At 52.3% G+C, this 115,343-nt stretch carries 96 protein-coding genes, 1 tRNA gene, 1 rRNA gene and 1 riboswitch (1 of these 99 running past the window's edge); of the genes, 52 read left to right on the forward strand and 46 right to left on the reverse strand.

Going from position 1 to position 115,343, the window contains the following annotated elements:
- The 4 genes from EHW58_RS08890 to EHW58_RS08905 form a co-directional block, all read right to left on the reverse strand.
- Positions 1–120: ribosomal RNA gene (locus EHW58_RS08890) — 16S ribosomal RNA — on the reverse strand; the annotation flags it as partial.
- Between the two features lie 425 nt (positions 121–545).
- Positions 546–758 carry a hypothetical protein gene (locus EHW58_RS08895; RefSeq protein ID WP_046074225.1) on the reverse strand — a complete coding sequence of 71 codons (213 nt, stop codon included), beginning with the start codon at positions 756–758 and terminating at the stop codon, positions 546–548.
- Positions 759–830: 72 nt separating this feature from the next.
- The gene (locus EHW58_RS08900) at positions 831–2,288 is read right to left on the reverse strand and encodes a PLP-dependent aminotransferase family protein (protein WP_227986299.1); all 1,458 of its coding nucleotides are present in this window, start codon (positions 2,286–2,288) and stop codon (positions 831–833) included.
- Positions 2,289–2,446: 158 nt separating this feature from the next.
- Positions 2,447–2,533 (reverse strand) — tRNA-Leu (locus EHW58_RS08905).
- A gap of 217 nt (positions 2,534–2,750) precedes the next feature.
- Between EHW58_RS08905 and EHW58_RS08910 the strand changes: the two genes are divergently transcribed.
- The 7 genes from EHW58_RS08910 (at position 2,751) to EHW58_RS08940 (ending at position 10,131) form a co-directional block, all read left to right on the forward strand.
- The gene (locus EHW58_RS08910; protein WP_152796001.1) at positions 2,751–3,242 is read left to right on the forward strand and encodes an RDD family protein; all 492 of its coding nucleotides are present in this window, start codon (positions 2,751–2,753) and stop codon (positions 3,240–3,242) included.
- Between the two features lie 510 nt (positions 3,243–3,752).
- Positions 3,753–5,195, forward strand: a complete 1,443-nt coding sequence (locus tag EHW58_RS08915; protein WP_152796004.1) for a YfcC family protein — start codon at positions 3,753–3,755, stop codon at positions 5,193–5,195.
- A 539-nt stretch (positions 5,196–5,734) separates the two neighbouring features.
- Positions 5,735–6,955 (forward strand): arginine deiminase, encoded by a 1,221-nt coding sequence (arcA, locus tag EHW58_RS08920; protein WP_046074228.1) that lies wholly within the window; start codon positions 5,735–5,737, stop codon positions 6,953–6,955.
- A gap of 56 nt (positions 6,956–7,011) precedes the next feature.
- Positions 7,012–7,974: a carbamate kinase gene (arcC, locus tag EHW58_RS08925; protein WP_152796006.1), complete on the forward strand. Its 963-nt coding sequence runs from the start codon at positions 7,012–7,014 to the stop codon at positions 7,972–7,974.
- Positions 7,975–8,001: 27 nt separating this feature from the next.
- Complete coding sequence (gene argF, locus EHW58_RS08930) at positions 8,002–9,006, forward strand: ornithine carbamoyltransferase (RefSeq protein ID WP_046074230.1); 1,005 nt, start codon at positions 8,002–8,004, stop codon at positions 9,004–9,006.
- A 175-nt stretch (positions 9,007–9,181) separates the two neighbouring features.
- Positions 9,182–9,670 carry an arginine repressor gene (locus EHW58_RS08935; protein ID WP_077578772.1) on the forward strand — a complete coding sequence of 163 codons (489 nt, stop codon included), beginning with the start codon at positions 9,182–9,184 and terminating at the stop codon, positions 9,668–9,670.
- Positions 9,671–9,738: 68 nt separating this feature from the next.
- The gene (locus EHW58_RS08940) at positions 9,739–10,131 is read left to right on the forward strand and encodes a RidA family protein (RefSeq protein WP_069361728.1); all 393 of its coding nucleotides are present in this window, start codon (positions 9,739–9,741) and stop codon (positions 10,129–10,131) included.
- 121 nt (positions 10,132–10,252) lie between these two features.
- Here the strand turns inward: EHW58_RS08940 and idi are convergent, their stop codons facing one another.
- The 8 genes from idi to nudF form a co-directional block, all read right to left on the reverse strand.
- Positions 10,253–10,801 carry an isopentenyl-diphosphate Delta-isomerase gene (idi, locus tag EHW58_RS08945; RefSeq protein ID WP_077668518.1) on the reverse strand — a complete coding sequence of 183 codons (549 nt, stop codon included), beginning with the start codon at positions 10,799–10,801 and terminating at the stop codon, positions 10,253–10,255.
- A 14-nt stretch (positions 10,802–10,815) separates the two neighbouring features.
- Positions 10,816–11,550: a 1-acylglycerol-3-phosphate O-acyltransferase gene (locus EHW58_RS08950; RefSeq protein ID WP_046074234.1), complete on the reverse strand. Its 735-nt coding sequence runs from the start codon at positions 11,548–11,550 to the stop codon at positions 10,816–10,818.
- 97 nt (positions 11,551–11,647) lie between these two features.
- Positions 11,648–13,897, reverse strand: coding sequence for a DNA topoisomerase IV subunit A (gene parC, locus EHW58_RS08955; RefSeq protein WP_152796010.1), 2,250 nt, complete (start codon positions 13,895–13,897; stop codon positions 11,648–11,650).
- A 25-nt stretch (positions 13,898–13,922) separates the two neighbouring features.
- Positions 13,923–15,815 carry a DNA topoisomerase IV subunit B gene (gene parE / locus EHW58_RS08960; protein ID WP_077578850.1) on the reverse strand — a complete coding sequence of 631 codons (1,893 nt, stop codon included), beginning with the start codon at positions 15,813–15,815 and terminating at the stop codon, positions 13,923–13,925.
- A gap of 180 nt (positions 15,816–15,995) precedes the next feature.
- Complete coding sequence (gene yqiA, locus EHW58_RS08965; RefSeq protein ID WP_077578775.1) at positions 15,996–16,574, reverse strand: esterase YqiA; 579 nt, start codon at positions 16,572–16,574, stop codon at positions 15,996–15,998.
- Between the two features lie 2 nt (positions 16,575–16,576).
- On the reverse strand, positions 16,577–17,401 hold the full coding sequence (gene cpdA, locus EHW58_RS08970) for a 3',5'-cyclic-AMP phosphodiesterase (protein ID WP_077578776.1): 825 nt from the start codon (positions 17,399–17,401) through the stop codon (positions 16,577–16,579).
- A 22-nt stretch (positions 17,402–17,423) separates the two neighbouring features.
- Positions 17,424–17,870, reverse strand: a complete 447-nt coding sequence (locus EHW58_RS08975) for a DUF1249 family protein (protein WP_077459426.1) — start codon at positions 17,868–17,870, stop codon at positions 17,424–17,426.
- 13 nt (positions 17,871–17,883) lie between these two features.
- A complete protein-coding gene (nudF, locus tag EHW58_RS08980; protein ID WP_046074238.1) occupies positions 17,884–18,522 on the reverse strand; it encodes an ADP-ribose diphosphatase in 639 nt (212 codons plus the stop codon).
- Positions 18,523–18,795: 273 nt separating this feature from the next.
- On the opposite strand from nudF, the gene tolC reads away from it, so the two are divergent.
- Positions 18,796–20,106: an outer membrane channel protein TolC gene (gene tolC / locus EHW58_RS08985; protein WP_152796012.1), complete on the forward strand. Its 1,311-nt coding sequence runs from the start codon at positions 18,796–18,798 to the stop codon at positions 20,104–20,106.
- A 78-nt stretch (positions 20,107–20,184) separates the two neighbouring features.
- Here tolC and hldE read toward each other — a convergent pair whose 3' ends face one another.
- On the reverse strand, positions 20,185–21,612 hold the full coding sequence (gene hldE, locus EHW58_RS08990; protein WP_046074240.1) for a bifunctional D-glycero-beta-D-manno-heptose-7-phosphate kinase/D-glycero-beta-D-manno-heptose 1-phosphate adenylyltransferase HldE: 1,428 nt from the start codon (positions 21,610–21,612) through the stop codon (positions 20,185–20,187).
- Positions 21,613–21,807: 195 nt separating this feature from the next.
- On the opposite strand from hldE, the gene lpxL reads away from it, so the two are divergent.
- Entirely contained in the window at positions 21,808–22,737 is a 930-nt protein-coding gene (gene lpxL, locus EHW58_RS08995) for an LpxL/LpxP family Kdo(2)-lipid IV(A) lauroyl/palmitoleoyl acyltransferase (protein WP_152796014.1), read from the forward strand.
- Positions 22,738–22,784: 47 nt separating this feature from the next.
- On the opposite strand, the gene glnE is transcribed toward lpxL, so the two are convergent.
- From glnE to EHW58_RS09010, 3 genes are all read right to left on the reverse strand, one after another.
- Positions 22,785–25,640 (reverse strand): bifunctional [glutamate--ammonia ligase]-adenylyl-L-tyrosine phosphorylase/[glutamate--ammonia-ligase] adenylyltransferase, encoded by a 2,856-nt coding sequence (glnE, locus tag EHW58_RS09000; protein WP_152796016.1) that lies wholly within the window; start codon positions 25,638–25,640, stop codon positions 22,785–22,787.
- A 97-nt stretch (positions 25,641–25,737) separates the two neighbouring features.
- Complete coding sequence (locus tag EHW58_RS09005) at positions 25,738–27,339, reverse strand: methyl-accepting chemotaxis protein (protein ID WP_152796018.1); 1,602 nt, start codon at positions 27,337–27,339, stop codon at positions 25,738–25,740.
- A 341-nt stretch (positions 27,340–27,680) separates the two neighbouring features.
- Complete coding sequence (locus EHW58_RS09010; protein ID WP_152796020.1) at positions 27,681–29,204, reverse strand: inorganic triphosphatase; 1,524 nt, start codon at positions 29,202–29,204, stop codon at positions 27,681–27,683.
- 223 nt (positions 29,205–29,427) lie between these two features.
- Here EHW58_RS09010 and EHW58_RS09015 point away from each other — a divergent pair, with 223 nt between their 5' ends.
- The 4 genes from EHW58_RS09015 to EHW58_RS09030 all read left to right on the forward strand — a co-directional run bounded on the left by EHW58_RS09015 (position 29,428) and on the right by EHW58_RS09030 (position 33,544).
- Positions 29,428–30,108: a TIGR00153 family protein gene (locus EHW58_RS09015; RefSeq protein WP_046074245.1), complete on the forward strand. Its 681-nt coding sequence runs from the start codon at positions 29,428–29,430 to the stop codon at positions 30,106–30,108.
- 28 nt (positions 30,109–30,136) lie between these two features.
- Positions 30,137–31,393 carry an inorganic phosphate transporter gene (locus tag EHW58_RS09020; protein WP_046074246.1) on the forward strand — a complete coding sequence of 419 codons (1,257 nt, stop codon included), beginning with the start codon at positions 30,137–30,139 and terminating at the stop codon, positions 31,391–31,393.
- A 110-nt stretch (positions 31,394–31,503) separates the two neighbouring features.
- On the forward strand, positions 31,504–32,136 hold the full coding sequence (locus tag EHW58_RS09025; protein ID WP_152796022.1) for a TIGR04211 family SH3 domain-containing protein: 633 nt from the start codon (positions 31,504–31,506) through the stop codon (positions 32,134–32,136).
- A 157-nt stretch (positions 32,137–32,293) separates the two neighbouring features.
- Positions 32,294–33,544, forward strand: a complete 1,251-nt coding sequence (locus EHW58_RS09030) for a multifunctional CCA addition/repair protein (protein ID WP_370517846.1) — start codon at positions 32,294–32,296, stop codon at positions 33,542–33,544.
- Here EHW58_RS09030 and EHW58_RS09035 read toward each other — a convergent pair.
- The 4 genes from EHW58_RS09035 to EHW58_RS09050 all read right to left on the reverse strand — a co-directional run bounded on the left by EHW58_RS09035 (position 33,541) and on the right by EHW58_RS09050 (position 40,335).
- Complete coding sequence (locus EHW58_RS09035; RefSeq protein ID WP_152796026.1) at positions 33,541–36,606, reverse strand: error-prone DNA polymerase; 3,066 nt, start codon at positions 36,604–36,606, stop codon at positions 33,541–33,543. The genes EHW58_RS09030 and EHW58_RS09035 overlap by 4 nt on opposite strands.
- Positions 36,607–36,617: 11 nt before the next feature.
- Positions 36,618–38,021, reverse strand: coding sequence for a DNA polymerase Y family protein (locus tag EHW58_RS09040; protein ID WP_152796028.1), 1,404 nt, complete (start codon positions 38,019–38,021; stop codon positions 36,618–36,620).
- Positions 38,021–38,713, reverse strand: coding sequence for a translesion DNA synthesis-associated protein ImuA (gene imuA, locus EHW58_RS09045; RefSeq protein ID WP_172971701.1), 693 nt, complete (start codon positions 38,711–38,713; stop codon positions 38,021–38,023). Before imuA ends, EHW58_RS09040 begins: the two co-directional genes overlap by 1 nt.
- A gap of 230 nt (positions 38,714–38,943) precedes the next feature.
- Positions 38,944–40,335, reverse strand: coding sequence for a sensor domain-containing diguanylate cyclase (locus EHW58_RS09050; RefSeq protein WP_172971702.1), 1,392 nt, complete (start codon positions 40,333–40,335; stop codon positions 38,944–38,946).
- 632 nt (positions 40,336–40,967) lie between these two features.
- On the opposite strand from EHW58_RS09050, the gene pykF reads away from it, so the two are divergent.
- On the forward strand, positions 40,968–42,380 hold the full coding sequence (gene pykF, locus EHW58_RS09055; protein ID WP_046074251.1) for a pyruvate kinase PykF: 1,413 nt from the start codon (positions 40,968–40,970) through the stop codon (positions 42,378–42,380).
- Between the two features lie 118 nt (positions 42,381–42,498).
- Complete coding sequence (locus tag EHW58_RS09060) at positions 42,499–43,176, forward strand: hypothetical protein (RefSeq protein WP_077638653.1); 678 nt, start codon at positions 42,499–42,501, stop codon at positions 43,174–43,176.
- Here EHW58_RS09060 and EHW58_RS15665 read toward each other — a convergent pair.
- Positions 43,154–43,306, reverse strand: a complete 153-nt coding sequence (locus EHW58_RS15665) for a hypothetical protein (protein ID WP_167369486.1) — start codon at positions 43,304–43,306, stop codon at positions 43,154–43,156. The genes EHW58_RS09060 and EHW58_RS15665 overlap by 23 nt on opposite strands.
- Before the next feature lie 153 nt (positions 43,307–43,459).
- Between EHW58_RS15665 and treR the strand changes: the two genes are divergently transcribed.
- From treR to treC, 3 genes are all read left to right on the forward strand, one after another.
- Positions 43,460–44,416, forward strand: a complete 957-nt coding sequence (treR, locus tag EHW58_RS09065; protein ID WP_152796034.1) for a trehalose operon repressor TreR — start codon at positions 43,460–43,462, stop codon at positions 44,414–44,416.
- A 151-nt stretch (positions 44,417–44,567) separates the two neighbouring features.
- Complete coding sequence (gene treB, locus EHW58_RS09070; RefSeq protein ID WP_046074254.1) at positions 44,568–45,986, forward strand: PTS trehalose transporter subunit IIBC; 1,419 nt, start codon at positions 44,568–44,570, stop codon at positions 45,984–45,986.
- A gap of 58 nt (positions 45,987–46,044) precedes the next feature.
- Entirely contained in the window at positions 46,045–47,709 is a 1,665-nt protein-coding gene (treC, locus tag EHW58_RS09075; RefSeq protein WP_152796036.1) for an alpha,alpha-phosphotrehalase, read from the forward strand.
- Positions 47,710–47,769: 60 nt separating this feature from the next.
- Here treC and ilvN read toward each other — a convergent pair whose 3' ends face one another.
- From ilvN to EHW58_RS09100, 5 genes are all read right to left on the reverse strand, one after another.
- Complete coding sequence (ilvN, locus tag EHW58_RS09080) at positions 47,770–48,267, reverse strand: acetolactate synthase small subunit (RefSeq protein WP_046074256.1); 498 nt, start codon at positions 48,265–48,267, stop codon at positions 47,770–47,772.
- The gene (locus EHW58_RS09085) at positions 48,267–49,985 is read right to left on the reverse strand and encodes an acetolactate synthase 3 large subunit (RefSeq protein WP_077606375.1); all 1,719 of its coding nucleotides are present in this window, start codon (positions 49,983–49,985) and stop codon (positions 48,267–48,269) included. Before EHW58_RS09085 ends, ilvN begins: the two co-directional genes overlap by 1 nt.
- 418 nt (positions 49,986–50,403) lie before the next feature.
- Positions 50,404–52,191, reverse strand: coding sequence for a long-chain fatty acid--CoA ligase (locus EHW58_RS09090; protein WP_370517155.1), 1,788 nt, complete (start codon positions 52,189–52,191; stop codon positions 50,404–50,406).
- A gap of 171 nt (positions 52,192–52,362) precedes the next feature.
- Positions 52,363–53,490 carry an MJ1255/VC2487 family glycosyltransferase gene (locus tag EHW58_RS09095; RefSeq protein WP_152796042.1) on the reverse strand — a complete coding sequence of 376 codons (1,128 nt, stop codon included), beginning with the start codon at positions 53,488–53,490 and terminating at the stop codon, positions 52,363–52,365.
- Positions 53,490–54,026, reverse strand: a complete 537-nt coding sequence (locus EHW58_RS09100; RefSeq protein WP_152796044.1) for a phosphatase PAP2 family protein — start codon at positions 54,024–54,026, stop codon at positions 53,490–53,492. The genes EHW58_RS09095 and EHW58_RS09100 overlap by 1 nt, the downstream gene beginning before the upstream one ends.
- Positions 54,027–54,550: 524 nt before the next feature.
- On the opposite strand from EHW58_RS09100, the gene leuA reads away from it, so the two are divergent.
- From leuA to EHW58_RS09145, 9 genes are all read left to right on the forward strand, one after another.
- Entirely contained in the window at positions 54,551–56,113 is a 1,563-nt protein-coding gene (gene leuA / locus EHW58_RS09105; RefSeq protein ID WP_152796046.1) for a 2-isopropylmalate synthase, read from the forward strand.
- A gap of 2 nt (positions 56,114–56,115) precedes the next feature.
- Positions 56,116–57,210, forward strand: coding sequence for a 3-isopropylmalate dehydrogenase (gene leuB / locus EHW58_RS09110; RefSeq protein ID WP_152796049.1), 1,095 nt, complete (start codon positions 56,116–56,118; stop codon positions 57,208–57,210).
- A gap of 21 nt (positions 57,211–57,231) precedes the next feature.
- Positions 57,232–58,653: a 3-isopropylmalate dehydratase large subunit gene (gene leuC, locus EHW58_RS09115; protein WP_152796051.1), complete on the forward strand. Its 1,422-nt coding sequence runs from the start codon at positions 57,232–57,234 to the stop codon at positions 58,651–58,653.
- A gap of 9 nt (positions 58,654–58,662) precedes the next feature.
- Positions 58,663–59,265: a 3-isopropylmalate dehydratase small subunit gene (leuD, locus tag EHW58_RS09120; protein WP_077606379.1), complete on the forward strand. Its 603-nt coding sequence runs from the start codon at positions 58,663–58,665 to the stop codon at positions 59,263–59,265.
- 142 nt (positions 59,266–59,407) lie between these two features.
- Positions 59,408–60,199, forward strand: a complete 792-nt coding sequence (locus tag EHW58_RS09125) for a DUF547 domain-containing protein (RefSeq protein WP_152796053.1) — start codon at positions 59,408–59,410, stop codon at positions 60,197–60,199.
- 38 nt (positions 60,200–60,237) lie between these two features.
- Positions 60,238–60,339, forward strand: a riboswitch (TPP riboswitch).
- 43 nt (positions 60,340–60,382) lie between these two features.
- Entirely contained in the window at positions 60,383–61,378 is a 996-nt protein-coding gene (gene thiB / locus EHW58_RS09130; RefSeq protein WP_077606381.1) for a thiamine ABC transporter substrate binding subunit, read from the forward strand.
- A gap of 5 nt (positions 61,379–61,383) precedes the next feature.
- Positions 61,384–62,973: a thiamine/thiamine pyrophosphate ABC transporter permease gene (gene thiP / locus EHW58_RS09135; protein WP_152796055.1), complete on the forward strand. Its 1,590-nt coding sequence runs from the start codon at positions 61,384–61,386 to the stop codon at positions 62,971–62,973.
- On the forward strand, positions 62,967–63,671 hold the full coding sequence (gene thiQ, locus EHW58_RS09140; RefSeq protein WP_152796057.1) for a thiamine ABC transporter ATP-binding protein: 705 nt from the start codon (positions 62,967–62,969) through the stop codon (positions 63,669–63,671). The genes thiP and thiQ overlap by 7 nt, the downstream gene beginning before the upstream one ends.
- 66 nt (positions 63,672–63,737) lie before the next feature.
- The gene (locus tag EHW58_RS09145; protein ID WP_077606384.1) at positions 63,738–64,742 is read left to right on the forward strand and encodes a GGDEF domain-containing protein; all 1,005 of its coding nucleotides are present in this window, start codon (positions 63,738–63,740) and stop codon (positions 64,740–64,742) included.
- A 45-nt stretch (positions 64,743–64,787) separates the two neighbouring features.
- Here the strand turns inward: EHW58_RS09145 and EHW58_RS09150 are convergent, their stop codons facing one another.
- Positions 64,788–66,161, reverse strand: coding sequence for a PhoH family protein (locus EHW58_RS09150; RefSeq protein WP_046074270.1), 1,374 nt, complete (start codon positions 66,159–66,161; stop codon positions 64,788–64,790).
- 315 nt (positions 66,162–66,476) lie between these two features.
- Between EHW58_RS09150 and rapA the strand changes: the two genes are divergently transcribed.
- The 3 genes from rapA to EHW58_RS09165 all read left to right on the forward strand — a co-directional run bounded on the left by rapA (position 66,477) and on the right by EHW58_RS09165 (position 71,209).
- Positions 66,477–69,386, forward strand: coding sequence for an RNA polymerase-associated protein RapA (gene rapA, locus EHW58_RS09155; RefSeq protein ID WP_152796059.1), 2,910 nt, complete (start codon positions 66,477–66,479; stop codon positions 69,384–69,386).
- A gap of 39 nt (positions 69,387–69,425) precedes the next feature.
- Positions 69,426–70,169 (forward strand): bifunctional tRNA pseudouridine(32) synthase/23S rRNA pseudouridine(746) synthase RluA, encoded by a 744-nt coding sequence (gene rluA, locus EHW58_RS09160; RefSeq protein WP_152796061.1) that lies wholly within the window; start codon positions 69,426–69,428, stop codon positions 70,167–70,169.
- Positions 70,170–70,237: 68 nt separating this feature from the next.
- A complete protein-coding gene (locus EHW58_RS09165; protein WP_152796063.1) occupies positions 70,238–71,209 on the forward strand; it encodes a D-2-hydroxyacid dehydrogenase in 972 nt (323 codons plus the stop codon).
- Positions 71,210–71,221: 12 nt separating this feature from the next.
- Here EHW58_RS09165 and djlA read toward each other — a convergent pair whose 3' ends face one another.
- A complete protein-coding gene (djlA, locus tag EHW58_RS09170; protein WP_046074274.1) occupies positions 71,222–72,043 on the reverse strand; it encodes a co-chaperone DjlA in 822 nt (273 codons plus the stop codon).
- Between the two features lie 154 nt (positions 72,044–72,197).
- Between djlA and lptD the strand changes: the two genes are divergently transcribed.
- From lptD to apaH, 6 genes are read left to right on the forward strand one after another with little or no spacing between them, the layout of a single operon-like run.
- On the forward strand, positions 72,198–74,522 hold the full coding sequence (gene lptD, locus EHW58_RS09175) for an LPS assembly protein LptD (protein ID WP_152796065.1): 2,325 nt from the start codon (positions 72,198–72,200) through the stop codon (positions 74,520–74,522).
- A gap of 53 nt (positions 74,523–74,575) precedes the next feature.
- Positions 74,576–75,871: a peptidylprolyl isomerase SurA gene (gene surA, locus EHW58_RS09180; RefSeq protein WP_046074276.1), complete on the forward strand. Its 1,296-nt coding sequence runs from the start codon at positions 74,576–74,578 to the stop codon at positions 75,869–75,871.
- Positions 75,861–76,853 (forward strand): 4-hydroxythreonine-4-phosphate dehydrogenase PdxA, encoded by a 993-nt coding sequence (gene pdxA, locus EHW58_RS09185; protein ID WP_152796067.1) that lies wholly within the window; start codon positions 75,861–75,863, stop codon positions 76,851–76,853. Before surA ends, pdxA begins: the two co-directional genes overlap by 11 nt.
- Positions 76,843–77,649: a 16S rRNA (adenine(1518)-N(6)/adenine(1519)-N(6))-dimethyltransferase RsmA gene (rsmA, locus tag EHW58_RS09190; protein ID WP_152796069.1), complete on the forward strand. Its 807-nt coding sequence runs from the start codon at positions 76,843–76,845 to the stop codon at positions 77,647–77,649. The genes pdxA and rsmA overlap by 11 nt, the downstream gene beginning before the upstream one ends.
- A gap of 14 nt (positions 77,650–77,663) precedes the next feature.
- Positions 77,664–78,047: a Co2+/Mg2+ efflux protein ApaG gene (apaG, locus tag EHW58_RS09195; RefSeq protein ID WP_046074279.1), complete on the forward strand. Its 384-nt coding sequence runs from the start codon at positions 77,664–77,666 to the stop codon at positions 78,045–78,047.
- A gap of 17 nt (positions 78,048–78,064) precedes the next feature.
- Positions 78,065–78,892, forward strand: coding sequence for a bis(5'-nucleosyl)-tetraphosphatase (symmetrical) ApaH (gene apaH, locus EHW58_RS09200; RefSeq protein WP_152796071.1), 828 nt, complete (start codon positions 78,065–78,067; stop codon positions 78,890–78,892).
- On the opposite strand, the gene folA is transcribed toward apaH, so the two are convergent.
- The 6 genes from folA to rplU form a co-directional block, all read right to left on the reverse strand.
- Positions 78,889–79,371 carry a type 3 dihydrofolate reductase gene (folA, locus tag EHW58_RS09205; protein ID WP_046074281.1) on the reverse strand — a complete coding sequence of 161 codons (483 nt, stop codon included), beginning with the start codon at positions 79,369–79,371 and terminating at the stop codon, positions 78,889–78,891. The two genes, apaH and folA, sit on opposite strands and share 4 nt — an antisense overlap.
- A 17-nt stretch (positions 79,372–79,388) precedes the next feature.
- Positions 79,389–79,853, reverse strand: a complete 465-nt coding sequence (locus EHW58_RS09210) for a threonine/serine exporter family protein (RefSeq protein ID WP_046074282.1) — start codon at positions 79,851–79,853, stop codon at positions 79,389–79,391.
- Positions 79,850–80,629, reverse strand: a complete 780-nt coding sequence (locus tag EHW58_RS09215) for a threonine/serine exporter ThrE family protein (protein WP_046074283.1) — start codon at positions 80,627–80,629, stop codon at positions 79,850–79,852. Before EHW58_RS09215 ends, EHW58_RS09210 begins: the two co-directional genes overlap by 4 nt.
- Before the next feature lie 145 nt (positions 80,630–80,774).
- Entirely contained in the window at positions 80,775–81,935 is a 1,161-nt protein-coding gene (cgtA, locus tag EHW58_RS09220) for an Obg family GTPase CgtA (RefSeq protein WP_046074284.1), read from the reverse strand.
- Positions 81,936–82,152: 217 nt separating this feature from the next.
- Positions 82,153–82,410 (reverse strand): 50S ribosomal protein L27, encoded by a 258-nt coding sequence (gene rpmA, locus EHW58_RS09225; RefSeq protein WP_046074285.1) that lies wholly within the window; start codon positions 82,408–82,410, stop codon positions 82,153–82,155.
- 18 nt (positions 82,411–82,428) lie between these two features.
- Positions 82,429–82,740: a 50S ribosomal protein L21 gene (rplU, locus tag EHW58_RS09230; protein WP_046074286.1), complete on the reverse strand. Its 312-nt coding sequence runs from the start codon at positions 82,738–82,740 to the stop codon at positions 82,429–82,431.
- A gap of 367 nt (positions 82,741–83,107) precedes the next feature.
- Between rplU and ispB the strand changes: the two genes are divergently transcribed.
- Entirely contained in the window at positions 83,108–84,079 is a 972-nt protein-coding gene (gene ispB / locus EHW58_RS09235; RefSeq protein ID WP_152796073.1) for an octaprenyl diphosphate synthase, read from the forward strand.
- Between the two features lie 74 nt (positions 84,080–84,153).
- On the opposite strand, the gene mdh is transcribed toward ispB, so the two are convergent.
- Entirely contained in the window at positions 84,154–85,092 is a 939-nt protein-coding gene (gene mdh, locus EHW58_RS09240; RefSeq protein WP_046074288.1) for a malate dehydrogenase, read from the reverse strand.
- A 306-nt stretch (positions 85,093–85,398) separates the two neighbouring features.
- On the opposite strand from mdh, the gene argR reads away from it, so the two are divergent.
- From argR to EHW58_RS09255, 3 genes are all read left to right on the forward strand, one after another.
- A complete protein-coding gene (argR, locus tag EHW58_RS09245) occupies positions 85,399–85,869 on the forward strand; it encodes a transcriptional regulator ArgR (RefSeq protein WP_046074289.1) in 471 nt (156 codons plus the stop codon).
- A 292-nt stretch (positions 85,870–86,161) separates the two neighbouring features.
- Entirely contained in the window at positions 86,162–88,732 is a 2,571-nt protein-coding gene (locus tag EHW58_RS09250; RefSeq protein WP_152796075.1) for a TRAP transporter permease, read from the forward strand.
- A gap of 59 nt (positions 88,733–88,791) precedes the next feature.
- Complete coding sequence (locus EHW58_RS09255) at positions 88,792–89,223, forward strand: universal stress protein (RefSeq protein WP_069361671.1); 432 nt, start codon at positions 88,792–88,794, stop codon at positions 89,221–89,223.
- A gap of 40 nt (positions 89,224–89,263) precedes the next feature.
- Here EHW58_RS09255 and EHW58_RS09260 read toward each other — a convergent pair whose 3' ends face one another.
- Both EHW58_RS09260 and mpl read right to left on the reverse strand, forming a co-directional pair.
- Positions 89,264–89,884 carry a flavin prenyltransferase UbiX gene (locus EHW58_RS09260; RefSeq protein WP_046074292.1) on the reverse strand — a complete coding sequence of 207 codons (621 nt, stop codon included), beginning with the start codon at positions 89,882–89,884 and terminating at the stop codon, positions 89,264–89,266.
- On the reverse strand, positions 89,874–91,247 hold the full coding sequence (gene mpl, locus EHW58_RS09265) for a UDP-N-acetylmuramate:L-alanyl-gamma-D-glutamyl-meso-diaminopimelate ligase (RefSeq protein WP_152796077.1): 1,374 nt from the start codon (positions 91,245–91,247) through the stop codon (positions 89,874–89,876). Before mpl ends, EHW58_RS09260 begins: the two co-directional genes overlap by 11 nt.
- Before the next feature lie 256 nt (positions 91,248–91,503).
- Here mpl and fbp point away from each other — a divergent pair, with 256 nt between their 5' ends.
- Both fbp and ppa read left to right on the forward strand, forming a co-directional pair.
- Positions 91,504–92,526 carry a class 1 fructose-bisphosphatase gene (fbp, locus tag EHW58_RS09270; RefSeq protein WP_077638668.1) on the forward strand — a complete coding sequence of 341 codons (1,023 nt, stop codon included), beginning with the start codon at positions 91,504–91,506 and terminating at the stop codon, positions 92,524–92,526.
- 126 nt (positions 92,527–92,652) lie between these two features.
- Complete coding sequence (gene ppa / locus EHW58_RS09275) at positions 92,653–93,180, forward strand: inorganic diphosphatase (RefSeq protein ID WP_046074295.1); 528 nt, start codon at positions 92,653–92,655, stop codon at positions 93,178–93,180.
- Between the two features lie 52 nt (positions 93,181–93,232).
- On the opposite strand, the gene EHW58_RS09280 is transcribed toward ppa, so the two are convergent.
- Positions 93,233–97,003, reverse strand: coding sequence for a translocation/assembly module TamB domain-containing protein (locus EHW58_RS09280; RefSeq protein WP_152796079.1), 3,771 nt, complete (start codon positions 97,001–97,003; stop codon positions 93,233–93,235).
- Complete coding sequence (locus EHW58_RS09285) at positions 97,000–98,703, reverse strand: autotransporter assembly complex family protein (protein ID WP_227986297.1); 1,704 nt, start codon at positions 98,701–98,703, stop codon at positions 97,000–97,002. Before EHW58_RS09285 ends, EHW58_RS09280 begins: the two co-directional genes overlap by 4 nt.
- A 188-nt stretch (positions 98,704–98,891) precedes the next feature.
- Here EHW58_RS09285 and msrA point away from each other — a divergent pair, with 188 nt between their 5' ends.
- Positions 98,892–99,524: a peptide-methionine (S)-S-oxide reductase MsrA gene (gene msrA / locus EHW58_RS09290; protein WP_369795695.1), complete on the forward strand. Its 633-nt coding sequence runs from the start codon at positions 98,892–98,894 to the stop codon at positions 99,522–99,524.
- Positions 99,525–99,620: 96 nt separating this feature from the next.
- On the opposite strand, the gene EHW58_RS09295 is transcribed toward msrA, so the two are convergent.
- The gene (locus EHW58_RS09295; protein WP_025673598.1) at positions 99,621–99,827 is read right to left on the reverse strand and encodes a DUF1107 domain-containing protein; all 207 of its coding nucleotides are present in this window, start codon (positions 99,825–99,827) and stop codon (positions 99,621–99,623) included.
- A 373-nt stretch (positions 99,828–100,200) separates the two neighbouring features.
- On the opposite strand from EHW58_RS09295, the gene EHW58_RS09300 reads away from it, so the two are divergent.
- From EHW58_RS09300 to EHW58_RS09330, 7 genes are all read left to right on the forward strand, one after another.
- Positions 100,201–100,758, forward strand: a complete 558-nt coding sequence (locus EHW58_RS09300) for a YtfJ family protein (protein WP_046074298.1) — start codon at positions 100,201–100,203, stop codon at positions 100,756–100,758.
- Between the two features lie 63 nt (positions 100,759–100,821).
- The gene (locus EHW58_RS09305; protein WP_152796081.1) at positions 100,822–101,145 is read left to right on the forward strand and encodes a hypothetical protein; all 324 of its coding nucleotides are present in this window, start codon (positions 100,822–100,824) and stop codon (positions 101,143–101,145) included.
- A 25-nt stretch (positions 101,146–101,170) separates the two neighbouring features.
- Positions 101,171–101,917, forward strand: a complete 747-nt coding sequence (locus EHW58_RS09310; protein WP_152796083.1) for a DUF2796 domain-containing protein — start codon at positions 101,171–101,173, stop codon at positions 101,915–101,917.
- Between the two features lie 40 nt (positions 101,918–101,957).
- Positions 101,958–102,653, forward strand: coding sequence for an ABC transporter ATP-binding protein (locus tag EHW58_RS09315; RefSeq protein WP_152796084.1), 696 nt, complete (start codon positions 101,958–101,960; stop codon positions 102,651–102,653).
- Positions 102,650–103,909 carry an ABC transporter permease gene (locus EHW58_RS09320; protein WP_077606395.1) on the forward strand — a complete coding sequence of 420 codons (1,260 nt, stop codon included), beginning with the start codon at positions 102,650–102,652 and terminating at the stop codon, positions 103,907–103,909. Before EHW58_RS09315 ends, EHW58_RS09320 begins: the two co-directional genes overlap by 4 nt.
- Before the next feature lie 3 nt (positions 103,910–103,912).
- Positions 103,913–104,410, forward strand: coding sequence for a DUF3299 domain-containing protein (locus tag EHW58_RS09325; protein WP_077606396.1), 498 nt, complete (start codon positions 103,913–103,915; stop codon positions 104,408–104,410).
- A gap of 239 nt (positions 104,411–104,649) precedes the next feature.
- Entirely contained in the window at positions 104,650–105,552 is a 903-nt protein-coding gene (locus EHW58_RS09330) for a TIGR03899 family protein (RefSeq protein ID WP_046074304.1), read from the forward strand.
- Here the strand turns inward: EHW58_RS09330 and cysC are convergent.
- Genes cysC through cysG form a run of 5 tightly spaced genes read right to left on the reverse strand, consistent with a single transcriptional unit; the run spans position 105,549 to position 111,738 of the window.
- Complete coding sequence (cysC, locus tag EHW58_RS09335) at positions 105,549–106,175, reverse strand: adenylyl-sulfate kinase (protein ID WP_152796087.1); 627 nt, start codon at positions 106,173–106,175, stop codon at positions 105,549–105,551. The genes EHW58_RS09330 and cysC overlap by 4 nt on opposite strands.
- A 34-nt stretch (positions 106,176–106,209) precedes the next feature.
- Positions 106,210–107,952: an SLC13 family permease gene (locus EHW58_RS09340; RefSeq protein ID WP_152796089.1), complete on the reverse strand. Its 1,743-nt coding sequence runs from the start codon at positions 107,950–107,952 to the stop codon at positions 106,210–106,212.
- A gap of 3 nt (positions 107,953–107,955) precedes the next feature.
- The gene (gene cysN, locus EHW58_RS09345; protein WP_152796091.1) at positions 107,956–109,380 is read right to left on the reverse strand and encodes a sulfate adenylyltransferase subunit CysN; all 1,425 of its coding nucleotides are present in this window, start codon (positions 109,378–109,380) and stop codon (positions 107,956–107,958) included.
- Positions 109,381–109,389: 9 nt separating this feature from the next.
- The gene (gene cysD, locus EHW58_RS09350; RefSeq protein ID WP_046074308.1) at positions 109,390–110,298 is read right to left on the reverse strand and encodes a sulfate adenylyltransferase subunit CysD; all 909 of its coding nucleotides are present in this window, start codon (positions 110,296–110,298) and stop codon (positions 109,390–109,392) included.
- 12 nt (positions 110,299–110,310) lie between these two features.
- Entirely contained in the window at positions 110,311–111,738 is a 1,428-nt protein-coding gene (gene cysG, locus EHW58_RS09355) for a siroheme synthase CysG (protein ID WP_152796093.1), read from the reverse strand.
- Positions 111,739–112,029: 291 nt separating this feature from the next.
- On the opposite strand from cysG, the gene cpdB reads away from it, so the two are divergent.
- Positions 112,030–113,985 (forward strand): 2',3'-cyclic-nucleotide 2'-phosphodiesterase, encoded by a 1,956-nt coding sequence (cpdB, locus tag EHW58_RS09360; RefSeq protein ID WP_370517847.1) that lies wholly within the window; start codon positions 112,030–112,032, stop codon positions 113,983–113,985.
- A gap of 79 nt (positions 113,986–114,064) precedes the next feature.
- Positions 114,065–114,532, forward strand: a complete 468-nt coding sequence (locus EHW58_RS09365; protein ID WP_046074311.1) for a GNAT family N-acetyltransferase — start codon at positions 114,065–114,067, stop codon at positions 114,530–114,532.
- A gap of 63 nt (positions 114,533–114,595) precedes the next feature.
- Here EHW58_RS09365 and EHW58_RS09370 read toward each other — a convergent pair whose 3' ends face one another.
- Positions 114,596–115,343, reverse strand: the final stretch of a protein-coding gene (locus tag EHW58_RS09370; protein WP_077638675.1) for a methyl-accepting chemotaxis protein. The gene runs 884 nt beyond the window's last position; 748 of the gene's 1,632 nt are visible here — the last part of the coding sequence; its start codon lies beyond the right edge, outside the window; the stop codon is at positions 114,596–114,598.

Raw genomic sequence — 115,343 nt, forward strand, 5'->3', positions numbered from 1 at the left:
GTCCGCCGCTCGACGTCCAGTAAATCCACCGAAGCTTCAATACTGCCGTTTCCGCTCGACTTGCATGTGTTAGGCCTGCCGCCAGCGTTCAATCTGAGCCATGATCAAACTCTTCAATTTAAGTTTTGGTGTTTGCTTTCCCAAAAGGAAAGACAAACGGCTCGATAAATACTGTTTTGTTCGTCTCTTACGAGACAAACGAATTGACTGTGCCGAACAACTATTAAAGTTGTCGTTTGGTCACTCAGTTCATCGAATAAATCTTTTTGTCTATTCTCAACGAGTGCCCACACAGATTGCATAGGTCAAATTGTTAAAGAGCGTGTTGACTGAGTGGTTGGCATTTCGTGACTTGCGTCTCGTTGCCCCGTCAACAGGAAGCGCAGTATAGAGATCTCAGTTTTTCCCGCAACCCCTAAACATAAAAAAAATGCGCCTTGCTACTCGTTTGTTCACAAAACAAACAAAAGTAGACAAAAGGCGCTTTTTTAGTCAGCAAGAACGGAAAGTGGCAGGTCTTCACCCGTTCTTATTTTCAATCACTCTTAGTGCGAATGCTGTTTTTCTTCCGCGCGTTCTTTAGCTCGGCAGTAACGTACAGAGCCCCACGCCATCAGCAGGAGTACAAAAGGTATCGCACCGGCTGTCCATTGTGCCCACGTATAATAGGCAAGTGTCTCTATGATGATGACATGGCCAAGGATCAATAAAGCCGCGCAGATTATCGCGACGACCATCATACTCAATTCTGATTTCATCCTTTTCCCCCTCAATGTTGTGTACGTGTTGAGTTTATCGAGGGAGACGCACGGTAGATTAGTACAGATAGTTCAGTATTCGGCTGTGACAGTTGAGTGCACAGATAAAGCTGAGATCGAGCTCGCAATCTGTGTGAGCCCCTCCAAGCTCTGACTATCATTGACCCCTTCGGCATTTTGCCTTCCCACAATCGAGACGTTCAGTCGAAAGCAGTGATTAAAGCGTCCGTCACTGGCAAATAGTGCACCCGGTGCGATTGTCACGCCATAAGGCCTGAGTGCTTGAAAGAGGTCGCGCGTATCGATGCCCTTATCGAGCATGATCCACAAAAAATAGCCGCCTGTAGGCTGACTCATCACCGTAGAGGGAGGTAAAAGTGCTTTTAGCCTTGTACGTATCATCTCATGGCGGGAAGACAATGTTTCGCGTAATCGCCGTAGGTGCGAGTCATACCCACCTTGCTTTAAATAATCGGCAATCGCCAATTGGTTAGGTGCGCCGACTGCCAAACTCGATACAGACTGGCGCTTCTCTATTTGCATCGCATAACAGCCTGCCGCTATCCAGCCAACCCGAAAACCCGGTGCGAGTTGTTTCGAAAACGAGCCACAGTGCAGCACGCTACCCTGCGTATCGTAGGCTTTAAGCGGCATCGGCCTTGTCTCTGAGAAAAACAGCTCGCCATAGACATCATCCTCTATCAATGGCACTTGATACGCAGCGAGTATGTTGACCACATCTGGCCTGCGATGCGCTGGTATCGACGCGCCCGTGGGATTATGGAAGTTGCTCATCAACCAACACGCACTGATCGAGTGAGACGCTAAGGCATGTTCCAGTGCATGGATATCGACCCCTGTTTCAGGATCAACCGCGACGGGAACGGCTTCAAGCTGTAAACGTTCGAGTGTCTGCAGCACCCCGTAGAACGCGGGGGCTTCAATAATCACCTTATCTCCTGGCTTCGTCACTGCCGCTAGAGACAGACTCAATGCCTCTATTGCCCCATTAGTAATAATGATTTCATCAATACTAACTTTAATTCCTTGGCGGAGATAACGCTGTGCAATCTGTCGACGTAGGCCGATATCGCCCGGCGGTAAAATCGTGAAGTGATCGGGATGAGAGGATTGACGCAGCACTCGCGCCATCGCGCGGCCAAGCGCTTGCATGGGAAATAACTGAGGATCAGGAAAAGCTGAACCAAATGGGTAGTACGCGCCTTTATGGCTAGCACTGATCACATCAAGCACGTCCTGGTGGGTGTCGAGCCACTGAGATTGCGCTTGTGGTCGTGCCAATGCATCCACCGCGAGCTTGTTATAATGAGGCCGCACAAAAAAGCCAGAGCGCGGACGCGCCTCAACCCAACCATCGGCTTCTAATTGCTCATAAGCTCTCATTACCGTCATTGGGCTAACGTGTTGAAGCCGACTCATCTCCCTCACCGAAGGGATCCGATCACCGACTTGCCAAACACGCTGCTGAATTTGTGTTTCGATCCAGCTGGCAATGTCTCGATAACGCATTTGCACACTACTACTCCCTGTTATTGCCCAGACGGCGATCATACCTTGGCAAGTAACAATTGACGGGATGGAATGTAGCGGAGTGTGACCTGATCAGCGCTAATCCTTACCCACAACGAAAAAAGCCCCAGTCTTTTGACTGGGACTTTTTTGGGATTTGGTGCCGAGAGAGGGACTTGAACCCTCACACCCGTTAAGGCGGCGGATTTTGAATCCGCTGCGTCTACCAATTCCGCCATCTCGGCAAGTGGGGGCAATTATACGTACCGACCTTTGGAGTGCAAGTAATAAAAATAAAAATCCGTTCGTTCGCACTATTTTTAACCAATTCAAGCCATTCAGCCACATTGGTGCTGAATTTGTCCCCAAAAGGCATCGCAAAACCGAGGTATAAGCTTACTCACTGTCTGCCGGTCTATGCTAGGCTAGCACCGAATTGAGTACTGGGGTGTGAACAATCAAATGCAAACTTCTTCTATCGCTTGCCCAACCGCAGGCTTTTTCCGGCGTTTAGCCGCTTGGCTTTATGATCTCCTCGTCGTGGCGGCTTTGCTCATGCTCGCCGGAGGGGGAATGATGGCAATACTCGCCCTAGCACAAGTGCTAGGCATGTCGATTGCCCCTTACCAAGACATCAGTGATTTCTTAACCCATCACCCGATAGTCAATCCACTTTATACTGCGTATCTGGCCTGTGTCATCGGTGGTTTTTATAGCTACTTTTGGTGTAAAGCCGGACAAACGCTGGGCATGCGCGCGTGGCGGCTTAGGTTACAAAATACCGATGGCAGCAACATTCGTCCCACTCAAGCCATTATTCGTTTGGCCACTGCCTGCTTTGGCCTCGGGAATCTGGTTGTTCTTTTCGACATTAATAACCGTGCATTTCAAGACCACTTCGCCGAATGCGACATGATTGTGCTTCCCAAGCCCACTAAGAACAAAAAAGACTAATCACCTCTCTCGGCTGGGCACCTGCTGCGTGCCCTCCCCTACCTATCGGCTCACCGTTATAAATTGATATAAGACAATAAATGGGTTGATTTCTACCTATTCATCAATCCGTTATTTTTTAGGTTTTATTCATCACACGTAAAGCGACTGATTGACTAAATAATCAAAGCTCGCACATAAACTCATCATTAACTCAGCTTTCAGCACCGTAGAGGAAGCGAGCCCAACATCATTTAATCAATAAAAAACCAAGCCACACAAAAAGAGGAAATAATAACTACGCATAAATAATAACACCACATTCAGTTTTATGGAGTTCACCTTTTTGGTGATCCATTAACCACCTCTTCTTTTGTGAGATATCACTAAGAAGTGAAAAGGGAACCACTTTTACAATGAATGCAAAGCCATGTACCACGGCATAAAAATAATAAATAACGTGAAATTAACGGAATTACCTCAATACGTGTAGCGCACTATAGATGCTAATAAGAGGTATGAGGAGAAAGTATGAGTACTCACAGTGTTCCCGAAAAAAAAGGCTGGTTATCGAACTTAAAGTTCCCGTCCGCCTATACCATTCTATTCATTCTTATCGCCGTCGTCGCCGCCCTGAGCTGGGTGGTGCCCGCCGGTCAGTATGAACGAGAGTATAATGAAGAGCTCGGTCGAGACGTTCCTATCTCAGGGACTTACGAACAGGTTGACAGTAACCCTCAAGGCATTATCGATGTCCTGCTGGCTCCCATTGACGGTTTTTACAACCACCAAACGGGTGAAGCGGCCGCCATTGATGTCTCGCTGTTCATTCTGATCATTGGTGGCTTTTTAGGGTTGGTCACCAAAACCGGTGCCATTGATGCGGGGATTGAACGCGTCACCAAGCGTCTAGAGGGACGCGAAGAGTGGATGATCCCCATTTTGATGGGCTTATTTGCCGCCGGGGGCACCATTTATGGCATGGCTGAAGAGTCCTTGCCTTTTTATACGCTACTTGTGCCTGTGATGATGGCTGCGCGCTTTGACCCTGTAGTCGCAGCGGCGACGGTACTGCTTGGGGCAGGGATCGGTACGTTAGGCTCAACCATCAACCCGTTCGCGACTGTGATTGCAGCCAATGCCGCAGGGATCCCTTTCACTGATGGTATCCTCCTGCGTCTTGCGATCTTAGTCATTGGCTGGCTTATTTGTGTTGTCTATGTCATGCGCTATGCGCGCAAAGTACAAGCCGATCAGAGCCAATCGATCGTTTATGACCAGTATGAAAGTAATAAAAAACACTTCCTGGGCGAGCACGACGACAACCAAAGCCTTGATTTTACGGCCACACGCAAAGTGATACTGACTATTTTTGCCGGTGCCTTTGCCGTGATGATATATGGTGTTTCATCTCTTGATTGGTGGATGGCAGAGATCTCAGCCGTCTTCCTGGGGGCTGCCATCATCATTGGCCTGATTGCACGCATGAGCGAAGAGGAAATCACCACCAGCTTCATTGATGGGGCGAGAGACCTACTCGGTGTGGCGCTAATCATCGGCATTGCCCGCGGGATCGTGGTGATTATGGATAAAGGCATGATTACCGACACCATCCTTAATAGTGCCGAGAGTTTAGTCAGTGGTTTGTCGTCTTTCGTCTTTATTAACGTGATGTATTGGCTGGAAGTGTTACTGTCATTCTTGGTGCCTTCTTCATCTGGCTTGGCAGTGCTCACCATGCCAATTATGGCGCCATTGGCCGACTTTGCGAACGTTGGGCGAGAATTGGTAGTAACGGCCTATCAATCGGCTTCGGGGCTCGTCAATCTCGTTACACCTACCTCCGGCGTGGTGATGGGTGGCTTGGCCATTGCCCGCGTGCCTTATGCGAAATGGATAAAATGGGTCGCGCCGTTGCTTGGCATTCTTACCATTATGATCATGGCCATGCTTAGCCTTGGTGTCATGTTATAACATCAGGCATCAACTAAGCGTAGAGCGCATTGGCTATCAAGCAGTGCGCTTTTTTATTTCTCTCACGTCCCCTGATATAACTGCACACTTCCCTACCCCGTTCACACCTCTATTACATTATTAACACAAAGCGATTTAATACCGATCGTCATCACAAATAGAAACAAAAATCGCTCTGCATTTGTTAAATATAAATACCACTAAAGATAATCATTCATTTAATGCGCATAAGGTGAAATGAAAATAAAACATAAAAGGCATAAAAAATACAAATACCCCGCTATAAACCTAGCACCATAAAAATAATGTCGTTACACACGCAATAAAAGTGACTAAGTATTAAAAACCATTTTTTAATACTGCCATAAATACCATTAACACAGGGTAAAAACCACGAAACGGAGGCAATGGCTTCAATGTGATCTAACTTCAAGTTCAACCGGCTCACCGCGTTAGAATAAATTTGTACCCAATAAAAACCTGCACTTTTTATTTCCCTTCCGATAAAAAGCCAAGCAGAGATATACGGAGAAAGAAAGATGAACAACTTCTATGTCGGCTCTGAAATTGGTCAATTACGCACCGTGATGTTGCACCGCCCCGAGCGTGCTTTAACCCACCTCACCCCCTCGAACTGTCATGACTTACTTTTCGACGATGTTCTGTCAGTTGAACGTGCGGGTGAAGAGCATGACAAATTCGCTCAAACACTGCGCGATCAGGGCGTTGAGGTGCTATTGCTGCAAAACCTGCTTGCCGAGACGCTGGATGTACCCGAAGCCAAAGCCTGGCTAATGAACCTTAAGATCTCGGACTATACCTTTGGTCCGTCATTTGCGAACGATATTCGCTGCTATCTCAATGATCTCCCTCACCACGAGCTCGCATCAATGTTCTTAGGAGGGCTGGCGTACTCCGAGCTACCGATTACCACGACCTCCATGTTACAAGCGATGCATGCCCCATCGGACTTTATCATTGACCCCCTGCCTAACCACTTATTCACACGTGATACCTCGTGCTGGTTATATGGTGGTGTGTCGATTAACCCCATGGCCAAACCGGCGCGTAAGCGTGAAACAAACCACTTGCGTGCGATCTACAAATGGCATCCTCGCTTTGCGAACGGCGACTTTATTACCTACTTTGGTGCACAAAACATCGACTACGACAATGCCACCATTGAAGGCGGCGATGTCACTGTCCTAGGGAAAGGCGTGGTATTGATTGGCATGTCTGAACGCACCACGCCACAAGGGGTGGAAAACCTCGCGTCCAGCCTGTTCAAACATGGACAAGCCAAGCAAGTAATTGCCATGGAGCTGCCAAAACATCGCTCTTGCATGCACCTAGATACCGTGATGACCCATATGCGTGAAGATACTTTCTCGGTGTACCCCGAAGTGATTCGCAAAGACATCAAATGCTGGAGTCTGACCGGTGACCGTAGCGGCCATCTCAATGTACGCGAAGAAGATTACTTCCTCACCGCCATCGAAAAAGCCCTCGATGTCGGCCCACTGAACCTGATCACTACCGGCGGCGATAGCTTCGAAGCGGAACGTGAACAGTGGAATGACGCCAACAATGTCTTGACCGTGCGCCCAGGTGTCGTCGTCGGCTACGAGCGTAACACTTATACCAATGAGAAATACGACAAAGCTGGGATCACTGTTCTATCCATTCCGGGTGATGAGCTGGGTCGCGGCCGCGGCGGCGCACGCTGCATGAGCTGCCCGATTCATCGTGATGGTATTTAATCCTCGTATGGGCTGAGCGCCTGGCTCAGCCCCCACCGACTGTAGAGAGAAAAACTATGAAAAAACCCACTGTCGTCGTGGCACTCGGAGGCAACGCCCTGCTCCGTCGAGGCGAACCTTTAGAAGCCGACATTCAACGTGCCAATATCGCCAAAGCGGCCAAAACCATTGCCGCTATCGGCGAACAATACAACGTGGTGCTCGTCCACGGTAATGGCCCTCAAGTTGGTTTACTGGCCCTGCAGGGGCTCGAATACAAATCCGTGACACCTTATCCTTTGGACGTGCTAGGTTCAGAAACCCAAGGCATGATTGGCTATATGCTGATGCAAGAGTTGCATAACTTAGCGCCAGACCAACACGTGTCTTGCATGCTGACCCAGATGACGGTCGATCCTAACGATCCTGCGTTTGCGAATCCCACCAAGCCAATAGGCCCGGTATATGACCAACAAGAGGCCGCCCAATTGGCCGAAAAATATAGCTGGGATATTAAACCGGATGGCCAATATTATCGTCGTGTTGTGCCCAGCCCACAACCTACTGGGATTGTCGAAGACGACGCTATCGCGAGCCTCATCGACCAAGGGCACTTAGTGATTTGTACGGGAGGGGGCGGTATCCCTGTGATCCAAGAAGGGACTCAGCTAAAAGGCATCGAGGCAGTCATTGATAAAGACATGTCTGCCGCCTTCCTCGCCCGTCAAATCAATGCCGATGCGCTGCTTATTTTGACCGATGCCGAAGCGGTTTACCTCGATTATGGTGAGCCAAGTCAACGCGCACTTGCCGACACAACGCCCGATGATCTCAGCCAATATCCCTTCGATGCTGGCTCTATGGGGCCAAAAATTGATGCCTCCTGCGAGTTTATTCGCCAAGGCGGCAAGCTAGTAGGTATTGGCGCCCTCGAAGATGGCCTTGCTATCTTGGCAGGCCAAGCTGGCACACGTATTCGTCCACACTCAATCAATAACAACAATATTTCTCACGGCCAGCCTACCCCTGCACAGGCCTGAGACCAATAACAAAGAGGATTGCCCACTATGGCTTTTAATCTACGCAACCGTAACTTCCTAAAATTACTGGACTTCACTCCTCGTGAGATCCAACACTTTATCGATATGGCCATTGAGCTGAAAAAAGCGAAATACAATGGCTACGAAACGCCCCGTCTAAAAGGCAAAAACATCGCCCTTATCTTTGAAAAAGCGTCAACACGCACCCGCTGTGCCTTTGAAACCGCTGTTTTTGATCAAGGCGGCCAAGTGAGCTACATCGGCCCAACGGGGTCACAAATTGGCCATAAGGAGTCGATGAAGGACACCGCACGCGTATTGGGTCGGATGTATGACGGCATTGAATACCGCGGCTTTGGCCAAGACATTGTGGAAGAGCTGGGTGAGTTCGCAGGGGTACCTGTCTGGAATGGATTAACCACAGAGTTCCACCCCACCCAAATTTTAGCTGACTTAATGACCATGCTCGAGCATGGACGCGGCAAGCAACTGCACGAAATGCGCTTTGCTTACTTAGGCGATGCCCGAAACAACATGGGGAACTCTCTGATGGTGGGTGCCGCTAAAATGGGGATGGACATCCGCTTAGTGGCTCCGAAAGCATTCTGGCCAGAAGAAGAGCTAGTCGCACAGTGTCGTGCTATCGCCGAAAAAACCGGCGCACGCATTACGCTGACCGAAGAGGTACAAGAAGGCGTGAAAGATTGTGACTTCTTGTATACCGACGTCTGGGTGTCGATGGGTGAGTCTAAAGAAGCGTGGGATGAACGCGTTGCGCTCATGAAGCCCTATCAAGTCAATATGGATGTCGTGAAAGCCACTGGCAACCCGCACGTGAAATTCATGCACTGTCTTCCTGCCTTCCACAATAACGAAACCACAGTGGGGGCAGAAATCGAAGAAAAGTATGGGTTAAAAGGCCTAGAAGTCACAGAAGATGTGTTTGAGTCAGACTGCTCAATTGTGTTTGATGAAGCAGAAAACCGTCTCCACACCATCAAAGCGGTGATGGTCGCCACCCTTGGCGATTAACGCCACCTGAGCGAGGGCGCCGAGTGGCGCCCTACTTCTCAATATTGACACCACCCAGTGACACCCATCAAAGTTTCATTTAAAAGCAACTGATAGCATATGCGATTGAATCACGCATTATTAGCTTTATGCGCTGATATTGACGTGAAATGCCGTTTATTATAAGGGGTTGCCCGTGGTTAATGATGCAATTCTATCGGTAAAAACGACCACTCCGGAGGACGATATCCTCTCTGCGTGTCGACACCTGCTGCAAACGCAAAGCTTTACCACCCAAGATGCCGTTCGCCAGCAATTGGTTCAACTCGGCTATCTTGATGTCAGCCAGTCGACCGTTTCACGCCTATTATCCAAGCTCGGGGTCGCCAAAGTACCCAATGCGCATGGACAAAAAGTCTACGCACTCAGCGGAGATATGGAGCCTGTCTACGCGGTGTCTTCTGTCGGCTCACAAATCGATGACATCACCTGTAGCCAAGCCATGGTGGTAGTGAAAACCCACCCTGGGGGCGCCCAGTTGATCGCTAGATTACTCGACTTGCACCGACATCCTTTGATCTTAGGAACGGTAGGCGGGAACGATACTGTCCTGGTCGCACCACGCCAGCTCAATGAGCTTGCCGCCTGCGAGCAAGTGGTTCGAGACCGCCTTGCCCCTGAGTAAACGGCTTTACGTGGCAAGCTAACCGTTGCAGACTATAGGTGTCGCTTTTTATAACAAAGGAACAGACAATGACCCAAGTACTGCAAACCGAGCAGGCGCCAGAAGCTATCGGTCCGTATTCGCAAGGCGTTGACCTTGGCAACATGGTGCTGACCTCAGGCCAAATCCCCGTCAACCCAGTGACTGGCCAGATCTCTCCTGAAATCACCGCACAAACACGTCAGTCTCTCGACAACGTCAAAGCGGTGGTAGAAGCTGCTGGGCTTAAAGTGAATGATATTGTTAAGCTCACCGTGTTTGTCAAAAACATGGAAGACTTTGCGGATGTCAACAAAGTGTATGGTGCGTTCTTTGATGAACACGGTGTGGAAAGCTACCCTGCTCGTTCATGCGTTGAGGTCGCACGCCTGCCCAAAGACGTTGATATCGAAATTGAAGCGATTGCGGTGCGCCAAGCCTAATTGGTAAGCGACGGCAACGAAAAGCTATTTCAGCGAAAAGCTACTTCCAGCGAAAAGCTAATGCAAAAGCGGCGCCTCCAGGCGCCGCTTTTTTATGTCGTGATGGCATAGCGCACACTTATCAACAGCGCGCCATCACATCGATACGTGATAAAACGTCAGCAAACCAAGCGGTGAAGCGCTCGGGGGCGTCCACCATCGCCTGCTTGACTTCATCTTCAGACCACCAGCGGCAGTCTGCTACCTCATCTGGGTTAGGGATCATGTCGACATGGTTGACTTCACAGGCGATGACTTGATCTAATTCATGCTCTATCAAGCCGTTATCCAACTCGGCACGGTATTCAAACCAAGGTCCCATGGTAAAATCAAGCGGGCGCGCTATCCCTAACTCTTCATACAGGCGCCGTTTTGCCGCCGCCGCAACCGGCTCATCTTGTTTGGGGTGCGAGCAGCATGTATTGGTCCACAATCCACCACTATGATACTTATCGAACGCGCGACGCTGTAGCAAGTACTCACGCTCACCCTGCTCATTGCAACGAAACAACATCACTGAGAAGGCCATGTGCAGCCATCCTTGCTGATGGGCCTCCAACTTTTCAGCGATCCCTTGAGGTTCACCGCTCGGTGAGACCAAAACCACATGGTGGCGCTGGGTTGAAGTCATAAACCTATCCTCAATTAGCGAACGCCTTGATTGCGCTCCGCCACTTCTGCATCAAGTTGTTCGAGCTTGCTTTTCATCACCTGGTGGCAATGCTTCGCGAGGTCACGGACATTGTCTTTATCGTAGCCTGTTGACGAAATTGGCGCCATCACTTCAACAATCACATGGCCGTTGTTCCAGCGGTTCGCTTTTAGGTGGTGCGTGGAGCTACATACTATGGGAATCAAGGGGACGTTCGCACCGATCGCCGCATGAAATGCGCCGGTTTTAAAGGGCAATAATCCGCGCCCGCGTGAACGTGTTCCTTCGGGAAATAACCATACGCTCAACTGTTTGGCTCGGATTTTCTCTGTGACCTGCGCAATGGTTCCCATGGCTTTACTGCGATTGGCACGATCAATCAATACATTGCCCGTGAGCCAATAGAGCTGACCAAAAATGGGGATCCATAACAGGCTTTTCTTACCCACGGTGACCGCGCCAGGCATCAACGCATTCGATAAGGTTACCATATCCCAATTGCTTTGGTGGTTGGCGATACACACGCTAGCGCCAGGCTCACGAGGTGCCCCTTCTGCGAAGCGCAGTTCAAGGCTAATCCCGAACAAACCAGAGAGGCGTCCAAACCACTTACTGATATGGTAGCAATTACGAGGGTTGCGAGGGCTTAACAAGCAATACAAACCACCAAAAACAAACAGCAAAACAGCGACAATCAATAAAGCCAGCAGTCGCACGACAAAAATCATTTCTCTCTCCAAAGAGCAGGCGTGAAAGGCGAGTCAGTATACCGATTCAGCGCAAAAATGCACCCACACCGCCCCTGGGTTCAGGGGCGGTAGCGACTTAGTGTTCGGGCAGGATTTCGATTTGATCGACGCGCTGGAGACCACGCGGCAGCATACTGCCTCGTCGACCTCGCTCGCCACGATAATGAGTGAGATCATCCGGTTTTAAGGTCAGTTTGCGCTTCCCTGCGTGCAAGGTCACCCCGGCATTGGCCGGCACCACATACAGTTGGCTTAACACCTCTTCACGTGACTTGGCGCGTGCGCCAGGAATATTAATGATCTTATTCCCTTTCCCTTTACTCAGTTGCGGAAGCTCATGGACCGGGAACACCAGCATGCGGCCTTCATTGGAAATCGCGACAATCAAATCGCTTTCCAAATCACCCACCTGGCGCGGAGGCATCACTTCGGCTTGATCTGGAACCGTCAATAAGGCTTTACCGCTGCGGTTTTTGGAGAGCATATCCGCTTGCTTGCACACAAAACCATAACCGGCGTCCGAGGCCACCAAGGTGAGCTGCCCCTCATCCGCCATTAATACATGACGAATAGACGAGCCTGGGGTGATATTAATTCGCCCGGTAATCGGCTCACCTTGGCTGCGCGCGGATGGCAAGGTGTGCGACTCTATGGCATAGCTGCGACCATCAGACCCCAGGAAAACCGCGGGTTGGTTACTTTTACCCGGTGCCGCGTCGAGGAAATTGTCGCCTGCTTTGTAATTAAGGCCAGTGGCATCCACATCATGCCCTTTGGCATGGCGGATCCACCCTTTATCTGAGAGCACCACAGTGATGGGTTCGCTGGGGACTAAGTCACGCTCGGTTAACGCTTTGGCCTCCGCTCGCTCAACCAGCGGTGAACGACGGTCGTCCCCGTATTTTTCCGCATCCGCGAGGATTTCTTTTTTGATTAAGGTATTCAAGCGACGATCTGAGCCGAGCAACTTCTCTAGCTTATCGCGCTCTTGGCTCAATTCATCTTGCTCACCACGGATCTTGATTTCCTCAAGCTTGGCTAACTGGCGTAATTTGATCTCAAGGATCGCTTCTGCCTGTTTCTCGCTCAAACCAAAACGTGCAATCAGCTCGGCTTTAGGCTCATCCTCACTGCGGATGATTTCAATTACCTCGTCAATGTTTAGGTAAGCGGCCAGTAAGCCTTCTAGAATATGCAGGCGGGCGAGGACTTTTTCTAACCGGTGCTCGAGGCGGCGTCTCACCGTCTGGCGACGGAACGTTAACCACTCAGATAAAATGCCATGTAACCCCTTAACTTGTGGGCGTCCATCAAGGCCAATCATATTAAGGTTAACGCGGTAGTTCTTCTCTAGATCGGTCGAGGCGAACAAGTGATCCATCAGTTGATCACAATCGACACGGTTAGAGCGCGGCACAATCACAATCCGGGTGGGGTTTTCATGATCCGACTCATCACGGAGATCGTCTACCATCGGCAGCTTTTTCGCCCGCATTTGATTGGCGATTTGCTCTAGCAGCTTAGCGCCCGATACTTGATGAGGCAGCGCAGTAATCACAATTTCATTGCTTTCTTTATGCCAAAGCGCGCGCATTTTGATAGAGCCCCGTCCGCTAGCATAGAGCTTTTTCAAATCTGACTTCGGCGTGATCACTTCCGCTTCGGTAGGGTAGTCAGGCCCCTGTACATGCTCCAGTACACCGTCTAAGTCCAAGCTCGGCTTATCGATCATTGCGGCCAAGGCGTTGGCAAGCTCACGCGCATTGTGTGGCGGGATATCCGTTGCCATCCCTACCGCAATCCCGGTGATCCCATTGAGGAGAATATGCGGTAAGCGTGCCGGCAAGGTTTTAGGCTCTTTCATGGTGCCATCAAAATTAGGCCCCCATTCAACCGTCCCTTGCCCGAGTTCTTGCAGCAACACTTCTGAGAAGCGTGATAAGCGTGATTCCGTGTAACGCATCGCCGCAAACGATTTAGGATCGTCAGGTGCGCCCCAGTTGCCCTGACCATCCACCAGCGGATAACGATAGGAAAACGGCTGAGCCATCAATACCATGGCCTCGTAACACGCCGAGTCGCCATGAGGATGGTATTTACCCAGTACATCCCCGACAGTACGCGCCGATTTTTTATATTTTGCCGTGGCGGATAGCCCCAGCTCTGACATCGCGTAAATGATCCGGCGCTGCACTGGCTTTAAGCCATCGCCGATAAACGGCAGTGCGCGATCCATGATGACGTACATCGAGTAATTGAGGTATGCGTCCTCAGTGAACTGGCGCAGAGCAAGTTGCTCTACCCCATCATAAGTCACCTCTGTCATGCGAATAAGATCCCGTTATAGTGATTTAGATATCGATAAGCTCGGCCATATCGCCTTTTTGCTGCAGCCAATGGCGGCGATCCTCTGCCCGTTTTTTACCCAGCAGCATATCCATCAGTTGCTGCGTCTGCTCATCATCATCAATAGTGAGCTGAACCAGGCGACGAGTATTGGGATCCATGGTGGTTTCACGCAGCTGTAACGGGTTCATTTCCCCCAAACCTTTAAAGCGTTGCACATTGATTTTGCCGCGTTTATTGCTCAAACGCTCAAGGATCCCTGCTTTTTCATCTTCATCCAAGGCATAAAAGACCTCCTTGCCACAATCAATGCGGTAAAGCGGCGGCATTGCCACATACACATGGCCAGCCTGAACCAAGGCTCTAAAGTGTTGCATAAAAAGTGCACATAGCAAGGTCGCAATATGTAAGCCATCGGAGTCCGCATCGGCGAGGATGCAGATTTTATCGTAACGAAGATTACCCAAGTCCCCAGAATCAGGGTCAATACCCAGCGCCACAGAGATATCATGTACTTCTTGGGAGGCCAAGACTTGGTCTGCGGAGACTTCCCATGTATTGAGGATCTTACCTCGAAGCGGCATCACCGCTTGAAATTCGCGATCCCGAGCCTGCTTAGCTGAGCCACCCGCTGAGTCCCCCTCGACCAAAAATAGCTCGGTACGACTTGAATCTTGCATCGCACAGTCAGTGAGTTTGCCGGGTAGCGCTGGGCCTGATGCCACTTTCTTACGCACCACCTTCTTCGCGGCACGCATGCGGCGATGGGCACTGGCAATACACACTTCCGCCAAACGCTCAGCAAGGTGTGGGCGCTCGTTCAGCCACAGGCTAAAGGCATCTTTGACCACCCCAGACACAAACGCCGCACATTGGCGAGAGGACAAGCGCTCTTTGGTTTGCCCCGCAAACTGTGGGTCTTGAATCTTAACCGACAGCACGTACGCACAGCGCTCCCAAATATCATCGGCGGTCAGCTTTACACCGCGAGGGAGAAGGTTACGGAACTCACAGAATTCACGCATCGCTTCCAGCATCCCTTGGCGCAAGCCATTTACATGCGTGCCACCTTGTGCCGTTGGGATCAGGTTGACATAGCTTTCTGTCGTTAGCTCGCCCCCTTCTGGCAACCAAATAACCGCCCAATCCGCGGCTTCGGTCTGGCCACTGAATTCGCCGATAAAAGGTGTTTCCGGCAGAACTTCATAGCCTTTGACACTGTCAGCGAGGTAGTCTTTCAACCCATCCTGGTAACACCAGGATGTGGTCTCATCGGTGTTTTTATCAGTGAGATTGACCGTCAGTCCCGGGCACAGCACTGCCTTGGCTTTTAAGATGGTTTTAAGACGGGCCAGTGAAAACTTGTCAGAATCAAAAAATTGGCCATCTGGCCAAAAGTGAACGCGCGTGCCACGGTTGCGACGACCACAGGTGCCCGTTACGGTTAAATCTTGTACTTTGTCGCCGTTTTCAAAGGCAATATCATACACTTGACCATCGCGCTTAACGGTAATCTCTACCCGATGAGACAGCGCATTCACTACGGAGATACCCACCCCGTGTAAACCACCGCTAAATTGGTAGCTTTTGTTGGAGAACTTACCGCCCGCATGCAGTTTGCATAAAATCAGCTCAACCCCAGAGACGCCCTCTTCGGGGTGAATATCAACCGGCATACCACGACCATCATCAATCACTTCCAGTGATTGGTCGGCATGGAGAATCACATCAATCTTGCTGGCATGGCCGGCTAACGCTTCATCGACACTGTTATCGATGACTTCCTGCCCAAGATGGTTAGGGCGACTGGTATCTGTGTACATACCGGGGCGTCGGCGCACGGGCTCGAGCCCATTGAGGACTTCTATCGATCCTGCGTTATAGTTTTGTTCTGTCATAATCGATTGGCTTAATAAATGTGATGACATGGTCAGCAAGGGGGATCCGCTTGTCAAGCGCGGCGCCAGATTGCCACAAGTTTCTGTGAGCTGCTATCCGTCTGCTGTGACGTAGCGGCTAAGATAGCACGAGCTTGCGTCTGTGTGCCTCTGTTTCAATGCCTCTAGCCTGATGGCGCGCTAGATACCAAGAAATTGGAGAATATCCCCACAGTAACGTTCAAAGCCGACAAAGCTATGATCGCCTCCCGGCTCAACCGTTTGTTGACTGGCACTGAATTTTGCCACTGCTTGGCGATAGTCCAGCACTTCATCACCTTCCTGTTGCAATAACCAAAATTGCTCAGGATGAGATAAGACCGGCACATCAATCTCACGCAAGGCGTTGATATCGGCAGCCTCGAGGGTGTAGCGTTCTTGGGTGTAAGGATTAACCTGTTCCCCAACATAGTCTTGCAAGAGTTCGTAAGGGCGAACCGCGGGGTTAACCAGTACAGCGGGCAGTTGATAACGCTCACTCAGCCAGGTGGCTAAAAAGCCTCCTAACGAACTTCCCACCAAACCCAACTGATGGGTTTCGCTAAAGCGCGTGATCAGTTCATTCAGTAACTGCACGGTGGGCTCAGGGTGACTGGGCAGTTGTGGCACCAACACCTCAATATCAGGACGATGCTGGGCGCAATAGTCTTGCATCTGTCTCGCCTTTAACGATTGCGGCGAGCTGTTGAAGCCATGAAGATAAAGCAACGCTGATGGCATGATTAATATCCGCTGGAGTCGAAGTCTGGCCGAAAGTGCTGACCGGTTACACGCGCCACTTGCGTTTCTACGCGCCCGTCGGCATACAGCTCAAGCCAGCGCCAACCTGGATTTTGGTTATCGAGCGCAAAGTCGTGTGAGTCTGGCATAAACTGGATACAGGTGGAGGGCGCCGCCATCACACGCGCACCTTGATAACGCACATCCAAGGCCTGATGAATATGCCCACACACCACAATTTTCGCTTGAGGATGACGCGCCATCACTTGCCAGAATGCCTCTCGGTTAGCCAATTTATGCTGATCTAACCAAGTGCTTCCTGCATCCAACGGATGGTGGTGCAGCAACACCAACGCATGGCGCTCAGGATGCGCGCTTAAGTGTGTATCCAAAAGGTTCAGTTGCGCTTGTGATAATTCGCCGTGCGGTACACCAGCCACCTGACTGTCGAGCAGCACCATTTGCCAATGCTCCCCCAACAGAACTTGCGAGCAAGAGCGAAGGGTATTTGACTGTAATACCGCGCTCATTTCTGGCTGATAATCATGATTACCCGGTAGCCAAAAGCAAGGCTGTGACCACCGGGCGATACCGTCGACAAAACGGCGATACGATAAAGCGGAGTGATCTTGAGACAGATCCCCCGTGGCAATAATGGCGTCGAAAGTCGGGTCAGTGGCACTGATGGCATCCAGCACCGCATGGTAGCTGCGAAGCGTATTGATACCCAGCAAGCTACCCTGCTCACTCGCGAACAGGTGTGTGTCGGTGATTTGCAAAAGACGAATACAATCGCCGTCGGCGTTATCTATCTGGCAAGACTGCAACGTTGAAAATACCTTTGCTGGTTTAGTTTAACGATGATTTATACATAGGATCAGACGCCACCACGCCACGGCGTAGGCAGTGGCCAAGCCAATCCGATAAAAATGCATTAACCTGATGTTTTTCGTCGCGCTGATGCATACGCGGATTCGGGTAATCATAACGTGGTTTTAAGCGTGAAATCTGCTGCGTGGTACACACTTCCGCGACCCGTGCATCGTGATACAAGCGCACTGTCAGGTTAGCACGTAAGTAATCGGGTGCGGCGCCTGGGCTCAACTGCGCAATATCCAGTAAGGTGGTATAGCGGGTTGACTCACGCACGACCAAGGCATATTCCTGCCCTTGGATATCGTATCGACACACCTGTCCCACCTCGTCACGCTTGGGCATCAAACGGACAAGTTTGGCGTAGTTGGTTTCATACAAGCGCATCATCGCTGGTAAGTCGACACGATATTCTGTTTTCACACACACCTACTGTCTATTTACTGTTTTGTTCATTATAGCTTTGACGCAAGCGACTGGCATTGAGTTCCAACCATTGCAACGCAATGATTGAGGCGGCGTTTTCAATCTCACCATCAACCACCTTTTGATAGGCGTGTTGGCGAGATAATCGATGCACCAAAATGTCTTCATTTTCACTGTCGAGGCCGTGCACGCCTTCCGCTTCCGAGGCATCAACAATTGCGACAAACACATCCAACTGTTCAGAACAACCACCAGAGCTGGATAAATAACGGGTAACACGCTCCATTTGATGCAGTAATAGCCCCGCTTCTTCCCGCGCTTCACGGTGGGCAACCTGCTCGGGGGATTGGTCTTTGTCTATCATCCCAGCCACAATTTCGAGCTGCCATGGTGTCGCGCCTGCTGCCATCGCCCCCACGCGGATTTGCTCAAGCATCACCACTTCATCACGGACGGGATCATAGGGCAAAACAGCCACCGCATGGCCACGTTCAAACAACTCCCGCACCACAGAGCCACTCCAGCCGCCTTCAAACAAGCGATGACGAAACTGATAACGCTGAATGGAAAAGAAACCTTGATAAAGCGAAGAAATATCCTCGATCACAATATCGTCGCGATCGAATTGTCCAGGCGGATAGTCTGACATGCGGGCTCCTTATCCTCGATGACACGAGCTGACGAATTGAAATGCTGAGTCACGCCTATACCCACTGGCCTGTGCCGAGCGGCAGCGCGCGTCTTTCTCGCACACCATAAACTTAACTTTTTTGATAAAAGTTACAACTATTTTTCAGTCCCATTTGCAAATTGGATAGTTTACACTCAATGTCCTAACAAATTGTCAGTTTCACGCAAGCATAATTAAGTTAAGCTAGAAGCTGTATGTTTATCGAATAGCACAGATTCAGGGATTCCATCTATGAAAAAATTGCTCCCTTTGGCGTTAAGCTTGGCACTCGGCAGCGTAAGCAGTGCAGCCCTTGCCGATGATCTCGCCCAAATTTATCAACAAGCGAAGCAAAGCGATCCCACTCTTAATCAAGCGGCCGCCGAGCGCGACGCAGCGTTTTCTGCTGTGGATGCCACTCGTGGCACCTTGCTACCGCAAATAGCCTTAAATGCGGGATACGCCATTACCCGTAATGATACCGATGACACACGCGATAACGATGTCACCACTGCCGATATCAGCTTAAGCCAACAGCTGTTCAAACGTGATAGCTGGGTCAACCTGGATATCAGTGAAATGCAGGCGCGCCAGCTAGATGCGACCTATGCCGCCCAACAGCAAGGGTTAATGCTACGTGTGGCACAAGCCTATTTTGACGTCTTGCGCGCCATGGACAAGCTTGAGTTTATTCAGGCAGAAAAAGCGGCGGTGGGCCGTCAGCTTGAGCAAACCAAGCAACGTTTTGAAGTGGGCCTTTCGGCGATTACCGATGTGCATGACGCCCAAGCGCAATACGATGCCGTACTGGCCGATGAAATTTTGGCCGAAAACGCGCTCACCAACAGCTATGAAGGCTTGCGAGAGATCACCGGCCAAGCCCCGAGAGACTTACGCGTACTGGACACTGAGCGCTTTAGTGCCAGTAACCCGCAGCAGCAACCGGCCGCACTGGTCAAAGTCGCCGAAGAGAAAAACCTCGAATTGCTCGCCAACCGCATTGCCCGTGATACCGCCAAAGAGCAGATTAAGCTGGCCAAAACCGGCCACCTGCCCACGCTGACCTTCAGCGCACAATACGGGATGACGGATGTTGATAACCAACACACGCCAGGCTCTATTGATTCCAACGAGGGGAAGGCTGCGCTCGACTTTAGCTTACCGCTCTTCACCGGCGGCAGCACCTCGGCCAATGTGGAAAAGGCGCAGCATGAGTATGTGGCCGCGTCACAAAGCCTGGAAGCCAAATACCGCAGCACGGTAAAAGATGTGCGCGCTTTCTATAACGACATCAATGCCTCAATTGGTGCGCTGCGTGCCTATGAGCAAACCGTGGTCTCTGCACGCTCAGCGCTAGAAGCCACTGAAGCAGGTTTTGAAGTGGGGACTCGTACCATTGTCGATGTGTTGGATGCTACGCGTCGCCTTTACGATGCCAACCGCAACCTCTCCAATGCGCGCTACGACTATATTCTAAGCCGTTTACGTTTACACCAAGCCATGGGCACCTTGTCTGAGCAAGACTTGCTCGATATTAACCAAGGGCTGGTTAAGCAAGAGTGATTCACGCTTGAGGCTTTAGTATGCAAAAAGGTGCCGACGGGCACCTTTTTTATTGTCATGAGTTGAAAGGGCAAGGCGCTATTGACCACGCCGGATCGACTCAATGATTTCTGTGGTAGAGCAGCCATCTTCAAAATTAAGCACTTTGACCTCTCCCCCGTTGGCGAGCACCGCCTCGGCACCAGCAATCTCGTTGACCTGATAATCACCGCCTTTAACGAGCAAATCGGGCAAGACTTCGCCAATCAGGCGCGCAGGCGTTTCTTCTCCAAAAGGAACCACCCAATCGACCGCGCCCAGCCCTGCCAGCACCGCCATCCGTCGATCGGTTGGATTGACCGGACGGCCGGGCCCTTTCAGCGCTTGGACTGATGCATCCGTGTTGACGGCAACAATCAGGCGATCGCCCAGTTTGGCTGCTTCATTGAGGTACGCCACATGGCCTGCGTGCAAAATATCAAAGCAGCCATTGGTCATCACCACTTTCTCACCTCGCCCTTGGGCGACGTGCACCGCATCAATCAGCTGCGCTTCGGTTGTTACGCCAAAGCCAGACTCGTGCGAGCCGTGTACCGCTTCGGTAAGCTCAATAGTAGAGAGGGTTGAGGTACCCAACTTACCCACTACCACGCCGGCCGCAGCGTTAGCCAGCGCACAGGCTTGCTCTATCGGTTTGCCCGCGGCCAATGATGCCGCCAATACCGATATCACGGTATCCCCCGCCCCTGTGACGTCGTACACTTCTTTGGCAAGCGTTGGCAAGTTCAGCGGCGCGGCATCAGGGCGCAGCAATGTCATCCCATGTTCACTGCGGGTGACCAACAAGGCACCAAGCTCGTATTGCTTGATCAACGCCAGGCCTTTTTCTTCCAAGCTTTGATCGTCCGTCACTGTGCCTGCCACCGCTTCAAACTCTGCCATATTTGGCGTCAGTAAGCTCGCCCCTCGATATCGTTCAAAATCCGTGCCTTTAGGGTCAACCAAGGTGGTGACACCCGCTTGTTTGGCGGCCTGGATCAATGTTTGTACCTCGGCTAATGCCCCTTTGGCATAGTCCGATAAGATCATCGCCTGCGCCTTAGGCAGAGCCGCCTCGACTTTAGCCAGCATGGGTGCCACATCCACACCCGCAAAACCCTCTTCAAAATCCAGACGAATCAACTGCTGGTTACGGCTCATTACCCGAAGCTTAGTAATAGTGGGATGCGAGTCTAGCGCCACAAAATCACAGTTAACATTTAACGAGTCGAGGGTTTGTGTGAGCGCATCAGCCTGTTCATCCTTCCCGGTCAGACCAATCAGCTGGGTATGCCCACCTAAGGCTGCGATATTCATCGCCACGTTCGCGGCGCCACCTGGGCGCTCTTCCGTTTGATTGATCTTCACTACAGGCACGGGCGCTTCTGGAGAAATGCGTCCCGTCGGTCCATACCAATAGCGATCGAGCATCACATCGCCGACGACCAGAACATTGGCTTGGCTATAATCAGGAAGGCTGAGTTTCATCTGGATCTCCGAATACTGTCGTTACCGAGCGATAGTAGCATAGCCATAGGCTAAATGGGGCGCTCTCAGGCGTGTGCTGCGCACAATCTCAACACTCACCGCACACACTCGCGCAGGACAGCGCCAAGAATTTACTCTACAATAGCGCGGGCCTCACGGCTCTTTCTGGTTTGGTTTTCATGAGTCATTAACGCTATGAGCGATTTTTCAGCCCCCACTTTTCGCATTGGGTTTCTTCACCCTCGCTATCTTCATACCTGGATCGGCGTCGGGTTAATGTATCTGGCCAGCTGGCTGCCTTATCGCGTCCAATTTTATATGGGCCGCGGCTTGGGTTACTTGATGCATACATTGATGAAACGCCGCGTTAAAATTGCCGACCGTAACCTAGCGCTGTGCTTTCCAGAGATGACGCCCGCTAACCGTGCTGCGATGGTGAAAGAAAATTTTGCCAACGCCGGCCTTGCCTTGTTCGAGACTGGTATGGCGTGGTTTTGGCCCAAATGGCGAATCAACAAGCATGTCACCATTGAAGGATTAGACACCCTGCTTGAGCTTGAACAACAAGGCAAAGGGGTGCTTTTAATTGCCGTGCACTCTCTAAATTTAGAGATTGGCGCGCGCGGCTTAAGCGAACAAACGCCTGGCGTGGGGGTGTATCGCCCCAATACCAACCCTGTGTATGACTGGTTTCAGTTCCGTGGCCGGATGAAGCGCAATATTGGCGTCGATCGCAAAGACGTTAAGTCGATGATCCATTACCTCAAAGAGGGTCATCGCATGTGGTATGCACCCGATCACGATTATGGTCGCCGCCGCTCCACATTCGCACCACTGTTTGCGGTCAAACAAGCTTGTACCACCACAGGCACCAGTTTGCTGACCCATGCCGGCCACGCCACCGTGGTACCATTTTCTGTGGTGAGAGAACGACGGCTTGGCCAATACCGCGTTAAAATCGACCCACCGATAACGGATTTCCCTAAAGAAGCGCATGCCGCAGCGGTGATCACTAACCAAGCGGTTGAACGACTGATCCTACGCGCCCCAGAGCAATATATGTGGTTGCATCGGCGCTTTAAAACCCGCCCAGAGGGTGAGCCTTCCTTATACGAGGGAATCTAGCTCCAAATAGGCCGCCAATCGCGGCCTCATTATTGCGCCTTACGCTGCTAGTCTGCTTGCCCATCAAACCACTGTTGCCAGGCTTGCTGCACGATTTCACGCTCATCGATAAAGGCATCAGCCTCCACCTGCCCACTTTCACCAGCTAGGTGGCTACGGTGGAGCGCATTGCGCATCCGGGTATAGGCCGACTTTAATCCCGCCGCCTGCGTCAGTGGCATCACTCCCAGCTCTCCGGCTTGCTCAAAAATACGCGCGTTATCGCTATATCGGGTAAGCGCCGGTTGACTGGCACTGTTGCCGAGCACTAAATATTGCGCCAAGAACTCGATATCAGTGATCCCACCGGCGTCTTGTTTGATGGAGAAGGTATCTTTTTGTCCTGTCGCTTTATGCTGACGCATTTTTTCACGCATGCCACTGACTTGCTCTCGCAGCGTATCGATGTCTCGTGGCGTGGTGAGAATGCGATGACGGACCTGGGTAAAGCCGGACTCTAGCTTAGGATCACCATATATCATGCGTGCACGCACCAGTGCCTGGTGCTCCCATGTCCACGCTTCTTTTTGTTGGTAATCAGCATAAGCTTCGAGCGTGCTCACCAGCATCCCGGAGGTGCCGGAAGGGCGAAGGCGTGTGTCAATGTCATAGAGCACCCCAGAGGGAGTACGTGTAGAGAAAAGATGAACGATACGCTGAGCAAGACGCAGATAAAACTGCCGACCATCAATCACTTTACGACCGTCAGTCTCAATATCCGCGGGGCAGTCATGGAGAAAAACCACATCGAGGTCAGAATTATAACCCAGCTCCCATCCGCCTAACTTGCCGTAGCCAATCACCGCAAAGCCACGCCCCTCGCGCTCGCCCAAGTGTGTTGGTTGGCCATATTTTTCCACCATTTGGTGCCACGCCTGATTGACCACCGCCTCCACAATCGCTTCGGCCAAGTAAGTCAAGTGATCACTGACGCGCATCACAGGTAGCACACCGGCGATATCCGCCGCGGCAATTTTTAATAACTGAACTTGCTTAAACTGACGCACCGCCTCCATTTGTTGCTCCATATCCTCAACGGGGATACGAGCAAGATAATCGCGTAATTCGCTGCAATAGGCATCCGGCGCCAAGGGTTGGTACAAATGGGTTAAATCGAGCAGCTCATCCAGTAGCAAAGGGTAGCGCGCCAACTTTTCTGCCACCATCGGGCTGGCCGTACAAAGTCGTAACAGCTGATCAATCGCCCCGGGGTGCTCATCCAACAGCTCTAAGTAGGTGGTGCGCGTCGAGATATTGAGTAACAGGTGGGTGATATGTGGCAGCACCTGCTGTGGTTGCGGTAACGTCAGTAGCTTACTTAACATGACGGGCATCAAACGGTTGAGCACCTCACGTCCACGAGGGCCCACAGTGCGCTTAGCCAGCTCTTGTTTAAACGCTAATAACTGCCCAGCAATATTGGTGTCCGGTAAATCTAAGCCTGCTAAGATCAAGTGGGCGTTTTCTACATCGCGCGCCATCGCCCATAGATCGTGATATTCAGTATCGACGTCCGTGTCTGTTTCTTGCTCATCTTCGCCAATCAAGCCGGAAAACACCTGATTAACCGCTTGCATATGCTGGGTGATGTCGGCCTGTAAACGCGTCCAGTCATTGACCCCCATGGCGTGACAAAGCCGCTCACGATCAAGGTCGTTATCGGGCAGGGTCTGCGTTTGGTTGTCATCAATGGCTTGTAGGAGGTTTTCAACGCGACGCAAATAGCAATACGCAGCCTTTAATTGGCTTACCTCAGCGGTAGGCAATAATTCCAGTTCCGCAATCGCATCTAAGGTGTCGAGCAAGCCACGTTGGCGCAAACTGGGCTCTCGGCCGCCACGAATAAGCTGAAACGACTGAGCAATAAATTCAATCTCACGAATCCCCCCCGCACCAAGCTTAATATTATCCGTTAAGCCACGCCGACGTACCTCTCGTTGGATTAACTGTTTCATCCGCCGCAACGCTTGAATGGCACTAAAATCGATGTAACGACGGAAGACAAACGGGCGTAGCATCTGCCGTAACGTTTGATAGCAGTCATACTGCTCTTTCCCCATGACGCGCGCTTTCACCATCGCATAGCGCTCCCAATCACGCCCTTGTTCTTGGTAGTAATCTTCGAGTGCGGAAAAGCTCATCACTAAAGGGCCACTATCCCCAAAGGGACGAAGACGCATATCAACCCGATAACAAAAACCGTCCACCGTGGGTTGATCAAGCGCTTTGATCAAGCGCTGCCCTAGCCGGGTAAAGAACTGGGCATTGGCGATGCTTTTTCTCGCGCCCTGGGTTTCTCCCGCCTCAGGGTAAGTAAAGATCAGGTCGATGTCTGAAGAGAAGTTGAGCTCGCCACCACCAAGTTTGCCCATGCCCAAAATCAGCATCGGCTGCGGCTCCCCCTCGGGGCTCATGGGTGTGCCCCAGTCGTGACAGCCGCGCTGATAGAGCCATTGATAAGCTGATAATATTTGCGCTTCCGCAAGGGCTGATAGATGCTGTAAACCTTGCTCAACCGGCCATTGATTGTGGATTTCCTGCCACGCAATCCATACGAGCTCACGCTGGCGGTGCTGGCGGAGTTGACGGTGAAACTCGCTCTCATCCGTCACCGCTTCCAACGCCTGACTCAACTCAGCTTGGTATGTCTGCTCACGCGAGGCTTGCTGGCGATGCTGATACAGCCAGTCGAGAAGTCCAGAGGTTTGGGTTAATGCCTTGGCGACAAACTCGCTACACGCTAAAGCCTGCTCGAGTTGCTCACGCGCCGTGCCTTGCCACTGCGGCACGGCCTCCGGGGCAAATTCATTTAATCGTATCCAGTGCTGATGCAAGCAAGCGGCAAGAGAGTCAGAGAGTACCATGGGCAGTCCTTTTGCTATCGTCCTGTATCGACACTAACAAAAACGGCTCACCGATGCAGCGAGCCGTTGTTGATTACGGATAAAACCTCAAACGTGGTTAGACTTTAAAGGCCTCAATTTTATCTTTGAGTGATTGTGCACTTTGTTCAACCATCTCTGCCGTTTCATGCAGCTCGCCCGCCACCGTCACCGATGCCTGGACCAAATCTTTGACGTTGGTGAGGTTTTGGTTCATCTCACCGGCCACTGACGCTTGTTGTTCCGCCGATGAGGCGATTTGGAAGTTCATGTCATTAAGCGATTGGATTTGCGTGACGATTTGCTCAAGCTCTCCGCCAGCTTGGCTCACTGACTCGACGCCTGTCTTGGCCTCGGAAACACTGCGATCCATCAAGCCCACCGCTTTTTGCGCACTTTGCTGCAACTGGGTGATCATGTCTTGAATTTCCACCGTGGCTTCTTGGGTGTGTTGCGCCAGCTTGCGTACTTCATCCGCCACCACCGCAAAACCACGCCCCGTATCACCGGCTCGTGCGGCTTCTATCGCGGCATTGAGTGCCAGTAGATTGGTTTGCTCTGAAATTCCTTGAATAGTGACCACGACAGTACCGATTTTCTCCACCTGAGCATCGACTTGCCCCACGACCTGAGATGACTCGCTGATGTCGTTGGACAGCTCATTGATGGTTTGGATGGTACTGCTCACGTGCGCTTGGCCACTGTTAGCCTGTTGGCTAGAGGTTTCGGTCGCTTTAGCCGCCTCTCGCGTGTGCTCAGCGACAGTTTGCACGGTCGCACTCATCTCACTCATCGCCGAGGCAAGCTGATCCATCTCAGAGAATTGCTCTTGCGATGACTCTTTGGTTTCCGACATGCTGATCGTCATAATCTCAGCCAGAGAAGAAAGATCATCCGACGCTTGGCGCTGCGCGTTAATCACATCCACCAATTGCTGACGCGATCTTTCCAGCTCACGCGCTAAATCACCAAACTCGTCCCGGCTATTCATCTCAATCGGTTCACTGAGATCACGGTTGGCGAGCGCCCGAATTCTATCGGTAAGATAATTAATTTGCCGCAGCATAATATTGGAGCCGCCCAGCAAAATAACCATGAAAGAGACAATCATCAGCGCGGTTTGCCACGCGACCTGAATCATATAATCTTGGTAATACGCCTGCGCCTCAGACGTCGGTTGTGATGCCACGAGCCACCAATCACTGCCGCCCACGGGCACGGCATAGCCATGACGACCACCGTCATAAACGGTATAGCTAAACGCGCCTGACTGATTGAGAAACAAGTCAGCGACATCGGTTCCGGTGCTTTCATCCGGCACGCGCAACGCGTCAAACTGGCGCATTGAAGGGTGAGACCAGACCTGGCGAGTGGTGCCATTGACCAAATATAAATACGCCCCTTCGCTGAATTCGGCGTTCATGGTATCCACCGCCTCTCGCATCAAGCGTTCCCCATCAGGCTGATCGATGAGGGCACCTGTCATTGCCGCGCTGGATCGCGCTAATTCTTGGGTCTGATTCAGGGTGAACTCAATCACGGACTGGCGAAACGTGTTCGCATCCCACATCTGCTTACCGACCAGAATAATGGTACTAAAGACCATGAGAATCACGAGTTTTGGGATCAAGCGCAGATTGGTAACGGGTTTTTCCCACGCATAAAAGGTATGTTTAGCCATAATCCTGAAAGCTCCATGTCCGTTATTAAGCCAACTGACTGCCAAACGGGCGATTATTAATACTGAGTGATGTTATATCGGCAAACGTCACCCTCACTGAATCCTTGTTTACCGTATTTGTGAAATTTGCCCATAAACAATGCCCATAATGATAAGTTAATCAAATTATCATCACGCACCTTGCCTGTTTATAACGTAAAAAAGTGCCAAGTATATTGATCCTAGAGGCGGTTTTATCGAATCTCCTCAGACATTGAAACTGGATACTCAAGCAAGGTAACCGCATAAAGGCACACATAAAAAAAGCAACCTCCAGGCTGCTTTTTATCACTCTCGTTCGCTTACTCTTGCCAATAAGGAGTAAGACGCAATCCCGTTTGACGGCTTTGCGTCATCGCATGAAACAGTGACTCTTCTTTACGTGCCAACCACTTCTCTGCTTGTTTTTTATCCTCTTCATCGTCAATCTCGACCACTCGCTCACGCACCGGTTCGAGCAAGCGCAGCTCTTCAATGCCTTGCAACATATCGAGCCAAGGCAAGCGGAAGGCTTTACGCCGACTTTTGTCATACAGAGAGGCCAAGCAAGTGCCTAGCAACAAATTGCGTTGCAAGCGAGGGTATTGGTCAAAGTAGTCGTGCCGCGTCAGTGGTTTAGTTTCGTCAAATGCATCAAGCAACTCGTGCCAAGACTCTGGCAGTGCTTTATCGGCCAAACGTTGAATCGGTTGGGCAAGCTTATCCGCCGCTTTATCATCTAAAAACGGTTGCCAACCTTTCGAGAGGATCCAGCGACTTAAATCGAGCAGTAAATTGCAATACCGCGATGTATGTAGCAGCGCGACAATGTCCTCTCGTTCAGGCAACCTCGCTTGTTCGACCTTCAAGCTTTTCACCAAGGTTTTTCGCGCGTTTAATTTACGCAGATATTGGCCTTTGTCTTCACACAGCCGGGCATTCGTCCGAGCATCATCGAGCCACGCCAGTTCACCCTCAAACCATTGCAGCTCTTGACGGAGTAAACTGCTTGCTCGGCGCGGCACCACACTGCCGAATAAGACAAACGCCTGTCGGATCAACAAGACGGCATAGCGAATTTCTTGTAACGCCTCAAAGGACTCACGCTCAATGTAGATTTGCTCGTGATAATGCCAGTGATTCAACGCATGCTCGAGGATCCGAATCAGGGCTTTTTCTTGGCTATCATCAGCGCCGAGTTTAACGATGGATAAGGCTTTAACCGGATCACCCTGATAGCCGGTTGCCAGGCGGTAGCCACGCGCCGCCTTGCTCAAATTTCCGAGGCGTAGGCCACCTTCATCCGCCAGGCTGCGTGCCAGCGAGAACAAGGCGTCGGTTTGTCCGGAAATCAGCTCCAGCTCCACCTCAGAAATCACATCCTTGTCGCCAGCTTCGGTAGAGACCTCGCCTTGATCGCTCGCCAATTCGATTTGGCTACCGTCATCCGTTGCTAACAGCCATTGCTGACGCACAAAATCGGTGGAAAACAACGGCTGGAGAGCTTGGCTCAGTGCATCAACATCCAGATCATCGGGCCATGCATCGACTGGGATCAAAGAAAGATCAGGTTCAGGTCCGTTAAGCTCGGCGTTGTATTCTGGGCGCTGATGCAGCCCAGCCACGACCCGACCTGCCGTTTTGAGGGTTTGAATGTACACACCATCAAAACGACGTACCCGCAAACCGATATCGTGTTTACGTAGGGTAAAATCTGGCGTATCGAAGTAGATGTTTCCCAGCTCACGCTGGCTTTGCTGTAGCTGTTTTACACTGACAATTTTATCGCGAATGCGATGAGAAAAGTCAGAAGAGACAAAAAATTTGAGCTCTATCTCAGTGTCCATACGGTTACCTATAGCCAATTGCCTGACAAGGATATGAACAATTGATCCTGTCGGCAAGCGCTATCACTACCAGGCTTGATCACGCGCACTGAGGCAGAGATCACAAAAGCTATTTCTTTAGCCTATGTTCTGCGCTACCATCGCCGCTCCGATATACCATCGTTGAACTTTTCGCCTCTCTTTTTTGCCCTCTGGGCTCGAGGCAACCAGGTAGATTACGGCTATGCCAGTCAATACAATTGTTGGGCTATTTGCAAAAAGCCCTATTAAACCACTGCAGCGTCACGTAAATCGTGTAAACGATTGTTGTGAGTTACTGATCCCCTTCTTTCATGCTTGCGAGCAACAAGATTGGGATAAGGCAAATCAACTCCGTCAGCAAATCTCAGATATTGAGAAAGATGCTGATACCCTAAAGCGCAATATCCGGCTTAAGTTACCACGAGGTCTCTTTATGCCCGTCGATCGCACGGACATGCTCGAGCTCCTCACCCAGCAAGACAAGCTGGCAAACTTAGCCAAAGATATTGCCGGCCGCGTGATAGGCCGTCAGCTTCGTATGCCCCCCTCAATGAATGATGCCTTTATCGCCTATGTGCAGCGATGCTTAGATGCTGCCGCGCAAGCACGCCGCGTGATCAACGAGCTTGAAGAGCTACTTGAGACTGGCTTTAAAGGGCGCGAAGTCACCTTAGTCGCCGAAATGATTCATCAGTTGGATGTGATTGAAGACGATACCGATTCTATGCAAATCCAACTTCGCCAAGCATTAATGGCCGTTGAGCAGGAGTACAATCCTGTTGACGTCATGTTCTTGTACAAAATCCTCGAGTGGGTCGGTGAAATTGCTGACCAGGCGCAACGTGTGGGTGCGCGCTTAGAGGTCATGCTTTCCCGTTCCTAACCGAGTGATGTAACAACAAGGTATTACAATGGAAATCCTGATGAATCACGGGACCATACTGATCATGGTCGCCGCGGCTTTTGGTTTTTTAATGGCGATTGGTATTGGAGCCAATGACGTCGCGAACGCGATGGGCACCTCTGTGGGCTCAAAAGCACTCACCGTGAAGCAAGCCATTATTGTGGCGATGATTTTTGAATTCGCCGGCGCGTATTTAGCCGGTGGTGAGGTCACAGACACCATTCGCAAAGGTGTGATTGACACCAGTTTTTATGCTGACCAACCGTTGGAATTAGTCTTTGGCATGATGTCCGCGCTACTGGCGGCTGGCTCTTGGCTATTACTTGCCTCATTCATGGGTTGGCCCGTCTCCACCACCCACTCTATCATTGGTGCGATTATTGGCTTTGCCTGCCTATCGGTTGGCGCAGATGCAGTCGATTGGCATACGGTGCAAGGCATCGTTGGCAGTTGGATTATCACCCCTTTTATCTCTGGCTTGTTCGCTTACTTTATATTCTTAAGTGCACAACGACTGATTTTTGATACCGACCGCCCTGTCCTTAATGCCAAACGTTTCGTGCCGCTTTATATGTTTCTCACCGCGTTTATTATCGCGATGGTCACCATCAAAAAAGGTCTCAAACATGTTGGCCTCCACCTGACAACCCTAGAGTCCGTAAGTGCCTCCATCGTGCTCTCTGCCATGGTGATGTTTTTTGGTGTTTATTACATTTCTAGAAAGTATCGCGGCGATGAAAATCAAGGTTTTCAGGGGGTTGAGCGGATATTTAGCCTATTAATGGTGGTCACCGCCTGTGCGATGGCCTTCGCACACGGCTCAAATGACGTGGCCAATGCCATTGGTCCGCTATCGGCCATCGTGGCCACGGTACAAAACCTCGGTGCTGTAGCGGAAAAAGCACAAATCGCCTGGTGGATTTTACCGATGGGTGGCGCGGGGATTGTACTCGGCCTTGCCACCATGGGACACAGAGTCATGGCGACCGTGGGCTCGGGCATTACTGAGCTTACTCCAAGTCGTGGTTTTGCCGCGCAACTGGCGACCGCAAGTACGGTTGTGCTCGCCTCAGGCACTGGCCTCCCTATTTCAACCACACAAACCTTAGTCGGCGGCGTTTTGGGCGTTGGCTTTGCCCGCGGTATTGCCGCACTCAACTTGGGTGTGGTGCGTAATATTGTTGCCTCATGGCTGATCACCTTACCCGCGGGGGCCTTGTTGGCTGTGATCTTTTACCAAGTGATGACCTCGCTATTTGCGTAACAAGCGCCGGTGATGTCAAATCACAGTCAAAAAAAGGGGGGCATGGCTCCCCTTTCTTTTACGCCTATGGCACTATGCCCAGCAAAGCCGATGTGTCCCACACTGAAATTATGCAAAGGACCCCAGACGTGAAACACCTGTATTCTGCTCTCGTATTGCTGTTCGTTCTCGTTGCCGCGCCTCGAGCGATGGCAGAAAACTATATTTCTGATGATTTGTTCACTTATATGCACTCAGGCCCGGGCACACAATATCGTATTATCGGCAGTGTCGATGCGGGTGATAAAGTCACTGTGCTAAAACGCAATCGCGATGAGGGCTACACCCAAGTAGTTGATAGCCGTGGCCGTAAAGGCTGGGTAAAAAGTGACTACGTGACCACACAACCTGGCTTAAAAGAACGCGTGCCGGCGCTAGAATCAGAGCTGAAAAAGGTAAAGTCCGCGCTGGCCAGTGCAAAAGATGATGCTAAAGCACAACAAAAAGGCTTGGCTGAATCCCTTAAACAGCGCAACGCGCAGATTGAGAAGCTAGAAGCACACAGCAGCGAACTCAATAAAAAACTGATTGATGCGCAAAGCGAAATCCGTGCTTTACGCGCCAAAATAGATACCCAAAAAGATGATCTTCTGATGCGTTGGTTCACCTACGGTGGCATGGTAGCCGGCGGTGGCTTACTGTTTGGCTTGGTGCTGCCACATCTTATCCCACGTAAAAAACGTCGCCGCGACGGCTGGGCATAATCGTGAATGAAAGGCTGCATTGGCAGCCTTTTTTATTGCGATCCTGATAGCGGCCTTTTAAGCACACGGTGGGCGTGCTGCTAGGCTCTATGTATACTTAAACCCATTCGCGACACAAACGTGATTGTGTCTTCTCTTTGTCATTAAGGAGTTTGGTGTGGAACATTATCTTGTCGGCGGTGCTGTACGTGATGCGCTATTAGGCTTGCCGGTCACAGATAAAGACTGGGTAGTGGTCGGTGCCACCGTCAAACAAATGCAAGCAGCCGGCTACCAGCAAGTCGGCCAAGATTTCCCCGTCTTTTTACACCCCACCACACACGAAGAACACGCCCTCGCCCGCACTGAACGAAAATCAGGCCAGGGCTACACCGGGTTTATTTGCGACTTCTCGCCAGATATCTCACTGGAAGCGGACCTTCAGCGCCGCGATCTCACCATCAACGCCATCGCCCAAGATGAAGAGGGCAGCTTGATTGACCCGTATGGCGGTCAGCAAGATTTACACAACCGCATTCTACGCCATGTCTCGCCCGCCTTTAGCGAAGACCCATTACGGGTACTGCGCGTGGCACGGTTTGCCGCCCGTTTTGCGCCACTCGGCTTTACCATTGCCGATGATACCTTAGCGCTGATGAAAACGATGGTCGCCAAGGGCGAGCTCGCCCACCTCACCCCTGAGCGGGTTTGGCGCGAGTGGGAAAAAGCACTCGGCAGTGATTGTCCCGATGTGTTTCTTGCTGTGCTGCGCGATTGTGGTGCCCTTGCCGTGGTGCTCCCTGAAATCGACGCCTTGTACGGCGTGCCGAATCCGGCCAACTGGCACCCTGAAATCGATACCGGCATCCACACGGAAATGGTCAGCCGTTATGCCGCCTCATTGACCGATGACAAAAGCATCCGCTTTGCCGCACAAGTCCATGATCTCGGTAAAGCCCTCACCCCTGTCTCCATCTTGCCCGGCCATCGCGGCCACGGTGATCGCGGACTGCCCGTTATCAAAGAGCTGTGCGAGCGACTACGTATCCCCAACGCCTATCGGGATTTGGCCTTGGTGGTCAGTGCGCACCACTCCAAGATTCATAAGTGCGATCAACTCAGCCCTGAGCATTGGGTTGCACTATTTAACCAAATCGATGCGTGGCGCAAACCCGAGCGGGTCGAGCAATTGGCCTTGGCGTGTTTAGCTGATGTGCGTGGCCGCAAGGGACGTGAAAACTATCACTATCCACAAGCCGATGCCTTACGCGAGCGCTTTGCTTGCGCGCAACAGGTAGAGGTTAAGCCGATTGTCGACGCCGGCTTTAAAGGCGCGGCGATTCGTGATGAGCTGCATCGCCAGCGTATTCAAGCGGTGGCCGCGTGTCCGGCGCCCGCCTGTCCCGACGCGGTTAGCGCATCGCGTTAACGGAATTCTCGCGCGGCCACCGACAAGGTGGTGAGCGTCGGAGTAAGGTCAATCAACTTACCGGCAATCACGTGCACCACCTCGCCTTGCCGCTCGACAATGCCATGCACTTTCAACACCTTGGCTTGCATAAAAGTACGGGATTGCGCCCGTGCCGTCCCCGCCCAAACCACCACATTGATATTGCCCGTATCGTCTTCCAAGGTGACAAAGGTTACGCCACTGGCGGTGCCGGGGGACTGCTTGCCCGTCACCACACCCGCTACCGCCACCCAGCTTTGTGGCGCACACTGTGATAACTCAACACCACGGGTAAAACGCCCCAATGTGCCGGCTTGCGCCATCAAACGAATGGGATGATCAGTGAGCGACAGCCCCATGGCCGCGTAATCTTCAATCACGTTCTGCCATTGGGAAGGCGAGTGAGGCAACGCAACCTCATCGTCACTGGCCGCCAGTAGCGGCAGTTGCCGCTGCTGATCCATCAGTGCCCAGCGCGCCTGATAGCGATTGCCAGCCAGCGTCGCCAATGCACCGCTACTGGCTAGGGCTTGATAGGCATCGCGGTCAAGATGAATCTCTTGCAGTGCCGATAAACACGCAAACCCCGTCTCTGGGCGATGGGCCAGCAATCGGTCTATTGCCGCCGCACTCAACCCTTTGACTAATCGCAATCCTAGCCGCACGCCCCACTGATCGCCGATCTTTTCTAAACAATGATCCGCCCCCGAGTGTTGCACACAAACCGGCCACACAGGCACTTGGTGGCGCGTGGCGTCTTGCATCAATTGTGACGGTGAGTAAAACCCCATCGGCTGGCTATTGAGCAAGCCGGTATAAAACGCGGCGGGATAATAATGCTTTAGCCACGCTGATACATAGGCCAAAACCGCAAACGAAGCCGAGTGGCTCTCAGGAAAGCCATAATCACCAAACCCACAGATTTGCCGGTAAAGCTGCTCGGCAAAGTCGGCGCGATAGCCTCGCGCGGTCATCCCAGCGATCAATTTGTCGCGAAACGGCGCCAGTCCGCCCTTTTTTTTCCAAGCGGCCATCGCGCGACGCAGCTGATCCGCTTCCCCACCGGAAAAGCCGGCCGCCACCATCGCCAGTTTGATCACCTGCTCTTGAAAGATAGGCACCCCAAGCGTGCGCGCCAGCACTTGCTCAACCGCTTTGGACGGGTAACTCACCGCTTCTTCCCCATCACGGCGCTTTAGATACGGATGCACCATGTCACCTTGAATCGGACCGGGGCGGACAATGGCAATTTGGATTACCAAATCATAATAACAAGCCGGTTTGAGCCGCGGCAGCATACTCATTTGTGCTCGCGACTCAATTTGAAACACTCCCACGGTATCGGCGTGCTGAATACGCGCAAACACCGCCGGATCGTCGCCTTGTTGGGTGATCGCCGCCAAACTCAAGCGAGGGCCTCCGGTTTGGGCAATCAAATCAAAGGTACGCCGAATCGCAGTGAGCATGCCCAGCGCCAGTACGTCGACTTTCATCAGATGCAGCGTTTCCAGATCGTCTTTATCCCACTGGATCACCGTCCGCTCTGCCATCGCCGCATTTTCCACCGGCACTAACTCATACAAAGGCCCATCCGCAATCACAAAGCCGCCGACATGCTGAGAAAGGTGGCGCGGAAAACCGATCAACGTCTGGGTAAGCGACAGCCATTGTTGGCTTTTCGCGCTTTTAGGATCGAGGCCCAAGTGCTGAAGTTGCTGCGTCCAAGGCTGGGTTTTATCGCGCCGATTGAGATTTTGAATAAAAAAATCAATCTGGCTAGCGGGAATCGCCAACGCTTTGCCCACATCGCGTAATGCGCTTTTCAGCCGATAACGGATCACGGTTGCCGCCAAGGCGGTCCGCTCACGGCCATATTTTTGGTACAAATACTGAATGACTTCTTCACGGCGCTGGTGCTCAAAGTCGACATCAATATCCGGCGGCTCGTCGCGCTCTTTGCTAATAAAGCGCTCAAACAGCACATCGACTTTGCACGGATCCACCGCGGTGATCCCTAAGCAATAACACACCACCGAGTTCGCCGCCGATCCGCGCCCTTGGTATAAGATCCCACGCGATTGGGCAAAGCGCACCAGATCGTAAATGGTCAAAAAGTAATACGGGTAATCGAGCGTCTCGATAAGCGAGAGCTCTTTTTCAATGATGGCTCCCACGTCACGAGGCACGCCCTTAGGGAAGCGCTGCTGTGCGCCTTGCTTGACCGCCTCACGCAGATAGGCCATCGCAGGCTCGCCAGTCGGCACCACTTCTTTGGGGTAGCTGTATTTGAGGCTCGCCAGGGAAAACTGACACTGAGCGGCAATGTTGGCACTTTCCGCCAGCCACTCAGGGGGGAATAGAGAGCGTAGTTTAGACCGCGGGCGTAAGGCGCGCTCTGCATTGGGTAATAACGCCCTTCCCAATTCAGCGACAGGCTGGCGATGCCGAATCGCCGTTAAGGTATGATGTAACGCTAGTCGCTCAGGGTGATGCATCAACACATCACCACACGCCGTGACACGAAGCCCATACTGGCTTGCCAGCATGCGACAGTGTGCCAGATACGGATGGTCGTTATCCGCTAGATCGCGCCGCACGGCCAGATACAAGCGCTCGGCATGATAACGCAGCAGCCATTTTGCCCAGTGATGATCACTCTCCGCGCCACTGGGTAGCCATAGCACTAAGCCATGACGCACCGACATCAAGTCCCACTCGCTCAGCTGGTAGTCGCCTTTTTGACTGCGCCGCCGCGCATTGGTGATAATCCGACACAGCTCTTGGTAAGCCGCTTGGGTGGGACACAGTAGAACAACATCTAACGCATGCAGGCGAAAGCGACTGCCAATGATCAGCGAAAGCTGCGGATAATCACGCTGGGCTTGATACGCACGCACCACTCCTGCGACCGAGCATTCATCAGTGATCGCAAGCGCTTGATAGCCCAATGCTGCCGCTTGCGCCACCAGCTCTTCCGGGTGTGAGGCTCCCTCAAGAAAGGAGAAATTGCTGCAACATACCAGCTCGGCATACGTACTCATCGCTTCACCGTCTAACTAAACCAGCCGTGTAAAAACCAAGTTTGCTCTGGCGTGCGAAACACCCACAGCCATTGTTGCTGGGCGTTTTGGGCAATAAAGTAATCGCGCTGGATAGGCACGCCTTCCCACCAGCCCGTGACAATCCGCTCCGGCCCTTCACGTAAGGTGACCTTACCAATCAGTGGTGTGGGTTGCGGCAACAATAAACTTGGACGTGGGCGCGTAGGTGCCGAGGCCGTCGGCGTGGCGCTATGATGATGAGGGACATGTTGGCTGGCCGCCTCGGGACGGTGATGATCCACATACGCTAACCGCATGACCGCCTCCTCTCCTAGTCGGGCTGCCAGTGTCGCGACCAACTCATCACGGTTTTGCTCGCCTTGCTGCGCGCTAAAGAGATCGGTTTGTCCAGGCTGGTGACAATCGATTTGCGAAGCCGCCACACTGACCGCAGTCACCGGCTGGCTCACTTGCCATGACGCCAGCCGTAAACGCACCAAAGCCATCCAGCGCTCGGAGTCTTTCTCGCCATGCGCGGCCATCACCGGCAGGGTTTCTTCACATCCATCACGCAAGCTAAAGCCCAACGTCAGCGCAGGCGTGCAGGCACTACGCTGCTCAAGAAAACGGCACAATGCCGAGACGAGATTCTCGATAATAGGCAATAAATGGGCTTGCTCACTAAGTTCAAACAATAAAACCCGTTGCTGAAAAAATTGCAGCGGTGGCTGAAAATAATTCAGCGGCGTCGGCTTATCGCCACGCACTTCGGCAAGATAGTCCACCACCGAGCGGGGAAAACGTCGCGTCAGCGAAGCGGTGGGCAAGGCGATAAGCTCACCTAACTGAGAGAGGCCCAGGCGCGTAAACTGGGTTTTCACCGTCTCCGGTAAAGGGGCTGCGGTCAGCGGCACTTGCTGCAAAGCCGCCTGTAAGTGCTCGGGGTCGATACTAACCTTGCCCGCGTGGCCATACGCCATAAGCTCGGCGGCTCGCGGCGTTTCGCCCACCCCTGCTTGATAACGAATACCACTTTCCACCAGCGTTTGAGTCACCGCCTGCCATAGTGGGGGAAACCCTTGATATAAGGCCAACATCGGTGACACGTGTAGCCATAAACCTTTAGGGGAATTAAGACTGATTTCCGCGACCAGTGGATAAAGCTGTGCGGCAAGCTGCTCAAGCGCGGACTGCTCTTTCACCGCACAATAAGGATACACCGCAAGCTGATGGCAAATAAGCGCCGCCGCCCCTAACCCCATACCGATATTTAGGCCTTGCGCGTTCGCTGCTACAGAGAGCTGCACTAAACGGCCTTCTTGCTCGCTAACCAGCCCCACCGCTTGCACCGATGACGGCGCATAAAGGCTATCTAACAGCAAGCTCGGGCAATGCAGATACAGCCACAATGACATTACGCTTGCTCCCGCTGTTGTCGTGAGGGAAAGGCAAGCAAATTCTCAGCGTTGCTCGGCCAGGTCACCAACGCGGGCCATTGCGTGCGCCAATCAAGAGTAAACGGAGCCGGTGGCCATTGGCCGCGACAATAGCGCACCGTGACCGTTACGCCACATACGGAAGGGGCCAATGCCACGCTTAAATCGACCGGCAAGGTCAATGAGTACGTCTGCTGGCGGCGCAACAGTACCACCGCACATTGGCCATGTTCGGCCGCCAGTTTTAGGCGCTTCACTTGTCCAACCGTGAGCGAAGATGGCCATAACACTACCGCCTGACACGCGCCACTGCGCGCCGCTTGCTCGGCGGCCCACAGCGCATCTTGATCGCTTTTGGGGGACACCAACAAGGTGTTGTCTGTGGAGTAGCCTTGCTGATGTAGCATCGCTGCGTTGAGTCCAACCGGTGGCCGGATCCACACCACCTGCTGGCCGCTCGCGTGATACAACGCTGGTAACACCAGCCGCAACTCACCGACACCATAGTCACTGATGATATCCGTCACACCTGGAGACGGAAGCCCGCCAAGGCGCTGATCAAAGACAGTGTAACCAGTCGCTTTTTTATCGGGTAATTCCGCCATTAACGGGCGCTGACTGGCGCGCCATAGGCCGTGTTGTTGAGCTAATTGGTCGAGTGTTTTCATCATTAAAATACCTGTATATATACACAGTATATTTAATGATAAAAACGCTGCAAGGAAAGAAAACAAAAAAAGCAGAAAAGAGGAGGATGGTGCATCAAAGAGAAAAAGACACGCGTGACACCGCAGCAGCTTCGGGACGGATGAGGTGCAATCATTAGCCATTGCGGCTAGGGAATAAGTAGGCGCTTTCCCCAGCGTAAAGTATTACCCACTTTACCCGACAGTAAACGGTATTATATTTCGACGATGGGGGTATTAACGGATTGCGAAGAAGCGAGCATCACTTGGTTGCGGCCACGGTCTTTCGCGCGATACATGAGAAGATCAGCGGTATGGATCAACGCATCTAGCTCTAGCTGCTTTATCTCCTCCACCACATCACTGGAAACAATGGCACCAATGCTCACAGTGACACGAATATCGGCGCCGCCAAATTCAAACACCGTGTCCGCAATATCGCAGCGAATGTGGTTAGCCATTTCAATTAAGGCATCTAAATCTTGGGTCGGGCATAAGATGCAAAACTCTTCTCCGCCTAAACGCGCAGCGGCCCCTTTTTTAACACATCGCTTTAAATAGCTCGCCAGATGTACCAGCACCTTATCGCCTTGCATATGTCCATAGGTATCATTGACCTGCTTGAAATGGTCAAGGTCAATCAAAATTAATCCTACTTCCTGCTGGCGGCTCAGCTTGGGTTTTAAGCGGGTAAAGTAGGTTTCGAGTCCACGGCGATTTAATAACTGCGTCAAAGGATCGGTATTAGCAAACTCTCGCAAACGTGCATTCGCTCGGCGTAATGCGACCGTGCGTTTATACACCATGCGTTTCAGAATAAAGATATAGGTCACCGCGCCTAACAGCACCGACAACACGATACTGGGAATAAGCCAAGCCGGGTAAGCCTCGACGCGCTCGGTATTGATCCACTTTTGCTTGATGCGTAACAGCTCTTCCGCCGGTATGTTACTCATTCCCTCGCGAACTTGCGCGAGCAAGGCTTGGTTGCCTTTGGGCACCGCCGCATAAATCGGGCGTGTGTAAAGGATTTGCTCTGCGACAAACGTCAATGGCTTATCAAAGGTGAGCATATAAAAATTAGCGACTTGGCTATCCGCCACTAGCGCATCAATCTCACCACTGAAAGCGGCGTCAAATAACCGCTCATTATTGGCGTAAGTCTGTTGTTCAACGTCCGGATAATGCTCGGTGAGATAGCTTGACTCATAACTGCCTGCAACAACACCGACTGCCTTACCGCCGACAAGCGTATCTGTTTTGGTGCCGCGCGCTTCATTGCGGATGTATAACGAACCATCAATATTAAAAATAGGTGCAACAAAATCGAGGTAGTCCTCGCGTTCGGTGGACTTCAATAACCCCGCATGAACACGGTTACCGCCTTCTTTCATATAAGCGAGCGTGTCGGCCCAATCGAGTAACACAAATTGTACGGGCTCATGATTATATTGGCCGTAGGCTTGCCAGAAGTCGACCAACAAGCCTTTTGGTTGGCCATCATCAGACAAGTAGCTGTAAGGCTTCCAGACCGAAGAATGAGTGGCGACTAAAATGTCTTTTTCTTCTGACAGATAGGCGTCGTCAGCCCATGCAAACGTACTCACATACGTGCAGGCCAGGAGCAGCATCCCTGTCAAAAGTCGAAAAGTGCGCGCAAACATTATTAGACAGTCCATTCAAAGAGTCTTGATGGTAGATAAATTCTAAGGGAACGCAAAAGACTTAATAAAAAAGCATGATCCAGTTCAAATTGGAAGCTAGATCACATCAGAAAGCATGCAAATGGCCACTGATGGCCGATAAAAGCAGCAAAAAGGAATACGTCGTATGGTAAAGGTGGAAACATCAACAGAAAGCGTAATCATGATAAAAATATCTTGATTCACCAGTGTGCTGTCATCGGGTTGTAATGATTTAAATCGTCAGCTGTGGTAAATTTACGCGCCCCAAAGGAAGGGAAGACTCATGAGACAGGAGCACTATTGAGTGCTTTATTGTCAATGAAGCCTTTATTGCCCGTGATCAACACAGATCACCGCAGACAATCTATACTCACGATCGATAAACAGTGACGTCACCACAGCAACCCTGGCTGCGGTAACGTCATTGCAAAATGCAAAAAATTCGCTTTCACAGCCACTTAAGTAGTAAAAGTGCGTGGTAAAATTACACTTTTCGGTGTGTTGTGAGAAAGCATCAGGCTTATGTTTCAATTTTTGACCGGAGAAATGTGTCGATGAAAAAGACCAAAATCGTATGTACGATTGGCCCAAAAACCGAATCTGAAGAGATGCTTACTCAGCTTGTTGAAGCTGGCATGAATGTCATGCGCCTTAACTTCTCACACGGTGATTACCAAGAGCATGGTACGCGTATCGCCAACTTGCGTAATGTGATGAAGCAAACCGGCAAACAAGCCGCTATCTTGCTGGATACCAAAGGTCCAGAGATCCGTACGGTAAAACTGGAAGGTGGCGACGATGTGCTACTGGAAGCCGGTCAAACCTTTACATTCACCACAGATACCTCTGTTGTGGGCAATAAAGAACGCGTCGCCGTGACCTACGCTGGTCTGCCGCAAGATTTAAAAGCGGGTGATACAGTACTGGTTGATGATGGTCTACTTGAGATGGAAGTACTAGAAACGACTGAAAAAGAAGTGGTTTGTAAAGTACTCAACAACGGTGAGCTCGGCGAAAACAAAGGCGTTAACCTGCCAGGCGTTTCTGTCAGCTTGCCTGCGCTGGCTGAAAAAGATAAATCGGATCTGAAATTTGGTTGCGAGCAAGGCGTTGATTTTGTTGCTGCCTCATTTATTCGTAAGAAAGAAGACGTAGAAGAAATCCGCGATCTATTGGCGCAAAACGGCGGTAGCGACATCAAGATCATCTCTAAAATTGAGAACCAAGAAGGTGTCGACAACTTTGACGCTATCTTGGAAGCATCTGACGGCATCATGGTTGCTCGTGGTGACCTCGGTGTAGAGATCCCCGTTGAAGAAGTGATCTTCGCGCAGAAGATGATGATCGAAAAATGTAACCGTGCACGCAAGATGGTTATCACGGCGACACAAATGCTCGATTCGATGATCAAAAACCCACGCCCAACCCGCGCAGAAGCAGGTGACGTGGCCAACGCTATCATGGACGGCACCGATGCGGTGATGCTGTCAGGTGAATCAGCGAAAGGGAAGTACCCATTAGAAGCGGTGAGCATTATGGCACAAATCTGTGAGCGCACAGACCGTCAAATGTCTCCAGCTTTAGGCTCTCGCCTTGATAGCGACCGCCTACGTATCACCGAAGCGGTCTGTAAAGGCGCGGTCGATACCTCTCAAAAGCTCAGTGCCCCGTTGATTGTGGTTGCGACTGAAGCAGGTAAGTCAGCGCGCTCAGTGCGTAAGTACTTCCCAACCGCGAACATTGTTGCGGTCACCACTAACCCGAAAACAGCCGCTCACTTGTGTCTGACCAAAGGGGTGACACCTGTGATGATCGAAAGCATCGATAGCACCGATGAGTTCTACCGTCGTGGTAAAACCATCGCGCTAGAGTCAGGCTTAGCGAACAAAGGCGATATCGTGGTCATGGTCTCAGGCGCACTCGTGCCGTCTGGTACCACCAACACCACCTCTGTGCACGTTCTGTAATAAGACGTTTACTGCAGACCTAAGCGGTTTTTACAAACCATCACGCCCCGACTCGTTCGGGGCGTTTTTTTATCACCCGTTCAGTGGCATGATAAAAGAAGGCACAGCAGGAAGCGCAATGAAACCAACCAAAGCACAAGAAGCCATGGCGCATATTTGGGCAGCAGTATTAACCCGCCAGCTCACATTAACACCGAATGCGCACGGCAATTATTCACTCACCGTCGCCACCTTATGCGAACAACTTGGTTTAACCACAGCAACGGCACGTGATGGCTTGCATTTACTCGCCATGGCGGGACGCATCAGCTACCAACCCCAACTCGGATACCAGTTAATGCCCTTAAGTCAGGCAGACTGGCAACCTCTCGCGTCTGGCATACAGGCAATGGTTGGCGCTTTCATGGATAGGCTGCCACCTCGGTTGGATGAGCCGACCTCATTGACCCTACTGGGTTTACTGCACAGCCTACAGAATCTGCCAGCCAAGGATTATCGTGACGTCGCGGCCGTGGCGCACTGGCATCAGCAGCTTCATTACACGCTCTTTGCCGGGATCAACCCGTATCTCGCAGACGCAATACAGCCGCTTGTCGCCCAGCATTTACGCTACCTCACTCATCCTGATATCGGCTTTGAATTTGCAACCAGTTGGCAGCGCTTAATGCCAGTATTGCGCGGGCTTGTCTCTGCGCGACCACAAGCTCACAGCCGCGCTTATCAACACTATTGGCTGGGGCTAAATACTGTGGTCGGAGACAGGATCGGCACCTTTACCAGTGGACAATTTCTTTGAAGTGGGTTTTTATCAATACCGCTAACGGTACCAAATAGATGGCACTAAACTTGACGGCCATCACCGCCAAGGTCAGGGTGGTAACGCGTACTAGGCACTTATTGATTGTTTGTAGTAATGGGTGACTCATCATCATTTCAGTCTAAAGCGGGAAGTCTGTTCAAAAATCAGGCAATAGTTTACAAATTAATCAATAAATCGCAAGCGCCAATCACGCCTGTTATCATCACCCCCCAACAGGCGGCGACTAAGCTGCTGATTTAGTGTGACTGCAGAGAGCAAGATGACAAAAGCATTGACCATTTTGGATATCGCCCGCTTAGCCGGGGTGGGAAAATCAACCGTATCTCGTGTGCTAAACGATGATCCACGGGTCAAAGACAGCACACGCGAGAAAGTACAAGCCGTGATCGATCAGCATGGCTTTATGCCCTCTAAATCCGCACGTGCGATGCGTGCACAACGCAGTGGCGTCGTGGGGGTGATCGTGGCGAAACTCAGCTCCAATTCAGAAAACACTGCACTGACTGGCCTGCTCAATACCTTGTATGCCAAAGGCTATGACGCCGCCATCATGGAAAGCCAATTCTCACAACAAAAAGCACAAGCTCACCTCGATGTGCTGAAACGCCGTAATGTCGACGGTATTATCTTTTTTGGTTTTTCTGGCTGTGATCTCAACGCGCTAGCGCCATTCGCCCCTAACTGTGTTGTGCTAGCCGTCGATAGTGATAAATACGTTAGCGTCAGCTATGACAACCAAGGCGCGGTCGCACAAGTGATGGATCACTTTTATCATCAAGGGTGTCGACATATTGCTTTCTTAGGGATTGATGAGCGAGATGAAACCACAGGTCTCGCCCGCTCTGGTGCCTACCAGCATTTTTGCCAAACCCACCAGATCTCACCACGACTACACCGCTGTGAGATGAGCTTGCATGCCGCCTACAACGCCACAGATAGCCTCATCAATACACAGACCGATGCCATTGTTTGTGCGTCCGATACCCTCGCTCTGGGGGTCGCGAAACGCCTACAAACACTTGGGCGAGAAGACATCGCTATTGGCGGCATTGGCAATCACGACATGCTACGCTTTATGTTTCCACGCGCCGTCAGTGTGGAGCTAGGTTACCACCAAGCAGGGCAACATGCGGCCGACTTGCTACTCAAGCAGCTGGATGACGACGATCCCGTGGTTAGCCACTGGACACAACCTTGCCACCTGGTGACACCCTAACCTTCAACCAACACCAAAAATCAGGCAGTTACAAATTTCTGTGTGATGGTTTTCAAACAATGGGAACGATTCCACTGATAATTGGATTAGTACGATCCATAATCAGTGGGAACGTTACCAATGAATACCCTACAGCAATACAGGATTGCTTATGAGCCAGATAGATAAAAAAGCCATTGACCAATTGGTCACGCATATTGGCGGCAAAGACAACATCGCCACCGTTAGCCACTGCCTAACCCGTTTACGATTCGTGCTAAACGATCCGGAAAAAGCGGACGTGGCTGCGATTGAAGCGCTCCCCATGGTCAAAGGCTGCTTTACCAGCGCCGGTCAATTTCAGGTGGTGATCGGCACCAATGTCGACCAAGTGTACGCCCTACTAGAAGAACAAACCGGGGTGGAAGGCCAGTCAAAAGACGAGGCCAAACAAGCCGCGCGCCAAAATATGAGCCTGACTGAGCGTGCCATCTCACACCTCGCGGAAATTTTTGTTCCCCTTTTACCCGCGATTATCACCGGTGGTCTAATCCTCGGCTTCCGTAATGTGATCGGCGATATCCGCATGTTCGATGGCAAAACCCTGACCGAAATCAGTGAGTTTTGGGCCACCGCTCACGGCTTCTTATGGCTGCTTGGCGAAGCCATCTTCCACTTCCTGCCTGTCGGCGTATGTTGGGCGACGGTGAGGAAAATGGGCGGCACACCCATTTTGGGTATCGTGCTAGGTATTACCCTAGTATCGCCACAGTTGATGAACGCTTACCTTATCGGTAAAGAGATGCCTGAAGTGTGGGACTTTGGCTGGTTCTCAATTGAAAAAGTCGGCTACCAAGCACAGGTGATCCCAGCCATGTTTGCAGGGATGGCTTTGGCATTTATTGAAACCCAGTTAAAACGTATTATTCCAGATTACCTTTATCTTGTGGTGGTGCCGTTTGTCGCGCTGCTCACCTCAGTGGTACTGGCGCACACCCTTATCGGTCCCTTTGGGCGTGAAATCGGCAACGGCGTCGCCTTCTTGGCTCGCACGGCGATGACCGGTGATTTCGCCTTTATCGGTGCAGCGCTATTTGGCTTCCTCTATGCACCTTTGGTGATTACCGGTGTTCACCACACCACCAACGCGGTGGACTTGCAGCTGATGCAGGAAATGGGCGGCACGCCTATTTGGCCGCTGATTGCCCTGTCCAACATTGCACAAGCCTCGGCGGTGGTTGGCATTATTTGGGTCAGCAAGAAAGAAAACGAACGTGAAATCTCTGTGCCCGCGGCGATTTCCGCCTACCTTGGCGTGACAGAGCCGGCCATGTACGGGATTAACCTACGTTACAAATTCCCAATGCTGTGCGCGATGGTTGGCTCAGCGCTGGCCGCCATTGTGTGTGGTCTTTCCGGTGTGATGGCCAACGGTATTGGTGTAGGTGGCCTACCAGGCATCTTATCTATACAGCCACAATTCTGGGGTGTTTACGCAGTCGCGATGTTAATCGCCATCTTGGTGCCAATCGCACTCACCGCCTTTATGTATCGCCGCCAGGCCAGCAAAGGCAAATTGGCGGTCGTCTAATTCCCATTCCGTCCGCGGGGAGTACGCTCCCCGCTTTTTTAGCGTTAAGAGAGACATTATGCACGCACATCCCTGGTGGAAAACGGCCACCATCTATCAGATTTACCCGAAAAGCTTCCGTGATACCACACAAACAGGGACAGGTGATCTGCCGGGCATTATCGAAAAACTGGACTATTTTTCGACCTTGGGCATCGATGCATTATGGCTAACCCCCATTTATGTATCACCACAAGTCGATAACGGCTACGACATTGCCGATTATTACGCGATTGACCCCAGCCTAGGCACCATGGACGACTTCGACACCCTGCTCGCCGAGGCGCATAAGCGCGATATCCGCATCATCATGGATATTGTGATTAACCACACCTCGACCGAGCACCCCTGGTTCCAATCAGCGCTGACTGGTAAAGACAGTCCCTATCGCGATTACTACATCTGGAAAGATCCGGTTAACGGCGGTGTTCCTAACAACTGGCAATCAAAATTTGGTGGTAGCGCGTGGCAATGGCACGAACCCACCGGCCAGTATTACCTCCACCTATTTGCCACCGAACAGGCCGATCTTAACTGGGAAAATCCTGAGGTGCGGGCAGCCGTCAAAGACGTAATGGCCTTTTGGGCCGAGAAAGGCGTGGATGGCTTTCGCCTCGATGTGATCAATTTGATCTCCAAAGATCAGTCATTTCCCAACGATCATCAAGGCGATGGTCGCCGTTTTTATACCGATGGTCCCCGCGTCCACGAGTACTTGCAAGAGATCAGCCGGGATATTTTTCAGCATTACGGCAGCGTCACCGTGGGCGAGATGTCTTCAACCACTCTGGAGCACTGTCAGCAATACTCCGCGCCGGATGGCAAAGAGCTCTCCATGGTGTTTAACTTCCACCACTTAAAAGTCGATTATCCGGGCGGCGAGAAGTGGCGACTGGCGCCGTTTGACTTCTTGGCCCTAAAACAGCTTTTCCGCACTTGGCAACACGGCCTGCATAATCAAGGTTGGGGCGCACTGTTTTGGTGTAACCACGACCAGCCGCGTGTGGTCAGCCGCTTTGGTGATGACCGCCACTATCGGGTCGCGTCCGCTAAAATGCTTGCCACTGCGATTCATATGCAGCAAGGCACGCCTTACGTGTATCAAGGGGAAGAAATTGGCATGACTAACCCTGGCTATCAGCGTATCGATGACTATCAAGACGTTGAGAGTCGCAACATGCACCGTCTGCTGTGCGACCAAGGCATGCCAGAAGGGGAAGTGCTGGCCATTCTGGCGGCACGCTCGCGCGATAATTCACGCACGCCTATGCAGTGGGACAGTTCAGCAAACGCCGGTTTTACCACAGGTACACCGTGGCTAACGCCTGCGCCTAACTATGTTGACGTCAATGTCGACACCGCACTGGCGGATAAAGACTCGGTGTTCTATCACTACAAAAAGCTGATTTCCCTGCGTAAAACCTTACCCGTGATCCGTGAAGGCGATTATCAGGACTTGTTGCCTGACCACCCACAACTGCTCGCCTATCGTCGCGACAATGGCGATAGCCAACTGGTGGTGGTGTGTAATTTTTATGGCGAACGGGTCACGGCAACCTTGCCTCTCGCCCCGACCCCGAACGCAGACTTGGTGAGCCATAATTACCCAGAAGCCAAGCCCTTAATGCCAGAAATGCAACTGGCACCCTATGAAGCCTTGGTGTATTTGATTCATCCCGCTTAACCGACACAAAAATGGCACGCCTTGGCGTGCCATTTTTCTTTCAACGGCCAGTGGCTTTGGTTACTGACGCAACGCTCGCTCGCCGCGTGCGATGCCAACCACACCGCTGCGTGCCACCTCAATGATCTCGGTAATCTCACCGACCGCGCGAATAAAGGCATCTAACTTGTCACTGTCACCCGTCAACTGCACGGTGTAGAGCGAGTGCGTCACATCCACAATCTGACCGCGGAAAATATCGGCGGTGCGTTTTACCTCCGCGCGGGCAAAGCCGCTGGCTTTCACCTTCACCAACGCCAGCTCGCGCTCAATATGATCGCTTTCAGTCACATTGCTTACTTTCAGCACATCAATCAGCTTGTGCAGGTGCTTTTCGATTTGCTCGCGGTCCGCGTCACTCACCACCGAGGTGGTGATATTCAAGCGCGATAAGGTTGCGTCATCCGTCGGTGACACCGTGAGTGATTCAATGTTGTAGCCACGCTGAGAGAATAAGCCCACCACGCGCGACAAGGCACCTGGTTCGTTTTCCATTAAAACCGATACAATACTGCGCATTAGGTTCTCTCCGTTTTGCTCAACCACATTTCATTCATCGCCCCACCGCGTACCTGCATCGGATAAACGTGCTCGGTTTCATCAACATTGATATCGACAAAGACCAAGCGATCTTTCATCGCTAAGGCTGCCTCTAAGCCCGCTTCCAGCTCGGACGGGTGATTAATGCGCATCCCCACATGACCATAGGCCTCAGTGATCGCAGCAAAGTCCGGCACCGAGTCCATATAAGAGTGCGAATGGCGGCCTTGGTAAATCATGTCCTGCCATTGTTTGACCATTCCGAGGAAACGGTTGTTGAGGTTGACGATCACGACCGGAATGTCGTATTGCAATGCCGTCGACAGCTCCTGAATGTTCATTTGAATACTGCCATCACCGGTGACACACACCACCTGCGCGTCCGGCAGCGCAAACTTCACCCCCATGGCGGCGGGTAGCCCAAAGCCCATGGTGCCCAAGCCGCCGGAGTTAATCCAACGACGTGGTTTATCAAACGGATAATAGAGTGCCGCAAACATTTGATGCTGGCCGACGTCTGAGGTCACATACGCCTCGCCATGGGTGAGGCGATACAAGGTTTCAATCACTTGCTGGGGTTTAATCCGCTCAGGATCAGCGACATATTGCAAACATTGGCGCTCACGCCAAATCTGAATATTGTGCCACCAGGTGCTGATCGCATCGCTGTCGTTATTGCCACCTTGCTCCACCAGCAATTTGAGCATGCTATTTAATACCGCATCCGCCGAGCCGACGATGGGAATATCTGCGGCCACGGTTTTAGAAATGCTGGAAGGATCCACATCAATGTGCATGATGGTGGCATCGGGACAGTATTTTTCTAGATTGTTGGTGGTACGATCGTCAAAACGAACACCAATACCAAAAATCAGATCGGCTTGGTGCATCGCCATGTTCGCTTCGTAGGTGCCATGCATACCCAGCATACCCAGCGCGTGATCATGGGTGCCGGGAAACGCCCCCAGGCCCATCAATGTGCTAACGACGGGGATGTTTAGACTTTCTGACAACTGGCGAATTTGCTCGCCGCAGTCGGCCATGATGGCCCCACCACCGACGTATAGCACCGGCTTTTTCGCTGCCAGTAGCGCTTTTAAGCCACGTTTGATCTGACCTTTGTGCCCTGACGTGGTCGGGTTGTAAGAGCGCATACGCACACTATCAGGGTACTGATACGGATGCTTTTGCGCCGGATTCAGCATGTCTTTGGGGATATCCACCACCACAGGGCCGGGACGTCCTGTCGCGGCAAGATAAAAAGCTTTTTTTACAATATTGGGAATATCTTCGGCGCGCTGGACTAAAAAGCTGTGTTTGACCACCGGGCGGGAGATCCCCACCATGTCACACTCTTGGAAGGCATCATTACCAATCAGGCCGCTCATGACTTGGCCAGAAAACACCACCATGGGGATCGAGTCCATATACGCGGTGGCAATGCCGGTAATGGCATTGGTTGCCCCTGGGCCTGACGTGACCAGAACCACGCCCACTTCCCCCGTGGCACGCGCATAACCATCGGCCATGTGTACCGCGGCTTGTTCGTGGCGCACCAACACATGGTCGATATCACTTTTTTCGTGTAATGCGTCGTAAATATCCAGTACCGACCCGCCTGGATAGCCAAAAATATGTTTTACGCCTTGATCGATCATGGAGCGCACGATCATCTCGGCACCGGATAACATTTCCACTCTACGCCTCCCTGTTTGCATAGTTAGGACTTACTTTTAGCCTAATCCTGCCCCTTACTCTTGGATGTACTGGTGGTCACTCACCACGCGGACATCTGAACCAAATACTGGCGGTAAGGCGGCGTTAGATTGTCACTTGGCCTGCTTCGGATGAAGCTGCAATCAATGTAACGTTTTATTTGCAAAACTGTCTATTAGCTAATCAGTATTTACATTTTTAATCTAAATGTTGAGTTAATGTTGCTGGTTTACGCTGACCAAGGGGGAAGAAATTGGAAACATCCACTATAAAATCGACACTTTGCCAGATTTGCTATTAAGGCGTGGGGAGAAAAAAGGGGGAAAAGGCATACAAATAACGAAAACAAAGGAAGATTCTCAGCCATGAGAAACCTTCCCCCGCTTTGATGCACCAGGACTAACGTTGATACATGGTGTCAATGTGATGTTGGTAACGTGAAAGGATCACTTTGCGGCGCAGTTTCATGGTCGGCGTGAGCTCGCCACTGTGCATGCAAAAGCCCTGTGGCAACAAGGTAAAGCGTTTGACTTGCTCAAATTTGGCCAATTCATGTTGTAAGCTCTGCAAACGCTTTTCAAACAAGGCCACGACATCGGCGTGTTTTAGCAGCTCTTTGCGATTTTGATATTCGATATTGGCCGCCCGCGCCCACTCTTCTAAGGCATCGAAGCAAGGCACAATCAAGGCCGATACAAAATGACGCGCCTCGGCCACCACCGCAATTTGATCGATAAAATGATCGCGCACCAAAGCGCCTTCCACCCGCTGTGGTGCGATGTACTTACCGCCTGAGGTTTTCATCAACTCTTTGATTCGGTCAGTGATAAATACGTTGCCCTTGGCATCAAGATACCCCGCATCGCCGGTTTTCAAAAAGCCATCCTCGGTAAAGGTGGCGGCAGTCGCATCAGGCTGATTAAAGTAACCCCGCATTACCATCGGCCCACGGACTTGAATTTCATCGTCCGTCCCAATTCGCACTTCTGCCCCTGGCATCGGATGGCCAATCGATTGGGGATCAAAGCGGGTATCGTCCCAGCAAGAAACCGTGGCGGTGGTTTCGGTCATGCCATAACCGAGCTTGACGTTAATGCCTATCGCGTGGAAAAACGCGCCGATTTCGGGGTCAAGACGCGCCCCACCGCATGGCATCAAACGCATCTTGCCACCTAGTAGCGCACGTAACTTACTGAGCACCAGCTTGTCGGCCAACGCCAATTGCCATTGCTGACACCAAGACGGAGACTGGCCGGTGCGTAATTGCGCAGCATGACGCTCACCTTGGCGCAGTGCCCATCGGAATAAATGGGGTTTGATCCCTGTGGCCCGACTGAGTTTGTCGTGGATAGCGCCATGGATTTTTTCATAAAAACGCGGTACTGCACACATTACCGTCGGTTTGACCTCGGCCAATGCATCACGCACCTGAAGCGGGTTGGAGAGATAGCAATTGACCGCCCCGCGGTGAAGGACGTAATAGCTCCATGCGCGCTCAAACACATGAGAAAGTGGCAAAAAGGCCAAAGAGACATCATCAGGGCTTAATGCCAATACTTGATCGTGCACATCCAACTGCGCCGCCACATTGGCATAATCCAGCATCACCCCTTTCGGATCGCCCGTAGTGCCGGAGGTATAAATCAAGGTGGTCAGATCGTCCATGCATCGTGCGTCAATGCGCGCGTCTAACTCGGCTTGATAGCCGCGATCGTCTTGCAATAGCCAGCTGGCCCAATCCCACACCTTGGGATGTACGGGAACCGCCGTCTCTTGACTTAGGGCAACCACCCCTTTGACGTTAGGGCAGTGTTCAAGGGCAGTAACCGCGCTCTCCAGTTGTTCGTCACCGGCAAAAATCCACTGTACGTCTGCATCATTGATAATGTGTGCGGCTTGCTGGGCGGTGCTAGTTGCGTAAATCGGCACAGGTACGGCGCGAATTTGCAACGCGGCATAGTCCAACATTGCCCATTTTTCGCTGTTCGGCGCAAAAATGGCGACGGTTTGCTGCACCTGACAGCCAGCGTTGAGTAAGCAGCGTGACAGCTGATCGATGCGTTCGCCTAGCTGGCGCCAACTAATGCTTATCCATTGCGTGTCTTGTTGGAAGCGGATTGCTTCGCGTTCATTTTGGGCGGCAATCTGATCGCGAATGCGCGTGACGATATGGTTTTGGGTGTTCACGGAGTCTCTCTTGGCTCGCCGTTTGGCGAACACATGTACGCTCAATAATGACAGCGAGTTTACCGAGCGCACCATCAAACTCAAGAGAAATTGAGTGAATGCTCTAGCAAAAATGTAAAAACGTGATTCAGCCTTGTGGAAGCAGCTTATCGGCGCGCGCCGCACATCGCACTACCGAATCAAGCGTTGCAACCTGAGTGGGTGTGGATCCATGCGCATTGATGAGCGATTAAAGTCCAAAATCGACTCCTCAACCGTTTCTGGATAGTCAACCTGAGCCCATAGATGGTGAAACAGGCTACGTGTCTGACTTAACTCTCCTTTTACCAGCCACTCCGCCAATGCTTGAGCAACATCTGGGTACCCAATCGCGCCCACCGCCGGTGCCTGCAGCCATTCACGTACCGCGCTCGCATTCAAGCTATCCATACTGTGTGCTAGCCCAAGCTGAGAAAGTGTTGCGACATTACTCAACTGTTCAAACTGACCAGACAATGGCTTTAAAAGGAGCTTTTTCCCTAAACTTAATGCCTCCGATGGAAGCTCAAATCCCCCATTTGCGATCACACCCTGGCACTGATGCAGTGCCGTGTGAAAGCTTTCTTTGCCTAAGGGCATTAGCGTAAGGTTTTCACGTTGGTAGGGGGCATTAACCTCGGGGTGAAAGCAGATAAAAGGTTGGCTAAAGCGCAACAGCAGCTCACTGACTGAAGATAAAGATTCAAAGGGGAGATACACCAGCACCGCCCTCTCCGCAGTGGACGATGCCACCGCTTTATCCACCGGAGTGGTATCAATAATTGGGGGTAAGATCGGTTGGTTAAAGTGATACCAATGCAAGCCAATGGCATAGTCGGTTGGCGCAAAATAACGCATGATCATGCGATTGATCAGCGTTTCTCCATGTTTGGGCACCGCGTGAGAAAACGCCGCTTGGTGGCTGATCGCCACCGATGGCACCCCTTGCCGGCGCGCCGCCCACGCACTGATGGGTTCAAAATCAGAGATAACCTTATCGTAACCTGATACATCAAGCTGGCGAATATCGCGTCGTAGCTGTGTAAAACGATTGTGTCGCGCGGTGGCTAACATATCAATTTTGCCATCACGGCTGACAAAGCTCATGCCGGTAAACGTGCGATAGTCACCAAATGGCGCCATATCAAAATAACGCTCGGCTGGCCGCCCCGAAAAAACAAAATCGACCTCGACATCATATCCTGCTAAGGCACAAGCCATGGCGCGGGCTCGCGATATATGCCCGTTACCGGTTCCCTGAACACCGTATAAAAGCTTCATTAAATACCTGTTATTCCGTAAAGATCGAAAGTGATACTGTGTGCCAACGTCGCGCACAGCAGCCCTAACCCAGCGCCAACCACGATATCGCTCACAAAGTGCACGCCCAGTAACACGCGCGAAATACCGATTAGGCTGGCCCAGATGAACACCAAAAGGGTTAACGAAGGAAAAAAGGTGCTCAGCAATGAGGCCATGAGAAAAGCGGCGGCCGTGTGGCCTGATGGCATACTGTAAAGATCGGAAGGCGTGATAAAGGCAGGTAACTGCGAAGGACGTGCGCGCCGAAAGCTGCGTTTAAGCACCCAATAGATCGGGAGTTCGATGGCAAAAGCCATCAATCCTGTGAGCAAAAACCAGAGCCCGACCGCCTCATGAAGCCACCATGCAGTAAAGCCAATCACCAGATAGAGTGGCCCGTCACCTGATCGGGAAACGGTACGGGCTATTTTCGCTGTGCCAGCGCTAAAGCGGTGAGATAAACACAGTGTCGACACCGTGTGGTCGAAGCGTTGAATCGCGGTAAAGCTTCTCATCCTGCCTCCCAATGCGGCGAGCTGATGGTTAAACTCTAGTCAGCCGGTATGACAGGTCGGTGACGTTATTGGGTCATCTCGATGAATTTACGTCGCCGCTTGAGCTCAGGTACGTTGGGACAAGTAAAAATAATGAAGACTGGACAAAGCCGCGCCAGAGCGCAGCACAAAAATCTAACTTTTAGTTTTAAAACCAGTTTAATTAACCAGTTTTTTACCTTTATATTGCGCAGAAAACGGGTTTTGTTTTTTTCAGATTGACGCTTTCCCCATCGCTCTGTTATTTCTGGTAACAGAATATTTACTGACGGACATCAGCATGACACTGTTTCACCTACGCCTCATCCTCCTCCTTATCGTGACCCAGTCGCGCGGGTAGGTTTTGGGCAGAAAACAGTGAATGCCAAATCTCAAAAACCCGCGCCAGACGCGGGTTTTTTTGTATCTAACGTCGCCAAAATAACATCAAGCGCCAATTAAAGAGCCCTTCAAAGCGGCCAAGCAAACACAACAGGGAGTCACCCATGAGCGAGAACAGCCAAGTCATTCTGTTTGATACCACATTACGCGACGGCGAGCAGGCGCTGTCAGCAAGTTTAACCGTCAAAGAGAAATTGCAGATCGCCCAAGCCTTGGACCGCTTGAAGATAGACATTATTGAAGCCGGTTTTCCGGTCTCCTCACCGGGCGATTTTGAATCCGTGCGCACCATTGCCGAGCACATGCAACATGCACGTGTCTGTGCCTTGTCTCGCGCGGTTCCTAAAGACATAGATGTGGCCGCCGAATCCCTCAAAGCCGCTGACGCCTTTCGTATCCACACTTTTTTGTCCACCTCAACCATCCATGTCAAAGATAAGCTTCGCCGCAGCTACGATGACGTGGTCGAGATGGGGGTACGCGCCGTTAAGCATGCACGCCAATACACGGACGATGTGGAGTTTTCCTGCGAAGATGCCGGGCGCACCCCGATAGATAATCTGTGCCGTATGGTCGAAGCGGCGATTGGTGCCGGTGCGACCACCGTCAATATCCCAGATACGGTGGGTTACACAGTGCCGAGTGAATTCGGCAATATCATTGCGACCTTGTTTAACCGCGTGCCGAATATCGACAAAGCCGTGATCTCTGTCCATTGTCATGATGACTTAGGGATGTCGGTCGCCAACTCTATTGCCGCGGTTCAAGCCGGCGCTCGCCAAGTGGAAGGCACTATCAATGGCATCGGTGAACGTGCGGGGAACTGCGCGCTGGAAGAGATTGCGATGATCTTGAAAACCCGCGCTGACTTGTTAGGCGTAGAAACAGGATTGAACCACACCGAAATTGCCCGCACCAGCAAGTTAGTTAGTCAGCTTTGCAACATGCCAATCCAACCCAATAAAGCCGTGGTCGGTGCCAATGCCTTTAGCCACTCCTCCGGCATCCACCAAGATGGCATGCTGAAAAACAAAAACACCTACGAAATCATGACCCCAGAGTCGATTGGTTTGGGCAAAAAGGCGCTTAATCTGACCAGCCGTTCCGGCCGTGCCGCGGTGAAAAGCCACATGGATAACCTTGGCTACGACCAACAAGATTACGATTTAGACACCTTGTATCAATCTTTCTTGCAGCTGGCGGATCGTAAAGGTCAGGTGTTCGATTACGACTTAGAAGCCTTGATGTTCTTCAACAACCTCAAAGAAGAGGACGACTTCTACAAGCTGAACTATTTAGGCGTGCAATCGGGCAGCCTAATGGCGACCACCAGCATCAAGTTGCAATGTGGCGACGAAGAGAAACGCGAGGCGGCGATTGGTAACGGCCCCGTCGATGCCCTTTATCAGTGCATCTATCGGATCACCGGCTATGACATTGAACTGGATAAATTCGATCTGACCGCCAAAGGGGAAGGAGAAGATGGTCTCGGCCAAGCCGACATCATTGCTAACTACAAGGGCCGTAAATATCACGGCACCGGGGTGTCGACCGACATTATCGAAGCCTCAGGTGAAGCGCTACTGCATGTGATCAATGCCATTTATCGCGCCGACAAAATCGCCCAGATTAAGGAACAATCCCACTTAAAACAGGAGACAGTATAACCATGGCCAGCGCACATCAGATTGCTATTTTGCCCGGTGACGGTATCGGCCCCGAAGTCATGACGCAAGCCGAGAAGGTGCTTGATGCGGTTAGCGAGCGATTCTCACTCACCTTGGAGCGTCACCACTATCCTGTGGGCGGTGCCGCGATTGATGCCCATGGCTCGCCGCTGCCCGCACAAACCTTGGCTGGGTGTGAAAAAGCCGATGCAATTTTATTTGGTTCAGTGGGCGGCCCAAAGTGGGAGCATTTACCGCCAACCGAGCAACCGGAGCGCGGTGCCTTGCTGCCATTGCGCAAACACTTTGGGCTGTTCTGTAACTTGCGTCCGGCACAAATCCACACTGGTCTCGAAGGCTTTTGCCCGCTGCGCGCCGACATTGCCGACAAAGGCTTTAACATCGTGGTGGTGCGAGAGCTAACCGGTGGGATTTACTTTGGTGAGCCCAAAGGACGTGAAGGTGAAGGCCGCGAGGAAAAAGCGTTTGATACGGAAGTTTATCATCGCTATGAAATTGAGCGTATCGCCCGCATTGCCTTCCAATCGGCTCAGTTGCGTAATAAGCAAGTGTGCTCAATCGATAAAGCCAATGTGTTGCAAAGCTCAATGCTATGGCGTGAAGTGGTGGAAGAGGTGGCCAAGGACTATCCGGATGTCCACTTGAGCCATATGTATATCGACAACGCCACCATGCAGCTGATTAAAGACCCGTCGCAATTTGATGTGATGCTGTGCTCGAATATTTTCGGTGACATCATCTCCGATGAATGCGCAATGATCACCGGCTCAATGGGCATGCTGCCATCTGCGAGCTTGAACGCGAGTAAATTTGGTTTGTATGAGCCCGCCGGCGGCTCTGCCCCCGATATTGCGGGTAAAAATATCGCCAACCCAGTGGCGCAAATTCTCTCCGCCGCGCTAATGTTACGCTACTCGTTAGGCGAAGAAGACGCGGCCTGTGCGATTGAGCATGCGGTCAGCCAAGCACTGGCGGCCGGTGAGCTGACCGCTGATCTGGCGGGCAACCATCCTGCCCTCAGTACCGAACAAATGGGCGAGCGTATCGCCGCCTATATCCGCCAAGGCGCAGAATAATTACCCGTAAGGATACGAGCTATGTCGAATGCAAACACCCAGCAAGGCGCCAAGACCTTGTACGAAAAAATTCATCAAGCCCATATTGTCACCGAGCAGCCCGGCGAAGCGCCGCTGCTGTATATCGACCGCCATTTGGTGCACGAAGTGACCTCACCACAAGCCTTTGATGGTCTGCGGGAAAAAGGGCGTCCGGTGCGCCAAGTGAGTAAAACCTTCGCCACCATGGATCACAATGTCTCCACCGAAACCAAAGACATTAACGCGTCAGGGGAAATGGCGCGTATCCAAATGGAAACACTGGCCAAAAACTGCGAAGAGTTCGGTGTCACTCTGTATGACTTGAATCACCCTTACCAAGGCATTGTGCATGTGATGGGCCCCGAACTGGGTATTACCCTGCCCGGCACCACCATCGTCTGTGGTGACTCTCACACCGCAACCCACGGTGCTTTTGGTGCACTGGCCTTTGGCATTGGTACCTCTGAAGTCGAGCACGTGCTGGCCACCCAAACGCTCAAGCAATCCCGCGCCCGCACGATGAAAATTGAAGTCACGGGCAAAACCGCCCCCGGGATCACTGCCAAAGATATTGTCCTAGCCATTATTGGCAAGGTCGGTCATGCCGGCGGCACCGGGCATGTGGTGGAGTTTTGCGGGGACGCAATCACCGACTTGTCGATGGAAGGGAGAATGACGGTGTGCAACATGGCAATCGAATTAGGCGCCAAAGCTGGCCTGATCGCCCCGGATGACACCACCTTTGCCTATTTAAAAGACAAGAAATTTGCCCCGAAAGGCGAGCAATGGCAGCAAGCAATCGCCTATTGGCAAACCTTGCATTCGGACGCCGATGCGCAGTTTGATCGCGTGGTCACCCTCGATGGCAGTCAAATTCACCATCAAGTGACCTGGGGCACCAACCCCGGCCAAGTGGTCAGTGTGCATGATACCGTGCCTGCCCCAGAGACAATGAACGATCCGATTGAACGTCACTCGGCAGAACGCGCATTAAAATACATGGGGCTGACACCCGGTCAAGCCATCAACCAAATCCGTATCGATAAAGTCTTTATTGGCTCTTGCACCAACTCACGGATTGAAGACATGCGTGCGGCCGCTGCGGTTGCCAAAGGGCGACGTGTGGCAGAGGGCGTGCATGCCATGGTGGTGCCAGGCTCCGAGCAAGTGCGGGCACAGGCGGAGCAAGAAGGACTGGATGTCATTTTCCGTGACGCTGGCTTTGAATGGCGTTTACCCGGCTGTTCGATGTGTTTGGCGATGAATAATGATCGCTTAGGCCCCAAAGAGCGCTGCGCCTCCACCAGTAACCGCAACTTTGAAGGGCGTCAAGGCCGTGAAGGCCGCACCCACTTGGTCAGCCCAGCCATGGCCGCAGCGGCGGCGATTGCGGGCCATTTTATCGACGTTAACCAAATATAAGGAGGCCTTATGTCAGGCATACACACTCATACCGGCATTGTTGCCCCGTTGGATGCGGCAAACGTCGATACCGATGCGATCATTCCTAAGCAGTTTTTGCAAAAAGTCACCCGCACCGGCTTTGGGCAGCACCTGTTTCACGATTGGCGCTTTTTAGACGATGCGGGCCAGCAACCGAACCCCGAGTTCGTGCTTAACCAAGCACGTTACCAAGGCGCGAGCGTCTTGCTCACCCGCGAGAATTTTGGCTGTGGCTCATCCCGCGAGCATGCGCCTTGGGCGCTGGATGATTACGGGTTTAAAGTGATTATCGCCCCCAGTTTTGCCGATATTTTCTATGGCAACTGCATCAATAACCAAATGGTGCCGGTAACCCTTGAAGAAGGCCAAATCGATGCTTTATTTACGTATGTGGCGGAAAATGAAGGCGCGACGGTAACCCTGGATTTGCCCGCCCAAACCATTCGAGCCGGTGAACACTGCTTTGCCTTCCAGATGGATGATTTTCGCCGTCATTGCCTGTTGGAAGGGTTAGATAGCATCGGTCTGACGTTGCAGCACGAAGCCGATATCTCACGCTTTGAAAAACAAATACCAGACTTTTTGGTGTAATACGCCCTCCAAGAACGCCAATAAGCGCGGTATTACCCGTACTTATTGGCGCTTCAACCCATTTTTTTCATCCTCAATGAAACCAACCGCTGACTCGCTTGGTCTAGTCTCAAAGAAGGTTTGATCGCATTAAGGACTGGCAATGCAAAAACATTTGGTAATTCTGCTCTGGTTAGTGTTTCCGCTCATCAGCCAAGCCGCGCCCAAAGCGGATTACTGGGCAATGTGGGATGCCCATAACCCTGACAGCCAAGCCACGTTTACCCATCACAGCTGGCAAGTGTTACTCGATAAGTATTTGCAATCTCAGGGGCAGCACACCTTATTTAACTATGCCGCCGTCACGGATAACGACAAAGCAACCCTCGACCATTACATTGGTATGCTCACCGCGCGCGACCCACGTACCCTGACCAAAGACGAGCAATACGCATATTGGGTTAACCTCTATAATGCGGTCACGGTAAAACTGATTATCGCCGAGTACCCGGTCCGTTCCATCACCAAACTCGGTGGGCTATTTAGCTTTGGCCCTTGGGATGATGAAGTGGTTACCGTCGCTGGCGAGCCGCTCACTTTAAACGATATCGAACACCGGATTTTACGCCCGCTTTGGCAAGATCCGCGTACCCACTATGCGGTCAACTGTGCCAGCCTTGGCTGCCCTAATCTTCAGCCACAAGCCTTTCAAGCAAGTGCACTTGATGCACAGCTCGAGCACGCCGCCTATACCTTCATTAACAGTGATAAAGGCGTGAGTCAGCAAGGGGGAAAATGGCAACTTTCCTCAATTTATGAATGGTTTGAAGCTGACTTTGGTGGCGATAAGCAAGGCGTGATCGCTCACATAAACCAGTATCGCGATATTCCATTGCCACAAGAGGCAACATTGGAATACGACTACAACTGGGACCTTAACCAACTCGGCAACTAAAAGGCTTGGTTAAACCTAAGCCAATCAGTACAATACCACCGTACTCATTGGGGAGCCTCACGGCTGAGATTGCGCACTGCGCTAGACCCATCGAACCTGATCCAGCTAACACTGGCGTAGGGATTGAGACTTGATGTTGCCATCAACTTGCCTCAACACCCACGCCCAACTTAGGAGCGTGCTGTGAAAGTTTTTACCTCTGTTCTCACTCTGGTTTCTTTATCGCTATTATCACTCGGCGCCCGCGCCGCGGACCCGCTTACTGTCTATACCTATGACTCCTTTATTGCTGAATGGGGGGCGGGGCCTAAAATTAAAGCGAAATTTGAACAGCAATGCGATTGCCAGCTTGAGTTTGTGTCTCTCGACGATGGGGCCGCCTTACTTAATCGCCTGCGCATTGAAGGAGAAACCACCCAAGCCGATATCGTACTCGGTATGGATACCAACTTAATGAAAGAAGCCGAGCGCAGTGGGATTGTTGCCGAGCACGCGGTCAATACCGAGCGCCTGCAAGTGCCTGGCGGGTGGGATAACAAATACTTTATCCCTTACGATTACGGCTATTTTGCCTTTGTGTATGACACTACTCGTTTGCTCGACCCACCCAAAAGCCTCAAAGCCTTGATTGAAGAGCGCGACGATATCAGTGTGATTTACCAAGATCCGCGCGTATCAACGGTCGGCCAGGGGCTAATGCTTTGGATCCAAAAAGTGTACGGCGATAATAATCAACAAGCATGGCGCGATCTTGCCGATAACACGATCACTGTGACCAAAGGCTGGACCGAAGCTTACAACATGTTCCTCAATAAAGAAGCGGACATGGTGCTCTCTTATACCACCTCGCCGGCTTACCACTTAGTGGCCGATGAAGACGATCGCTTTGCCGCCGCCATGTTTGAAGAGGGGCACTATATGCAAATCGAAGTCGCCGCTAAATCAGCCTATACCGATCAGCCGGAACGAGCGGATGCGTTTTTACAATTTATGCTCAGTGATGCGGCACAGTCGGTGATCCCAACCACTCAGTGGATGTATCCGGTCACCGATGTCAACTTGCCTGATGCCTTCTACACCTTGGACAAACCGCAAGAGAGCTTGCTGTATCAGCCTGATGAAGTGATGGGCAATCGCCAGCAATGGGTGCGTGACTGGCAAACCGCGCTGGTTGAATAGCCAAGATGCTCAACCCTTCTCGAACCTGGCCGGGCAGTATTGCGGCCAGCTTGGTCGTGGCTTTGATTGGCAGCGCACTCTGGGCGTTATTCTCTCACAGCCACGATTTGTCACTTGCCTCCTTATGGCAAGATACCTACTTGCGCCATGTCACCTACTTTAGTTTTAAACAGGCCGCGTTATCCGTCGTACTTAGCGTTGGGCTAGCAGTGCCAGTCGCTCATGCGCTGTCTCGCCGACAATTTCCAGTAAAGGCATGGCTGCTGAAGTTATTCGCCATGACCTTGGTGCTGCCGGTCTTGGTGGGAGTATTTGGACTGGTTGCTATCTATGGCCGTAGTGGCTGGATTGCACAAGCTTTCGCGCACTTCGATGCGGCTATGCCGTTTTCTATTTATGGCTTAAGTGGCATTTTACTCGCCCATGTGTTTTTTAATCTCCCTTTTTCCGCCCAATTAATGGTGCAAGCCTTAGAGGGGATCCCAGCCGATCAACGCCGTCTTGCTACCCAGCTAGGGCTCAAAGGCTGGCAACGTTTTAAGCACCTAGAATGGCCGTATCTACGCCAAAGCTTGCCTCATATCGTGGGGCTAGTATTTATGTTGTGCTTTACCAGCTTCGCGACTGTCATGGCACTGGGCGGCGGGCCGAAAGCGACAACCATCGAGCTGGCCATTTACCAAGCCATTCATTTTGATTTCGATTTACAAACGGGTGCTGTCCTCGCGCTGTGGCAAATGCTACTATGCGGGGCCATCGCATTTACCGTACAAACCTTGACGCGCCCGCTGCCGAGCACACCCAGTGAAGTGCTGCCGCTGCCTGCGTCTTTGGATAGCCGTGCGGCCAAGTGTTGGGATGGCCTTTGGATTGGCCTCGTTTTGCTACTGGTGTTACCGCCTCTCGGCGTGGTAATTGCACGCGGGTTGAACCCCAGCGCATTAGCGGTGCTCGGCGATAGCGCACTGTGGCAAGCAACTCTGCACTCGCTGTTCATTGCCACGGGCGCCACCACCTTTGCTTTTGTGTTAGCCGTGGCGGTGATCTTAGCCAGTCGGCACTGGCGCTTACATGGACGAAAAAAACAGGCGGATGGCATAGAAACGCTCGGTGCCATCATCTTAGTAGTGCCAAGTATCGTGCTCAGTACCGGGCTTTTTTTGCTGTTTCGCCAGTTTAGTAACGTATTCAGCTTAGCGCTGTGGCTGGTAATGACAGTGAACGCCCTGATGGCGCTGCCTTATCTTATCAAGGTCTTGAGTGCCCCCGCCTTCCAGCTCGCTCAGTCATACCATAACTTGTGCGCCACCTTAGGCGTCAGAGGCATCACGCGTTTACGTCTGATTGAGTGGGACTGTTTACGTGCACCTATTGCGCGCGGTGTCGCGGTGAGTTTTGTGTTATCCATGGGCGATCTCAGTGCCATCTCCTTATTTGGTAGTCAAAACTTTCAAACCCTGCCCCTGTATTTGTTTCGCTTAATGGGCAGTTACCAAATGGAAGCGGGCGCCGCCGCGGCGATGCTGTTACTGCTCACCAGCTTAGGATGTTATGCCCTACTGACGCGCCTTATCCAATGGAGACACGCATGTTAACGCTTTCCGATGTTCAGTATAGTTACCAACAAGATTGGATGACCTTTGATGCCCATATCGCCCCTGGAGAGATTGTGGCCGTGCTCGGGCCCAGCGGGGCAGGTAAAAGCACCTTACTATCACTGATTGCCGGGTTGATTGCCCCTGATAGTGGCGAGATTGCTATTGATGGTAAGCCAGTGACAACAACCCCCGCCCACCAGCGGCCACTGTCTATCTTGTTCCAAGAGCATAATGTCTTTACCCATTTGTCGGTGTTCGACAATATGGCGATTGGCTTATCACCATCACTGAAACTCACCGCTACCCAACGGGAAAACATTGAACAGGCAGCGCAATCGGTCGGCTTAAGCGACTATCTCTCTCGCCTGCCCGGCCAATTGTCAGGCGGGCAACGACAACGTATCGCACTGGGTAGAAGCATCGCACGAAACCAACCTTTATTGCTGCTCGATGAGCCCTTCTCCGCACTCGATCCCGCGCTAAAAAAAGACATGCTGATGCTAGTTAAGCGTACCGCCGAAGCGCAAGGCACTACCGTGGTGATGGTGACTCACCATCCCGAAGACGCCCAAGCCATCGCCTCTGAGTTTCTTTATTTGGATAACGGGCAAGTCCGCCTGCATTGTCCTGTCGAAACCCTCGAGACCCCACCCGCGATAATGCAAGGTTATATGGGCAAGACGGACGAAGAGTGATGGGTGGCGCCACTTGGATTGACTTCTATACTAAGGAAAACACGGAAGAATCCAAGGAGGCGCCTTGTGGCCGCCAGCAGCATCCAGATCCTCGACTCGATTGTCGACTTTACCGCTAAAACGGAAGTCGATGCGATTACTAAAAGCTTGCTGACCTCAATTACCGAGCTTACCCCAGTGAGTGAAGTGGTGCTGCTTGATTACTGCGCCGATATGCAGCCTGCCTTCACGGTATTAGGCACCAATGACAACAGCGCTTTTCAGCAAGAGAACATCCATCAAATTGACGCGCTGCTTGCAGAATGCCTAGCGACACAAGCGGTGACTCAACACCATACCAATGATCATGTATTGATTGCTGTCCCCATTTATTACGAGAAAGAAGAAGGTGTGAACGGTGTTTTATGCGGCCGCGCCACAGATCTCAGCCAGGAACAACGTGCTCTAGTGGCAGGATTGACGCGTATTTACGAGAACTATCAGCAGATTATCATGGCCAGCGAGCGTGACAGTTTCACCAGCTTATTTAATCGCAAAGTCCTCTCTAAAAAGCTGGATCTTATTTGTGATCGCTTAGCACAAAGCGAGGCGACGTCCGACATTGACCCCGACAGCTCGCTCTCACCTTGGGTGTGTATTTTCGATGTTGATCACTTTAAGCAAATCAATGATAACTTTGGTCATGTATTTGGTGACGAGGTCATCTTGTTATTGGCTTCATTGATGCGCCAGACCTTCTCGTCACAAGACACCTTGTTCCGGTATGGCGGCGATGAATTTGTGGTGCTGTTTCAACCCTGCTCGCGGGCGATGGCAGAGCAAAAAGCCAACACCTTTATTGCTAATGTCAACGCTCGAGACTTTGGTGCCGCTCAGACCGTGACTATTTCCATGGGCGCGACACGGATTGAACGTGGACAACTCAGTACCAGCACCATCTTAGGCAATGCGGATCAAGCGCTCTATCACGCCAAACAAAACGGTCGTAACCAGGTCGCTTTTTATGATGACTTACTGCAATCTGGGGTGATAAAAACCTTTGTCGCCGAGGACGATGTTGAATTGTTTTAGCTCATGGAGAAAGGTGGCGGCCTGATGACCACCACCTGATACCCACTACAAATTCTCTTCGGCAAATTCAGCCAACCGACTACGCACCACGCCATTGAGGTATACGCACGCACTGCCTTCAAAGTTTTTAAACCGCTCGACAATGTAAGTCAGCCCTGATGTCACTGGGGTTAAATACGAAGAATCAATTTGCGCTAAGTTCCCCGAGCACACCAGCTTGGTACCCTCCCCACATCGGGTGATAATGGTTTTAAGCTGAGAGGCAGTCAGGTTTTGGCACTCATCCAGAATGACAAACGCGTTTTGAATCGAACGACCACGCATAAAGTTAATCGATTTAAACTGTAGATTGGCTTTCTCCATGATGTACCGCATCGAACCATCAGTGCACTCGTCATGCATGTGCAACGCTTCTAGCGTGTCGGTGACGGCCCCAAGCCAAGGCAACATTTTCTCTTCTTCAGTGCCCGGTAAAAAGCCGATCGACTCGCCAATATCTGGGGTATTGCGGGTCACGATAATCTTGTCATACATCCCTTTTTCGACCACTTGTTCAAGGGCCGCTGCCATCGCCAGAATGGTTTTACCACAGCCCGCCGGACCGGTGAGGATCGCCAAGTCAATGCTCGGATCCAGCAACGCATCCATTGCCATGCCTTGGTAGATATTTTTCGGTTTCACATCCCACGCGGCGCGATGCATCAATCGCTCTCGGCTCAGATCTTTAATCACCGCTTTATCGCCATCAATGGCTTGCACTCGCGCGGCAAAATCGTCACTGTCATCCAACAGGTATTGATTAACAAACGGGGTATCGAGGAGCTCTGACGGCAACGTATGCAGGGTCTCTGTGCCATAGGCTTGACTATTGCACTCACCCACTTTATCCCAAAAGCTACCTTCAAATTGGTGGAAACCCTTGGTCAACAATCGTACATCATCAATCAACTGGTCGGTGCGATAATCCTCCACATGCATCACCCCCGCCCCTTTGGCGCGAAGACGCATATTGATGTCTTTGGTCACCAACACCACTTTACGTGGCGAGCGTTTGGTTTGTAGATATAACACCGCATTGAGTATGCGGTTATCACCCGCTTTATCCGCGAAGGCATGGACCGTTTCTTTGATCTCAAAATCAGCGAGAATCGATACCGTGCCAGTGGCATCCCCTTTGCCAACGGCAATACCCTCGCCAATTTCGTCAGGAGTAGCCTCTTTAAAAATATCTTCCAAGGCGCGGATCGCCACACGCGCATCCCGTGAGACATCACGCTTGCTGTCTTTGATGCGGTCAAGTTCTTCGAGGACAGTCATGGGGATCACGACATCGTGTTCTTGGAAAGAGTAAATCGAGAAAGGCTCGTGGAGGAGAATATTAGTATCAAGTACAAACAGCTTCCGGTCGGCGTCGCCCATAGGCACCTCCTGTGTCGGCAGTTCACTGTCGGTGACAGCGCTTAAAATAAGCGTAGACCTGGCCGTTGGGATGCGCCCAACTTGTTTTACTGCGCCAGCTCACGCTTTTATCTTTGCCGCCCATTAATGACGTTTGTATGTCAGCGTGACCTTTGATGCGATTCGTTGAGTTTCATCGTGACCCTCCTCACAAGTTCGAGTACTATTGGCGGCCAATTTTTTCAGTGCCACACTGAATAGCAGAGTATTTAAACGACGCTGTATTGAATGGCGTCGCGTCTTTCGACAATCGAGTTAATTCAGAGGTTTTCCCCTATGTCATTTGCGCTTGGACAACGTTGGATCAGTGATACGGAACATGATCTTGGACTCGGCACTGTGGTGTCCGTTGATGGCCGTACCGTGACCCTAATGTTTCCTGCTAGTGATGAAACACGGCTGTACGCCAGCCATGATGCGCCCGTGACTCGGGTGATGTTCAATCCCGGCGATGAGGTGGAAAGTCACGAAGGCTGGACCATGACCGTCTCACGCGTTGAGGAAAACGATGGGGTATTGACCTATTACGGCCAGCGTTCCGACACAGGGGAAGATGAGGTCGCACTGCGTGAGATCTTACTCAGCCACCAAATTCGCTTTAACAAGCCGCAAGACAAACTGTTTGCAGGCCAACTCGATCGTATGGATCGTTTTGCCCTGCGTTATCGCGCCCTGACCAACCAATATCAGCAATTGCGCAGCCCGCTACGCGGCTTGACTGGTATGCGTGCTGGCCTGATCCCCCATCAGCTTTACATTGCCCATGAAGTCGGTCGTCGTCATGCACCACGTGTGCTGCTCGCCGACGAAGTGGGGTTGGGGAAAACCATTGAGGCAGGAATGATTATCCACCAGCAGGTGCTGGCTGGCCGTGCGGAACGTGTGCTGATTGTGGTACCCGAAACCCTGCAGCACCAGTGGCTGGTGGAGATGATGCGCCGCTTTAATCTGCATTTCTCCATTTTCGATGAAGAGCGCTGTGTCGAGGCTTTTGCCGACTCCCCCAACCCCTTTGATACCCAACAGTTGGTATTGTGCTCACTCGAGTTTCTGCGCAAAAACCGCCGCCGGGTGGAACAAGTCTGTGATACCCATTGGGATCTACTGGTGGTTGACGAAGCCCATCACTTGACTTGGACGCCGGAGGCACCGAGTCGAGAATATCAAATCGTTGAGAGCATTGCCGAACATACGCCGGGCGTGTTGCTACTTACCGCCACGCCTGAGCAACTGGGCCAACAAAGCCATTTTGCTCGCTTGCGCCTGCTCGACCCCGACCGTTTCTATGATTACGACGTCTTTGTCGAAGAAGCACAACAATACGCGCCCGTGGCTGAGGCCGTTGAAGCGCTGCTGAGTGATACCCCACTGACCGACGCGGCACAAGCTGGGATACGTCAGCTATTGCAACACGAAGATCTGTCAGCACGTTTAGCCCAAGTGCACAGTGATAACGCAGAAGAGAACGCTCAGGCGCGCCAACAATTGATTGATGATCTTATGGACCGTCACGGCACCGGGCGTGTGTTATTTCGCAATACCCGGGCGGCAATCAGTGGCTTCCCCAGCCGCCACCTGCATATGCACCCGCTCGCGCTACCCAGTCAATATCAAACTGCCATGCGAGTCGCTGGCATGATGGGTAGCACCGGCTCAAGCGAACAAAAGGCCGTGCAAAACCTATACCCAGAAGATATCTATCAACAGTTTGAAGGGGATAGCGCGAGCTGGTGGGGCTTTGATCCGCGTATTGACTGGCTGCTGGATTACTTAAAGGCCCATCGCAGCGAGAAGGTGCTGATTATATGCTCGCGGGCGCAAACCGCACTGACTCTGGAGCAAGCACTGCGTGAGCGCGAAGGCATTCGCGGTACCGTATTCCATGAAGGCATGTCGATTGTCGAGCGTGACAAAGCCGCCGCTTACTTTGCCCAAGAAGAAGGGGGCGCTCAGGTCTTGATCTGCTCGGAAATTGGCTCTGAGGGGCGCAACTTCCAGTTTGCTCATCAGCTGGTAATGTTCGACTTACCGATGAATCCCGACTTACTCGAGCAGCGTATTGGCCGCCTTGACCGTATTGGCCAGACGCAAGATATTGCCATTCATGTCCCGTACCTTGAAGGCACCGCGCAAACCATTTTGGCGCGCTGGTATCACGAAGGCTTGGACGCGTTTGAGGATACTTGCCCCACGGGCCGAGCGGTGTTTGAACAATACGGCGAGACCCTCCTGGCCTTGTTGGCCGCCAACCAACAAGATGATGCGCTGACGACCCTTATTCACGACAGTGCCACCATGAACCAACAGCTAAAAGCGGAAATGGAGCAAGGCCGCGATAAACTGCTAGAAATGCACTCTCACGGTGGGGAAGCCGCCAACCAACTGGCAAACACCATTGCTGAGCAGGATGGTGATACCAACTTAGTCACCTTTACCTTGGGGCTGTTTGATACTATCGGGGTCAATCAAGATGACAAAGGAGAAAATGCCTTGGTGGTCAAACCGTCTGAACACATGATGGTGCCCAGCTACCCAGGGCTACCTGCTGACGGCTGTACCATCACCTTTGACCGCGATACCGCATTGAGTCGCGAAGATGTCCAGTTTGTGTCTTGGGAGCACCCCATTGTTCGAGGCGGCATTGATTTGCTGCTGAGCGAAAACATCGGCACCACCGCGGTATCACTGCTTAAAAACAAGTCACTGCCGGTCGGCACGCTGTTTGTCGAGCTTATCTACACCATTGACGCCCAAGCTCCGAAATCGAGCGGTATCCACCGCTTTTTACCGCAAACACCCGTGCGACTGTTGCTTGATGCCAATGGCAATGATCTGTCCGCCAACGTCGAGTTTGAAAGCTTCCATCGTCAACTGAGCCCTGTTAACCGTCACCTTGGCAGTAAAATGGTCAACTCAGTACAAAGCCAAATCCACAAACTGATTGAGAGCAGTGAGCCACTGGCAGAAAAAGCCCTCGGTGAGATCCAAACCCGGGCGCTCCAAGAAATGGAAACCGAGCTCCAACAAGCCTTAGCGCGTTTAGAGGCACTGAAAACGGTCAATCCGAATATTCGTGATGATGAGCTAGACGCATTACGCGAGCAGATAAGCACCTTGTCGCACCATATTCAGCACGCACAAATTGAACTCGATGCGCTGCGCCTTGTTGTGGTTAGCCACCAATAAACCAAAGTGAGACGGGGCCCGGCGGCCCCGATAAACCCTATGGCAATGACTGAATACCATCCACCGACAGACCCTTGGTTAGACATCCTCTATAAAGATGCGGATCTGGTGGTGATCAACAAACCCAGTGGTCTGCTGGCCAACCCTGGTCGCAATCCCGAGCATTACGACAGCGCATGGTCGCGCGTGAAAGCCGCGTTTCCCTCCGCCGAGCTGGTTCACCGCTTAGACATGTCCACCTCAGGGGTGATGGCCTTTGCCGCCCATAAAGAAGCAGAGCGCAACCTTAAAGCGCAGTTTCGCGACCGCGTCCCTACCAAACTCTATTATGCGGAAGTGTGGGGACAACCCGACAGCCATGACGGCATCATTGACTTGCCGCTGATTTGTGACTGGCCCAACCGCCCGCGTCAGAAAGTGTGCTTTGAACATGGCAAGCCATCACAAACCCACTACCGTTGCTTGCAAGCCTCACCATCTACCTGCTTGATGGCCCTGTACCCGTTGACGGGACGCTCGCACCAACTGCGCGTGCATATGCAGTCTATAGGGCACAGCATTGTCGGCGATGAATTTTATGCCTGCCCGGATGCGCTCGCCTATACCCATCGACTGCACCTCCATGCTGCCGAACTCAGCCTGCTGCATCCGGCCACCGGTGAAACGCTCCATTTTCAGGCTCCCTGTGATTTTTACCCCACGATGCCCGACAACCGCTTGGCCAATGAGTATCAATTAGCCGTACCACTTGCGAGCACAACGACGGATTCACAGGCCAGCTAGCTGAAACCATTGCACAACATCGCGATATCTCGCACCCTAGAGCCATGGATTGAGACTCGGAGATCAACATGGCTCAGCACGACCCCGTCAATATCGTCTTTCTCGACCGCAACACTATCCCAGCGCATATTGTCCTGCCCACGCCCCAGCATCCACATCACTGGCAAGCCTACGGTGAAACGCAACCCAGCGATGTGATCGCGCGCTTGCAAGACGCTGATATCGCCATTACCAACAAGGTGGTGATCGATGAGACGGTGCTTACCGCCTGTCCGAAACTCAAACTGATTGCGGTGGCCGCAACAGGGGTAAACAATGTCGACTTGGCGGCCTGCCAAGCGCAGGGTGTACAAGTATGCAATGTGCAAGGCTATGCCACTCAGTCGGTGCCTGAGCATGTCATTGCCATGATTTTTGCCCTCAAGCGCCAGCTCCTCGGCTATCACCAAGATGTCCAAAATGGCGAATGGCAAAAGCAAGGACAGTTCTGCTTTTTCACCCACCCTATTGGCAGTGTGGCCGGCAGTACATTGGGGATCATTGGAAAAGGTGCATTGGGCGAGGCCGTCGCACAACTTGCGCGCGCACTAGGAATGAAGGTGGTTTTCGCCGAGCACCGTGGTGCACAGGCATGCCGACCTGGTTATCTGCCTTTTGAACACGTGCTATGCCAATCAGATGTGCTCTCCTTACATTGCCCACTCACCGATAACACCCATCATCTTATCGACCAAGACACGCTGGCGTTGATGCCAGAGAATGCCATATTGATCAACACCGGACGTGGCGGCTTAGTCAACGAGACCGCGCTGCTACACGCGCTAGAAACGGGTCAAATTGGCGGTGCTGGATTGGATGTACTGAGTGAAGAGCCGGCACCTAACACTCACCCGCTGATCGCCGCATCATTGCCTAACCTGCTGGTCACCCCTCATATCGCATGGGGCGCAGATGAAGCGGTTAACCGTCTCGCCAACCAACTGGTGGATAACATTGATGGCTTTTTAAGCGGATCGCCGCAACATACACTGGTTGACTAACGCACAAGCCCGCTACATATCGCGGGCTTTTTTCACCACATCGTAGGCTTTTTGGATCTCTTGCGCCTTTTCTTTGGCAAGCTCCATCATTTCTGGCGGCAAGCCTTTTGCCATCAATTTATCGGGATGATGCTCATTCATCAGCTTACGGTAGGCTTTTTTCACCTCCTGAGAGGAAGCCGACGCATCAACACCCAGCACATCATAGGCATCATCAATCTCACTTTGCCGTGGTGGTGCGCCCGGCCCATCGGTTTGATGCTGCCAGCCGCCTTGATAACCTTGGCTAAAGCGAAACGCGGCTTCTTGCATCCGTAACCGTTGCTCCAGTTGCTGCGGCGAAAAACCCAGTTTCTCAGCAATCACATAGAGTAGTTCGCGCTCTTTAGGATGTAGCTCGCCGTCAGCAAACGCCGCTTGTATTTGCATTTCCAGAAAGACACGCGACAAATCACGCTGCCCTTGGCTCAAAGCACGAATGCCGTTGAGGGTTTCATCCAGCGGAAAATCACTGTCTTTCCCCTCACGGAATGCCTGCTGAGCCAACTGCCTGGCTTCACCTTGCAGCTGCATTCTGTCCATAAATAAGCTGGCGAGACGAATTTCATCCTGTGTCACCTGCCCTTTGGCTTTGGCGATATGTCCCATCACGGCAAAGGTACCGTGAAAAAAAACACGTTGTGCTTGTGGGCCTTGGGCACCAAAACCGCCGAAACGCGCGCGCTGTTTCGCTTTATCAAACTGATGACCCAAGAAAAGGCCAAGAAGAAAACCGATTGGGCCTCCCAACAATGTGCCGAGAATTGCACCAATTACCTTGCCATTTAGTCTCATGCCATGGTCTCATTGCTAGTTTCACACCCTGAACATTTACAGGTGATGCCGGGCGTAAATTGATTTATGATAATCGCATTTTGCAGCCAAAGCATACTGATGCGTTGCCTTCGTGTACACCACGCAATCAGATAAAACAGGAATGTCTTCTTCAATGTCACCGACTGCACGTAGCTTTTTAGCCACCATGATTAGCCTGGCGCTTTATGGCCCAGCCCTTGTTTTTGCTAATGCGGAATCATCCAACGAACCTTGTCCTGATAGCGAGGCGCGCTGTATTCCAGCAAGTGAGCAAACCCAAGATGTGAACAATGCGCCTATTCGCGTGGTGGCCGATCGCGCGGAAGCGCAAACCAATGAAAAAGCCATCTACAACGGTAATGTCGAGGTGACCCAAGGTCATCGTAAAATGACGGCAGATACCGCGACCTTGCGCGATCCAGAACGGATCGTCACCGCTCAAGGTGATGTGGTGTTCAATGACGGCCAGATGATGGTGACATCGGACTATTTACAAGCCAATTTAGAAAACGAAGACACCACACTCAATAATGCGCAGTACAAGATGCTGTGTACGCCAGGGCGAGGGGAAGCCAAGCGGGTATTTAAAAACGGTACCACCTTCTATGAGCTGGAAGATGGCACCTATACCACCTGCCCGGACGAAGACAAAAGCTGGCGCTTTTCTGCCTCGAAAATAGAAAAAGAAGACAGCAGCTTATTTGCTGACCTTTATCACCCTCGGTTTGAGGTGATGAATGTGCCGATCTTTTATCTGCCATACCTGCGGGTGCCCGTTGAAGATGGCCGGCTAACGGGCTTTTTATACCCATCAGTCTCTTGGAGTGATCGCGATGGTATCGAGATGGAAACGCCATTTTATTGGAACATCCATCCGCAACTTGACGCCACGATCACGCCCAAATACATGTCGGAACGGGGTGTGCAGCTCAATACTAAGGTGCGTTATTTAACCCCACTCGGCTCAGGCGCCTTGTACTCAGAATATCTGCCTGATGATCAGCGTAACCCAGATCTTGACGCACGCTGGGGCTTTAATTGGGCACACAGCGGCGTACAGGGTCACTGGCGCTACCAAGCCGATTACAGCAAGGTCAGTGACATCACCTACTTCCAAAACATTGACTCGGACGTGGGTAAACGGGAAGACAATACCTTGCTGCAAACCGGTGAAATCAGCTACCGCGGCTTAGATTGGAACAGCACCGTGCGCGTGAGAGATTTCCAACCGCTCACAGAAAATACCAGCGTGTATCGTTTGATGCCGCAAGTCGATTTTAACTACTACGCGCCGCAAGTGCTGCCATGGTTGGATATCAGCGTACCGGCACAATTTAGTGTGTTTGCTAACGACGACCCGAATAAACCCGAAGCAACGCGCACACATCTCGCCCCGACCTTGACCATGCCCTTCACACGCCCTTGGTTTAATGCCACGGCCGAAGCCAGCATGCTCTACACCCATTACGATCAGCGCTTTGACAATGCCATGCCAGATGCCGAGTCGACGGCGACCTTGAGTAAGTCGGTGGAGCGTAAAATCCCAACCGTGCGCTTGCATTCCGGCGTGGTTCTAGAGCGTAACTTTTGGGCGATGGGGGGGCACTTTAGCCAAACGATCGAACCTCAAGTGCAATACTTGTACATCAAAGACGTAGAGCAAGGGGATATTTATAACCCCGTCAACTTCAGTGGTGGTGGCTACGATACCGCACGCTTACAAACCGACTACTATGGTTTGTTCCGCGGCAATCAATTTAGCAGCATTGATTATGTTAACCCGGCTAACCAGCTGACTTACGGGGCGACCACTCGTTTTTACGACGGTGGCTATAAAGAGCGACTCAACCTGTCGTTCGGGCAAATTTATTACTTTGATCAGCCGTCAAACCAAGACGCAGAAACCTTTGACTATTCATCTTGGGCGCTCGAAGGGGAAGCGAATATTGATGACTACCTGTTTTTACGGGCATCAATGCAGTACGACAGCAACCTCAGTGAAATGCAATTTGGTAACGTGATTGCCGAGTATCGCCGCCAACAATTCTACGCGCAAACCAGTTATCGCTATGTGGCCCAAGAATACATTGAGTCTACCTTGCCTAACCGCGATATCAGCGCACTCACCGATGACGGCCTATCCCAAGCCGGTGTGGTCACAGGCTTCCCACTGTGGGGAGGCCTCAGTTTTAAAGGCCAATACTGGCGCGATCTGACTCAAGACGTGATGCTAGAAAATCAGTTTAGCCTGACCTATCGCTCGGATTGTTGGGTGGTCGGCCTGAGCTATAACGAGTACTTACTCTCGCGCTCGGATATTAATACAGACCCAGAATACGACAACAACGTGACCCTCTCGTTTAGCCTATTGGGACTGGGAGCTGACAGTGGCTTTAACTTCAGTACAGACTCGGGTAACGCCTTGGGTTATCGTAATCCTTTTGCCCTGAAGAACTAACCCGCCATATTGTGGTCTGGACTGTTGAACCTATGAAAAGAAGTGGACAAAGCATGAACAAATGGAGTCACGCCCTCATCACTGGCGTTTTAGTGTTGCTGACCCCTTTAACACAAGCCGCGCCGAAAGCACTCGATCGCGTGATTGCGGTCGTCAATGACGGCGTGGTGTTAAAAAGTGATATGACGGCGATGCGTCGTACCGTTACCCTTAATGCCGCCAACAGCGATCGCGAATTGCCGCCGCAAGAGGTGCTTGAAGAGCAGATGCGTGAGCGGCTGATTATTGAGGAGCTACAGCTGCAAGAGGCTAAACGTTTAGGGATTCAGATAGACGACAGCCAATTGCAACAAGCAATTGAAAACATTGCTAAGGAGCAATCGGTTAGCGTACAAGCCCTGCGTGAAAAAATGGCTGAGCAAGGTGTCGCGTGGGCACAATACCGTGAACAAGTGCGTCGTGAGCTCACCATTTCCGAAGCACGTAATGCGCAAGTACGTCGCCGTATTAGTATTTTACCGCAAGAAGTCGAGACGCTCGCTAGCCAACTAAACGAGCAAAAAATGCAAAAAGTGAAATACAAACTTTCGCATATTCAGCTCAAGTTAGACGACGATGCTAGCAAGGCTGAGCGTGAAAGCGTGAAACAGCAAGCTCATCGCTTAGTCGATACTCTACGCCATGACGGGAATGTCGCTGAACTGGCGATGGAATATTCCAAAGGGCCCAAAGCGCTCGACGGCGGTGATTGGGGCTGGTTGCGACGAGAAGAAATGCCGACCATTTTCGCCGACCAGATCACCAACCAAGGTAAAGGGGCGATCATCGGGCCGTTTAGAAGCGGGGTTGGCTTCCATATTCTCAAAATTGACGATGTACAAGGGCTAGAAACGGTCGCCGTCACCGAAGTGAAAGCGCGTCATATCCTGATCAAACCATCGATCGTGCTGAGTGATAAAGGCGCGGAGAAAGAGCTCAACCAACTGACGAACCAAATCCGACGTGGTGAGCAAAGTTTTGCCGATCTCGCCAAGCAGTACAGCGACGATCCAGGCTCGGCAGTCAATGGGGGGGATCTAGGTTGGTCAACCACAGATGCCTATGTGCCTGCCTTCAAAGCCAAAGTCGATGCCCTGCCAGAAGGACAAGTCAGCGAGCCGTTTAAAACCGTACATGGCTGGCATATTGTCGAAGTCACTGATCGTCGTGAAGTGGATAAAACCGATGCGGCAGTGAAAAATCGCGCTTACCGCATGCTGTTCAATAGAAAATTCAACGAAGAAGCGCAGGCCTGGCTGCAAGAGCTACGCGCAGGGGCTTACGTCGAGGTGCTCACCGATGACAGCTGAGCGTATCGCGATTACGCCCGGAGAGCCTGCAGGCATCGGGCCTGATCTTGTCTTGGCCATGGCGCTTCATGCCTGGCCTCATCAGCTTGTCGCCGTCGCCAATAAGCAGATGCTGGCTGAGCGCGCCAAGCAGTTAGGGCTAGCCATCAGCTTACGCGACTACGATCCCCGCACTGAGCCGCAAGCACACAAGGCGGGCGAGCTCATTGTCGCAGAGACGCCGATTGGCGCGCCGGTGACGCCCGGGCAACTGGATGAGGCCAGCGGCCGCTATGTACTTGATACCCTCACCCGCGCCGCGGAAGGAAACATGAGCGGCGAGTTTGCCGCGATTGTCACCGGTCCGGTTCATAAAGGGATCATCAACCGTGCTGGGGTCTCTTTTAGTGGCCACACCGAGTTTTTCGCCCAGCACGCCAATGTCAATCAAGTCGTGATGATGCTCGCCACTGAAGGGTTACGCGTCGCCTTGGTCACCACCCATATTCCATTGGCCTATGTCTCCAAGGCCATCACCCGTGAGCGCTTGCACGACGTTATCGGCATTTTGCATCAAGACTTACGCGAAAAGTTTGCCATCACACATCCTCGTATTTATGTGTGCGGCCTGAATCCGCATGCTGGTGAAGGGGGCTGTTTAGGAACAGAAGAAATCGACACCATTGAGCCGGTGCTGGATGATCTGCGCCAACAAGGGATGGATTTAGTCGGTCCTTTACCTGCAGACACGCTTTTCCAGGAAAAATACCTGCAAGATGCAGACGCCGTGCTGGCGATGTATCACGACCAGGGCTTACCTGTGTTAAAATTCAAAGGATTTGGCCGCTCAGTGAATATTACCCTGGGTCTGCCTTTTGTCAGAACATCAGTAGATCATGGTACTGCACTGGATTTAGCGGGTACCGGTACGGCGGATACAGGAAGCCTGCGGACGGCCATCTCCCACGCCATTGAATTAGTAGATAGCAAGCATGAGCGATAAAGTCCATCAAGGCCACCGTGCCAGAAAACGTTTCGGACAAAACTTCCTAAACGACCCATATGTCATCAATGGGATAGTGTCAGCCATTAATCCCCAATCCGGCGAGAATCTCGTTGAGATTGGCCCAGGCCTTGGCGCGCTCACCGAGCCCGTCACTGAGCAAGTTGATCACTTAAACGTGGTTGAGCTTGACCGTGATCTTGCCGCACGCCTACGCAGTCATCCATTTATGGGGCGCAAACTCACGGTCCATGAGGCCGATGCCATGGCGTTTGATTTTGCCGAGCTTGCCAAGCAAGGTCCACTGCGGATTTTTGGTAACCTGCCATACAATGTCTCTACACCGTTAATGTTCCATCTGTTCTCGTTTGCCGATCAAGTGCAAGATATGCACTTTATGTTGCAAAAAGAGGTGGTTAACCGTCTGGCTGCAGGCCCGGGCACCAAAGCATATGGGCGTCTCACTGTGATGGCACAATACTACTGCCAAGTCATCCCTGTATTGGAAGTGCCACCGAGTGCCTTTAAACCCGCACCGAAAGTGGACTCTGCCGTTGTCCGTCTGGTGCCACACAAAACCCTGCCACACCCAGTCACCAATTTGTCATGGCTGGAGCGCGTGTGTCGTGAAGGTTTTAATCAGCGTCGCAAAACCATACGTAACTGTTTTAAATCATTAGTCAGCACGGACACCTTGACCGAGCTCGGTATCGACCCCAGCTTACGTCCTGAGCACATGACTTTGGCGCAGTTCTCCCGCTTAGCTAACTGGTTGGACGCCAATCACTCATCATAAACAGGAGCCTTGATTTGCAAGCCACTGAACAATCGCAATTCGAGATTCACGTCGCGACCCAATACGTGGAAGACCAATCAGAGCCTGACAATGAGCGTTTTGTCTTCTCTTATACCGTCACCATTGAAAACCGCGGCGATGCCCCTGCGCAACTTATGCGCAGAAAATGGCTCATTACCGATGCCAATGGTAAAGAGCTAGAAATAGAAGGAGAAGGCGTTGTCGGCGAGCAACCCAAGATTGCCGCGGGGGAAAAATACACCTACACCAGTGGCACCATCATCGAGACCCCTGTGGGTGTGATGCAAGGTTTTTATACCATGCAAGGTCAAGACGATCAGTCATTTAAAGTCGACATCGCACCGTTTCGTCTCGCGCTGCCAAACATTCTCCACTAACCCCAACAGGGAGGCATATGGCGACCTATCTTGTCGGGGATATCCATGGCTGTGAGCGCACATTAGATGCGCTTCTCACCCAAGTCGGGTTTTCCCCAGATAAAGACACTTTGTACTCAGTTGGGGATTTGGTCGCACGTGGGCCAGATTCCCTTGGCGTATTACGTTACTTTTATCAGCTCGGTGACGCAGCTCAGGTTGTCTTGGGTAACCATGACTTACATTTACTGGCCGTTGCCCATGGCATAAAACCGGTCAAAGCCAAAGACAACACCCAGCCCATTCTCGATGCGCCAGATAGGGAGCAACTCCTCGGCTGGTTGTCTCAGCAACCGCTTCTGATGGATGTCTCCGCGCCAGACGGTGGCTTTTTACTCACCCATGCCGGGGTTAGCCCGCAATGGGATAAAAAGACAGCGATCGCCTGTGCTCGCGAGGTAGAAGCGATATTGCGCAGTGATGATCAGCGCTGGTTGCTAGAAAACATGTATGCCGACAGCCCCAATCAGTGGGATCCAACACTCACCGGGCTTGACCGCTATCGCTATATCATCAATAGCTTTACCCGCATGCGTTTTTGTTTCCCAGATGGCCGCCTTGATATGCAATGCAAATTGCCGCCCAACCAGGCCGAAGACAGTGGTTTGTTACCTTGGTTTGAGGTGCCGGCGCGCCAGCCGCTTGATCAGTCGGTGGTGTTTGGCCATTGGGCGGCGTTAAATGGCACCATCCAGCCCAAGCTTTATGGGCTAGATACTGGGTGCGTATGGGGCGGTAAGCTCACGCTCCTTCGTTGGGAAGATAAAGCCTGCTTTACGTTAGCGGCAGACAATAGCGCCACTTAGGCACGATCCCAGACAGTAAAAGTGACGGGGTAGGCGTTTTTTTCATCCACAGGATGGGCGCCGACCTCTGTTTTCACCCACCCTTCTCCCCACTGCGGGAAGCGGGTGTCGCCGTCGACGTCGAGATCGATAAAGGTCAGGTACAAACGGTCAGCACGGGGCAAAAACGCCTGATAAATGGTACCGCCACCAATCACCATGACCTCCTCATACTCGACCACGGTTTCAAGCGCTTGCTCTGGCGAGCTCACCACTGTGACGCCCTCTGGCTGAAAGTCAGGGTCACGGCTGATCACAATGTTCGGTCGTTTGGGCAGCGGACGACCGATCGACTCAAAGGTTTTACGCCCCATCACCACAGGGTGACCAAGGGTGGTGCGTTTAAACCACGCTAAATCCGCCGGCAAATGCCACGGCATTTGGTTATTCTTGCCAATCACTCGATCGTTTGCCATCGCAGCAACTAAACTGATGCGCATTCTAGGTGCCTTTTTCCTTAAATCACTGGTCGGCGACGATAAAACAATAACCCGGGCATCGCAAGACCAATGGCCAATGCCGAGAGAATAAAGCCGGCTGTGGTGAGGTTTTCGATAAGGCTCGCCCATAAAGCAGGGCTATAGCCTTGATTGTTGATGGTTACCAACGCAATCATCGCTTTAAACGCGTAAACGCCGGGGATCATCGGGATGATCGCTGCCACGGTAAACACCTTGGGATGCGCCAAAAAGCGCTGCGACCAGTACACACCTAAAAAGCCAATCGTGGTCGCCCCTGCCAGCGTAGCCCATTCAATCGCGACACCAGACTCCATCAGTAAAAAGCGTAAGCCATGCCCCACGGCACCGCCATAAGCACAGTATTTGAGCGCCTTAACCGGTACATTGAACACTAATGCAAACCCCACCGCAGGGATCATGGCAAAAAACATATCTTCCAGTAAGGCGAGCAATAAACTCATAACCATCCCCACGCCCCCACGAGACTCATAGCACCGACAATGCCTAATGCTGTTGCCAAGGTGAGCAAGGATGCCATCGTCCAGCGTGCGATACCCATATCGACAAAGCCTTTGACCATGTCTGATACCGCATTTATCAACGGGTAGCCAGGTACCAACATTAAGACTGATGAGGCCATGATGAGGAAGGGTTCATTGCCCCAATGCATTATGGTCCCCACACTGGATATCAAGGTGGTGACCATGGCGGTGACCGCGAAAGTGAGAAGCGGATTAAATTGACGGTGAGCTATCAACTGGCGTACCCGCATACCGGTGGCAGAGGCGATAAACGTGAGTGCAAACACCACCGCATCACCGCCCGCTAAACGACTAAAGGCCGCACACGATAACCCTATCATCCCCACCACGAGCCAAGGTGGGTAACGAAAGGGCTCAATCCGGCTCAAGCGCTTACGTACCGCCAAGGCGTCGAGGATCCCTTTCTCGGCCAAAATGACCGTGCGCTGGATATCGGTCACCACTTTCATATTAATCCCGCGATCGGGACAACGTCTGGCGGTGGTAATGCAGTGACCTTGACTGAGTGTGGTGACCACTAAGGAGCTCGCCGATAACGCCAGTTCAACGCTATCGAGCCCTAGCGCCCGCCCTAAACGGATACTCACATCACTGACGAGTTTACTTTCCGCACCATGCTGTAATAGCCGCTGGCCGACTTCAATCACCAGACGCGATATGGCCCGTTGCTCTGGTTCGGTTAACCGCTTTCCCACCTCAAAAATCCCTCTTCGTTACGCTTATCTACTCGCAGTATTCACCACAGCGTCATCTCGGTCTTTGATGCAAATAAAGTTGTGCTCAGATTATCGCCACGTCGGAGATAACAAAAGCCGCTACAACAGTAACGGCTTTATAAGATTAAGGCTTGTAGATGATCTCGACATCGTAGTCGTCTTCGTTCCAGTCGTCCCAATCATCGTCGTCATCACTTTGATTGAGCTGCTGTTCGTGGTGATCATCCCACTTAAACGCCACTGTCTCATCTTCCGGCTCAACTTCAGGTTTCGGCGCGGGTAGCGCTTCAATCGACGCCATCAGATCGTAAATAAGCGGTTGGACGTTCGCTTTATTAATCGCAGATATCGCATAGTATTTGTCATCCCACGCCAATGCCTCAAGCACGCGGTCAATCTGCGCCTGCGCCTCGTCTTCCGGCATCAAATCCACTTTATTAAACACCAACCAACGCGGTTTATCCGCCAGCTTTTCGCTGTATTGGTTCAGCTCATCAATAATGGTGAACGCGTTATCGACCGGATCGGTACCATCCACGGGCAGCAAGTCAATCATGTGCAATAAGACGCGGCAACGCTCTAGGTGCTTCAAGAAGCGGATACCCAACCCAGCGCCATCCGCCGCACCTTCAATCAGGCCTGGAATATCGGCCACCACAAAGCTCTTGTCAGCCGCTACACGGACCACGCCTAAGCTTGGCACCAAGGTGGTAAAAGGATAATCAGCCACTTTCGGTTTCGCCGCGGATACCGCACGAATAAAGGTGGATTTACCCGCATTCGGCAAGCCCAACATCCCCACATCAGCCAACAGCAACAACTCCAAACGCAGCTGACGAACTTCGCCTTTGGTTCCCATGGTTTTTTGTCGTGGGGCGCGGTTGATGGACGACTTAAATCGGGTATTGCCTAAGCCGTGAAACCCGCCTTTGGCCACCATTACCTGCATGCCATGCTCGGTTAAATCGGCAATCACTTCACCGGTATCTTCATCGATGGCGCGCGTGCCCACCGGAACATTCAGCACCAAGTCGTCGCCCCGTTTACCGGTACAGTTGCCACCGCGACCGTTTTCGCCACGAGCCGCAGAATGAAAGCGCTCAAACTGGTAATCGATCAGGGTATTCAGGTTTTCGTCGGCCAGCAGATAGACGTCACCACCATCGCCGCCATCACCGCCATCTGGGCCCCCTTTAGGGACATATTTTTCCCGCCGGAAGCTAACGGTGCCATTGCCCCCGTCTCCGGCATCGACGCGAATAATCGCTTCATCTACAAACTTCATGCTAACTTCTCCGCACCAATCGCTAAAACGCACGTTTATTGCAATTAGTTTTATCCCAGATTAGTGAATGGCGATCTTATCGATCTTAGGATCATTTTTCTGTTTTGACCGCTTTTCTGTGCTGCTCTGATCAGACGCTCACTGACCGGTGATCACCAGACACAATAAAAAGCCCCGCCAAAAGGCAGGGCTTCAAAAATTCGCTTGGCGTTGAAGCTTATTCAGCTTCGATAGTAACGAATTTACGGTTATGACGACCTTTGGTCTCAAATTTCACTTTGCCATCAGACAGAGCGAATAGAGTGTGGTCTTTACCGCAACCTACGTTATTGCCTGCGTGGAATTTAGTACCACGTTGACGAACGATGATGTTACCTGCTAGTACAGACTCACCACCGAAGCGTTTAACACCTAGGCGTTTACTTTCTGAATCGCGGCCGTTTTTAGTAGAACCGCCAGCTTTTTTGTGTGCCATCTCTTCTCTCTCCTACTCTTAAGCGCTGATGCCAGTGATTTTGACTTCAGTGAACCACTGACGGTGGCCCATGTGCTTGCGAGAATGTTTACGACGACGGAACTTAACGATATTCACTTTATCGCCGCGACCGTGAGTAACAACTTCTGCTGTTACTTTTGCACCGCTAACAAAAGGCGCGCCAACTTTAACGTCTTCGCCGTTTGCCACTAGCAATACTTTGTCAAGTTCTACACTTGCGCCAGTTTCAACGTCTAGCTTTTCCAAGCGAATAGTCTGGCCTTCGCTTACTCGGTGTTGCTTACCACCACTTTGGAAAACTGCGTACATGTTTTACTCCGCATTTCCGCACGGCCTGCTGCATTATTAAGCAACAAGGGGTGCGCATATAATTCATCAATAGGGCGCGAATTCTACGGCAGAAATTGATTTGAGGCAAGAGGGGAAAGCAAGAAAATTGGTGAAAAGGTGCTCAGCATTAATTCCCGCACATTTTCCCTGTGTGAGCGCTATCTCGTCGCCTGTCATCTGGTGTACTATGCGAAGCTAAATACCCGCTCTGGTGCCGATACTGACGAAGGTTTCACGCCATTCTGAACGTATTAACATGCAATATTTCGCCTCTTGCTGCTAGTGAGTTGTGATTTATTTCGTTAGCTCGGCAGGCAAGTAACTAGGACAACGCCCGGATATATTCATGGATTTCAAATCAATCCAAGCCTTAATTAGTGACGACATGGCGCTGGTCGATCAAAAGATCCTCGCCCAGCTAAACTCTGATGTCGCGCTAATCAATCAGCTCGGCTTTTACATCGTCAATAGCGGTGGTAAACGACTGCGCCCGATGCTCGCTGTATTAGCGGCGCGTGCGCTTGGTTATCACGGTGACAAACATACCACCGCCGCCGCGTTTATTGAGTTTATTCACACCGCCACCTTGCTCCATGATGACGTGGTCGATGAATCCGATTTGCGTCGCGGTAACGCAACGGCCAATGCCTTGTTTGGTAATGCGGCCAGTGTGTTAGTCGGTGACTACATTTATACCCGCTCGTTTCAAATGATGACCAGCCTGCGCTCGTTACGCATTCTGGACTTAATGAGTGAGGCTACCAATGTGATCGCTGAGGGGGAAGTGCTGCAATTGATGAATTGTAACGACCCTGATACCACAGAAACCAGTTACATGCAGGTGATCTACTCTAAAACGGCGCGCTTGTTTGAATCAGCCACCCAGATTGGCGCGATTCTTAACGAGGCGGACGCGGAGACGGAGAAAGCCCTTCAAGACTATGGCCGTTACCTCGGGACGGCGTTCCAGTTAATTGATGATGTGATTGACTACACCAGCGCTGACGATGAAATGGGTAAGCAAACGGGCGATGATCTCGCCGAAGGCAAACCAACATTGCCTTTGTTGCACGCCATGCAACATGGGTCTGAGGCAGAGTCGGCGATGATCCGTACCGCCATCGAAAAAGGCAATGGCCGCGATAAACTCGAGGCGATTCTGGCCTGTATGGACGCCTGCGGCTCTCTCGCCTATACGCGAAAACGTGCCGAGCAGGAATCAGAAAAAGCGATCCGTGCGCTCGATACGCTGCCAGATACCCCGTATAAACACGCCTTAGTGGCGTTGGCGCATTTAGCGGTTGACCGCAACACCTAGCTCAATATAAGCCCCTAGCCAAAATAAAAAGCGGCGCTGTTGCGCCGCTTCTCTCACCAATGTCGAATTGCCCACTATTTTGCCGCGAACTCTTCGCCCATTTTAATATCTTTACGCAACGTTTCTAGCATCTTGTCCATCGCTTGTTGCTCATACGCACTGAGCTCACCGATGCTTAGGATCTCGTCGACCCCTTCTTTGCCTAGACGTACAGGTTGAGCAAAGAAACGGGCATGCTCGCCACTGCCTTCAACGTACGCGCATTCCACCACGTTTTGTTCGCCTTGCAGGGCACGGACCAGCGATAGACCAAAACGGCATGCAGCCTGACCCATCGACAAGGTCGCAGAACCACCACCGGCTTTGGCTTCCACCACTTCGGTGCCAGCGTTTTGAATGCGTGGGGTCAAGGCTTCAACCTCTTCTTGGCTAAACGTCACCCCTTTTACTTGCGACAATAGCGGCAGAATGGTCACGCCCGAGTGGCCACCGATAACAGGAATAGACACTTCGCGTGGATCCATGCCTTTCAGCTCACCGATAAAGGCTTCAGAGCGGATCACATCCAGCGTGGTCACGCCAAACAGTTTGTTTTTGTCATACACGCCCTTGGCTTTCAGCACATCCGCGGCAATCGCCACCGTGGTGTTCACTGGGTTAGTGATAATGCCTACGCAGGCTTTTGGACAGACATCGGCGATTTTTTCCGCCAATGACTTAACAATCCCGGCATTTACATTGAACAAGTCAGAGCGATCCATACCCGGCTTACGGGCCACCCCCGCAGAGATTAATACCACATCAGCCCCATCAAGTGCTGGCGTTGGGTCTTCGCCGCTGTAGCCTTTGATGGTGACCGGCGTGGGGATATGACTGAGGTCAACCGCCACACCTGGCGTAACAGGAGCGATATCATACAAAGCCAGGTCGGAACCGGCTGGTAAATTGTTTTTTAGCAGTAGGGCTAGAGCCTGACCAATGCCTCCCGCGGCGCCAATCACAGCAACTTTCATGTCGTTCTCCTTTCGATATTTCTTATAGTCCGGATCCGGTCCGGCTTCTGTTCGGGCACAAATCGCCCATCAATGGTGCGAACTGTTGCTTCATCATATGCCCGCCCCTACCCCCACTCAAGCCTCAGGCGGTGATGATCAGCCTAAGCTCTCATTTTTTCGCTCTCCCTTTCCCCCACCCTTTCGTTGTCGCGGGGTGTCTGGTCAGCAACAGTGATATTGTCGCCATTTTACACCCTCAGTGATTGCCCCTCGTTGCATGTATATGCAAAATAGCCACTCGTTTGTCATTGCGAGTCTGCCGTCATGCGTAACTCAGAAAAACAAGACCAATTGGTTCGAGCGTTTAAAGCGATCCTCAAAGAAGAAAAGTTCAGTTCTCAGGGTGAGATTGTCGAAGCCCTACGTGCTCAAGGATTTGAGGGCATCAACCAGTCGAAAGTATCACGCATGTTGACCAAGTTCGGCGCTGTGCGTACCCGCAACGCCAAAATGGAAATGGTCTATTGCTTACCGATTGAACTCGGTGTCCCAACCACTGGCAGCGCCTTGCGCGAGCTGGTGATGGAAATTGACTATAATGAGGCTGTGGTGGTGATCCATACGGGGCCAGGGGCGGCGCAACTCATCGCTCGCCTACTTGACTCTCTGGGCAAGGCTGAAGGTATCCTAGGAGCAGTGGCTGGAGACGACACCATCTTTATCACACCCACCCGCGGTACCAGCACAGAAGCCTTATTTGAGGCCGTGTGTGATCTCTTTGAATATCATTATTGATTCCTTTATCAGGCAGCGTGAAGCCGCTGCCTACCTGCCCTGTCTTACTTTTGAGTCGCCACAACGAAAGCAAAAGCGATAACATCGTTTTAATTTTTTGATACCCCTCTGTTACTATCTGCTTTTAGCTGCCACACACTGTTCACGCTTTCGTTAAACGTCAATTATACTGCGAACGTAGCAGTGGGCTGCAGACAGGCGAGTCGCTCATGGAGAGTGACGCAGCCGGGTATGCATTTCTCGGGACACTGTAGCCGCATCAGCGGTGCATATGATAATAAGGACAAACTGCATGACGAAGACACATCAATCGTCTCCTGATGTGCAAGACATGGTGGCGCAAGCAGACACAGGCGCACGATCACCGCATGGACTATCAGGACGTATTCTTTGGCTGGTACCACTTTGCTGGTCCCTTTTTCAGCTTTGGTATGCGTCACCGCTACCTTTTGCGCTCGACTTTGGCGTACTCAATAATACCGAAGCACGTTCGCTCCATTTAGCGTTCGCAATGTTTTTGGCTTATACCGCTTATCCCGCGCGTAAAACCTCACCCCGTGATCGCGTTCCCTTGCTCGATTGGGTTTTTGCGCTCGTAGGCAGTTTAGCCGCAGGTTATCTCTTCCTTTTTTACAATCAGCTTGCTGATCGCGCTGGTGCTTACACCTCGTTTGATATCACGGTTGCCGCCATCGGCATGATTCTGATGTTGGAAGCAACACGCCGCGCCCTTGGCCCCCCATTGATGGTGGTGGCTGGTGTCTTCTTACTCTATACCTTTGCCGGCCCCTACATGCCGGATGTCATCGCTCACAAAGGGGCAAGCTTGAACAAAGCCATGTCACACTTGTGGCTGACGACTGAAGGCGTCTTTGGCGTAGCACTGGGGGTGTCCACCTCTTTCGTCTTTCTGTTTGTGCTCTTCGGCGCACTCCTCGACCGTGCCGGCGCCGGTGGCTATTTTATTAAAGTGGCCTTCTCACTATTAGGCCATATGCGCGGCGGTCCTGCGAAAGCCGCGGTCGTGGCCTCTGGCCTCTCAGGCTTGGTCTCGGGCTCATCGATTGCCAACGTCGTCACCACCGGGACTTTCACCATTCCACTGATGAAACGCGTGGGTTTCCCGAGCCATAAAGCCGGGGCGGTGGAGGTTGCCGCGTCGACCAATGGCCAGCTGACTCCGCCGATTATGGGCGCTGCCGCATTCTTGATGGTGGAATACGTGGGGATTTCCTACGTCGAGGTGATTAAAGCCGCGCTACTCCCTGCACTGATCTCTTATATTGCGCTAATTTACATCGTGCACCTAGAGGCTTGTAAAGCCGGTATGGAAGGCTTACCACGCCGCCATACCAGCACGGTATTACAAAAACTGTTCTCGTTCATGACGGTATTTGTCGGCTTGCTGGTGCTCAGTGCTGCGGTTTACTACGGCATTGGTTGGACCAAGGATGTGTTTGGCGCTATGGCAACCGTGGTCATCGGTATCCTCACCTTGGTGGCTTATGTACTTTTAGTACGCTACTCCGCCCAGTATAAATCGCAAGCAGCGGAAGACCCCGCGGCGGCCGATTTGTCCGAAGTGCCAGAGCCGGGCCCCACCGTGCGTTCAGGCTTGTACTACCTGCTGCCAATCGGCGTATTGGTATGGTGCTTGACCGTCGAGCGCTTCTCACCAGGCCTGTCTGCATTTTGGGCGACGGTGTTTATGATTTTTATCATTCTCACCCAGCGCCCGCTGATTGCCTACTTCAACCAGCGTACCAACTTTAAAGAAGAGATCCGCGACGGGGTGACAGACTTAGCTGAGGCCTTTGTTACTGGTGCGCGCAACATGATCGGTATCGGTGTCGCCACCGCAGCGGCCGGGATCGTGGTGGGTACGGTGACACTCACTGGTATCGGCTTGGTAATGACAGACTTCGTCGAGTTCATCTCCGGCGGTAACATCTTCCTGATGCTGCTGTTCACCGCGGTGATCAGCTTGCTATTAGGGATGGGACTGCCGACTACCGCCAACTATATCGTGGTCTCCACCCTGATGGCGCCGGTCATTGTTACCTTGGGCGCACAGCAGGGGCTAATTATTCCACTGATCGCGGTACACTTATTCGTGTTCTACTTTGGTATCCTTGCCGATGACACGCCCCCGGTGGGGCTGGCTGCCTTTGCGGCGGCAGCGATCGCTAAATCCGACCCCATCCGCACCGGTGTGCAAGGTTTCACCTACGATATTCGCACCGCCATCCTGCCATTTATGTTTATCTTCAACACTCAGTTGTTGTTGCTCGATCTCGATGGCCCCTTCCACCTGATTTTGACCATTGTGTCGGCGACAATAGCCATGCTGGCTTTTTCTGCCGCGACACAAGGTTGGTGGATGACCAAGAACAAATGGTGGGAAACCGCACTGCTGTTGTTAATCACCTTCTCCCTCTTCCGCCCAGGGTTTTGGTGGGACGAAGTGTATCCACCGACCACCAGCTTCCCAGGCACAGAGATCACCCGTGTAGCGGAGCAGCTACCAGAAGGAAAACCGCTGCAGCTTGAAGTGGAAGGGGAAAACTTCTTTGGTGAGCAAGTCTCCAAACACGTGGTTCTGCCCGTGGATCATAGCCTTGAAAGCGGTGAAGCCCGCATTAACGACACAGGCTTAATGCTTCGTGAGGAAGATGACAAGTTGTTGGTGGATATGATCCAGTTTGGCAGTGACGCTGACAAAGCGGGCATCGATTTTGACTGGCAAATCAAAACGGTGACGGTTGATAATGTCCGGCCATGGAAAGAGTGGGTGTTTGTCCCTACTCTCTTGCTCTTAGCATTGTTGGGGTGGAATCAACGCCGCCGTATTCGCCAAGCCTAATAACAGGGGGACGTGGGTAACACGTGCCCCTTTCTTTTATAAGCGCAAAGGATATCGCTATGTATAAACATATATTGGTTCCCGTTGATTTGAACGACGAAAGCTTTGCAGATACCGCCGTGGATCACGCCGTTTGGCTCGCCAGCCAGTCAGGGGCCAAAATACACCTGCTCACTGTGCTGCCCGGCATTCACAATTCGATGGTCGCCTCTTACTTCCCTGAAGAAGCCGCCAATAAAATGAAACGCGACATGAAGCGCAATTTACAAGGATTTGCGGATAAATATGTCCCCGAAAACGTGGCCTGTCAGGTGTCGGTTGAAGAAGGTAAGCCCTACAAGGGGATCATTAAAACGGCAGAGCGCATCGGCTGCGATCTGATTGTGATGCCAAGCCATAAGCGTTCACGCGTCAATAAAATGATGCTGGGCTCAGTTGCAGCCAAAGTGCTCGAAGGTGCCAGTGTCCATGTAATGGTGTTAAAACCTTAACCATAGGGTTCAGGCACGTCGATGCGTGCCTGAGCATTGTTCACCGCTGGCGTTGGTCATAGCCCCAGCGAGGCACCAAGGTTTGTTCGGCCCCCAAGTGATCTAAAATGCGCGCCACCATAAAGTCCACTAAATCATCGATCGACTGGGGCTGGTGATAAAAGCCTGGCGCGGCAGGCATAATCGTTACCCCCATCTGCGACAGCTTGTGCATGTTTTCTAAATGCAGTGTTGAAAACGGGGTCTCGCGCACCACCAAGAGCAACTGTCCGCGCTCTTTAAGTACCACATCCGCCGCGCGTTCGATAAGGTTATCAGACAAACCATGGGCAATGGACGATAACGAACCTGCCGAGCAGGGGCACACCACCATTTGCTTGGGCGCTGCCGATCCCGAGGCGACCGGCGAAAACCAATCCTCTTTGCCACACACCACCAGCTTATCGGTGTGACATTGTAAGTGTTCCACTAACACCTTTTTCGCCGCATCCGGCCCGGCGGGCAACTTCAGCCCATGCTCGGTCGCCAACACCACACGTGCGGCCGACGAGATCAATAAGAAAACCTGATAATCTTGTGCGAGTAAGCACTCGAGCAAACGTAGACCGTAGGGCGCACCGGATGCGCCTGTCCACGCCAAGGTTATTCGTTTATCCGCCATAAACCGCCTCCTTACTCGCCAGAGCTGTTAGCAGCTTGTCATGAATGCCACCAAAGCCGCCGTTGCTCATCACCAACACGGTATCGCCTGCTTGGGCGTGCTTAGTCAGGGCAGTTACCAGTGCATCAATATCGTCATGTATATGCGCCGGCTGCGTGCAGTTGTCCACCACCGCTTCAAGCGACCAATCTAGCCCTTGCGGTTGATATAAGAACACCGTGTCCGCACCGGCCAACGACGCCGCTAGTGTATCCTTGTGAACCCCTTGCTTCATGGTATTGGAACGTGGTTCTAACACCGCCAAAATACGGCCACTGCCTACTTTCGCGCGCACCCCCTCAAGGGTTAATCGAATCGCCGTTGGGTGATGGGCAAAATCGTCATACACAGTGACGCCGGCTTGCTCACCGCGCCACTCAAGCCGACGCTTGGTATTGATAAATCGTTCGAGCGATTGGCAGGCCAAATCAGGTGTCACCCCCACATGACGCGCTGCCGCGATGGCCATCAACGCATTACGCACATTGTGATCACCGACTAAATCCCAGCTCACCGTCCCCACGAGTTCACCGGCAAAGTACACGTCAAATTGACTGCCAGCCGGGTCTTTTTTCATGCTCTGCCACTGGCCCTCCGGCCCCGCATAAACACACTCGCTCCAGCATCCCATGGCGAGGGTATCCGTGACATTGGCATCGTCTAACGGGGCGATAATCTGCCCAATCCCTGGCACGGTGCGAATCACATGGTGGAATTGCTTCTGGATCGCCGCCAGATCATCAAAAATATCAGCATGATCGAACTCAAGATTGTTGATCACCAAAGTTTTCGGTTGGTAATGAATAAACTTAGAGCGCTTATCGAAAAACGCACTGTCATATTCATCGGCTTCCACCACGAAAAACGGGCTCTCTCCTAATCGCGCCGACGCGTTAAAGTTACTCGCCACCCCACCAATCAAAAAGCCAGGTTGATAACCACAGTCTTCTAAAATCCACGCCAGCATACTCGCGGTGGTGGTTTTTCCGTGAGTGCCAGATACCGCCAGCACCCAGCGGTCTTGCAGTAAAAAGTCGTGCAGCCATTGCGGGCCAGAGGTATAAGGCAACCCTTGATTGAGGACCGCCTCAACACAAGGGTTGCCTCGGCTCATGGCATTGCCAATCACCACTAAGTCAGGTGTAGGCGATAGTTGGGCAGGGTCATAGCCTTCGATAATATCGATTCCCTGAGACTCCAGTAGTGTGCTCATCGGTGGGTAAACATGGCTATCAGAGCCCGTCACCGTGTGCCCAAGTTGTTTTGCCAGCATGGCTGCGCCACCCATAAAAGTCCCGCAGATGCCTAAAATATGAATATGCATAACCTTCACTGTATTGTTGATTGCCCTGCCGTTTGGCGCAGGCGTTTATTATGCCTCGGATTAACGCTTGGGTCTTATCGCTTGCGCGCATCTGACATGGTTTTTATGTCGCGATCACACTTCCCTCGCCTGATTCATTTCTTCAGTACGATTAAAAAGTCACGAAAGCTAGAATAGCGGCGATTTCAAGAGGCAGCCCACTGCCCATGTATCCGATTGCACAAGAAAGACAGTTCATCATCATTAAGGATTGAGAATGCCCGACATTAAGACCCTCGGCGAGTACATTGTTGAGAAGCAACACGCGTTTCCGCATGCTAGCGGCGATTTATCTTCTCTTCTCGCCTCGATTCGTCTGGCCGCCAAAATTGTTAACCGTGAAATCAACAAAGCCGGCTTAGTCGACATTGCCGGCGCGATTGGGACGGAAAACGCACAAGGCGAAGAGCAGCAAAAACTCGACGTCTATGCCAACGAAAAATTTAAAGCCGCGATGGAAGCGCGCGACCAAGTGTGTGGCGTGGCCAGTGAAGAAGAAGATGACGCGGTTATTTTTAATAAACAGCTTAACCGTAATGCCAAATATGTGGTGTTGATTGACCCACTTGATGGCTCCTCTAACATTGATGTTAACGTCTCTGTTGGCACCATTTTCTCCATTTACCACCGCGTCTCGCCTGTGGGGACACCGCCCACCGAAGAAGATTTTCTCCAGCCCGGTCACCGCCAAGTCGCCGCCGGCTATATCATTTACGGCTCATCGACCATGTTGGTTTACACCACCGGTGATGGTGTGCATGGTTTCACTTATGACCCGTCCCTCGGCCTGTTTTGCCTGTCTCACGAAAACATGACCATTCCTAAAGACGGCAATATCTACTCGATTAACGAAGGGAACTACATCAAGTTCCCGCAAGGCGTCAAAAAATATATCAAATACTGTCAAGAAAACGTCCCACAAGAGAAACGTCCTTACACGTCGCGTTATATTGGCTCCTTGGTCGCTGACTTTCACCGTAACCTGCTAAAGGGCGGCATTTACCTCTACCCCAGCACACTCGCCTACCCCAATGGCAAACTGCGCTTGCTGTATGAGTGCAACCCGATGGCGTTTATTATCGAGCAAGCCGGCGGCAAAGCAACCGATGGCACCCAGCGAATCATGGACATCGCTCCGAATGAGCTCCATCAGCGCGTCCCATTCTTTGTTGGCTCGAGCAATATGGTCGATAAAGTCGAGGAGTATCTCGACGCTTATCCCGATCATGACGACGAATAAGCGCAAAATAGACGCCTAACGACAGTCTTCCATGATAAAGAGGCGGCCAACACGGTCGCCTCTGTTATTTTCACGCTTGGCGGTTATAATTGGCACACACTTTTTCATTAAACAAAAGGACATCCCATGAGCCTGAACCAGGTCCCTGCGGGCAAAGAGCTGCCTGAAGATATTTATGTGGTGATTGAGATCCCAGCTAACGCCGATCCTATCAAGTATGAAGTCGATAAAGACAGCGGCGCCGTTTTCGTTGACCGTTTCATGGCAACGCCTATGTTCTACCCATGTAACTATGGCTATGTGAACCACACCTTGTCGTTGGACGGTGACCCTGTCGACGTGCTGGTACCCACTCCCTTCCCATTGGTACCAGGCTCAGTGATCCGCTGCCGCCCTGTTGGCGTGCTGAAAATGACCGACGAGTCGGGTGAAGATGCGAAAGTGATCGCCGTACCGCACAGCAAGCTAACCAAAGAGTACGATCACGTGAAAGACGTGAACGATCTGCCTGAGCTGCTAAAAGCCCAAATCACGCACTTCTTCGAGCGCTATAAAGAGCTAGAAGCAGGCAAGTGGGTGAAAGTGGATGGCTGGGAAGATGCCCAGGCAGCAAAAGACGAAATCCTGTCATCATTTGAGCGCGCAAAGCAGTAATCCTCCGCGTCAATGGCACATAAGCCCGCGAGCCTTCGCGGGCTTTTTTCCTCTATTTGATCTCAAACTGATAGAGCAAATCCACCGCTTGATCCACCCCAGAGACTGCTTCGAGATAAAGGTCTTGCATCAATCGGTAGCGCACCGTAAACACCCCTATCGCATCGAAGATCCCCACACCGTATTTCACCTCTAGATCGGGCAGGATATAACCCGATACTTCTACTTTCTGCTCATCCCCAGCACCAGCGGTATCAAGAGTGAGATCTTCCACACCGAACGCTTGACCGATTTCGCCCACTAGCTTGCCACTTTGCGCTAAGCCTAAGCCAATCAGCATCGAGGTCATATTGGCATCACCGGCGCCGGCATCAAGCGCGCGGCCACGTAACAAATAAGACAGGGCGTTTGCCTGCGAGCCTGCCGGATCCATAAACACATCAGCAACCGGGTCATCGGTGGGCCCGGTTAAACGGATCCCCGCTGTGACATCCCCTTCGATGCGTTCAGGATTTCGAATCGCTTCCACCTGCAAATACGGCTGATCAGCGGGGCCATTGAATAAGATCTCGCCCTTTTTAATCAGCAAGTCTTGGCCAAACGAGCGGTAAGTACCGTCCAGCAGGCTCACATTCCCCACAATTAAGGCACCTTGCTGATTGTTTTTGATGTTAAGCGCTCCTGCCAAACGCGATTTCAGTCCGAACGCCGCTAATTGCACATCTTGCCCCAGCTCCAGTCGCACATCAGTCTGTAAATTAAAGGGCACAGATTCACTTTGCTCAATATCCTCTGGCACATAGTTCTCTTTCAGCAGTACCGTATCATCCGAGACCGTGATCGCAGACTCGGGCAGATTCTCGACTTCAATCCGCCCCCAAGGCACACGAATATCGCCCCGAATAGTCATATCATGCGGCGTTGCCGATACCGTGAGGTCAGGTGCCACATCCAGCCGCACCATGGGCGGCACGTTGACGCGTAAGGTATCCCCCGCCACGTTTAAGCCAAAGCGCCAGTCGTCCATGCTGGGCCATTGCCCATCGCCGTTAAGTGCCAGCACACCATCCGGTGTCAACAGCTCGCCTTCCACCTTGCCTTGTTTACCATCCACCGTGAGTGCTAACCGCCCATCGTTCACATCGACAGGTGAAGCCAAGCCTTTGACTCGCAACGCGTCAATCGTCAGCCCGCCATACACATTCGGCAAGGTCAGCGGCCCCTCCATCCGCAAGTTAGCGTTCACTTCACCATTAATATCTGCTTGCTGATCGCTACCCAGCAAAGGTTCGAGTGTCGCGAGTTGAACGTCATTGACCGTCACCTCCCCCAGTAAGGAGCGACTTGGCGCCAACAGATCGGTCAAGGTAAAGGCCGAGGCTAGGGTCCCTCCTTCGGACAATGTCAGCGCCATCGCGCCTTGCAATTTATCCTGATGCCAACGCGCATTGAGATTGGCATGCTGCCAGCCAATCACCAGTGGTGTGTCGGCCTGCTGGCGCACATCACCATCCGCGATATCAATCGAGGCTTGCACATCCGGCGAGGCGTCAGGCTGCCAGCGTGCATGAACCGCGGCATTGGCACGTGTATCAAGTTGCCATTCCGGCGGTAAGAAGGCAGCGATTTGCGCGGCTTCAAAGCCTTCAATCTTGGCAACCACCTCCCCTTGCGCACCGATTGTCGCCGGTTGCGATAAGCACAAAGACGTCGCTTGCCACTGCCAACAATGCTCGCCAACCTCAGTTTGCATATCGGCGAAACCGAGCGTAATCGGTGCTGCACTTTGCTGCACGATGTCGCCAAGATCTTCCACGCTCACCGATGTATCGAGTAATTTTCCTTGCCAACCTGTGTCTCGCGACAATGCACCTTCAATGCGCAGCGCGCCAGAAGCTGGAGCACCTTGCCAGCGCAAATCCAGCTGATGGGCGGCTTCATCACCGCGCACGGTTAAATCGAGGTTATCTAAACGCGCGGTTTGATAGCGCCCGCCCAATACCGATACCGTCAGATCACCGCCTAAGCGGTCTTTCACGGCAAGATTGCCGTCTACCGTCAGCTGATTGATGCGCACATCTTGCCAACGCAGCTGCTTAGCATGGAGTGCCAACTTTGCGGTTGGCTGCGCAAACGGCCCGCTCAGTCGTGCATCTCCGCGGATCACACCAGTGAGCATGGGCAAGGATTGCGACAAATCGGCAATATCGACCGAGAGCCCCATTTGCCACTCATCACGCACTTGCCCTTGCGCCGTTACTTGGTTGGGGCCGTGTGACAGGGTCAGTCCCGATGTCGACACGCTCGGCTGACCATCGCCATCACGATCATACGCATTGAGCGCGCCCGCGACCGCTAGCGGCAGTTTTTGCAACTCGCCATGCACCACCAACGTGGGCACCGACACATCCCAGCCGCCTTGGGCGGTTAAGCGGCCACGGTGGCTGATTGCACCGGTTAAATCTCCCGTCACCTCTGGCCATTGCTGCTGAGGTTGAATGTTGGCAAAGCCTAACTCAGCTTGCCAAAAAGGCACGCTGGACCAATCCACGCTAGCACGGCCAGCCACCTTGCCGCCGAGCGTGTTGGCCTCCAACTGCGAGAGGGTCAGCGCCGTCAGGCTGCCTTGGCCGGCAAGACTCAGCTGAGTGGTTGGCACGTCAGGGCCACCGACACCGGTTTGTAAGCCGAGCTGATAGTCAGACAAATCCCCATCGGCGTGAAATTGTAGCTCGCGTAATGCCGCGATCGCTTCCCCCGTCAGCGGCCACGTCAATGCCTCGCTATCCAATTGCACCGCAAAAGGTAAGTTCGCCGCCAGCAGGTTTACCTCTCCTTCCAGCGTCGCTGTCACCGGACCGCGCGCATTCGCGCCTAGCTCAAGCGCGGCCAGGCTTCCTGAAGCCGACAGTGATAAGGCTTGGCCTTGAAGGGGGGCGAGATGAGTGGTCAACTGGGTTTGCAAGGTCAGTGGGTACTCACCCTCGAGTGTAATATCACCTGCAAGGCTTGCCGTGCCTTGGGGGGCGGTCACCGAGAAGCTATCAATGGTTACCGCACTGCCTCGAACGCTGCCCGCCAAGGATAACGCTGAGAGGGTTTGTACTGTGCCCGCTTCAATCCGCGTATCTTGCAGACGAAGCTGCTCCACTTCGATAGCCAGCGGCAGCGCCACCGTGGGTAACTCCAAGCCCGGGTAATGCCATGGTGTGCTTGCCACCGCGCTATCCGGTTTGCCGACCGCTTGGTCGGTATTTTGTTGAGGCTCGGTGTTGCTCGGCAGACTCACCACCAACTGCTGCCAATCGGTCGGCGATACAGTTAACGTATCACCCACAAAATGCACGCCACCTTGCAGTTGGTGCCAACTCACCGACTGTCCAGCGACCTGAATCGCCACCTCGTTAAAGACAAAGGCATTAACATGAATAGGCAACGGCGCGTGGATAGCCGACGTGGATACGTCTTCCGACGATGTATCCTCCTTATTCGCGGGCAAATCAATATCGAGCGTGACCCCTTCGACGGCCAATTGGTCAATACAAAGCGCAGGCGTCAGTAAGCACTTACCCTCAATAACAAGATTCAGCTGTTTGGCGTTCAGTTGCAGCTGCGCATCCTTATAGCGCATCCCTTGCAGCATAAAGCCGGTCAGCAGGCTGCCTTCGGCCTCATCGACCGATAACGCTGGCAAGGCTTTTTGCGCGCCCCACAGGCCCACTTGCAGACCCACCGGAGTAAAAAGTGCGGCCGCCACCAGCCCCACCAATGAAAAAAGAGCAATTAACGCAATAAACGTTAGCCTGACGAACCAGCGACTCATAACTCAGGCCCCAAGGTAAGGTGTACACGAAAATCATCATCGTCATTATCAAAGCCATGTGCGACATCAAGACGAATCGGGCCGACCGGCGATGACCAGCGAATACCGGTACCGGCCGCACGCTTCCACGATAAATGACTGGTCCACGCATCACCGCCATCGGTAAATAACGCCCACCACCAGTTGCCGCCGAGGCGATATTGATACTCTAACGTACCGGTTAACATATAGCGCGCGCCACTGAGCTGACCGCTATCGTCACGCCGAGAAACAGTTTCGTAGGCATAGCCACGAATGCTGTTGTCGCCCCCGGCGAAAAAACGCAACGATGGTGGCGCTTCACTAAATTCTTCAGAAATCAAAGCGCCACCATCAACGCGTAATAAGCCGCGATGGTTTTTATTGAGACTACGAATCCACGCACTCCGCCCTTGTAAGCGCACCAAGCTGATGTCGGACAGCCAAACCAGATCAGCCGCTTCCAATGTAATAGATTGTTTGTCTCCCCAATGCGGCATTAACCCACCGCGAGCGCGGGTGCGAGTGAAATTGATCCCAGGCAGCACCACGCTAACGATGTCTTCATCTTGCCCTTGGGTGTAGTTTTCATATAGCCAGCGCAATGAGACACTGCGTTGCCAGCCGGTATCATACAGCCAATGGCGAGAGACAGAGGTGGACACTTCGAGGCTGGAGGTATCGCGTTGATCGGTATTTTGTAACCCTAACTGCACTTGATAATACTCGCGGGAAACATCCTCCAAGGGGACCTTGTAGGTCGAGGTTAGCGTCTGTTCGGGCTCAGAAATCGCCAGTGATGTGGTGATACTGTGGCCGCGTGAGTTATACCAGGGCTTTCGCCAGTTAAACTTGAACCGCGAACCAATGTCGGTGGAGTACCCAATCCCGGTTTCAAACTTGTTGCGTGCTTCAGGGGTGAGCGTTACCTTGATCGGCACTTCGTTGTCATCGGCTTCTTCCATGTCCGCTTGCACCAAGGCATTGGCGAACCAACCGGTATTCGCGAGAGCTTGGTTAAACTCGCCCAATACCGACACGCGATACGGCTCGCCCGGGGAAAAATCACGTAAAGTGTCGAGACGCTGCAACTGAATTTGCGCACCTTGGTAGCGAATCGCACCAAAGTGATAGCGCTTACCACTGGCAAAGTGAAGCCGAATAAAGGCCTGCTGACGATCAGGGGCAACCTCTAATCGCGTTTGCGTAAAGCGACCATCAAAATATCCCTTTTTCACTGCCAAACTTTGAATCTGGCTTTTTAGCGTCTCGTAATCACTGTGATTGAGCCTCGCGCCCGGCTGAGGCCCTTGGGCGATGAGAGCATGAAAGTCATCATCCATATTAGCTTCGCCATTGAACACCACATCCACTTGTGCCAAACGAACGGGTTTACCTGGGTCAACCTTGACCTCCAGCGTGGCGTCTTCATCCATTCGCGTGGTGATCTTAGGTTGATAAAAACCCACCGCTTGCAGCGCTTTGCGCACATCTTTTTCGACCCGGGCTATAAATCGGTAGGAGCCATCCCGTTCTTCTGGGGCAATCGCCGCGAGATAGGTCTCGACGTTGTCTTGTGCAATGCCGTCTAGCCCTTCAATATCAATGTCGACATCCGCACGAGCAACGCTAGCCATCAAGCTGATAGCGATCGCGAATAGCGGGAGTAGCCGTATATTCATACAGTGAGATCCATTACCCGGGTGTCGCCCGGCTAAATTGATGATATCTTGCCATATTACGTGTTGAGCGGGGATGGATGCCAGTACCATGTTGATCACAAGGTGCGGGAGCTATGCCTGAACGCCAACCATTAACGCGCAAAGCAGCACGCGTTGCGCTTTTCCATCACAGCAGTCAAAGGATGCCTATGTCGATGCAATCTTCCTTTACCCAACCTGACAATGCGATAGCCGATCGCACCGATCCTATTATTCCAACCGAACCGCACGCGGTATTTAATCAGCCTATCACGGCCACGCCAGCGGCCGGTCAAAAACAGGTTATTTTTGGTATGGGCTGTTTTTGGGGGGCCGAGCGAAAGTGGTGGCAACAGCCAGGGGTAGTCATGACATCAGTCGGATACAGTGGCGGTGTCACCCAGCATCCGCGTTATCAAGACGTGTGCACAGGGCAAACCGGCCATGCCGAAGTCGTTAACGTGATTTTTGACCCGTCAGTGGTGAGTTTAGACACCCTACTTGCAGTGTTCTGGGAAAACCACGATCCGACCCAAGGCATGCGTCAAGGCAATGACGTCGGCCCGCAATATCGTTCCGCAATTTACTATTGCGATCCAGCGGACCAAGCCAGCGTCGAGGCGAGTCTGGCGACCTATCAGGCGGCATTGAGAGAGGCGGGTAAGCCAGATGCGGTGACCACTGAGATAGCACCCGCTGGCGCGTACTATTTCGCGGAAACTGACCACCAGCAGTACTTGCACAAAAATCCGCAAGGCTACTGCGGCTTAGGTGGCACAGGTGTTTGTTTCCCCCCGCAGTAAACCATTGGTGCTCAGCCATTCATCATCAACCATGGCTGAAGGGTGAGGCATAAAAAAACACGTCCGGTTGGACGTGTTTTTTCAGTGTGGCGATGTTTATGCGGTAATGGCCATGGCTTTAATTTCTTTATTCACCTCGGTCATTACCGATAACGCTCGTTTGTCACTGTGTCCCGGCGGCAGCAAACGGCCACCATCAAACTCAAACGCGCCTACACCTTCGATATAGAGTCGGCCCTTAAAAAATCGTTTCACATACCGCGCAATCTGGGTTGGTCGATATTGACGAAAGATGCGAAGCATAAGGATCCCTTTCTTTTTTCTCAACAAAGTCTGATTAACAGACCGAAACGGTAACCCGATTCATTCACTGTTCACAGCAGATATGAGCTACCACCATGGAGAGCAGAAGATTATCTAACCATCTCCGCGTACAAAGCTAAGCAAGCAAAGTGCCACCTTGCCAAGGTGACCAACACAGTGTTAGAGGCAACACAACACCAAAAGTTCCCTCGTTTGATCGATGACGAGCCAAGGCTTTTTAAGATCACCGGATAAAATTCCGATCTTGCGCACGGATTCACCTTAGATACTTGGCACAAATCACCGTCTGGCGTAACCATAGATAACTTGGCACCTGATGCCAAATAGTGACCACAAACATGGATGATTAATAATGAAAAAAACCACCCTACTTGCTCTCGTCTTTGCGTTATTCTCTGGCACCAGTATGGCGCACACGATCCAAAATGGTGCACCTTTACCTTCAGCCAAGGTCGCCGAGCATGGCGAATTGACCCTCAATGGCGACGATATCGTCTATCAAGACTGGCAAACCGAGCAATTGCCAGGCAAGGTGCGCGTGATCCAAGCTATCGCCGGACGCAGCAGTGCCAAGGAAATGAACGCGCCGTTAATGGAAGCCATCACAGCCGCGGACTTTGATGACGCTCGCTACCAAACCACCACCATCATTAACCAAGATGATGCCATGTGGGGCACCGGTGGCTTTGTGAAATCATCAGCCGAAGACAGTAAACGCGAGTTTAGTTGGTCTTCTATCGTGCTCGACGAAAACGGCAGTGTTGCCGAAGCGTGGCGCCTAAAAGAAGAAAGCTCGTTAATTGCTGTATTGGATGACAAAGGCTCAGTACGTTTTGTCAAAGAAGGCAAATTAAGTGCCGATGAAGTGAATCAAGTCGTCAGCTTAGTCACCCAACTGGTCAACCAATAACAACCGCGCGCGGGGACAGCCCGCGCTGCCATTCAATACTTGGCGTTGATGATGATAATTGTTATGTTATCACATTACTTATATGGCGCGGAAGTTGGTATGTTTCGGCGATTGATCGTCCATCTGCTGTTTGTTTTGCTGCTCAGCCAAGCTGGGCTGTGGGGGTATCATCACCTCGATACTTTCACTCCAACGCATCACAGTGAGCACTGCAGCGCCTGCCACTTGGTGCCACCCGCCCTCTTAGCTTATGCTGTCACAGCACCTGCGCCCACCTATGTGGTCAACGCAATTATTACCCTTTCTAATCCACCACGTGCTTACCACATCGCCATCGCCTTTTCGGCGCGCGACCCACCTAGTCGAATAAATACCGCAATGATTTAACCCATTTATTCACTAGGAGAACCCAATGAAAACGCGTTTTTTACCCAATGTTATCGCCATGGCCATCGCAACCGCGTCCACAGCCACGCTCGCCGAAGAAGCCAACTATCAGTCGTTCGATGCCCATGTGCACGGTGAAGTCACGGCAAGCCTCGCCCAAGACGGTGAGCGTGTGCTGATTGAACTGACCGCACCCGGCCATGATGTGGTTGGGTTTGAGCACCACCCGAAAAATGCCGCCGACCAGCAAACACTCGAAGATGCTTATGCGCTGCTGCGTGATGGTGGGAAACGCTTCCAGCTAGCCAAAGAGGCAAATTGCCAGCTCGCCGAGGCCAAAGTCACCAGCAGTTTTAGCGACTACGATGAGCACCATGACCACGATGAGCACCACGGCCACGATGAGCACCACGGCCACGATGAGCACCATGACCACGACGAGCACCACGGCCACGATGAGCACCATGACCACGACGAGCACCACGGCCACGATGAGCACCATGACCACGATGAGCACCACGGCCACGATGAGCACCACGGCCACGACGAGCACCACGGCCACGATGAGCATCATGGGCATGATCACGGTAACCACAACACCTTATCAGCGAACTACCAATTCGTTTGCCAAAACCCGCCAGCCTTCACCGAATTGCAAACTGATTGGTTTAGCCTGTTCCCCAACACAGAAACCATCAAAATTCAGGCCTTTACTGATGATAAGGTCTGGGTAGACACCTTGAATCGTGCCAAGTCGCATATCCAGTGGTAGTGAACAAGGAGGCGGGGCGCGTTAAGCGCCCCTGTCAGGCATGATAACCATCGAACAACTGCGTTTTACGTGGCCAGATCAGTCGCAACCGATCTTAGATATCGACACCTTTGCGATCGATGATGGCGAGCATGTATTTTTAAAAGGCCCCAGTGGCAGCGGGAAATCCACCCTGCTGAGCCTGATTGCAGGCATTCATACCCCACAATCGGGAACACTGACGGTCAATCATCAAGCGCTAACCGCACTGAATGATCGCCAAAGGGATCAATTCCGTGCTAACCATATTGGTTATATTTTTCAGCAATTTAATCTGCTGCCCTATTTATCGGTGATTGACAATGTCACCGTCCCGCTGCGCTTTTCTCACACGCGGCGTCAGGCACTCAGCCAGCCTGCACACCAAGAGGCCGCCTATTTACTCGATAAACTTGGTCTTCCCGCGCACTGTTACCATCAGCCAGTCACTGCACTGAGTATCGGCCAGCAACAGCGGGTCGCAGCGGCTCGCGCATTAATTGGGGCACCAGCATTGATTATCGCTGACGAGCCCACCTCTGCGCTCGACGCAGACACCCGAAATACCTTTATTCAATTACTTCAAGACCGATGCCGTGAAGCTAATAGCAGCTTACTGTTTGTCAGCCATGACAGCCAATTGGCGCCCTTGTTTGACCGCGATGTCTCGCTTCCCGCGCTTAATCGCGCCATACACCGCGAGGAGGCCAACCAATGATTTCACTACTAGGATTGGCAGGGCAAAGCCTCAAGAATCGCCGCGCCACCGCCCTGCTCTCTTTGCTGACTGTCACCATCGCCGTGGTGCTCTTACTCGGGGTGGAGAAGGTGCGCACCCAAGCTAAGGCCAGCTTTGCCAACACCATCTCCAATACCGATTTAATTGTCGGTGCCCGCTCCGGTCCCATTAATTTACTGCTCTACTCAGTGTTTCGTATTGGTAACGCCACCAACAATATCGGCTGGGACAGTTACCAGCGCCTTCGTGAGCACTCGGATGTGAATTGGACCATTCCCATTTCACTGGGCGATTCTCATCGCGGCTTTCGCGTGGTCGGCACCACCAATGATTACTTTGCTCATTATCAATATGGTCAAAAACAACCACTCGCCTTTCGCCAAGGCGGCCCGTTTTCCGGCTTATTTGATACCGTGATTGGCGCCCAAGTGGCGAAAGAGCTGGGATACAAGATGGGCGATAGTCTGATCATTGCCCATGGACTGGCCGACAAAGGCTTTAATCAGCATGACAATTTACCCTTTACGGTCACCGGGATCTTAGCGCCCACTGGCACCCCCGTCGACCGCAGTGTGCATGTGTCGCTTGAAGCCATAGAAGCGATTCACGTCGGCTGGGAAAGTGGCGCGCGACTCGGCCAAGGTCTCACCCAAGCGCAAGCGCAGCAACGCGAGCTACAACCGGAGCAGCTGACCGCAGTGATGGTGGGACTAAACAGCAAAATCAAAACCTTTGCCGTCCAGCGCTGGGTTAATACCTATCCACGCGAGCCACTCACCGCGATCATGCCCGGTATTGCCTTGCATGAACTCTGGGGTATGATGCGGGTTGGCGAGCAAGCACTGCTGGTGATCTCCGGATTTGTCGCCGTCGCCGGGCTTTTGGGCATGCTTTCAAGCCTACTTACCAGCCTGAATGAACGTCGGCGAGAAATGGCAATCTTACGTGCGATGGGCGCGCGTCCTTTGCATATTATTTTGCTTCTGGTCAGTGAGGCGGTCGCGATCACCGTCGCAGGGATCGTCTTTGGTGTGCTCCTGCTTTATGGCGGGCTGGCGCTGGCGCAGCCTTATATCCTCAGTGAGTTTGGCTTGTTCTTGCCACTCGACTGGCCATCTTCTTATGAGCTATCACTGATGGCAGGTGTGTTAATCGCCGGTTTTATCGTGGGCTTGATCCCGGCCTGGCGGGCCTATCGACAGGCGCTCGCCGATGGCATGACAATTAAGGTGTAACAGATGAAAAAACGGATAACGCTCGGTCTTATCGCTTTACTCAGTGGCCTGTTAAGCTCACTGGCGTGGGCAAGCAGTGAGCCACTCACGCTAGATTGGATTGATTTGGTCCCCGAGCACGAACGCGCCCAATTTGATAGCCGCGGGATGCCGGAAATCAGCCACGACAGTGAGAATCCACAAAGTCTTGTCGGCTCAGTTCGCCCGGAGCTCAACAACAGCCAGGTCAAAATCCCTGGCTTTGTGATCCCTCTAGAAGGCGACGATAAAGTGGTGACGGAGTTCCTATTGGTGCCCTTTCTTGGCGCCTGTATCCATGTCCCACCGCCGCCACCTAATCAGATTGTTTATGTAAAGTTTGCCGGCGGCGCGCCGATTCAACAACTATGGGATGTGGTGTATGTCGAGGGCACACTGAAAACCGAGCATGTCAGTCATGACTTGGCAGAAGTGGGATATGTGCTACAAGGCACCGAATTAACTGACTACGACGACGGATAAGTCCCTATCAATCAGTGAGCCCGATCGGCGCACCCGATGTTGTCAGACAATATAATGAGACAAGATCGCCAGTGCGCCAATGTACACGGCAATCAACAGCAGATTGATGGGGTTGAGTTTTTGCTTGCGCACACGCATCCCTACACTTGATTGTTAACACTCATGATGTTAACAAATTTAATCTTTAATTAACATATTTGCCAGCATTAAATTTTGCTGACAATCAGTGTGAGACTCGCATGGCAGAGCAAGACAAACCCGTGGTCGTCGACGCCCATCCCGACAAACGGCAACATCAAGATCACAGTTACAAAGAAGACGCGGATCTGCGTGGCAGTAAAGGACGACTGAAAGCGATTGCCAGTGAGTACCACGTGGATGCGCGCCTGCAGGAGGTTGAGCAGGAAGATCTCGCTCACCGCAGTGCCAACCGCCAGCGTCATGTGATGCAAAAGCAGCAGGCCAATCTCGAAGCCATCATCGCTCTGACCTACGACCAGTGTCATAGCGAAACCGCTCAGACCCCAGATCCAGATTGGCTAGTGCGTTTTTTCGATTTAGCACGCAATATTCACGGCCATGCGATGCAGCAGTTGTGGGCGAAGATCCTCAAACAAGAAATGCTCCGCCCCGGCAGCACCTCAATTAAAGCACTGACCATTCTCGAGACCATGACCCAGCGCGAAGCGCAAGCACTGCAACGCGCCTGTGCATTATCCAGCACCTTTGGTCAAGACAGCACCAAAAAGCTAGTCACCGGTTTTCGCCGCCGCCAAGGCTTGGTGCAACTGCTGCGCCCAGAGCCGCCTCATAAACTCTCGCTGGGTCACTATCAATTGTCTTACACCGACTTAATGCTGTTGATGGACTTGGGGCTGATCCTGCGCACTGAGCTCGAATCCGGCGTGATTGAAATGCAGCCAGCGATGCCGTTTAAACTGCAAGACACCCAATACATGCTCACCCCATTACACAAAGGGATGCGTCTTTATTACTACCGCTTTAGTCCCACCGGCCATGAGCTCGCAAAACTGGTCGGTAAACGCGTGCATCCCGATTACCACCACGCCATTTGTGAGTTGCTCGCCGAAGGCTTTGAGATGCACAGCGATGTGGGTGATACGGTCAACACCCACGCTTAATCCGACGTGCGTAGCACCCCGCGCTCACGCAGTATGCGAAGGCAGGTCGCCACATGCTCAGCGACGCTGTGATCACCGGTCAAATGGACCGCCGGTGTTTGCGGTGGCTCATAGTCGGACGATATGCCAGTAAAGGCGGGGATCTCGCCGGCACGCGCTTTTTTGTACAGCCCTTTGGGGTCGCGCTGCTCACACACTGTCAGCGGCGTATCGACAAAGACTTCGATAAACTGCCCCTCTGGCAAACGCTCGCGCACCATCTCTCGCTCCGCACGAAACGGTGAGATAAAAGCACTCAAGACAATCAGGCCCGCATCGGTCATCAACTTGGCCACTTCACCAATCCGGCGAATATTCTCGCGCCTGTCTTGATCGGAAAAACCCAGATCGCGACATAAGCCATGACGAATATTATCACCATCCAGCAAATAGGTATGGTGCCCTTCGGCCACCAAGGCCGCCTCTAGCGCGCCCGCGATGGTCGATTTACCCGAGCCAGACAAGCCGGTAAACCAAAGCACTACAGGTTGCTGCTGTTTTTGTTCGCTGCGCTGGGCTTGATCAACATGATGCTGATGCCAAATCACGTTGGGATCGGTTGGCGCAGATACAGTGTCAGTCATGAAAGTCTCCGCAATTTCGTTGGCCACGCTATGATTAAGAGGCCACCGGCGTTAAAGGAAAAACAATCGGTAACAGGGTGAGCACCACCGCGGAATACACCACAGATAATGGCAGTCCCAGACGCAAATAATCACGTAGCTGGTAATTGCCCACGCTGTATACCAATAAATTGGTTTGATACCCGTAAGGGGAAATAAAACTGGCACTGGCGCCAAACAGCACCGCCATCACAAAGGGCATAGGATCCACTCCATACCCTAGCGCCAAGCTATAGCCTAGCGGGAAAGCTAGCGCCGCCGCGGCATTGTTAGTGATAAGCTCGGTTAGCAACAAAGTCAGCAAGTACACCGCCACCAGTGCCCCTATCGCGCCCCCTGCGCTAAAAGTCGCCATAAACCAATCACTAAAGCGTGCTGAAAGCCCTGACGCCAACATCAGTTGTGCCAACGTCAGCGCCGCGCCGACAATCACCACCACTTCAACCGGAAAGCGGCGTTGTAAATCGTGCAAGGAGATAATGCCGGTGACCAGCAACACCACCAAATAAGCGGCTAAGCCATTAAGCAGCGGAACCGGGGTCAGCAAGGCAGCGCCGATCACCGCCACAAACCCTGCCAGTACCGCAACACTTTTACGCTCGGAAATACGGGTACTGGCTTCCAAGCCATTAAAGAGCACGAATTCACGCCGCAACGCTTGGCTGTCTTGGCGAAAGGTTTTACCCGGCACCAACACCAGCGTATCGCCGGCATGCAAAGGAATATTGCCCAGTCCCCCGTCGAGTTTTTCATGGCCGCGGCGAATGGCGACCACCACCGCATCAAAGGTCTCGCGAAAACGGGCGGCTTTGAGGGTTTTGCCACAAATGCTGGCGCTGTGGCTCACCACCACCTCAATCAAATTTTGTCCATCAATGTGATGCTGACCGAACAAGGTCAAGCCTGGGATCTCTTGTAAGGTCGCAACACTTTCCACATCACCAGCAAACTGCAACTTGTCACCGGCCAATAACGGCGTATCCGGACACACAGGCGCAATCACCCCGTCTTGACGATGAATTTCGGCCAAGTACAAGCGGCGTAGTGCCCGCAAGCCATTGTCGGCCACACTGCGACCGCATAAGGGCGAGTCGGCGGCTAGTCGTGCTTCAAGTACATACGGCAAGCTTTCCTCTTGTTCACCATCCTGGCGTGGCAACCGATAGCTGAACGGAATTAACACCAACAGCCCCGCCACCAGTGCCGCGGCACCGATGAACGTTGGGGTGAAAAAGCCCAAACTGGGTAAACCCGCCCGCTCAACAAAGCTGTTCACAATGAGATTGGTGGACGTGCCAATCAGCGTTAGGGTGCCACCGAGAATGGCGCTATATGACAATGGGATCAAAAGCTGCGAAGGTGAGTGACGTCGGTTACGCTTGATCGCGCCAATCATCGACACCACCACCGCTGTGTTATTGACCAGCGCCGATAGCAGCGCGCTCGATATGCCTAATTTGGCAATCACGGTGGGTAGCGCGCCGTGCGACGCCTGTCGGGCGACCCAGCTGGTCAGATGGGTTTTCTCCAACGCACAAGAAACCAAAATCAGCAATACCAAGGTAAGCAGTGATGGCGCGGTAAAGTTCGCCGTCAGCGCTTCAACCGAGGTGAGCCCGGTTTGGAACGCCACAAACGCGGCCCCCGCAAACAAGAGTACAGGCTTTATGCGGGTGAGCACCAAGCCGGCGACAATCGCCACCAGCAAGGTGAGTACCGTGGTTTCTTGCCAACTCATCGTTTATCCCAGTTGACGCAGATCCCGCGCTTGCCAATGCGGAAAGTGCTTGCGGATCAGCTGGTTTAACTCAAGCTCAAACGCTGAGAACGACGAGGTGGTTTGCGGCTGCGTCTCCGCCACATGACGGATCATGCCCGCGCCGACCGTCACATTGGTGAGACGATCAATCAGGATAAAGCCACCGGTATTCGGGCTATCGTGATAGGTATCCAGCGGCACCGCTTCGCTCAGGGTCAGGGTGCAACGACCAATGCCATTGAGCGGCAAGGTGTCTGCGTCATGGGTGTTAAGCGTATTCACATCCACCCCATAGGACAGCGCCTCAACCTGTGCCGAGGTTTTCTTGCTGGCCAACTTAATCTCGTATTCGCGCCCCGGTGCCAGTGGGGTTTGCGTCATCCACACTACGTCGGCGTCAAATCGTTGCCCCACCGCCACGTCATCGTCCGCTCGCACCAAGAGATCGCCGCGCGAAATATCAATTTCTCTATCCAAAGTGAGGGTGACCGCTTGACCGCTAAAGGCAAATTCACGATCACCGTCAAAGGTGACGATGCGCGCGACCTTCGCGGTAAGCCCAGAAGGGAGTACCTTAACCTCATCGCCCACATGCACCTCGCCACTGGCAAGGGTGCCGGCGTAACCGCGAAAGTTCAGATCTGGTCGATTGACATACTGCACCGGAAAACGGAATGCGCCCGTCCCGCGCGATTTTTCAATGTCGATGGCTTCTAGTTGGCTGAGCAGCGGCTCGCCTTGATACCACGCCATCGCGTCACTGGCATTGACCACATTGTCGCCTTCCAGTGCCGACAAGGGCACCATAGACACCGACAAGCCGGGGTTGAGCTGATCGGCAAACGCCAAATATTGCTCTTGGATTTCATCAAACCGAGCTTGGCTATATTCCACCAAATCCATCTTGTTCACCGCTACCACAAAATGCTGAATACCCAGCAAGTTAGCGATGTATGAATGGCGGCGGGTCTGATCCAAGATGCCGTGACGCGCGTCGATTAAGATCACCGCCATATCACAGGTCGACGCGCCGGTAGCCATATTACGGGTGTACTGCTCATGGCCGGGGGTGTCAGCGATGATAAACTTGCGCTTGGAGGTGGAGAAATACCGGTACGCCACATCAATGGTGATCCCCTGCTCGCGCTCGGCTTGCAGGCCGTCTACCAGTAGCGCCAGATCGGGTTTCTCGCCCGTGGTGCCGACACGCTGGCTATCGGCATGGACCGCAGCCAGCTGATCTTCATAGATCTGCTGCGAGTCGTGCAGCAAGCGGCCAATCAAGGTCGATTTACCGTCATCGACCGAGCCACAGGTCAAAAAGCGCAATAAACTTTTGTGTTGGTGCTGTTGCAAGTAACCCTCAATACCCAGATCGGCCACCTGTTGTTGAATTGCTGGATTCATGACTGCTCCTTAGAAATAACCCTGACGCTTCTTGCGCTCCATGGACCCGGACTGATCGTGGTCGATCGCCCGCCCTTGACGCTCACTCGAGGTAGCGACCAACATCTCTTCGATGATCTCTGGCAAGGTATTGGCGTGTGACTCTACTGCCCCGGTCAATGGGTAGCAGCCCAGGGTGCGAAAACGCACCGATTTATGGGTCACGGTTTCGTCGGGCCCAATCGGCATCCGCGCATCATCCACCATGTACAAGGTGCCATCACGCTCTACCACTGGGCGCTCGGCTGCTAAATAAAGCGGAACAATGTCGATATTTTCCAGATAGATGTATTGCCAGATATCGAGCTCAGTCCAGTTAGAGAGCGGAAAAACACGAATGCTCTCGCCCGGGTTCACTTGACCGTTATAGTTGCGCCACAGCTCTGGCCGTTGGTTCTTCGGATCCCAGCGATGGTTCTTATCACGGAACGAATAGACACGCTCTTTGGCGCGGGATTTTTCTTCGTCCCGACGCGCGCCGCCAAATGCCGCATCAAATTTATGCTGATCCAGCGCCTGCTTCAGCGCTTGGGTTTTCATGATATCGGTGTGCTTGTCGGAGCCGTGATCAAAAGGATTGATCCCCTGAGCCATCCCTTCTGGGTTTTTGTGCACAATCAGATCCAGCCCGAGCTCCTTGGCAGTACGATCGCGAAAGGCAATCATGTCGCGAAACTTCCAGTCGGTATCGACATGCAGCAGCGGAAACGGGATCTTTCCGGGGTAAAAAGCTTTGCGCGCCAAATGCAGCATCACTGACGAGTCTTTGCCAATCGAATACAGCATCACGGGGTTATCAAACTCCGCCGCGACTTCCCGCAGTATATGAATGCTCTCGGCTTCTAACTGCTGGAGGTGAGTGAGTGTTTTTGCATCCATTCTAACTATCCTTTAAGCGAAGTTAACCACAGCGGTGGGGGCTTGCGTGGGGTCGGCATCGCTTACCGCGCGCCCCTCGCCAAACCATGTCAGCTGACCGGCGAGTGCCGCCACTTCGCCCACCACAATAAGCGCGGGCGACGCAGCTTGTTCCGCCAGCGACGGTAAGTTGTTGAGTTGACCGGTAAAGACTTTCTGCTCCGGACGCGTGCCGTTTTCAATCACCGCCACAGGGGTGTCCGGCGATCGGCCGTGAGCCATCAGTTGGCTTTGAATATGGGCCGACTTCATCAATCCCATATAAATCACCAAGGTCTGACGCGGGCGCGCTAACGTCGCCCACTCCAAGGTGTCTTGTTCTTTTTTCAAATGACCGGTAATAAACAGTGCGGTCTGGGCATGATCGCGATGGGTGAGCGGAATACCGGCATAGGCCGTCGCCCCAGCAGCAGCGGTGATCCCGGGTACCACTTGAAAAGAGACACCGGCGTTGGCTAGGGTTTGTAATTCCTCACCACCGCGGCCAAACATGAAAGGATCGCCCCCTTTTAAGCGCACCACCCGTTTTCCGGCTTGAGCATGCTCGACCAACAGGCGATTGATGTCGTCTTGGCTCACACTGTGGTAGCTCGCCCGTTTGCCCACACAAATCAGCTCCGCATCTCGACGGCACAGCTCCATAATCGGTTCAGCCACCAAGTAGTCGTATAGCACCACATCGGCTTGCTGCATCAACTGCAACGCGCGCAAGGTCAATAACCCAGGATCCCCCGGCCCGGCACCAATCAACGCCACTTCGCCTTGGGTGGTGATTTGTCCACTAAGCTGCTCCAGCGCTTGCTCGGCTTGCTGGTGTTTGCCTGCCGCGACTAAATCGGCAAACCGCCCACTAAAAGCAGCCTCCCAGAATTTGCGCCGGCCCGTTAAGGTCGGAATACGCGCTTTCAGTTTGTCGCGAAACGCACCCGCCATTGCCGCCATCTTGCCAATATGTTGCGGCACTAGGGTTTCAATTTTTTCACGTAACATCCGCGCCAATACCGGCGCTTTGCCACCCGATGAGATGGCAATAATGATGGGAGAGCGATCAACCAAAGAAGGGACAATAAAGCTGCACTTAGGGGTATCATCAACGACATTGACCAAGATATTGCGGCTGTCAGCAGCGGTGGAGACCAGCTCATTGACGAGGGCATTGTCAGTCGCCGCAATCGCCAGCATCTTTCCGTCCAGATGATCGGGACGAAACGCCTCACGCAAAACGGTCAGCTTTCCTTGCGCTTGCGCCTCCGCAATTTCACGGTCGACGTCAGGGGCAACCACAGTAACGGCCGCGCCCACCTTGAGCAACATGCGCGTTTTGCGCCATGCGACTTCGCCGCCCCCTACCACGAGGCAAGGACGGTTTTTGAGCTGAGCAAAGAGGGGAAGATAATCCATGATCGCGCATTCCCTTGATGACAATACCGCCACTATATCGCCCCACATCTATTACCTGAAATTCTATAAATTCATTTTTTATTCTTTTTTGTAATTAAAAGACCTGAAGTGCCTTTGCCTGAAAGGATTAACGATGACTGAGATCGCAAAGCGTGCAAGATATCGGTATTGAGCGACAGCCGAAGATAATAAGCCGATCAATCGCACAGCTTTCTAGGTATGAGAAACGGCATAATTCATCTGCCTGATAACTAACGCACACTTTTCACTGGAGACTTTGTTATGCGTTTGATGCCTTCTGCGGTCGCTACAGCGGTAGTTGCCGGTCTGCTTGCTGCCTCTGGCAGTGCCTTTGCCGACACCGTTAACCTACGTGTGATTGAAACCACCGACATTCACACCAACGTGATGGACTACGACTACTACAAAAACAAGCCCTCGCAAAAAATCGGCTTGGTCCGCGCCGCCACTGTGGTTAAGCAAGCGCGTGATGAAGCACAAAACGCACTATTGGTGGATAACGGTGACCTGATTCAAGGCAGCCCGATGGGCGACTACATGGCCAGCAAAGGCATTAAACCCGGTGAAGTACATCCGGTATATAAAGCGATGAACTTGCTCAATTATGAAGTGGGTAACATCGGTAACCATGAATTCAACTACGGTCTAGCATTCTTAAAAGAGTCGATTAACGACGCCAACTTCCCGTATATCAACGCCAACGTGTTCGATGCAGAGACTGGCGAGCATTACTTTGACCCGTATTTGATTAAAGAATACCAACTCAAAGATGAAGACGGTGACAGCCATACCATCAAAGTCGGCTACATCGGCTTTGTGCCACCGCAGATCATGACTTGGGATAAAGCCAACCTTGAAGGCAAAGTGATCGCCAAAGACATTAAACAAACCGCTGAAAAGCTCGTCCCAGAGATGAAAGCCAAGGGTGCAGACGTGGTGGTGGCAATCCCACACTCTGGGATCTCCCAAGCGCCGTATAAAGCGATGGCTGAAGATTCCGTGTATTACCTCACCGATGTCGACGGCATTGATGCCATTGCCTTTGGTCACTCACACGCGGTGTTCCCCGGCGAGGACTTTGCCAATATTCCCGGCGCGGATATCGAAAAAGGCACCATCAATGGCGTGGCCAGTGTGATGGCTGGCCGCTGGGGCAGCCACGTCGGGGTGATTGATCTCGCCCTCGAGCAAGTGGACGGTCAATGGCAAGTCACTGATAGCAACGCGCATGCGCGACCCATTTTTGACCGCGCCAACAATAAGGCATTGGTTGAAGCCGATAAGGCGATACTTGATGCGGTAGAAGCCGATCATAAAGCCACACAAGATTTTGTGAATCAACCAATCGGCAAAGCCAATGATGTGATGTACTCTTATTTGGCATTGCTACAAGATGACCCAACCGTACAAATCGTCAATCTCGCTCAACAAGATTATGTCGATCGCATGATCCAAGGCGACCCAGATTTGGCCGACCTTCCGGTTGTCTCTGCCGCTGCGCCCTTTAAGGCCGGTGGACGCAAAAACGATCCGAGCAACTTTACCGAAGTGGAAGCCGGTCAACTGACCTTCCGCAACGCCGCCGATCTTTACCTATATCCGAATACCTTGGTGGCGCTGAAAGTCTCTGGCGCCGAACTCACCCAATGGCTGGAGTGCAGCGCCGGCCAGTTTAATCAAATCGATCCAAACGCAGCGCAGCCGCAATCGCTGATCAACTGGGACGGTTTCCGCACCTATAACTTTGACGTGATTGATGGGGTGGAATACCAAATTGATGTCACCCAGCCCGCGCGTTACGACGGCGGTTGTAATGAAGTGAACCCAGAGGCATCACGGATCGTCAACCTCACCTATCAAGGCAAGCCGGTTGATCCCGAGCAAACCTTCTTGGTGGCGACCAATAACTACCGTGCGTATGGCGCGAAGTTCCCGGGCACCGGCAGCGATCATATTGCCTTTGCCGCGCCGGATGAAAACCGCACCGTGGTCGCCAACTACATCAGTCGCGTGAGTGAAGAGGAAGGTGAGGTGACCGTTAGCGCTGACAATAACTGGTCGATTGCCCCGATTAAGGGCGATGCCGTGGTGAGCTTTGAAACCTCCCCGAGTGAGCAAGCGGCGCAGTTTATTGAGCAAAAAGGCCGCTGGTCGATGACGCGAGAAGGAAAAGATGAGGTCGGCTTTGCCGTTTATCATGTTGATTTAGGCCAACCTCGCCAGTAATTAACACAGAAAGATAAATAGCCTTTGAATACCGCAGCCTGTCTGCGGTATTTTTTATGTTCAATCAAGAGGAAATGACATGGAATGGCAACAGGCAACCTTTGACGCGCTGGATACGCGCACTTTATTCACACTGATGAAATTGCGTGTCGATGTGTTTGTGGTTGAGCAAGCCTGCGCCTATCCAGAGCTGGACACGCACGATACGGCCCCAGACACCGTGCATTTAATGGGCTGGCTGAACGGAGAGCTCGCCGCCTATGCCCGTATTCTCGCCCCCGGGGCAAGTTACCCAGGGAGCAGTATTGGTCGCGTGATCATTGCACCCACTCATCGCAATGGGCAATGGGGCCATCAGCTGATCCGCCAAGCCATTCAAGTATGCCAACAGCAATGGCCCGCGCAAAACATCGAAATAGGCGCTCAAGCACACCTACAGCGCTTTTACCAAAAGCACGATTTTGTCGCGTTTTCCGACGTTTACTTAGAAGACGGTATCCCACATATCGATATGCGCTTATCAGTCAGTGAGACGTCTGCCGTTTAAGCAAAAAAATCCCGCTCAAAGAGCGGGATTCATTGTCATGAAGCGTGCGCGATCGTTTCGCGATTATTTTGTCAGGCGGAAACGCTGCATAGTGCTTTGCAGTGATTGCGCCAATTGGCTCAATTCGCTACAGGCTTGCGCAGTTTGATCGGCGCCACCTGCCACTTCTTGTGCTGAATCATTGATGCGCTCGATATTGCGACTGAGCTCATCCGCCACTGAGTCTTGCTCACCACAGGCACTAGCGATCTGCATGCCCATATCAGCAATGTTCTCAACCGAGGTTTCAATCCCACGCACCAATTGCTGCGCCTGATCGCCCTGCTCCACACATTGCTCAATGCTTTCACAGCTTTGGGTGGTGGCGTTGCGCGCTTGGGTTGCAAACTGCTGCAGTTTCTCAATGATAGTGGTGATTTCACCGGTCGAATCTTGCGTCCGGCCCGCGAGGGTACGCACTTCATCGGCAACCACCGCAAAGCCACGGCCCGACTCTCCGGCACGTGCCGCTTCAATAGCTGCGTTCAAGGCCAACAAGTTGGTTTGCTCAGCGATATCACGAATCACATCCACCACCATGTTGATTTGTTTCGACTGCTGATCCAATTCATTCACAGTATCGCCGGTTTGACGCATGTCCTCGGCGACTTTGCGAATCGAGGCCACCATACCATCAATGTCTTGTGCGCCCATGCGCGACTGTTCACTCGCTTCATTGGCCGCGGTGGATGAGCTCTCGGTGTTCTGCGCCACATCCGCCACGGTGGCTTTCATTTGCGCCATCGCGGTCGCGACTTGTGATACTTCATGC

This window comes from Salinivibrio sp. VYel1, assembly GCF_009377945.1.
Classification (GTDB): domain Bacteria; phylum Pseudomonadota; class Gammaproteobacteria; order Enterobacterales; family Vibrionaceae; genus Salinivibrio; species Salinivibrio siamensis.

What these genes read in the sequence shown, in the direction of transcription:
- EHW58_RS08895 (WP_046074225.1), bottom strand. Translation starts at nt 758, where the DNA reads ATGAAATCAGAATTGAGTATGATGGTCGTCGCGATAATCTGCGCGGCT.
- EHW58_RS08900 (WP_227986299.1), bottom strand. Translation starts at nt 2,288, where the DNA reads ATGCGTTATCGAGACATTGCCAGCTGGATCGAAACACAAATTCAGCAG.
- EHW58_RS08910 (WP_152796001.1), top strand. Translation starts at nt 2,751, where the DNA reads ATGCAAACTTCTTCTATCGCTTGCCCAACCGCAGGCTTTTTCCGGCGT.
- EHW58_RS08915 (WP_152796004.1), top strand. Translation starts at nt 3,753, where the DNA reads ATGAGTACTCACAGTGTTCCCGAAAAAAAAGGCTGGTTATCGAACTTA.
- arcA (WP_046074228.1), top strand. Translation starts at nt 5,735, where the DNA reads ATGAACAACTTCTATGTCGGCTCTGAAATTGGTCAATTACGCACCGTG.
- arcC (WP_152796006.1), top strand. Translation starts at nt 7,012, where the DNA reads ATGAAAAAACCCACTGTCGTCGTGGCACTCGGAGGCAACGCCCTGCTC.
- argF (WP_046074230.1), top strand. Translation starts at nt 8,002, where the DNA reads ATGGCTTTTAATCTACGCAACCGTAACTTCCTAAAATTACTGGACTTC.
- EHW58_RS08940 (WP_069361728.1), top strand. Translation starts at nt 9,739, where the DNA reads ATGACCCAAGTACTGCAAACCGAGCAGGCGCCAGAAGCTATCGGTCCG.
- idi (WP_077668518.1), bottom strand. Translation starts at nt 10,801, where the DNA reads ATGACTTCAACCCAGCGCCACCATGTGGTTTTGGTCTCACCGAGCGGT.
- EHW58_RS08950 (WP_046074234.1), bottom strand. Translation starts at nt 11,550, where the DNA reads ATGATTTTTGTCGTGCGACTGCTGGCTTTATTGATTGTCGCTGTTTTG.
- parC (WP_152796010.1), bottom strand. Translation starts at nt 13,897, where the DNA reads ATGACAGAGGTGACTTATGATGGGGTAGAGCAACTTGCTCTGCGCCAG.
- parE (WP_077578850.1), bottom strand. Translation starts at nt 15,815, where the DNA reads ATGACAGAACAAAACTATAACGCAGGATCGATAGAAGTCCTCAATGGG.
- yqiA (WP_077578775.1), bottom strand. Translation starts at nt 16,574, where the DNA reads ATGCCATCAGCGTTGCTTTATCTTCATGGCTTCAACAGCTCGCCGCAA.
- nudF (WP_046074238.1), bottom strand. Translation starts at nt 18,522, where the DNA reads ATGTCAGACTATCCGCCTGGACAATTCGATCGCGACGATATTGTGATC.
- tolC (WP_152796012.1), top strand. Translation starts at nt 18,796, where the DNA reads ATGAAAAAATTGCTCCCTTTGGCGTTAAGCTTGGCACTCGGCAGCGTA.
- hldE (WP_046074240.1), bottom strand. Translation starts at nt 21,612, where the DNA reads ATGAAACTCAGCCTTCCTGATTATAGCCAAGCCAATGTTCTGGTCGTC.
- lpxL (WP_152796014.1), top strand. Translation starts at nt 21,808, where the DNA reads ATGAGCGATTTTTCAGCCCCCACTTTTCGCATTGGGTTTCTTCACCCT.
- glnE (WP_152796016.1), bottom strand. Translation starts at nt 25,640, where the DNA reads ATGGTACTCTCTGACTCTCTTGCCGCTTGCTTGCATCAGCACTGGATA.
- EHW58_RS09005 (WP_152796018.1), bottom strand. Translation starts at nt 27,339, where the DNA reads ATGGCTAAACATACCTTTTATGCGTGGGAAAAACCCGTTACCAATCTG.
- EHW58_RS09010 (WP_152796020.1), bottom strand. Translation starts at nt 29,204, where the DNA reads ATGGACACTGAGATAGAGCTCAAATTTTTTGTCTCTTCTGACTTTTCT.
- EHW58_RS09015 (WP_046074245.1), top strand. Translation starts at nt 29,428, where the DNA reads ATGCCAGTCAATACAATTGTTGGGCTATTTGCAAAAAGCCCTATTAAA.
- EHW58_RS09020 (WP_046074246.1), top strand. Translation starts at nt 30,137, where the DNA reads ATGGAAATCCTGATGAATCACGGGACCATACTGATCATGGTCGCCGCG.
- EHW58_RS09025 (WP_152796022.1), top strand. Translation starts at nt 31,504, where the DNA reads ATGCAAAGGACCCCAGACGTGAAACACCTGTATTCTGCTCTCGTATTG.
- EHW58_RS09035 (WP_152796026.1), bottom strand. Translation starts at nt 36,606, where the DNA reads ATGAGTACGTATGCCGAGCTGGTATGTTGCAGCAATTTCTCCTTTCTT.
- EHW58_RS09040 (WP_152796028.1), bottom strand. Translation starts at nt 38,021, where the DNA reads ATGTCATTGTGGCTGTATCTGCATTGCCCGAGCTTGCTGTTAGATAGC.
- imuA (WP_172971701.1), bottom strand. Translation starts at nt 38,713, where the DNA reads ATGATGAAAACACTCGACCAATTAGCTCAACAACACGGCCTATGGCGC.
- pykF (WP_046074251.1), top strand. Translation starts at nt 40,968, where the DNA reads ATGAAAAAGACCAAAATCGTATGTACGATTGGCCCAAAAACCGAATCT.
- EHW58_RS09060 (WP_077638653.1), top strand. Translation starts at nt 42,499, where the DNA reads ATGAAACCAACCAAAGCACAAGAAGCCATGGCGCATATTTGGGCAGCA.
- EHW58_RS15665 (WP_167369486.1), bottom strand. Translation starts at nt 43,306, where the DNA reads ATGAGTCACCCATTACTACAAACAATCAATAAGTGCCTAGTACGCGTT.
- treR (WP_152796034.1), top strand. Translation starts at nt 43,460, where the DNA reads ATGACAAAAGCATTGACCATTTTGGATATCGCCCGCTTAGCCGGGGTG.
- treB (WP_046074254.1), top strand. Translation starts at nt 44,568, where the DNA reads ATGAGCCAGATAGATAAAAAAGCCATTGACCAATTGGTCACGCATATT.
- treC (WP_152796036.1), top strand. Translation starts at nt 46,045, where the DNA reads ATGCACGCACATCCCTGGTGGAAAACGGCCACCATCTATCAGATTTAC.
- ilvN (WP_046074256.1), bottom strand. Translation starts at nt 48,267, where the DNA reads ATGCGCAGTATTGTATCGGTTTTAATGGAAAACGAACCAGGTGCCTTG.
- EHW58_RS09095 (WP_152796042.1), bottom strand. Translation starts at nt 53,490, where the DNA reads ATGAAGCTTTTATACGGTGTTCAGGGAACCGGTAACGGGCATATATCG.
- EHW58_RS09100 (WP_152796044.1), bottom strand. Translation starts at nt 54,026, where the DNA reads ATGAGAAGCTTTACCGCGATTCAACGCTTCGACCACACGGTGTCGACA.
- leuA (WP_152796046.1), top strand. Translation starts at nt 54,551, where the DNA reads ATGAGCGAGAACAGCCAAGTCATTCTGTTTGATACCACATTACGCGAC.
- leuB (WP_152796049.1), top strand. Translation starts at nt 56,116, where the DNA reads ATGGCCAGCGCACATCAGATTGCTATTTTGCCCGGTGACGGTATCGGC.
- leuC (WP_152796051.1), top strand. Translation starts at nt 57,232, where the DNA reads ATGTCGAATGCAAACACCCAGCAAGGCGCCAAGACCTTGTACGAAAAA.
- leuD (WP_077606379.1), top strand. Translation starts at nt 58,663, where the DNA reads ATGTCAGGCATACACACTCATACCGGCATTGTTGCCCCGTTGGATGCG.
- EHW58_RS09125 (WP_152796053.1), top strand. Translation starts at nt 59,408, where the DNA reads ATGCAAAAACATTTGGTAATTCTGCTCTGGTTAGTGTTTCCGCTCATC.
- thiP (WP_152796055.1), top strand. Translation starts at nt 61,384, where the DNA reads ATGCTCAACCCTTCTCGAACCTGGCCGGGCAGTATTGCGGCCAGCTTG.
- thiQ (WP_152796057.1), top strand. Translation starts at nt 62,967, where the DNA reads ATGTTAACGCTTTCCGATGTTCAGTATAGTTACCAACAAGATTGGATG.
- EHW58_RS09150 (WP_046074270.1), bottom strand. Translation starts at nt 66,161, where the DNA reads ATGGGCGACGCCGACCGGAAGCTGTTTGTACTTGATACTAATATTCTC.
- rapA (WP_152796059.1), top strand. Translation starts at nt 66,477, where the DNA reads ATGTCATTTGCGCTTGGACAACGTTGGATCAGTGATACGGAACATGAT.
- rluA (WP_152796061.1), top strand. Translation starts at nt 69,426, where the DNA reads ATGGCAATGACTGAATACCATCCACCGACAGACCCTTGGTTAGACATC.
- EHW58_RS09165 (WP_152796063.1), top strand. Translation starts at nt 70,238, where the DNA reads ATGGCTCAGCACGACCCCGTCAATATCGTCTTTCTCGACCGCAACACT.
- djlA (WP_046074274.1), bottom strand. Translation starts at nt 72,043, where the DNA reads ATGAGACTAAATGGCAAGGTAATTGGTGCAATTCTCGGCACATTGTTG.
- lptD (WP_152796065.1), top strand. Translation starts at nt 72,198, where the DNA reads ATGTCACCGACTGCACGTAGCTTTTTAGCCACCATGATTAGCCTGGCG.
- surA (WP_046074276.1), top strand. Translation starts at nt 74,576, where the DNA reads ATGAACAAATGGAGTCACGCCCTCATCACTGGCGTTTTAGTGTTGCTG.
- pdxA (WP_152796067.1), top strand. Translation starts at nt 75,861, where the DNA reads ATGACAGCTGAGCGTATCGCGATTACGCCCGGAGAGCCTGCAGGCATC.
- rsmA (WP_152796069.1), top strand. Translation starts at nt 76,843, where the DNA reads ATGAGCGATAAAGTCCATCAAGGCCACCGTGCCAGAAAACGTTTCGGA.
- apaH (WP_152796071.1), top strand. Translation starts at nt 78,065, where the DNA reads ATGGCGACCTATCTTGTCGGGGATATCCATGGCTGTGAGCGCACATTA.
- folA (WP_046074281.1), bottom strand. Translation starts at nt 79,371, where the DNA reads ATGCGCATCAGTTTAGTTGCTGCGATGGCAAACGATCGAGTGATTGGC.
- EHW58_RS09210 (WP_046074282.1), bottom strand. Translation starts at nt 79,853, where the DNA reads ATGAGTTTATTGCTCGCCTTACTGGAAGATATGTTTTTTGCCATGATC.
- cgtA (WP_046074284.1), bottom strand. Translation starts at nt 81,935, where the DNA reads ATGAAGTTTGTAGATGAAGCGATTATTCGCGTCGATGCCGGAGACGGG.
- rpmA (WP_046074285.1), bottom strand. Translation starts at nt 82,410, where the DNA reads ATGGCACACAAAAAAGCTGGCGGTTCTACTAAAAACGGCCGCGATTCA.
- rplU (WP_046074286.1), bottom strand. Translation starts at nt 82,740, where the DNA reads ATGTACGCAGTTTTCCAAAGTGGTGGTAAGCAACACCGAGTAAGCGAA.
- ispB (WP_152796073.1), top strand. Translation starts at nt 83,108, where the DNA reads ATGGATTTCAAATCAATCCAAGCCTTAATTAGTGACGACATGGCGCTG.
- mdh (WP_046074288.1), bottom strand. Translation starts at nt 85,092, where the DNA reads ATGAAAGTTGCTGTGATTGGCGCCGCGGGAGGCATTGGTCAGGCTCTA.
- argR (WP_046074289.1), top strand. Translation starts at nt 85,399, where the DNA reads ATGCGTAACTCAGAAAAACAAGACCAATTGGTTCGAGCGTTTAAAGCG.
- EHW58_RS09250 (WP_152796075.1), top strand. Translation starts at nt 86,162, where the DNA reads ATGACGAAGACACATCAATCGTCTCCTGATGTGCAAGACATGGTGGCG.
- EHW58_RS09255 (WP_069361671.1), top strand. Translation starts at nt 88,792, where the DNA reads ATGTATAAACATATATTGGTTCCCGTTGATTTGAACGACGAAAGCTTT.
- EHW58_RS09260 (WP_046074292.1), bottom strand. Translation starts at nt 89,884, where the DNA reads ATGGCGGATAAACGAATAACCTTGGCGTGGACAGGCGCATCCGGTGCG.
- mpl (WP_152796077.1), bottom strand. Translation starts at nt 91,247, where the DNA reads ATGCATATTCATATTTTAGGCATCTGCGGGACTTTTATGGGTGGCGCA.
- fbp (WP_077638668.1), top strand. Translation starts at nt 91,504, where the DNA reads ATGCCCGACATTAAGACCCTCGGCGAGTACATTGTTGAGAAGCAACAC.
- ppa (WP_046074295.1), top strand. Translation starts at nt 92,653, where the DNA reads ATGAGCCTGAACCAGGTCCCTGCGGGCAAAGAGCTGCCTGAAGATATT.
- EHW58_RS09280 (WP_152796079.1), bottom strand. Translation starts at nt 97,003, where the DNA reads ATGAGTCGCTGGTTCGTCAGGCTAACGTTTATTGCGTTAATTGCTCTT.
- EHW58_RS09285 (WP_227986297.1), bottom strand. Translation starts at nt 98,703, where the DNA reads ATGAATATACGGCTACTCCCGCTATTCGCGATCGCTATCAGCTTGATG.
- msrA (WP_369795695.1), top strand. Translation starts at nt 98,892, where the DNA reads ATGTCGATGCAATCTTCCTTTACCCAACCTGACAATGCGATAGCCGAT.
- EHW58_RS09295 (WP_025673598.1), bottom strand. Translation starts at nt 99,827, where the DNA reads ATGCTTCGCATCTTTCGTCAATATCGACCAACCCAGATTGCGCGGTAT.
- EHW58_RS09300 (WP_046074298.1), top strand. Translation starts at nt 100,201, where the DNA reads ATGAAAAAAACCACCCTACTTGCTCTCGTCTTTGCGTTATTCTCTGGC.
- EHW58_RS09305 (WP_152796081.1), top strand. Translation starts at nt 100,822, where the DNA reads ATGTTATCACATTACTTATATGGCGCGGAAGTTGGTATGTTTCGGCGA.
- EHW58_RS09310 (WP_152796083.1), top strand. Translation starts at nt 101,171, where the DNA reads ATGAAAACGCGTTTTTTACCCAATGTTATCGCCATGGCCATCGCAACC.
- EHW58_RS09315 (WP_152796084.1), top strand. Translation starts at nt 101,958, where the DNA reads ATGATAACCATCGAACAACTGCGTTTTACGTGGCCAGATCAGTCGCAA.
- EHW58_RS09320 (WP_077606395.1), top strand. Translation starts at nt 102,650, where the DNA reads ATGATTTCACTACTAGGATTGGCAGGGCAAAGCCTCAAGAATCGCCGC.
- EHW58_RS09325 (WP_077606396.1), top strand. Translation starts at nt 103,913, where the DNA reads ATGAAAAAACGGATAACGCTCGGTCTTATCGCTTTACTCAGTGGCCTG.
- EHW58_RS09330 (WP_046074304.1), top strand. Translation starts at nt 104,650, where the DNA reads ATGGCAGAGCAAGACAAACCCGTGGTCGTCGACGCCCATCCCGACAAA.
- cysC (WP_152796087.1), bottom strand. Translation starts at nt 106,175, where the DNA reads ATGACTGACACTGTATCTGCGCCAACCGATCCCAACGTGATTTGGCAT.
- EHW58_RS09340 (WP_152796089.1), bottom strand. Translation starts at nt 107,952, where the DNA reads ATGAGTTGGCAAGAAACCACGGTACTCACCTTGCTGGTGGCGATTGTC.
- cysN (WP_152796091.1), bottom strand. Translation starts at nt 109,380, where the DNA reads ATGAATCCAGCAATTCAACAACAGGTGGCCGATCTGGGTATTGAGGGT.
- cysD (WP_046074308.1), bottom strand. Translation starts at nt 110,298, where the DNA reads ATGGATGCAAAAACACTCACTCACCTCCAGCAGTTAGAAGCCGAGAGC.
- cysG (WP_152796093.1), bottom strand. Translation starts at nt 111,738, where the DNA reads ATGGATTATCTTCCCCTCTTTGCTCAGCTCAAAAACCGTCCTTGCCTC.
- cpdB (WP_370517847.1), top strand. Translation starts at nt 112,030, where the DNA reads ATGCCTTCTGCGGTCGCTACAGCGGTAGTTGCCGGTCTGCTTGCTGCC.
- EHW58_RS09365 (WP_046074311.1), top strand. Translation starts at nt 114,065, where the DNA reads ATGGAATGGCAACAGGCAACCTTTGACGCGCTGGATACGCGCACTTTA.